At 68.8% G+C, this 112,489-nt stretch carries 108 protein-coding genes and 1 tRNA gene (2 of these 109 only partly in view); 61 read left to right on the top strand and 48 right to left on the bottom strand.

The features are described 5' to 3' along the window. Positions 1-66: the 5' end (the start) of a hypothetical protein gene (locus HD600_RS01975; RefSeq protein ID WP_184281206.1), read on the bottom strand. The gene continues 135 nt to the left of window position 1, outside the view; only the first 66 of its 201 coding nucleotides appear in the window; it begins with the start codon at positions 64-66; the stop codon falls past the left edge of the window. A 41-nt stretch (positions 67-107) separates the two neighbouring features. Then, on the bottom strand, positions 108-515 hold the full coding sequence (locus HD600_RS01970) for a VOC family protein (protein ID WP_144797464.1): 408 nt from the start codon (positions 513-515) through the stop codon (positions 108-110). A 72-nt stretch (positions 516-587) separates the two neighbouring features. Between HD600_RS01970 and HD600_RS01965 the strand changes: the two genes are divergently transcribed. After that, positions 588-1,166, top strand: a complete 579-nt coding sequence (locus tag HD600_RS01965) for a TetR/AcrR family transcriptional regulator (RefSeq protein ID WP_184284617.1) — start codon at positions 588-590, stop codon at positions 1,164-1,166. A 21-nt stretch (positions 1,167-1,187) separates the two neighbouring features. Here HD600_RS01965 and HD600_RS01960 read toward each other — a convergent pair whose 3' ends face one another. Both HD600_RS01960 and HD600_RS01955 read right to left on the bottom strand, forming a co-directional pair. Then, a complete protein-coding gene (locus HD600_RS01960; protein ID WP_144797460.1) occupies positions 1,188-1,661 on the bottom strand; it encodes a hypothetical protein in 474 nt (157 codons plus the stop codon). Positions 1,662-1,748: 87 nt separating this feature from the next. After that, positions 1,749-2,696 carry a DUF1214 domain-containing protein gene (locus HD600_RS01955; protein WP_184281204.1) on the bottom strand — a complete coding sequence of 316 codons (948 nt, stop codon included), beginning with the start codon at positions 2,694-2,696 and terminating at the stop codon, positions 1,749-1,751. A gap of 124 nt (positions 2,697-2,820) precedes the next feature. Between HD600_RS01955 and HD600_RS01950 the strand changes: the two genes are divergently transcribed. The 3 genes from HD600_RS01950 (at position 2,821) to HD600_RS01940 (ending at position 5,138) form a co-directional block, all read left to right on the top strand. After that, positions 2,821-3,930, top strand: coding sequence for an ATP-binding protein (locus tag HD600_RS01950; RefSeq protein WP_184281202.1), 1,110 nt, complete (start codon positions 2,821-2,823; stop codon positions 3,928-3,930). Between the two features lie 63 nt (positions 3,931-3,993). Continuing rightward, positions 3,994-4,203, top strand: a complete 210-nt coding sequence (locus HD600_RS01945) for a hypothetical protein (protein ID WP_144797456.1) — start codon at positions 3,994-3,996, stop codon at positions 4,201-4,203. An 8-nt stretch (positions 4,204-4,211) separates the two neighbouring features. Next, positions 4,212-5,138, top strand: a complete 927-nt coding sequence (locus tag HD600_RS01940) for an aldo/keto reductase (RefSeq protein ID WP_184281200.1) — start codon at positions 4,212-4,214, stop codon at positions 5,136-5,138. Between the two features lie 12 nt (positions 5,139-5,150). On the opposite strand, the gene HD600_RS01935 is transcribed toward HD600_RS01940, so the two are convergent. Continuing rightward, complete coding sequence (locus tag HD600_RS01935) at positions 5,151-5,762, bottom strand: flavodoxin family protein (RefSeq protein WP_144797455.1); 612 nt, start codon at positions 5,760-5,762, stop codon at positions 5,151-5,153. Positions 5,763-5,831: 69 nt separating this feature from the next. After that, positions 5,832-6,434, bottom strand: coding sequence for a GNAT family N-acetyltransferase (locus HD600_RS01930; RefSeq protein ID WP_184281198.1), 603 nt, complete (start codon positions 6,432-6,434; stop codon positions 5,832-5,834). Between the two features lie 36 nt (positions 6,435-6,470). Here HD600_RS01930 and HD600_RS01925 point away from each other — a divergent pair, with 36 nt between their 5' ends. Further along, entirely contained in the window at positions 6,471-6,833 is a 363-nt protein-coding gene (locus HD600_RS01925) for a PLDc N-terminal domain-containing protein (protein WP_184284615.1), read from the top strand. Beyond that, the gene (locus tag HD600_RS01920; protein ID WP_184281196.1) at positions 6,833-7,834 is read left to right on the top strand and encodes an epimerase; all 1,002 of its coding nucleotides are present in this window, start codon (positions 6,833-6,835) and stop codon (positions 7,832-7,834) included. Before HD600_RS01925 ends, HD600_RS01920 begins: the two co-directional genes overlap by 1 nt. Here HD600_RS01920 and HD600_RS01915 read toward each other — a convergent pair. From HD600_RS01915 to hrpA, 4 genes are read right to left on the bottom strand one after another with little or no spacing between them, the layout of a single operon-like run. Continuing rightward, complete coding sequence (locus tag HD600_RS01915) at positions 7,815-8,756, bottom strand: NYN domain-containing protein (protein WP_184281194.1); 942 nt, start codon at positions 8,754-8,756, stop codon at positions 7,815-7,817. The genes HD600_RS01920 and HD600_RS01915 overlap by 20 nt on opposite strands. Then, complete coding sequence (locus HD600_RS01910) at positions 8,749-9,744, bottom strand: Gfo/Idh/MocA family protein (protein ID WP_144797446.1); 996 nt, start codon at positions 9,742-9,744, stop codon at positions 8,749-8,751. The genes HD600_RS01915 and HD600_RS01910 overlap by 8 nt, the downstream gene beginning before the upstream one ends. Positions 9,745-9,784: 40 nt before the next feature. After that, a complete protein-coding gene (locus HD600_RS01905; protein WP_184281192.1) occupies positions 9,785-10,729 on the bottom strand; it encodes a quinone oxidoreductase family protein in 945 nt (314 codons plus the stop codon). A gap of 48 nt (positions 10,730-10,777) precedes the next feature. Further along, the gene (gene hrpA, locus HD600_RS01900; protein WP_184281190.1) at positions 10,778-14,773 is read right to left on the bottom strand and encodes an ATP-dependent RNA helicase HrpA; all 3,996 of its coding nucleotides are present in this window, start codon (positions 14,771-14,773) and stop codon (positions 10,778-10,780) included. 96 nt (positions 14,774-14,869) lie between these two features. Between hrpA and HD600_RS01895 the strand changes: the two genes are divergently transcribed. The 3 genes from HD600_RS01895 (at position 14,870) to HD600_RS01885 (ending at position 18,206) form a co-directional block, all read left to right on the top strand. Continuing rightward, positions 14,870-15,706 carry an aldo/keto reductase gene (locus HD600_RS01895; protein ID WP_184281188.1) on the top strand — a complete coding sequence of 279 codons (837 nt, stop codon included), beginning with the start codon at positions 14,870-14,872 and terminating at the stop codon, positions 15,704-15,706. 90 nt (positions 15,707-15,796) lie between these two features. Continuing rightward, positions 15,797-16,372, top strand: a complete 576-nt coding sequence (gene msuE / locus HD600_RS01890; RefSeq protein ID WP_184281186.1) for an FMN reductase — start codon at positions 15,797-15,799, stop codon at positions 16,370-16,372. A gap of 31 nt (positions 16,373-16,403) precedes the next feature. Next, a complete protein-coding gene (locus HD600_RS01885; protein WP_184281183.1) occupies positions 16,404-18,206 on the top strand; it encodes a thioredoxin domain-containing protein in 1,803 nt (600 codons plus the stop codon). Positions 18,207-18,291: 85 nt separating this feature from the next. Here HD600_RS01885 and HD600_RS01880 read toward each other — a convergent pair whose 3' ends face one another. After that, entirely contained in the window at positions 18,292-19,842 is a 1,551-nt protein-coding gene (locus HD600_RS01880; protein WP_184281181.1) for a phospholipid carrier-dependent glycosyltransferase, read from the bottom strand. Positions 19,843-19,864: 22 nt separating this feature from the next. Between HD600_RS01880 and rsmI the strand changes: the two genes are divergently transcribed. Continuing rightward, positions 19,865-20,686: a 16S rRNA (cytidine(1402)-2'-O)-methyltransferase gene (rsmI, locus tag HD600_RS01875; protein ID WP_184281179.1), complete on the top strand. Its 822-nt coding sequence runs from the start codon at positions 19,865-19,867 to the stop codon at positions 20,684-20,686. Positions 20,687-20,780: 94 nt separating this feature from the next. Here the strand turns inward: rsmI and HD600_RS01870 are convergent, their stop codons facing one another. Next, the gene (locus HD600_RS01870) at positions 20,781-21,344 is read right to left on the bottom strand and encodes a hypothetical protein (protein WP_184281177.1); all 564 of its coding nucleotides are present in this window, start codon (positions 21,342-21,344) and stop codon (positions 20,781-20,783) included. Between the two features lie 107 nt (positions 21,345-21,451). On the opposite strand from HD600_RS01870, the gene HD600_RS01865 reads away from it, so the two are divergent. The 7 genes from HD600_RS01865 to HD600_RS01835 all read left to right on the top strand — a co-directional run bounded on the left by HD600_RS01865 (position 21,452) and on the right by HD600_RS01835 (position 28,832). After that, entirely contained in the window at positions 21,452-22,651 is a 1,200-nt protein-coding gene (locus HD600_RS01865; RefSeq protein ID WP_184281175.1) for a sensor histidine kinase, read from the top strand. Further along, a complete protein-coding gene (locus HD600_RS01860; RefSeq protein ID WP_184281173.1) occupies positions 22,644-23,291 on the top strand; it encodes a response regulator in 648 nt (215 codons plus the stop codon). Before HD600_RS01865 ends, HD600_RS01860 begins: the two co-directional genes overlap by 8 nt. A gap of 43 nt (positions 23,292-23,334) precedes the next feature. Next, on the top strand, positions 23,335-24,912 hold the full coding sequence (metG, locus tag HD600_RS01855; RefSeq protein WP_184281171.1) for a methionine--tRNA ligase: 1,578 nt from the start codon (positions 23,335-23,337) through the stop codon (positions 24,910-24,912). 13 nt (positions 24,913-24,925) lie between these two features. Then, a complete protein-coding gene (locus tag HD600_RS01850; protein WP_184281169.1) occupies positions 24,926-25,822 on the top strand; it encodes a TatD family hydrolase in 897 nt (298 codons plus the stop codon). Between the two features lie 141 nt (positions 25,823-25,963). Beyond that, positions 25,964-26,812 (top strand): 16S rRNA (adenine(1518)-N(6)/adenine(1519)-N(6))-dimethyltransferase RsmA, encoded by an 849-nt coding sequence (gene rsmA / locus HD600_RS01845; protein ID WP_184281167.1) that lies wholly within the window; start codon positions 25,964-25,966, stop codon positions 26,810-26,812. 9 nt (positions 26,813-26,821) lie between these two features. Further along, on the top strand, positions 26,822-27,889 hold the full coding sequence (mgrA, locus tag HD600_RS01840) for an L-glyceraldehyde 3-phosphate reductase (RefSeq protein ID WP_184281165.1): 1,068 nt from the start codon (positions 26,822-26,824) through the stop codon (positions 27,887-27,889). Between the two features lie 7 nt (positions 27,890-27,896). Further along, the gene (locus tag HD600_RS01835; RefSeq protein ID WP_184281163.1) at positions 27,897-28,832 is read left to right on the top strand and encodes a 4-(cytidine 5'-diphospho)-2-C-methyl-D-erythritol kinase; all 936 of its coding nucleotides are present in this window, start codon (positions 27,897-27,899) and stop codon (positions 28,830-28,832) included. A gap of 56 nt (positions 28,833-28,888) precedes the next feature. Here the strand turns inward: HD600_RS01835 and mmsB (HD600_RS01830) are convergent, their stop codons facing one another. The 3 genes from mmsB (HD600_RS01830) to chvE all read right to left on the bottom strand — a co-directional run bounded on the left by mmsB (HD600_RS01830) (position 28,889) and on the right by chvE (position 32,895). Then, positions 28,889-30,112: a multiple monosaccharide ABC transporter permease gene (gene mmsB / locus HD600_RS01830; RefSeq protein WP_184281161.1), complete on the bottom strand. Its 1,224-nt coding sequence runs from the start codon at positions 30,110-30,112 to the stop codon at positions 28,889-28,891. Continuing rightward, the gene (mmsA, locus tag HD600_RS01825; RefSeq protein ID WP_184281159.1) at positions 30,109-31,662 is read right to left on the bottom strand and encodes a multiple monosaccharide ABC transporter ATP-binding protein; all 1,554 of its coding nucleotides are present in this window, start codon (positions 31,660-31,662) and stop codon (positions 30,109-30,111) included. Before mmsA (HD600_RS01825) ends, mmsB (HD600_RS01830) begins: the two co-directional genes overlap by 4 nt. Positions 31,663-31,746: 84 nt before the next feature. After that, positions 31,747-32,895 (bottom strand): multiple monosaccharide ABC transporter substrate-binding protein, encoded by a 1,149-nt coding sequence (chvE, locus tag HD600_RS01820; RefSeq protein ID WP_184281157.1) that lies wholly within the window; start codon positions 32,893-32,895, stop codon positions 31,747-31,749. A 199-nt stretch (positions 32,896-33,094) separates the two neighbouring features. Here chvE and HD600_RS01815 point away from each other — a divergent pair, with 199 nt between their 5' ends. The 6 genes from HD600_RS01815 to HD600_RS01790 all read left to right on the top strand — a co-directional run bounded on the left by HD600_RS01815 (position 33,095) and on the right by HD600_RS01790 (position 41,186). Then, entirely contained in the window at positions 33,095-34,621 is a 1,527-nt protein-coding gene (locus tag HD600_RS01815; RefSeq protein WP_184281156.1) for an ATP-binding cassette domain-containing protein, read from the top strand. Next, a complete protein-coding gene (locus tag HD600_RS01810) occupies positions 34,621-35,856 on the top strand; it encodes an ROK family transcriptional regulator (RefSeq protein WP_144797407.1) in 1,236 nt (411 codons plus the stop codon). Before HD600_RS01815 ends, HD600_RS01810 begins: the two co-directional genes overlap by 1 nt. Before the next feature lie 98 nt (positions 35,857-35,954). Then, positions 35,955-36,968 carry a LacI family DNA-binding transcriptional regulator gene (locus HD600_RS01805; protein ID WP_144797405.1) on the top strand — a complete coding sequence of 338 codons (1,014 nt, stop codon included), beginning with the start codon at positions 35,955-35,957 and terminating at the stop codon, positions 36,966-36,968. A gap of 150 nt (positions 36,969-37,118) precedes the next feature. Beyond that, positions 37,119-38,669, top strand: a complete 1,551-nt coding sequence (gene mmsA, locus HD600_RS01800; protein WP_184284613.1) for a multiple monosaccharide ABC transporter ATP-binding protein — start codon at positions 37,119-37,121, stop codon at positions 38,667-38,669. Continuing rightward, on the top strand, positions 38,666-40,027 hold the full coding sequence (gene mmsB, locus HD600_RS01795) for a multiple monosaccharide ABC transporter permease (protein ID WP_144797403.1): 1,362 nt from the start codon (positions 38,666-38,668) through the stop codon (positions 40,025-40,027). The genes mmsA (HD600_RS01800) and mmsB (HD600_RS01795) overlap by 4 nt, the downstream gene beginning before the upstream one ends. Before the next feature lie 43 nt (positions 40,028-40,070). Then, entirely contained in the window at positions 40,071-41,186 is a 1,116-nt protein-coding gene (locus HD600_RS01790) for a substrate-binding domain-containing protein (RefSeq protein WP_144797401.1), read from the top strand. Between the two features lie 71 nt (positions 41,187-41,257). Here the strand turns inward: HD600_RS01790 and HD600_RS01785 are convergent, their stop codons facing one another. Further along, positions 41,258-41,749: a nucleoside deaminase gene (locus HD600_RS01785; protein WP_184281153.1), complete on the bottom strand. Its 492-nt coding sequence runs from the start codon at positions 41,747-41,749 to the stop codon at positions 41,258-41,260. Positions 41,750-41,806: 57 nt separating this feature from the next. On the opposite strand from HD600_RS01785, the gene HD600_RS01780 reads away from it, so the two are divergent. The 4 genes from HD600_RS01780 to HD600_RS01765 all read left to right on the top strand — a co-directional run bounded on the left by HD600_RS01780 (position 41,807) and on the right by HD600_RS01765 (position 46,392). Continuing rightward, positions 41,807-43,597: an ABC-F family ATP-binding cassette domain-containing protein gene (locus HD600_RS01780; RefSeq protein ID WP_184281151.1), complete on the top strand. Its 1,791-nt coding sequence runs from the start codon at positions 41,807-41,809 to the stop codon at positions 43,595-43,597. Positions 43,598-43,702: 105 nt separating this feature from the next. Next, entirely contained in the window at positions 43,703-44,605 is a 903-nt protein-coding gene (locus HD600_RS01775; RefSeq protein ID WP_144797396.1) for a MetQ/NlpA family ABC transporter substrate-binding protein, read from the top strand. A gap of 81 nt (positions 44,606-44,686) precedes the next feature. Next, positions 44,687-45,733, top strand: a complete 1,047-nt coding sequence (locus tag HD600_RS01770; RefSeq protein ID WP_144797394.1) for a methionine ABC transporter ATP-binding protein — start codon at positions 44,687-44,689, stop codon at positions 45,731-45,733. After that, positions 45,733-46,392, top strand: coding sequence for a methionine ABC transporter permease (locus tag HD600_RS01765; RefSeq protein WP_184281149.1), 660 nt, complete (start codon positions 45,733-45,735; stop codon positions 46,390-46,392). The genes HD600_RS01770 and HD600_RS01765 overlap by 1 nt, the downstream gene beginning before the upstream one ends. Positions 46,393-46,403: 11 nt before the next feature. On the opposite strand, the gene HD600_RS15125 is transcribed toward HD600_RS01765, so the two are convergent. The 3 genes from HD600_RS15125 to HD600_RS01750 are packed head-to-tail and all read right to left on the bottom strand — an operon-like array spanning position 46,404 to position 48,753. Next, complete coding sequence (locus HD600_RS15125; protein ID WP_184281147.1) at positions 46,404-47,321, bottom strand: L,D-transpeptidase family protein; 918 nt, start codon at positions 47,319-47,321, stop codon at positions 46,404-46,406. A gap of 20 nt (positions 47,322-47,341) precedes the next feature. Beyond that, a complete protein-coding gene (locus HD600_RS01755) occupies positions 47,342-48,253 on the bottom strand; it encodes a pseudouridine synthase (protein ID WP_206706038.1) in 912 nt (303 codons plus the stop codon). Between the two features lie 5 nt (positions 48,254-48,258). Beyond that, positions 48,259-48,753, bottom strand: a complete 495-nt coding sequence (locus HD600_RS01750; protein WP_184281143.1) for a MarR family winged helix-turn-helix transcriptional regulator — start codon at positions 48,751-48,753, stop codon at positions 48,259-48,261. 73 nt (positions 48,754-48,826) lie between these two features. On the opposite strand from HD600_RS01750, the gene HD600_RS01745 reads away from it, so the two are divergent. The 7 genes from HD600_RS01745 to HD600_RS01715 all read left to right on the top strand — a co-directional run bounded on the left by HD600_RS01745 (position 48,827) and on the right by HD600_RS01715 (position 55,455). Beyond that, positions 48,827-48,898: transfer RNA gene (locus tag HD600_RS01745), tRNA-Gln, on the top strand. A 1-nt stretch (position 48,899) separates the two neighbouring features. Further along, on the top strand, positions 48,900-50,345 hold the full coding sequence (gene glmU, locus HD600_RS01740) for a bifunctional UDP-N-acetylglucosamine diphosphorylase/glucosamine-1-phosphate N-acetyltransferase GlmU (RefSeq protein WP_184281141.1): 1,446 nt from the start codon (positions 48,900-48,902) through the stop codon (positions 50,343-50,345). A gap of 8 nt (positions 50,346-50,353) precedes the next feature. After that, complete coding sequence (locus HD600_RS01735; protein ID WP_144797382.1) at positions 50,354-51,388, top strand: ribose-phosphate diphosphokinase; 1,035 nt, start codon at positions 50,354-50,356, stop codon at positions 51,386-51,388. A gap of 52 nt (positions 51,389-51,440) precedes the next feature. Beyond that, the gene (locus tag HD600_RS01730; protein WP_184281139.1) at positions 51,441-51,878 is read left to right on the top strand and encodes an FMN-binding protein; all 438 of its coding nucleotides are present in this window, start codon (positions 51,441-51,443) and stop codon (positions 51,876-51,878) included. A 59-nt stretch (positions 51,879-51,937) separates the two neighbouring features. Beyond that, positions 51,938-52,804 (top strand): FAD:protein FMN transferase, encoded by an 867-nt coding sequence (locus HD600_RS01725; protein WP_184281137.1) that lies wholly within the window; start codon positions 51,938-51,940, stop codon positions 52,802-52,804. Positions 52,805-52,876: 72 nt separating this feature from the next. Beyond that, a complete protein-coding gene (locus HD600_RS01720) occupies positions 52,877-54,388 on the top strand; it encodes an FAD-dependent oxidoreductase (RefSeq protein WP_184284612.1) in 1,512 nt (503 codons plus the stop codon). 242 nt (positions 54,389-54,630) lie between these two features. Continuing rightward, positions 54,631-55,455: a DUF559 domain-containing protein gene (locus HD600_RS01715; RefSeq protein ID WP_184281135.1), complete on the top strand. Its 825-nt coding sequence runs from the start codon at positions 54,631-54,633 to the stop codon at positions 55,453-55,455. 294 nt (positions 55,456-55,749) lie between these two features. Here HD600_RS01715 and HD600_RS01710 read toward each other — a convergent pair whose 3' ends face one another. Further along, on the bottom strand, positions 55,750-57,267 hold the full coding sequence (locus HD600_RS01710) for a sensor histidine kinase (protein WP_144797523.1): 1,518 nt from the start codon (positions 57,265-57,267) through the stop codon (positions 55,750-55,752). Between the two features lie 11 nt (positions 57,268-57,278). Next, on the bottom strand, positions 57,279-58,007 hold the full coding sequence (locus tag HD600_RS01705) for a response regulator transcription factor (protein WP_144797375.1): 729 nt from the start codon (positions 58,005-58,007) through the stop codon (positions 57,279-57,281). A 136-nt stretch (positions 58,008-58,143) separates the two neighbouring features. Between HD600_RS01705 and HD600_RS01700 the strand changes: the two genes are divergently transcribed. After that, positions 58,144-59,373 carry an FAD-binding oxidoreductase gene (locus HD600_RS01700; protein WP_184281133.1) on the top strand — a complete coding sequence of 410 codons (1,230 nt, stop codon included), beginning with the start codon at positions 58,144-58,146 and terminating at the stop codon, positions 59,371-59,373. Between the two features lie 52 nt (positions 59,374-59,425). Here HD600_RS01700 and gndA read toward each other — a convergent pair whose 3' ends face one another. Both gndA and HD600_RS01690 read right to left on the bottom strand, forming a co-directional pair. Continuing rightward, positions 59,426-60,829, bottom strand: coding sequence for an NADP-dependent phosphogluconate dehydrogenase (gene gndA / locus HD600_RS01695; protein WP_206706052.1), 1,404 nt, complete (start codon positions 60,827-60,829; stop codon positions 59,426-59,428). Positions 60,830-60,912: 83 nt separating this feature from the next. After that, a complete protein-coding gene (locus tag HD600_RS01690) occupies positions 60,913-61,821 on the bottom strand; it encodes an NAD(P)-dependent oxidoreductase (protein ID WP_184281131.1) in 909 nt (302 codons plus the stop codon). Positions 61,822-61,916: 95 nt separating this feature from the next. On the opposite strand from HD600_RS01690, the gene HD600_RS01685 reads away from it, so the two are divergent. The 7 genes from HD600_RS01685 (at position 61,917) to HD600_RS01655 (ending at position 68,362) form a co-directional block, all read left to right on the top strand. Further along, the gene (locus HD600_RS01685) at positions 61,917-62,975 is read left to right on the top strand and encodes a D-2-hydroxyacid dehydrogenase (protein ID WP_184281129.1); all 1,059 of its coding nucleotides are present in this window, start codon (positions 61,917-61,919) and stop codon (positions 62,973-62,975) included. Between the two features lie 21 nt (positions 62,976-62,996). Further along, a complete protein-coding gene (locus tag HD600_RS01680; RefSeq protein WP_184281127.1) occupies positions 62,997-63,785 on the top strand; it encodes an IclR family transcriptional regulator in 789 nt (262 codons plus the stop codon). Positions 63,786-63,862: 77 nt separating this feature from the next. Continuing rightward, positions 63,863-65,284: an MFS transporter gene (locus HD600_RS01675; RefSeq protein WP_144797364.1), complete on the top strand. Its 1,422-nt coding sequence runs from the start codon at positions 63,863-63,865 to the stop codon at positions 65,282-65,284. Beyond that, positions 65,281-66,066, top strand: a complete 786-nt coding sequence (locus HD600_RS01670) for an SDR family oxidoreductase (RefSeq protein WP_184281124.1) — start codon at positions 65,281-65,283, stop codon at positions 66,064-66,066. Before HD600_RS01675 ends, HD600_RS01670 begins: the two co-directional genes overlap by 4 nt. Beyond that, entirely contained in the window at positions 66,066-66,800 is a 735-nt protein-coding gene (locus HD600_RS01665; protein ID WP_184281122.1) for a fumarylacetoacetate hydrolase family protein, read from the top strand. Before HD600_RS01670 ends, HD600_RS01665 begins: the two co-directional genes overlap by 1 nt. Before the next feature lie 17 nt (positions 66,801-66,817). Then, a complete protein-coding gene (locus tag HD600_RS01660; RefSeq protein WP_260980553.1) occupies positions 66,818-67,855 on the top strand; it encodes a zinc-binding dehydrogenase in 1,038 nt (345 codons plus the stop codon). Then, entirely contained in the window at positions 67,856-68,362 is a 507-nt protein-coding gene (locus tag HD600_RS01655; RefSeq protein ID WP_184281120.1) for a gluconokinase, read from the top strand. It begins immediately after the preceding gene. A gap of 38 nt (positions 68,363-68,400) precedes the next feature. On the opposite strand, the gene HD600_RS15000 is transcribed toward HD600_RS01655, so the two are convergent. Continuing rightward, entirely contained in the window at positions 68,401-68,526 is a 126-nt protein-coding gene (locus tag HD600_RS15000) for a hypothetical protein (protein ID WP_277816273.1), read from the bottom strand. A gap of 220 nt (positions 68,527-68,746) precedes the next feature. On the opposite strand from HD600_RS15000, the gene HD600_RS01650 reads away from it, so the two are divergent. Together HD600_RS01650 and pth are read left to right on the top strand one after the other, a co-directional pair. Further along, complete coding sequence (locus HD600_RS01650; RefSeq protein WP_184281119.1) at positions 68,747-69,367, top strand: 50S ribosomal protein L25/general stress protein Ctc; 621 nt, start codon at positions 68,747-68,749, stop codon at positions 69,365-69,367. A gap of 78 nt (positions 69,368-69,445) precedes the next feature. Continuing rightward, positions 69,446-70,027 carry an aminoacyl-tRNA hydrolase gene (gene pth / locus HD600_RS01645; RefSeq protein ID WP_184281117.1) on the top strand — a complete coding sequence of 194 codons (582 nt, stop codon included), beginning with the start codon at positions 69,446-69,448 and terminating at the stop codon, positions 70,025-70,027. A 61-nt stretch (positions 70,028-70,088) separates the two neighbouring features. Here pth and HD600_RS01640 read toward each other — a convergent pair whose 3' ends face one another. Next, positions 70,089-70,682: a hypothetical protein gene (locus HD600_RS01640; RefSeq protein ID WP_206706039.1), complete on the bottom strand. Its 594-nt coding sequence runs from the start codon at positions 70,680-70,682 to the stop codon at positions 70,089-70,091. 34 nt (positions 70,683-70,716) lie between these two features. Beyond that, complete coding sequence (gene trpS, locus HD600_RS01635) at positions 70,717-71,721, bottom strand: tryptophan--tRNA ligase (RefSeq protein ID WP_144797350.1); 1,005 nt, start codon at positions 71,719-71,721, stop codon at positions 70,717-70,719. A gap of 71 nt (positions 71,722-71,792) precedes the next feature. Between trpS and HD600_RS01630 the strand changes: the two genes are divergently transcribed. From HD600_RS01630 to HD600_RS01620, 3 genes are read left to right on the top strand one after another with little or no spacing between them, the layout of a single operon-like run. Then, positions 71,793-72,446 (top strand): SRPBCC family protein, encoded by a 654-nt coding sequence (locus HD600_RS01630; RefSeq protein WP_338402265.1) that lies wholly within the window; start codon positions 71,793-71,795, stop codon positions 72,444-72,446. Beyond that, a complete protein-coding gene (locus HD600_RS01625) occupies positions 72,443-73,129 on the top strand; it encodes a DUF4166 domain-containing protein (RefSeq protein WP_184281115.1) in 687 nt (228 codons plus the stop codon). Before HD600_RS01630 ends, HD600_RS01625 begins: the two co-directional genes overlap by 4 nt. Continuing rightward, positions 73,126-73,785, top strand: a complete 660-nt coding sequence (locus HD600_RS01620) for a DUF4166 domain-containing protein (RefSeq protein WP_184281113.1) — start codon at positions 73,126-73,128, stop codon at positions 73,783-73,785. Before HD600_RS01625 ends, HD600_RS01620 begins: the two co-directional genes overlap by 4 nt. Here HD600_RS01620 and HD600_RS01615 read toward each other — a convergent pair. The 6 genes from HD600_RS01615 to sdhC all read right to left on the bottom strand — a co-directional run bounded on the left by HD600_RS01615 (position 73,773) and on the right by sdhC (position 79,296). Next, positions 73,773-74,612 carry an exodeoxyribonuclease III gene (locus HD600_RS01615; RefSeq protein ID WP_144797343.1) on the bottom strand — a complete coding sequence of 280 codons (840 nt, stop codon included), beginning with the start codon at positions 74,610-74,612 and terminating at the stop codon, positions 73,773-73,775. The two genes, HD600_RS01620 and HD600_RS01615, sit on opposite strands and share 13 nt — an antisense overlap. A gap of 9 nt (positions 74,613-74,621) precedes the next feature. Beyond that, positions 74,622-75,761, bottom strand: coding sequence for a YihY/virulence factor BrkB family protein (locus HD600_RS01610; protein ID WP_184281111.1), 1,140 nt, complete (start codon positions 75,759-75,761; stop codon positions 74,622-74,624). Between the two features lie 61 nt (positions 75,762-75,822). After that, on the bottom strand, positions 75,823-76,584 hold the full coding sequence (locus HD600_RS01605) for a succinate dehydrogenase iron-sulfur subunit (protein WP_144797339.1): 762 nt from the start codon (positions 76,582-76,584) through the stop codon (positions 75,823-75,825). 2 nt (positions 76,585-76,586) lie between these two features. Next, the gene (gene sdhA / locus HD600_RS01600; protein WP_184281109.1) at positions 76,587-78,392 is read right to left on the bottom strand and encodes a succinate dehydrogenase flavoprotein subunit; all 1,806 of its coding nucleotides are present in this window, start codon (positions 78,390-78,392) and stop codon (positions 76,587-76,589) included. Positions 78,393-78,409: 17 nt separating this feature from the next. Further along, on the bottom strand, positions 78,410-78,862 hold the full coding sequence (locus HD600_RS01595) for a succinate dehydrogenase hydrophobic membrane anchor subunit (protein WP_144797335.1): 453 nt from the start codon (positions 78,860-78,862) through the stop codon (positions 78,410-78,412). Continuing rightward, on the bottom strand, positions 78,862-79,296 hold the full coding sequence (gene sdhC, locus HD600_RS01590; protein ID WP_184281107.1) for a succinate dehydrogenase, cytochrome b556 subunit: 435 nt from the start codon (positions 79,294-79,296) through the stop codon (positions 78,862-78,864). Before sdhC ends, HD600_RS01595 begins: the two co-directional genes overlap by 1 nt. Before the next feature lie 166 nt (positions 79,297-79,462). Between sdhC and HD600_RS01585 the strand changes: the two genes are divergently transcribed. From HD600_RS01585 to HD600_RS01545, 9 genes are all read left to right on the top strand, one after another. After that, positions 79,463-80,578: a mannose-1-phosphate guanylyltransferase gene (locus HD600_RS01585; protein ID WP_144797333.1), complete on the top strand. Its 1,116-nt coding sequence runs from the start codon at positions 79,463-79,465 to the stop codon at positions 80,576-80,578. A gap of 127 nt (positions 80,579-80,705) precedes the next feature. Continuing rightward, entirely contained in the window at positions 80,706-81,785 is a 1,080-nt protein-coding gene (locus HD600_RS01580) for a BMP family lipoprotein (protein WP_144797331.1), read from the top strand. Between the two features lie 113 nt (positions 81,786-81,898). Then, on the top strand, positions 81,899-83,440 hold the full coding sequence (locus HD600_RS01575) for an ABC transporter ATP-binding protein (protein ID WP_184281105.1): 1,542 nt from the start codon (positions 81,899-81,901) through the stop codon (positions 83,438-83,440). Next, on the top strand, positions 83,437-84,738 hold the full coding sequence (locus HD600_RS01570) for an ABC transporter permease (RefSeq protein WP_184281102.1): 1,302 nt from the start codon (positions 83,437-83,439) through the stop codon (positions 84,736-84,738). Before HD600_RS01575 ends, HD600_RS01570 begins: the two co-directional genes overlap by 4 nt. Next, positions 84,735-86,015 (top strand): ABC transporter permease, encoded by a 1,281-nt coding sequence (locus tag HD600_RS01565; RefSeq protein WP_184281100.1) that lies wholly within the window; start codon positions 84,735-84,737, stop codon positions 86,013-86,015. Before HD600_RS01570 ends, HD600_RS01565 begins: the two co-directional genes overlap by 4 nt. A gap of 7 nt (positions 86,016-86,022) precedes the next feature. Beyond that, entirely contained in the window at positions 86,023-86,421 is a 399-nt protein-coding gene (locus HD600_RS01560; protein WP_144797323.1) for a cytidine deaminase, read from the top strand. After that, positions 86,418-87,713: a thymidine phosphorylase gene (locus HD600_RS01555; protein ID WP_144797321.1), complete on the top strand. Its 1,296-nt coding sequence runs from the start codon at positions 86,418-86,420 to the stop codon at positions 87,711-87,713. Before HD600_RS01560 ends, HD600_RS01555 begins: the two co-directional genes overlap by 4 nt. A 49-nt stretch (positions 87,714-87,762) precedes the next feature. Further along, on the top strand, positions 87,763-88,881 hold the full coding sequence (locus HD600_RS01550; RefSeq protein ID WP_144797319.1) for an adenosine deaminase: 1,119 nt from the start codon (positions 87,763-87,765) through the stop codon (positions 88,879-88,881). Beyond that, positions 88,878-89,984 (top strand): polysaccharide deacetylase family protein, encoded by a 1,107-nt coding sequence (locus HD600_RS01545; RefSeq protein WP_184281098.1) that lies wholly within the window; start codon positions 88,878-88,880, stop codon positions 89,982-89,984. The genes HD600_RS01550 and HD600_RS01545 overlap by 4 nt, the downstream gene beginning before the upstream one ends. 12 nt (positions 89,985-89,996) lie before the next feature. Here the strand turns inward: HD600_RS01545 and HD600_RS01540 are convergent, their stop codons facing one another. From HD600_RS01540 to HD600_RS01495, 10 genes are all read right to left on the bottom strand, one after another. Continuing rightward, on the bottom strand, positions 89,997-90,734 hold the full coding sequence (locus tag HD600_RS01540; RefSeq protein ID WP_184281096.1) for an alpha/beta hydrolase: 738 nt from the start codon (positions 90,732-90,734) through the stop codon (positions 89,997-89,999). A gap of 4 nt (positions 90,735-90,738) precedes the next feature. After that, complete coding sequence (locus HD600_RS01535; protein WP_184281094.1) at positions 90,739-91,728, bottom strand: NAD-dependent epimerase/dehydratase family protein; 990 nt, start codon at positions 91,726-91,728, stop codon at positions 90,739-90,741. Continuing rightward, a complete protein-coding gene (locus HD600_RS01530) occupies positions 91,725-92,678 on the bottom strand; it encodes a bile acid:sodium symporter family protein (protein ID WP_144797313.1) in 954 nt (317 codons plus the stop codon). The genes HD600_RS01535 and HD600_RS01530 overlap by 4 nt, the downstream gene beginning before the upstream one ends. Next, positions 92,675-93,964: a flavin-containing monooxygenase gene (locus HD600_RS01525; protein ID WP_184281092.1), complete on the bottom strand. Its 1,290-nt coding sequence runs from the start codon at positions 93,962-93,964 to the stop codon at positions 92,675-92,677. The genes HD600_RS01530 and HD600_RS01525 overlap by 4 nt, the downstream gene beginning before the upstream one ends. 84 nt (positions 93,965-94,048) lie before the next feature. Next, positions 94,049-95,206, bottom strand: coding sequence for a mannitol-1-phosphate 5-dehydrogenase (locus HD600_RS01520; RefSeq protein ID WP_184281090.1), 1,158 nt, complete (start codon positions 95,204-95,206; stop codon positions 94,049-94,051). Beyond that, positions 95,203-95,637 (bottom strand): PTS mannitol transporter subunit IIA, encoded by a 435-nt coding sequence (locus HD600_RS01515; RefSeq protein WP_184281088.1) that lies wholly within the window; start codon positions 95,635-95,637, stop codon positions 95,203-95,205. Before HD600_RS01515 ends, HD600_RS01520 begins: the two co-directional genes overlap by 4 nt. Positions 95,638-95,695: 58 nt before the next feature. Beyond that, positions 95,696-97,321, bottom strand: coding sequence for a PTS mannitol transporter subunit IIBC (locus tag HD600_RS01510; RefSeq protein ID WP_184281086.1), 1,626 nt, complete (start codon positions 97,319-97,321; stop codon positions 95,696-95,698). Next, complete coding sequence (gene ptsP / locus HD600_RS01505) at positions 97,318-98,943, bottom strand: phosphoenolpyruvate--protein phosphotransferase (protein ID WP_422120176.1); 1,626 nt, start codon at positions 98,941-98,943, stop codon at positions 97,318-97,320. The genes HD600_RS01510 and ptsP overlap by 4 nt, the downstream gene beginning before the upstream one ends. A gap of 62 nt (positions 98,944-99,005) precedes the next feature. After that, entirely contained in the window at positions 99,006-99,287 is a 282-nt protein-coding gene (locus HD600_RS01500) for an HPr family phosphocarrier protein (RefSeq protein ID WP_144797302.1), read from the bottom strand. Continuing rightward, the gene (locus HD600_RS01495) at positions 99,284-99,631 is read right to left on the bottom strand and encodes a PTS sugar transporter subunit IIB (RefSeq protein ID WP_184281082.1); all 348 of its coding nucleotides are present in this window, start codon (positions 99,629-99,631) and stop codon (positions 99,284-99,286) included. Before HD600_RS01495 ends, HD600_RS01500 begins: the two co-directional genes overlap by 4 nt. A 126-nt stretch (positions 99,632-99,757) precedes the next feature. On the opposite strand from HD600_RS01495, the gene HD600_RS01490 reads away from it, so the two are divergent. Then, positions 99,758-101,680: a BglG family transcription antiterminator gene (locus HD600_RS01490; protein ID WP_184281080.1), complete on the top strand. Its 1,923-nt coding sequence runs from the start codon at positions 99,758-99,760 to the stop codon at positions 101,678-101,680. Here the strand turns inward: HD600_RS01490 and HD600_RS01485 are convergent, their stop codons facing one another. Genes HD600_RS01485 through HD600_RS01475 form a run of 3 tightly spaced genes read right to left on the bottom strand, consistent with a single transcriptional unit; the run spans position 101,681 to position 104,476 of the window. Next, positions 101,681-101,941, bottom strand: coding sequence for an HPr family phosphocarrier protein (locus HD600_RS01485; RefSeq protein WP_184281078.1), 261 nt, complete (start codon positions 101,939-101,941; stop codon positions 101,681-101,683). Positions 101,942-101,963: 22 nt separating this feature from the next. Next, positions 101,964-103,646 carry a phosphohexomutase domain-containing protein gene (locus tag HD600_RS01480; RefSeq protein WP_184281076.1) on the bottom strand — a complete coding sequence of 561 codons (1,683 nt, stop codon included), beginning with the start codon at positions 103,644-103,646 and terminating at the stop codon, positions 101,964-101,966. Further along, positions 103,643-104,476, bottom strand: coding sequence for a purine-nucleoside phosphorylase (locus HD600_RS01475; RefSeq protein ID WP_184281074.1), 834 nt, complete (start codon positions 104,474-104,476; stop codon positions 103,643-103,645). Before HD600_RS01475 ends, HD600_RS01480 begins: the two co-directional genes overlap by 4 nt. Positions 104,477-104,525: 49 nt before the next feature. Between HD600_RS01475 and HD600_RS01470 the strand changes: the two genes are divergently transcribed. After that, on the top strand, positions 104,526-105,974 hold the full coding sequence (locus tag HD600_RS01470) for an NAD(P)H-quinone dehydrogenase (protein ID WP_184281072.1): 1,449 nt from the start codon (positions 104,526-104,528) through the stop codon (positions 105,972-105,974). Here the strand turns inward: HD600_RS01470 and HD600_RS01465 are convergent. From HD600_RS01465 to HD600_RS01455, 3 genes are all read right to left on the bottom strand, one after another. Beyond that, a complete protein-coding gene (locus tag HD600_RS01465; protein WP_184281069.1) occupies positions 105,971-107,263 on the bottom strand; it encodes a hypothetical protein in 1,293 nt (430 codons plus the stop codon). The genes HD600_RS01470 and HD600_RS01465 overlap by 4 nt on opposite strands. 110 nt (positions 107,264-107,373) lie before the next feature. Further along, a complete protein-coding gene (locus tag HD600_RS01460) occupies positions 107,374-109,137 on the bottom strand; it encodes an acetyl/propionyl/methylcrotonyl-CoA carboxylase subunit alpha (protein ID WP_184281067.1) in 1,764 nt (587 codons plus the stop codon). Between the two features lie 78 nt (positions 109,138-109,215). Next, positions 109,216-109,857: a Maf family protein gene (locus tag HD600_RS01455; protein WP_184281065.1), complete on the bottom strand. Its 642-nt coding sequence runs from the start codon at positions 109,855-109,857 to the stop codon at positions 109,216-109,218. Between the two features lie 39 nt (positions 109,858-109,896). Here HD600_RS01455 and HD600_RS01450 point away from each other — a divergent pair, with 39 nt between their 5' ends. The 3 genes in view from HD600_RS01450 to HD600_RS01440 are tightly spaced (at most 21 nt apart) and all read left to right on the top strand, a layout consistent with a single transcriptional unit that may run on beyond the window. After that, a complete protein-coding gene (locus HD600_RS01450) occupies positions 109,897-111,099 on the top strand; it encodes a class I SAM-dependent RNA methyltransferase (RefSeq protein ID WP_184281063.1) in 1,203 nt (400 codons plus the stop codon). 21 nt (positions 111,100-111,120) lie between these two features. Beyond that, positions 111,121-111,783, top strand: a complete 663-nt coding sequence (locus HD600_RS01445; protein ID WP_184281061.1) for a response regulator — start codon at positions 111,121-111,123, stop codon at positions 111,781-111,783. Then, on the top strand, positions 111,773-112,489 hold the 5' portion of the coding sequence (locus HD600_RS01440) for a sensor histidine kinase (protein WP_184281059.1). It continues 516 nt past the right edge of the window; the window shows 717 of its 1,233 coding nt (coding positions 1-717); its start codon is at positions 111,773-111,775; its stop codon lies beyond the right edge, outside the window. Before HD600_RS01445 ends, HD600_RS01440 begins: the two co-directional genes overlap by 11 nt.

Here is a 112,489-nt window from a genome sequence, read left to right as displayed (position 1 = left end):
CAGAGCGGCGCCTGATGCCACGGTGATGACGAAGAAGGGAAGAAACCACCCGAGTGAACGCTTCATGATCGACCTCCGTCGCACCACCCTACGCCGCGGGTCGGTTCTCATGCCTCGGCGTACGCTGCCGCGTACGCCTCTGACGGCGGGATCGGTTGGATGACATCGAGCAGGACGCCGTCCGGAGCGGCCACGATGAAGTGGCGCTGGCCGAACGCCTCGTCGCGGATGCTGAGGAGTGGGTCCAGTCCGATCTCCTGGGTGAGGTGATGGTGCACGACATCCACATCGTCGACCTCGAGGTTGACGATGACGCCTCGCGGAGTGGTCCGATAGCCCTCGGGGACGGTCATGTGGCGGTGGTCGAGGATCGCCAACTCGAACGCGCCGAGGCGCAGGCTCACGTACCAATCGGACTCGAACACGACGGCGAATCCGAGTGCTTCGCGGTAGAACGAGGATGCGGCAGCAACGTCGTCGGACATGAGAACGGGGTAGAAGCCGGTGGCGGTCATTTCTCTCTCCTTATACGTACAATGTGTATGTAAAGCTCAGAATACATACACTGTGTACGTAAAGGAAGCATGATGCCTCGCGCCTCGGCCGCCGCCGCCGCCATCACCGCCCAGCAGCTTCTCTCGACGGCGACCGGCCTGTTCGCCTCTCGCGGCTTCGGCGCCGTGTCGGTGGATGATGTGGCGCGGGCGACCGGCGTCACACGCGGAGCCGTCTACCATCACTACGACAACAAGGCGGGTCTGTTCCTGGCTGTTGCCACGAAGCTCCAGCTCGACGTCGCTGAGGCTGTCACGCGCGCTGCTGAGGCCGCCGGTGAGGATGCCCTGGAACGACTGCAGGCGGGGTCACGCGCGTTCCTCGATGCGATCACGACCGGCCCGGCGGTGCAGATCCTGCTCACCGATGCGCCATCAGTCATCGGGTGGGAGGAATGGCGGCGTCTGGATGCGGAGAACTCGGCCGCACATCTGCGCGACGCGCTGCGCAGTATCGGCATCGCCAGCGATCGGCTCGAGGCGACAGCGGTGCTGCTCTCCGGTGCGATGAACGAAGCAGCCCTCTGGATCGCTCAGCACTCCGACCCTGCCGCGGCGAGGCGCCAGGCACACGCCGCGCTGGAGCGTCTGCTCGTCAGCATCCGTCCGTGACGTCCGTCTGAGAACGTGCCGTCAGTGCGTGACGATGGCCTTCGCGATGATGATGACGATACCGAACGAGGCGGTCGACACCGCGCCGATCAGACGCACCCACATCGGAGCGCCTTTGCGGCGGTATGCGACGTATCCCAGCACCGCGAGAACGGACACGCACACCCACATCGCCGTCCACGTCGCAGCGACATCGCCGATGAGCCCGACGGCGCCGAACATCAGCGCCGCCGCAGGCGCGAGCGTCGCGGCGAGCAGGCCGCGGGACTTCCGCACAGCAGAGCGCGTGGCCTCGCGTATCGACACCGGCGTTCCTGCGGCGGACGGCGAACCGTGCATCGCGACAGCCCCCGCGTACACGTGCGCGATCCAGAACACGAGGACCGTCACCGCCGTGAAGACGAGCGTCTTCCATGCCGGCGCCCCCGCGCTTCCGGACGCCGCGATGAGGCCGGAGACGAGGATCAGACCGTAGACGCCTTCCTCCGTCGTCATGGCGCGAGTCAGAGAGAAACGAGAGGGCATGTCCACAGATTAGACCGACAGGAGCCTGCACGACCGCCCGTCGGCGACGGCGAGACCTCATCGACCCGAGATCGTGGGGAATGACCACGTTCCGTCGAGAACCTCCGGGCGTGGGCGGTACAGGCGCACGAGGTAGTTCCACCCCTCCGTCAGTGGCAGGTGGTTGGGCGCCGCAGGGTCGCCGCCGAAGCGGATGCTGATCGAGCCGTCCTCATCGGGGATGCCGGTGACGCTGTTGACGCTGTACGCGCCGAGATCGTTGGGCTCGAAGTATCCTTCCGCGTTGTACAGCGACACGGACCAGAAACCGTCCACGGGGACCTCGCCCACGGAGAGCGTGTACTCCCCGACAGGGAGCCCGGGCTCGACGTTGATGTAGGAGGCCTCCGACTCGGGCAGTCCGCCCCACGCGGAGGCGGAACCCAGCAGATGACGGATGGGATCGACGTCCTCGCGACGGCCGAAGCACCGCGCCAGTCCGCTCAGACCCTTGGCGAGCACCAACAGCGCCGCGCGCGTCTGGGTGAACGAATCGGGATCGTATGGCGCGGGAGCGAACTGCTGTCCGCGGACCGAGGTGAGCGCGAGCAGGTCCTGCAGACGATTCACCTCTGCGACGTCCGCCGGATCCTCCGGGTCGACGAGGATGCGCGCGGCCGCGCACACGAAATCGCTCCCGAGGTCTGCGGCCGTGAGCTCATAGGTCCCGGCGTCGTGCAGCACGCGGTTGATGAAGTGATCCTGGTTGACCAGCATGATCGAGATGTATCGACCCGCTGCCTCAGGCAGCGTGATGGTCGCGCCCTCGGAGACGTCGATGATCGCTGCGCTGTACAGAGTGTCGCGGTTCATGCGGATCACCGTCTGCGCATCGACGGGGGTCGGGACGCGGAAGTGGTTCCACACGTTGGACGAACCTGCCGCGGCGGCGATGCCGGCGAACATGCGTTCGCTCTCGATGCGGGCGAAGTTCTCGAATGACACCGTGGCGGGGAAGATCGTCATGCCATCATCATGACGGGTGTCGCGGTCCGTCGCTTTGCCCTGTGTCGCATCTCTTCGTGTCGCGCCGCGCGACTTTGCCCGAGCGCAGGAACAGGGCAATGTGGAACCACAGCGAAAGGACACCATGACAGCTCTGACCGTCGGCGAGGTACTCGAAGCACCGGGAACGCCCGCGCGACTCGACGCGCGAAAGTTCAATCGGCATACGTTCTGGTGCGGTCAGAGCGGGAGCGGCAAGACCTACGCCCTCGGCGTCGTGCTGGAGCAGTTGCTGCTCGAGACGGAACTGCCGATACTCATCCTCGACCCCAACGCGGACTTCGTGCGATTGCGGGAGCCGCGGGCGACGGCGGCGCCGGAGGATGCTGCGCGCTGGAGCGAACTCGACATGCGCGTCTTCCGTTCGGGCGACTCTGAGGGGGAGGGCCTGCACACCCGCTACGTCGATCTCTCTCCCGCCGCCAAGGCCGCCGTGCTGCAGATCGACCCGATCGCGGACGCCGAGGAATACAACGCCCTCCTGCACCTGGAGGAGGAGGCGTTCGGTCACGGCGCGGCCACTGCTGCGCAGTTCGACGCGGCCTCGATGGTCAGGGCGCTGCGCGCGAGCGGCGACCCCGTCCGCACGCGGCTGGCCAACCGCATGGAGAACCTGCAGGTGCTGGAGTGGGACCTGTGGTCGCGCGGGTCCTCCTCCGTGGTGGATGTCATCGCCGAGCGTCCTCGCGCGACGGTGCTCGATCTCGGCGGATTCGACCACCCCGCCGAACCGCGCGTGGCCGCCCTGGCCGTCCTCGAACAGCTCTGGGCCAGGCGCGAGGAGCGCCGCCCGATCCTGATCGTGATCGACGAGGCGCACAACCTCTGCTCCCCGGAGCCGGCGACGGCCGTCGAGCGCGCGCTCACAGCGCAACTCATCCAGATCGCCGCGGAGGGGCGCAAGTTCGGGCTCTGGCTGTTCCTCTCCACGCAACGGCCGACGAAGATCCATCCCAACGTGCTGTCGCAGTGCGACAACCTCGGCCTGATGAGGGTCAACGCGCCGCGGGACCTCGCAGAGCTCGCGGCCGTGTTCGGATTCGCTCCGGAGGAATCCATCCGCCGGGCGAAGGACTTCACGCAGGGCCAGGCGCTGTTCGCCGGAGGGTTCGTCGGCGACCCGACCGTCGTACAGATGGGGGAGCGCCTGTCGGAGGAAGCGGGCGGCGACGTGCGGGTTCCGCTGCGGAGCTGAAGCGGCACGGACAGTCGGGGCGTCCGACTATCCTGGACAGAGCATTCACAACAGGAGGCAGCCGTGATTCTCAGCTTCATCATCTTCTTGGTCTTGTTCATCGGCGGAATGTGGGTGATGGGCATCTCGCACGACATCGTCGGTTTCGAAGCGCTGCTCTTCTGCGCGGGCCTCGCCCTCTTCTGCCTCTCGATGGCCTGGATCATGCGCGCCGACCGCGGGGGTGCCACCCGTCGCTCGAACAACTGGGATGGCGGCCCCGCGACCAACTGAGACCGATCATGCGCTCCGTACCGTTCGGCTCGGCCGAGGCCCCTGCTGTCATCGCCGGAATGATGCGCATCATCGACAAGGATGATGCGCAGATCCGCGACCTGTATCAGACCGCTCGCGACGCGGGCATCGACTTCTTCGATCACGCGGACATCTACGGCGGGCGCATGCACGCCTGCGAGGAGCGCTTCGGCCAGGCACTGAACCTCAGCGGTGCTGAGCGATCCGAGATCACTCTGCAGACGAAGTGCGGGATCGTTCCCGGGAAGATGTTCGACTTCTCGTACGAGCACATCATCACCCAGGTCGAGGGTTCGCTGCGCGCGCTGCGCACGGACTACATCGACGTGCTCCTCCTGCATCGGCCGGACGCCCTGGTCGAACCCGACGAGGTCGCCAGAGCGTTCGACGAACTCGCCGCAGCCGGGAAGGTGCGGGCCTTCGGCGTCTCCAACCACACCCCGCGCCAGATCGATCTCCTCCGCACCGCGGTGACGCAGCCGCTGGTCGCCAACCAGCTCCAGCTGTCGATCACGCACGCCCCGATGATCGCGCAGCCGATCACCATGAACATGGCCGGCGAGCAGCAGAGCATCGAGCGCGACGGCGGCGGGATCGTCGACTACTGCCGGATCAACGGCATCACCGTCCAGGCATGGTCGCCGTTCCAGGCAGGGTTCTTCAACGGAGTCTTCCTCGGCAATCCCGACTACCCCGAGCTCAACGCGGTGATCGACCGCCTGGCGGAGAAGTACGACGTCCCCCCGATCGCCATCGCGACGGCGTGGATCACGCGGCATCCGGCGAAGATGCAGGTGGTCCTCGGAACGACGACTCCCGAGCGCGTGCGCGACGCCGCGGCCGGCGCCGACGTCGAGCTCACGCGCCCGGAGTGGTACGAGCTCTTCCTCGCCGCCGGGCACCGGCTTCCCTGACCTGCCTCCCGGTCAGGAAGACGGGTACCGCCGTTCGTGGAGCAGCTCCGCGAGGTGAACAGCGTTCGCCGCTGCGGTGCTCGTGGTCTGCGCGACCGTATCGGGAGTGCGTGGCAGGTCCTTGTAATCGGTGCCCTGCATCGCTTCGCCGTTCCAGTACACGCAGCCCTGCGCAGGAATCGTGAAGCCGACGTCGCTCAGTGACTGGTAGAGGATGCCGGTGATGTGGTGCGCGCCATCCTCATTGCCGACCACTCCGGCGATGGCGACCTTGTCGAACAGGATCGGGCGGCCCTCGTCGTCGGTCTCGCTGAGCTCGGCATCCAGTCGCTCCAGGACGCGCTGGGCGACACTGGAGTGCTGTCCGAGCCATGTCGGGGTCATGAAGACGATGATGTCAGCGTCCAGCACGCGTTCGCGAAGCGCCGGCCACTCGTCGCCGTCACCCATGTCGGTCTCCACGCCAGGGCGGATGTCATGGTCGACGGCGCGGATGCTGTCCACGCCGACGCCGTGACCGGCCAATGCCGAGAGGATCTGACGACCCAGCACATCCGAACTGGATTCTGCCGGAGACGGCTTGAGGGTGCAGTTGATCATGAGTGCGGTCAGTTGCGTGTCCATCCCGGAACGATAACCGCGGCGCCGCGGCATCCGGAGGGGCTTTCGGGATCGCGCGGGAAACGCTACACGTCAGGAGTGCCGCGCGAGGCGCGCCTGCAGGGTGGCCTTCACGGCGGGCCACTCCGGCTCGATCACGGAGTACTCGACGGAGTCGCGCAGCGCGCCGTTGCGATAGCGCGACATGGCGCGCATCACGCCGTCCTGCTTCGCGCCAAGCCGCTCGATCGCGGCGCGTGACTGCAGGTTCACCCACTGGGTCGTCAGACCGACACGGAAGACTCCGAGGGTCTCGAACGCGTGCGTCATCAGCAGCAGCTTGGATTCGGCGTTGGTGCCGGTCCCGTGGGCGGACGGTCGGTTCCATGTGTAGCCGATGTGCAGCCGGGGCACCGTGTCGTCGAGATCGTAGAAGGACGTCATGCCGAGAATGCGGCCCGCGTGATCGACGGCCGTGAACGGCACCATCTCGCCCTTTTCCTGCAGGGCGAGGCGACGCTCGATCTCGTCCGCGACGCCGTCCGGTGCGGGGACCGACGTGTACCAGGCGGTCTGCCAGAGGTCGCCTTCGCTCACGGCCTCGACGAGCCCGTCGAGGTGTGCGCGGTCCAGGGGGCGCAGCTCGACCAGCCGGCCGGTCAAGAGTATAGGGGCTGGAGGATGAAGAAACGACACCTGCTCATCAAACCATCCCTCGTCTACGCTGAGGGCATGCCGTTCCTCTCGCTCATCGTCCTCGCTCTGATGATCGGAGCCCTCGTGGACATCATCCGGCGCGATGACTCGCAGGTGAAGCACCTCCCGAAGCTGGTCTGGGTGATCCTCGTCGTCCTGCTCCCGCTCATCGGCGGCATCCTGTGGTTCGCTCTCGGTCGCGAGTACGCCGGCGGTGTGACGATGCCGAGGATGGCACGCGGATCCGGCCGTCCCTCGAGGGCGACACCGACCGCTCCGCAGCGCGCAGCACCGACGGACACGCGGACGACCGAGCAGCAGATCGCGGACCTCGACCGTGAGATCGAGGAATGGCGGCTGCGCGAGGAGATCGCCAAGCGCAAGAGGGAGGAAGGCTGATGTCCGCCCCCAGCAGGCTCGCGGTCATCGGGGGCGGTACCGGGTTCCTCGGCACCTCCCTGAAGAAGGCGCTGGAGGCCGAGGGATACGACGTCCGTGTGATCGGACGCACGGGACCCGACGCGCGGTGGGATGATCCCGCCTCGGTGCTCCGCGTCGTGGACGGCGCGGACCTCGTCGTCGGCCTCGCCGGCAAGAGCGTCGACTGCCGGTACACCACGGCCAACCGCGACGAGATCCTCCGATCGCGCGTCGATACGACGAGGGCTCTCAGCGACGCCATCGCGCAGTCCGCCCGACCGCCGGCCGTGTGGATGAACGCGAGCAGTGCGACCGTCTACCGGTACGCGCTCGATCGCCCCCAGACGGAGGCCGACGAGGCAGTGGACACCGGTTTCTCTCCCGACGTCGCACGGACGTGGGAGGCGGAGCTGTTCCGTGCGGACCTTCCTGCCACTCGCCGCGTCGCCCTGCGCACCACCATCGTGCTCGGTGACGGACCGGCCACGCGCGTGTTCTTCCGTCTCGCCCGCTTCGGGCTCGGCGGCCCGCAGTTCGACGGATGGTGGTTCCCGCACCGTCGCTACCGCGGCATCGGCCCTCATCCCACCGAACCGCACCAGCCGATGTGGGTGCGATCCAAGGGGCGGCAGAAGTTCAGCTGGATCCACGTCGACGACTTCGTCGGTGCGATTCGGTTCATCAGGGACACACCGTCCATCCACGGGGCCGTCAACATGTCGGCACCGACGCAGACGGACAACCGCACGCTGATGGCCACACTTCGTCGCGTCGTGGGGATGCCGATCGGGATGCCGGCATGGCGATTCATGCTGGAACCGGCGATGTGGGTGCTGCGGGTGGAACCCGAGCTGCTCCTCAAGAGCCGTTGGGTCGCCCCGCAGGTGCTCCTCGACGCCGGCTACCGATTCGCGCACCCGGAGCTGGAGCCGGCGCTGCGTGCCGTCCGTGGTGAGAAGGTCAGCTCTCGCGCAACCTGACGAGACGCTCGTGGCCGGTCTCCTCGAGCTCGGCGATCTGCTCGCGCGACTTCAGGAAATCCGAGAACGAGCGGTAGCCGAGGGCCTTCTCGCTGAAGGACGGGTCCATGCGCCGCATGTGCGTCTTCACCGCCGAGCTGTGCAGCCACTCGTCGGCGTCCGCCTTGTCATGACCGAGGCGCAGCGCGCGCTGCAGCAGTGCGGTGGCCTCGTCCTGCTCGGTGGGCTGTGCGGTGTCGACGTCCGCCGACTTGGGGGCCTTCTTCGCGCGACTGCGACTTGCCGCCCTCGTCTTGACCGGCGCGTCCTCCTCGGGCTCCGCCGACGGTGCCGGCGCGACCTTCTTGGAGACGGGTCGTGCGACACCGGGCAGTGAGTCGTAGGACTCGAACTCGTCGCAGGCGGCGGCGAGGGACTTCGCCGTCGACCCGGCGACCCCGACGCCGATGACGTAGCGACCGAGCCGCTTGCACCGCTGCGCCAGCGGGACGTAGTCGCTGTCGCCGGCGACGAGCACCACGTGCGTGAGGTCGGAGAGGCGGAACATGTCCTCCACGGCATCCACTGCGAGCCGGATGTCGGCACCGTTCTTCGCATATGCCGCTGCGGGGAACAACTGCACGAGGTCGACGGCGCGCGCGACGAGCTGCGAACGGTACTCGGCGTTGACCGGGGACGACCAGTCGGCGTACGCCCTCGTCAGCACGAGCGTTCCGAAGGACGCCGCGTAGTCGATGATGGCTCCGACCTCGATCATCGCGTCCTTGAGACGCGCGGAGACCTCGGGGTCGTGGGGGTCGTCCGCGATCCGCTGGCGGTCCTTGCTATAGGCGTTGCGGCCGTGGACGCGGTCGTACCAGGAGATGACGATGTTGTCGAAGTCGAGATAGACCGCGACGCGTGGGTCCTGGGGGTCAGGCATCGAGGCCCTCCTCGCTCGGGTAGCGGACGCCGATCTGCGCCCGGATCTCATCGAGGGTGCCCATGATCGCGACGCTCTCGGCGATGGGGAGGATGTCGCCCTCCAGGATGCCGTCGCGCACGAGCCGCTCGGCCGCGAGCGCCTGGTACTGCATGCCGCGTCCGTCGATGTCGGACTCGTAGCTCTCGAGCACGTCGCCGTTCGGTGCGACGACACGGAAGGATGTGGGCGCGTACCAGACCCGGTCGATCTCGATCCGCGCGTCCGTGCCGATGACGGCGGCGGCGTTGGGACCGGCGGCCCGCGACGAGGACACGCTCGTCGAGACGGCGCCACCGGCGTGGGTCATGATCGTGGCGACCTCGGCGTCGGCGCCCGTGTCGGCCAGGCGGGCGGACGCGGTGACGGTCTCGGGGGCTCCGAGCACGTCCCAGATGAACGAGATCGGGTAGATGCCGAGGTCCAGCAGCGCGCCGCCGCCGAGCTCGAGGGCATTGAGCCGGTGCGCGGGGTCGTCGCTGATCTTCTGGGTGTGGTCGGCGGTGACCACGCGGATCTCGCCCAGCGTGCCCTCCGCGATGATCTCGCGGATGCGCACCATATGCGGGAGGTACCGGGTCCACATCGCCTCCATGACGAGAAGGCCGCGGTCGGCGGCCAGCTGTCGGAGTTCCTCGGCCTCTGCGCGGTTGACGGTGAACGCCTTCTCGACGAGGACGTGCTTGCCGTTCTCAAGGGCGAGCTTGGCCCCTGCGTGGTGCATGGGGTGCGGAGTCGAGACGTAGATGATGTCGACGTCGGGGTCGGCGGCGAGCGCTTCGTAGGATGCGTGTGCGCGCGGGATCTCGAACTCCGCAGCGAACGCGTCGGCGGACTCCTGGGAGCGCGAGCCGACGGCGACCAGGTCGAGGCCGGCAGTGCGCAGATCGGACGCGAAGGCGTGAGCGATGCCGCCCGTAGCGAGAATTCCCCAGCGAAGTTCAGTCATGCCCTCCAGCGTAGAGCAGACGCGCAGGCTTCCCCGTCTCTCAGGGGATGAGCGTGATCTTGCCTCGTGCCTGATGCGACTCGACGAGGCGGTGGGCCTCGGCGGCTTCGCTGAGCGGCAACTCGGGCCCCAGCTCCACCTGGAAGTCGCCGGCGGCGATGAGGTCGATCGCGACGCGCAGGCCCTCCACCCGCCAGGCGAGTTCCTGCTCGGTCAGCGGTTCGGGCGCGCCGCCGCTGAATGCGCGGATTCCGAAATCCGCCGCGTCGGGGCCTCGCACGATCGTCGCGATGCGATCGCGGTCGGCGACGAGGTCGAGTGAGGTCCGGATGGCCTCGTCCGTCCCTGCGCAGTCCAGCGCGACGGTGATGTCACCGTCGACGGCAGCGCGCACGCGGTCGATGAGTCCGTCACCGTACGCGACGGGGATGGCTCCGAGGTCGCGCAGCTGCTCGTGTCGTGACTCGCTGCCGGTGGCGACCACGGTCGCACCCCAGGCGACGGCGAACTGGATCGCGGCCTGACCGACCGCGCCCGACCCCGCGTGGATGAGCAGGGTGTCGCCCTGACCGACCCCGAGCGACCTAAGGCACTGGTACGCCGTACCGACCGGGATCGGCAGCGCGGCGGCTTCCGCGGCCGTCACGGCATCCGGAAGGTGGGCAAGGTGAGCGGCGCTGACGACGAGGTGGCTGGCGTACGTGCCCATCGTGTCGCGGATGACGACCCGGTCGCCGACGGTGAAGTCGCTCACCCCCTCGCCGACGGAGTCGACGACTCCTGCGCCGTCGAAGCCCACGTGACGCGGCTCGGTGATCGGAGGCGACGGGCGCTTGCCGCTGCGCCGCTTCGCGTCGAGCGGATTGACGCCTGCCGCCTCGATGCGGACGACGACCTCACCGGAGCCGGCGACGGGATCGGGGACCTCGACGAGCTGGAGGACGTCGGGGGAGCCGAGTTCGGTGTAGACGATCGCGCGAGCCATGCCGCCAGGCTACCCGGGCCCCCGCGAGCGGATGCAACCCGCACGCGGTCAGAGGGCGGAAAGCGCCTTCATGATGCGCTGCGGCGAGACGGGCTTGGCCGTCCCCAGACGCTGAGCGAACACGCTCACGCGGTACTCCTCGAGCAGCCAGCGCACCTCCACGAGCGCCGGCGGGGCATCGGCGGGCAGGGGGATCACGCCGCCAGCATCCGCGAAGGCCTGCGAGACCCGCTCGTACTCCGTCATCCGCGCGCGGTCACGGCCCGGCTCGTTCGCCAGCGTCTGCAGGCGCTCGACCATGCCCTGCAGATAGCGCGGGAAGTGCGTCAGCCGGTCGGTGCCGGCCGCGGAGATGAAACCAGGATGCAGGAGCCCGCTCAGTTGCGACCGGATGTCCCCGAGCGGCCCGAGCAGCGCGAGCGAGTTCTGCGCCTTCATCCCGCGTTCGACATCGCGAGAGGCGGTGAGGATGCGGGCGACCAGCGACACGGTCTGGAAGAGGTCGTCAACGAGGGTCGCGTTCACGGTATCCCTCGCCTTCCCGAATTCCGCCTCGGTGCGGATGACGCCGGGGTTCGTCCGCTCGAGCGCCGCGCGCGCCACGGCGGATCTCGCATCCTCGATGAGCGCGGCGACGGAGGGGTACGGGGAAGCGGCGAGGGCCAGCTTCTCCTTCGACGTGAGGTGCTCCTGAACGTAGGAGGCGGGGGAGGGGACGTTCAGCAGCACGAGCCGGAGGACGCCGTCGCGGGTGGCGCTCTCTGCCGCCTCCGCAGTGGCCTCGACGCGCACTGAGACGGTCTTGCCCTGATCGACGATCGCCGGATACCCGCGCACCACGCCCCCGGCCACCCTCGTGTCGAGGACCTCCGGAAGGTCCCCGAACGTCCAGCTCGTGAGGCCGTCGCGCTCGATCGGCGCTGACGCACCGCCCGGACGGGCGTCCGACGACGGGCCGGGGCCCGGCTGCGGGGCGCGGCCCGCCGGCCGCGAGACGGAGCGGGCAACGCTCGCCCTCGCGCGGTCGGAGAGCGTGTTCTGGAGCTCGGCCAGATCGCGTGCCGAACCGACGACGCGGCCGCGCTCGTCCACGGCGCGGAAGTTCATCCGCAGGTGACCGGGGACACGATCGTCCTCGAAGTCCGACGCGGCGACCGGCTGATTGGCGAGCGGCTGGATGAGCCGGGCAAGTGCCTCCTTCAGCGAGCGCTCCGGGAGGCCCTCGTGTCGCTCCGGGCCCTGTTCGGCCAGCGCTTCACCGAACCGGTCAGCCCAGTCGGCCGCGGGCACCACGTGCCGACGGATGGCCTTCGGCAGCGCGCGCAGCAGTGCGGTCACCAGCTCCGCCCGCAGCCCCGGCACCTGCCAGTCGAACCCGCGGTCGGCGAGTTGCGCGAGCAGAGGGAGGGGGACGACGACGCTCACGCCGTCATCCGCGGCCCCCGGTTCGAAGCGATACGCGAGCGAGAGCACCTGATCGCCCTGTGTCCAGCGGGAGGGGAACTCGTCCTTGTCGGCCCGATCGCCGTCATCGATGAGGTCGCTCTCGCGCATGACGAGCAGCTTCGGTGTCTTCTGCAGCGTCTCGCGCCACCAGTTCTCGAACGACCGCACGTCGAACACGTCGGACGGGATCCGCTCGTCGTAGAACCGGAACACCGCCTCGTCGCCGGCGAGGATGTCGCGACGCCGCTCGCGCTCCTCGAGCTTCTCGAGGCGCCGGCGCAGCTCAAGGTTGCTGCGCCAGAACGCACTGACGCGCTTGTCGATGCGCCCGGGGTCCCACTCGCCCTCGACGAGTGCGTGGCGCACGAACAGCTCTCTGGAGGCCGGGCGATCGATCCGTGCGAACTGGATCCGCCGGCGCGGGATGATCTCCACCCCGAACAGCGTGACCTTCTCCGTGGCGACGGCGGCGCCGGCATCCTTCGACCAGCGCGGCTCGGAGATCTGGCGCTTGGCGAGATCGCCCGCCAGCGACTCGGCCCACGCGGGGTCGATCGCCGCAACGGTCCGCGCGTAGGTGCGCGACGTCTCGACGATCTCGGCGGCCATGACGGCCTGCGGGCTCTGCTTGCGCAGGCCGGAGCCGGGGAAGACCGAGAACCGGATGCCCCGCGCCCCGCGGTACTCGGCGACCTTGCGCTTCGTCTTCGGCGCCCCCGGCTTGGACATCGCCGCGGACGTGGTGCTGCGCTCGTCCAGGATGCCGATCTGGGAGAGAAGGCCGGACAGGAGCGCGCGGTGGATGGCATCAGGGTCGGCTGCCCCCTCGGTCTTCTGCCGGCCCTTCTGCTGCCCGCCCTTGACCAGTGACCGCAGCTGGCGGTGCACGTCGAACCACTCGCGTACACGGACGTAGTTCAGATGCTCGGAACGGCACAGGCGCCGGAACGCACTGGAGCCGAGTGCGCTCTGCTGCTCGCGCAGATGGTTCCAGAGGTTCAGGAGGGCGAGGAAGTCGCTGGTCGGGTCCGTGAAGCGCGCATGCATCCGGTCAGCGGTGTCACGGACGGCCTGCGGCGCGTCCTGGGAAGGGCGCTCGCGTACGTCCTGGATCGTGAGACCGGCGACGATCGCCAGCACGTCGTGCTCGACACCGTTCTTCTGCGACTCGAGCAGCATGCGGGCGAAACGGGGGTCGATCGGCATCCGCGAGATGTCGCGCCCGATCTTCGTCAGCCGGGGGGTGTCGCCGCGCAGGTCGACGGCTCCGAGCTCGGTGAGCAGGTCGAACGCCGCCTTGATGCCTCGGGAGTCCGGGGGAGTGAGGAAGGGGAAGGCGGTGATGTCGCCGAAGCCCAGCGTGAGCATCTGGAGCACGACCGACGCCAACGACGTGCGCAGGATCTCTGGCTCGGTGTACTCCGCCCTTCGGGCGAAGTCCTCTTCGTCGTACAGGCGGATGGCGATGCCGTCGCTGGTGCGGCCCGCGCGCCCGGAGCGCTGGTTCGCCGACGCCTGCGAGATGGGTTCGATCGGCAGGCGCTGCACCTTGGACCGGTTGCTGTACCGGGAGATGCGGGCGGTCCCGGTGTCGATGACGTACTTGATGCCGGGCACCGTGAGGCTCGTCTCCGCGATGTTGGTGGCCAGGACGACACGGCGGCGGACACCGGCGACGCGGCTCCGCTCGAACACGCGGTGCTGCTCCGCGGCCGACAGCCGGCCGTACAGCGGCAGCACCTCGACCGGGGCGCTCGTCGAGGTGTACGCCGCGCGGACGGCGTCCGCGGCATCCCGGATCTCCGCCTCCCCGGGGAGGAAGACGAGCACGTCGCCCGGCGCCTCGCGGTCGAGTTCGCGCAGCGCTGCGACGATCGCGGAGACCTCGTCCTCCGGCTCGCCCGTCGCATTACTCCGGAGTTTTTTCGTCGATCGCTGTGTCGGCAGCTCCTCCGAGCCTCCGCCGGCCGATTTCTCCGGAGTTGTGCCCGCGTCGGCGACCGGACGGTAGCGGATATCGACGGGGTAGGTGCGCCCGGAGACCTCGATGATCGGCGCCGGGGTGCCGTCGGCCGCGGCGAAGTGCGCCGCGAAGCTCTGCGGGTCGATCGTCGCCGAGGTGATGATGACCTTCAGATCCGGGCGCTCCGGCAGGATCCGGGTGAGATATCCGAGCAGGAAGTCGACGTTGAGGGACCGCTCGTGCGCCTCGTCGATGATGATCGTGTCGTAACGGCGCAGCAGACGGTCGCGGTGGATCTCGTTGAGCAGGATGCCGTCGGTCATCAGCGCGATCTGCGTCGCATCAGAGACCTGATCCGTGAAGCGCACCTTGTAGCCGACCAGGCCGCCCAGCTCGACCTGCAGTTCCTCCGCCACACGTTCGGCGATGGTGCGGGCGGCGAGACGCCGCGGCTGCGTGTGGGCGATGGCCGTGCGGCCGAGTTCGAGGCAGATCTTCGGCAGCTGTGTCGTCTTTCCCGACCCTGTGGCGCCGGCGACGACGACCACCTGGTGGTCGCGGATGGCATCGGCGATCTCCTCCCTCGCCGCGCTGACGGGCAGCTCGGGGGGATACGAGATGGCAGGGGAAGACATAGCCCTCCATCGTATGACGGCGAAGCAGCTTTGCGCTTCCGCGTGCCGGAGTCAAGGGGAGCCTTCGCCTGTCATCACAGGTCGTATGCTGGCCGCATGACGATTCCCCTCATCACTCTCAGCGACGGACACACCATCCCTCAGCTCGGCTACGGCGTCTTCCTCGTCCCCCAGGAGGAGACCGAGAAGGCCGTGAGCGAAGCGCTCGAGGTCGGCTACCGCCACATCGACACTGCGGCGATCTACGGCAACGAGGCCGGCGTGGGCGCGGCGATCGCGAAGAGCGGCATCCCTCGCGACGAGCTGTTCATCACCACGAAGCTCTGGAACGACCGCCACGACGGCGACGAGCCGAACGCGGCGATCGCGGAGAGCCTCGAGAAGCTCGGCATCGACCAGGTCGACCTGTACCTCGTGCACTGGCCGACGCCGGCGAAGGACAACTACGTCCACGCGTTCGCCAAGCTCATCGAGCTCCGCGAGCAGGGCCTGACCCGCAGCATCGGCGTGTCCAACTTCCTCGTCGAGCACCTCGAGCGCGTCGTCAAGGAGACCGGCGTCACCCCCGCCGTCGACCAGATCGAACTGCACCCCGCGTACCAGCAGCGCGAGGTCACCTCCTGGGCCGCCGACCACGGCATGCGCATCGAGGCATGGGGCCCGCTGGGCCAGGGCAAGTACGACCTGTTCGGCGCGCCCGCCGTCGCCGAGGCTGCCTCCGCCCACGGGAAGACCCCGGCTCAGGTCGTCCTGGGCTGGCACCTGCAGAAGGGCAACATCGTGTTCCCGAAGTCGGTGCGCATCGAGCGTCTCCGCGAGAACCTCGACGTGTTCGACTTCACCCTCACCGACGCGGAGATCTCGGCGATCGACGCTCTCGACCCGCAGGACGGATCCGGCCGCGTGGGCACCCACCCGAACGAGTTCAACTGAGCACTCACTTCTGAGACGCTGCATTGCGTTCGATGACGCCCTGTGTCGCCCCGCGTGCCACAGGGCGTCATCGTCGCTAGCGTCGTCGTCATGACAGCTCCCTACCGCGTCGTCGCCGTCTCCGGTTCCCTTCACGAGCCCAGCAAGACGACCGCGCTGCTGCGCGCGATCGCGGATGCGGTCGCCGAACGCGCCGATGCGGAGGTGCAGCTCATCGAGCTCACCGCGATCGGCCCGTCACTGGCCGGAGCACTGCGCCGCGAAGACCTTCCCGCCCACGTCGAGGAACAGCTCGTCGCGATCGAGCAGGCCGACCTCCTCATCGTCGGCAGCCCGGTGTACCGCGCGTCCTTCACCGGTCTGTTCAAGCATCTGTTCGACTTCATCGGCCAGTACGACCTCGTCGGAAAGCCCGTCCTCCTCGCCGCGACCGGCGGAGGGGAACGGCACGCGCTGATGATCGAACACCAACTGCGCCCGCTGTTCGCGTTCTTCCAGGCGCTCACGCTCCCGATCGGCGTCTACGCCAGCAACACAGACTTCGACGGATACCGGGTCGCGTCCGAGGTGCTCGAGGCGCGCATCGCGCTCGCCGCGGAGCGGGCGCTGCCCCTGGTCGGATACGCGCATTCGCGCGCGGCCGAGTTGCGCCCCGCTCTGGTGTGATCTCCAGCCGTCGCGGCGTAGCGTGTCGGGCATGACCAATCGCCTCGCCGAGACGCTCAGCCCCTACCTGCGCGCGCACGCCGACAACCCGGTCGACTGGCACCCGTGGGGTGCGGAGGCCTTCGACGAGGCGCAGCGGCGGGGAGTCCCGCTGCTCATCTCGATCGGCTACTCGACCTGTCACTGGTGCCATGTGATGGCGCGCGAGTCGTTCTCCTCGCCCGAGGTCGCCGCGATCATCAACCGGGACTTCGTCGCCGTGAAGGTCGACCGCGAGGAGCATCCGGACGTCGACGGGGCGTACATGGCCGCCGCATCCGCCTTCACCCAGAACCTGGGATGGCCGCTGACGGCGTTCGCGACCCCGCAGGGGAGGACGTTCTACGCCGGGACATACTGGCCGCCGGAGCGGCGAGGGCAGATGCCCGGCTTCCGCGAGGTCCTCGCGGCCGTGCAGGAGGCATGGACGACCCGGCACGAGCAGGCCGTCGAGTCGGCGGATGCCGTCGCCGACGCTCTCGCCCAGGCCGCTGTCGTCGCCCCGTCCGACCTGCCGGATGCGGGACGGCTCGCCGTCGCCGCCAGGGCGATCGCCGCCAGGGAGGACACCTCCTATGGTGGTTTCGGCGCCGCGCCGAAATTCCCCGTGGCGACGACCCTCGGCTTCCTGCAGGAGCCGTCCGTGCGCCGCGAGGCACCGGAGGCGGCCGCGGCTGCAGAGCGCGCGCTCGCCGCGATGGCGGCATCCGACCTTCGTGACGTCGACGGCGGATTCTTCCGGTACGCGACCATGCGCGACTGGACAGTGCCCCACTACGAGCGGATGCTGACCGACAACGCCCAGCTGCTGGATGTGGCCCGACGCGCGGGGGACGAATCGACGGCGCGGGGGATCGCCTCGTTCCTCATCGGGGTTCTGCGCCAGGACGGCGGCGGCTTCCGGGCCGCACAGGACTCGGAATCGATCATCGACGGTGAACGCAACGAGGGTGGCTACTACCGGCTCCCAGCCGAAGAGCGAACGGGGCTGCAGCCGCCCGCGGTCGACGGCAAGGTCATCACCGGCTGGAACGGGCTGGCCATCGGTGCGCTCGCTCGGGCCGGCGCAGCCTGGCGAGAGCGAGCGTGGGTGGCAGCAGCGGCGGATGCCGCGCGTTACGTGGGTGAGGTGAATCGCGCACCGGACGGCAAGCGGGTGCGGGCCTCCCTCGGCGGGACGGCGTCGGCCGCGGTGGCGACGCTCGCGGACCTCGCCCTGCTCGCCGACGGTCTCCTCGCACTCGCCGTGGCGACGGGCGAGGCCGATTGGGCGGTGGAGGCGCGCGACATCCTCGACGAGCTGTTGGAGTCAGGGGCATCCCCCGATCCCGTCCTCGCCGCGCATGGCATCACGCCGGCACCCGACCAGACCGACGGCGACCTGCCGTCGGGCGCGGCCGCCCTCGCCGGCGCCGCGCTGTCGGCATGGCGTCTGGGCGCAGGGGAGCGGTATCGCGCCGCGGCAGAGGAGCTCGTGCGTGCGTACGCGGCAACCGCGCTCCCGCACCCCTTCGGTCACGGATCGCTCCTCTCCGTCGCAGCGGGCCTGGCGGAGTCGCCGCGTCAGGTCGTGGTCGTCACCGATGCCGTCGACGGGCCCCTCGCATCGGCATCCCGCCAAGTGGATGCCGACGTGGTCGCCGTCGTCAGCCCCGCGCAGGCGAAGGCGTTCGAGGACGCCGGGTTCGAGCTGTTCGCGGGCAGGGCGCAGGGCGTCGACCTCGCGTACGACTGCCGCGCGTTCGTGTGCCGCCTCCCGGTCTCCGACCCCGCCGATCTGCCGCTCGCCCGCTGACGCGCCGTCCGAGGCAGCCGGTATGGATTTCGTCGGTCATGCCGGCTGAGAACCGGCAGCATCCATACCCGCTGAGTGATCCGGCTCAGATCCAGGTGGGCAGCCAGTTGTGGATCAGCCAGAACTCGTACGGCACGCTCATGCCGGTCCACACCGGGTAGAAGAACGCCGACACGAGCACGACGGCGATGAGGAACACGGCGACGGTGCGCTCGCCGGCCTGACGTCGGGGGAGAGGATTCTCCCGGCGGCCGGCCATGTCGCGTAGGCCGAGCACGAGCGCGAGACACAGGAACGGCATCATCACCACGGTGTAGAACTGGAAGATCGTCCGCTCCGGGTACAGCAGCCACGGCACATACGTCACGGCGAGACCGACGAGCGGGACGCCGTACGTCCACGGCATCGGCCGGCGCTCGACGAGACCGCGCACGAACCGGTACAGCAGATAGACCGCCGCCGCGACGCCGCCGTACCAGATCAGAGGGTTCGGGACGGTCGAGATCACCGACATGCAGTGATCAGTGCCGCAGCTCTGATCGCCGCCCACCCACACGGCGGTCGGGCGGATGAGGAGCGGCCACTGCCATGCCGGACTCGCGTACGGGTGCCCTGAGCCGAGTCCGATGTGGAACGCGTATATCGCCTGATGGAAGTTCCACAGCGCGACGAACGGGTTCGCGTCGGTCTGCCGGTCGTATCCGCCGGCGGTGACCAGCCAGCCCGTCCATGAGGCGAGGTAGGTGACGAACGCGGCAGGCACCAGCAGCAGGAACGAGACGACCCCCTGCCGAGCCACGGCATCCATCGGCCAGTACGCCACGCCGGCGCGGCGCCGGGCCAGGGCATCGGTGACGACGAGATACAGCCCCAGACCGGCGAGTGCGTACAGCCCCGACCACTTCACGGCCGTGGCCGCGCCGAGGGCGATGCCCGCGGCGATGACCCACGGCCGTCGCCACACGATCCGGCCCCACAGGGTCTGCTCCTCGGTCGCAGCGGGCGCCTCGACGAGAGGGATGCTCCGCCGGCGATCGAGGAGGACGAAGAGGAATCCGAGCAGGACGAAGAACGTGAGGATGCCGTCGAGCAGCCCGATCCGACTCATCACGATGCTGAGGCCGTCGACGGCCAGGAGCAGGCCGGCCACGGATGCCGCGACGACGGAGCGCGTGAGCTCCTTCGCCACGAGGTACACCAGCAGCACAGTCGCCGCGCCGACCAGGGCGACCGGCAGCCGCCACGCGGCGCTGTTCCCTGGTCCGAACGCTCCCATGCCCAGCGCGATGATCCATTTGCCCAACGGCGGGTGCACGATGAAGGAGCCTTCCGTGCCCAGCGCGCCGTCGTCGCCGGTGAGGAACTGTTCGTTCGCGCCGTCGCCCCAGGTGCCCTCGTAGCCGAGGGTCCACAGCGACCAGGCGTCCTTGACGTAGTAGGTCTCGTCGAAGGCGAGCGTGCGCGGATGTCCGAGGTTCGCCAGCCGCAGCAGCGCCGCCAGCGCCGTGAGCAGCAGCGGGGACAGCCACGACACCAGGCGATTCCACTCCGGGTCTCCCCGCACGCGGTCGCGGAGCCGCCCCCACACCGTCAGACGCTCCGCAGGAGGAGGCAGGAGCGGGACGGGCGCGGACACGGCATAAGCCTAAGCTGAACGGGTGATCATCCTCGCGGCGACCCCGATCGGCAATCTCGGCGACGCGTCTCGGCGTCTGGTCGAGGTGCTCGAGAACGCGCGGATCGTCGCAGCGGAGGACACCAGGACGACGCAGCGGCTGCTGCAGGCCCTGAAGATCGACAACCGGCCCCGGCTGATCGCCCTGCACGACCACAACGAGAAGCACAAGGCGGCCGAGCTCGCCGCCCTCGCCATGGACGAGGACATCGTCGTCGTCAGCGATGCGGGGATGCCGGCGGTGAGCGACCCGGGGTACGGACTGGTCGCGGAGGCTGTGGCACAGGGGGTCACGGTGACCGCGATCCCCGGTCCCAGCGCGGTGATCATGGCGCTGGCGATCTCGGGGATGCCCACCGACCGCTTCACGTTCGAGGGCTTCCTGCCGCGGAAGCCGGGTGAGCGTCGCGGTGTCCTCACGACGCTCGGCCGGGAACAGCGCACGATGATCTTCTTCGAGTCGCCGTCACGGTTGGCGTCCGCTCTCGCCGACATGGGCGAGGCGTTCGGCCCGGATCGGCGGATCGCGGTGTGCCGCGAGCTGACGAAGCTCTATGAAGAAGTGCGCCGTGGCACGGCATCCGAGCTCGTCGAGTGGGCGCAGGCCGGCGTCAAGGGCGAGATCGTCGTGGTCGTCGAGGGGGCCACGCCTGTCGCGGCATCCGTCGAGGATGCCGGCGCCCAGGTGCAGGCGCTCGTCGACAGCGGCATGCGGCTCAAGGACGCGTGCGCCGAGGTTGCCGCAGCGACAGGACTCAGCTCACGGGATCTGTATCAGCAGGCCCTCGCCTCCCGCGGCCGCTGAGGCCGCACGCACCACGCAGATCTTCCCGAATCTCGCAGAGATTCTCGGAATGTCTGCGAGATCGCTGCAGTCGTGCGCGATGCGCGCGCCGAGATCAGCGTGCGTCGCTCCGCTGCGCGGGCCTTGCCGCCTCGGTCACCGTGACCCACACCGGCCAGCCGACGAACCAGATGCCCGTGACCAGCCACACGCGCCCGATCCAACCAGCGAGCTCCGACGTCCTCGCCGGGTCGTCGACCAGCCAGGTGATGCCGCCGAGCACAGCGGTCGTGATCACCGCGCACACGACCATGCGTCCCCAGTCCTTCCACTCGTGCACCACCCGATCGCGGCCGTGCTTCGGCGTCCTCGTGGGCTCCGGTCCGCCGGCGAACCGGTGTGAGAACCACGCGTCGACTCTCGCGATGATCGTGTGCCCGAATGCGACGGTGAAGCCCAGGTACACCGCCCCGAGCCCGTGCGCGAAGTCCGCGGTCGCTCCTGCCACGCGCAGGTCCCACGTGATGAGACTCAACAGTGCGAGATCCAGCAGCGGAACGCACAGCAGCAGCACGGTCGACAACCGGCGCCACCGCAGCAGGTAGCGCGTCGCGAGACCGGCGAACAGCACGACCCAGAATCCGATCTCGCAGGCGAGGATCGCGATGACGATGTTCATGCCTCCACCGTGACGGTCCCCGCGCCGCCGCGGATCCTCCGCACGGCCGACGGATCTCCTCCGATCGGAGGAGGAGGGAGAACGGGAGAGCGGGCAGGATGGATGCCATGGCGTCAGAGCTGCGGCACACCCTTCAGCGGCTGAACGCCCACCCTCGCGGGCGGGATGCGGTCGCCGCTGCGCTGTATCTGCTGCTCGGGATCGCCCTGCTGCAGTTCGGCGGATTCCGGCTGTCCGGCGTGGCGGTCTTCGCGCCGTCGGCGGGGATCTGGACGAGCGAGACGATCTTCCTGCTCCTCCTCCTCGCCATGGCCGCCCTGGCCACGATGCGCTCGACGCATCCCCTCGCCATGCTCGCCGCGGGGATCCCCCTTGTGGCAGTCGACGTGCTGCTGGGGACGAGTCTCGGCGTGGTCATCCTGTTCTCGGACTTCGTCTACTGCGCGTTCCGGTACGGCTCCGACCGGGGAGTGCGCGTCGTGCTCGCGGTGATCCTCGTGACATTCGTCGCGGTCGGCATCACTCTCGTCGTCTGGCACGGGGCCGCAGTCCGGTACGCCCCGCTGGCGTTGCAATGGGCACTGTTCGTGCTGCTCTCGGCCCTGTGGGGATGGAACGTGCGCAGCGAGCGGGAGCGCACGCGGGCGGCGATGGCGCAGACGCACGCGCGATCGATGCAGCAGCTGCGGCAGCGCGTCGCCCACGACCTGCACGATCTCGTCGCGAATCAGATCGCCGTCGCCGGTCTGAACATCGAAGCCGCCCGGCTGACGGCATCCGCTGCGGCCGAGACCGGTGAGGTCGATCAGATCCTCGCGAGGGCGAAGAGCGGCACCGACGACGCGCACCGGGAGCTGCGCCGGCTCATCGCCCTGCTGACCACGGTCGACGACGTGGAGGAGGCCCGCGAGCCGTCCGTCTCCGCCCGCCGGCTCGACGACCTCGTCCCGTCGGATCGGCGTCTCGTGCACACCGGCGAACCGCTCGAGGCCGCGCTCGCCGGTATGCCGCCGCGCGCCGCGGGGATCGTCGTGCGCGCGGTGCAGGAGCTCGTCATGAACGCGGTCAGACACGGGACCGGGGATGTCGAGCTCGCCGTCGCGGGCGATGAGCACAGCGACGCGGCCATCACAGTGCGGGTCTCGAACCGCGTCGCGGAGGCCGCCGCCGCAGTCCACGGCAGCGGAATCGGGATCGCGGGTGCCACGATGCTGCTCTCCGACGTGGACGGAGCCGTCGTCTCGGCGGCGACCGATGACGGCCGGTGGCACGCCGTGGTGACAGTGGGGGAGGCGCGCGATGTCTGACCGGGTCACCGTGCTGATCGCCGACGATCACGAGGCGGTCCGGACCGGGGTCGCCGCGATCCTGCGCTCCGACCCCGCGATCGAGATCGTCGGCGAGGCGGAGAACGGCTTCGACGCTCTCGCGCAGTGCACATCCCTGGCGCCCGATGTCGCGCTCGTCGACCTGCGGATGCCGGGGACGGACGGCATCTGGGCGACCGAGCGCATCACGGCGGAGACGCCGACGCGCGTACTCGTGCTGACGACCTTCGACTCGGACGACCTCATCGTCCGCGCGCTCGCGGCCGGGGCGCACGGTTACCTGCTCAAGGCGACACGCGGCGCCGAGCTCGTCCAGGCCGTGCACCACGTCGCCGCGGACCGGCACGTCATCGATCCGGCGGTGGCGGGCAGCGTCATCGCGCAGCTGAACCGTCGTCCGGAGGTGCAGCCCGCCCCCGCCCTTCCCACGCTGACCGCGCGCGAGGCGGAAGTGCTCGCCCTGCTCGCGCAGGGACTGACGAACCAGCAGATCGCCGATCGGTTGAGGATCGGCGTGACGACCGTGAAGACGCACGTCGGCGCCCTGTACGACAAGACCGGCGCGACCTCCCGCGTGCAGCTCGGAGCGCTCGGAGCCGGCGCCGCCGGTGGCGGCTGACACACGAGCAACGCCGCGCGGCATCCCGCCTAGAATTGACGGCATGCCCGCAGGCGAATCCTTCTACATCACCACGCCCATCTACTACCCCTCCGATGTGCCCCACATCGGTCACGGGTACACATCGGTGGCGGTCGACACCCTCGCGCGGTGGCACCGCCAGGCCGGCGATGACACGTGGATGCTGACGGGCACGGACGAGCACGGACAGAAGATGCTCCGCGCTGCGGCGGCGAACGACGTCACCCCGCAGGAGTGGGTCGACAAGCTCGTCTCGGAGAGCTGGTTCCCGCTGCTGGAGACCCTCGACGTCGCCAACGACGACTTCATCCGCACCACCCAGGAGCGCCACGAGAAGAACGTGCAGGTCTTCTTCCAGCGGCTCTATGACGCCGGATACATCTACGCCGGCGAGTACGAGGCGCTGTACTGCGTGGGGTGTGAGGAGTTCAAGCCGGAGAGCGAGATCGTCGACGGCACCGGTCCCTTCGAGGGGCTGAAGGTCTGCGCCATCCACTCCAAGCCGCTGGAGCTGCTGCAGGAGAAGAACTACTTCTTCAAGCTCAGCGAGTTCCAGGACCGGCTGCTCGAGCTCTACAAGACCGAGCCGGACTTCGTCCGCCCGCACTCGGCTCGCAACGAGGTCGTCTCGTTCGTCAGCCAGGGCCTGAAGGACCTCTCCATCTCGCGCTCGACGTTCGACTGGGGCATCCCGCTGCCGTGGGACGAGTCGCACGTCATCTACGTGTGGGTGGACGCGCTGCTGAACTACGCCACGGCTGTGGGATTCGGTTCGGATGAGGAGACGTTCGCTCGTCGCTGGCCGGCCTACCACGTCGTCGGCAAGGACATCCTGCGCTTCCACGCCGTCATCTGGCCCGCCCTGCTGATGGCCGCAGGCCTCGACGTCCCCAAGGGCGTCTTCGCGCACGGCTGGCTGCTCGTCGGCGGCGAGAAGATGTCGAAGTCGAAGCTCACCGGCATCGCACCGACCGAGATCACCGACGTGTTCGGCTCGGACGCGTACCGGTTCTACTTCCTCTCGGCGATCGCGTTCGGACAGGACGGGTCCTTCTCCTGGGAGGACCTCTCCGCCCGGTACCAAGCGGAGCTCGCCAACGGCTTCGGCAACCTCGCCTCGCGCACGATCGCGATGATCGAGAAGTACTTCGGCGGCGTCGTCCCCGAGGCCGGCGAGTACACCGAGAATGACCTCGCGATCCAGAAGATCGTGGCGGATGCCGCGACGGCGGCCGACGCGTCGATCGAGCAGTTCCGCATCGACGAGGCGATCTCGTCGATCTGGACCATCGTCGACGCCCTCAACGGCTACATCACCGAGAACGAGCCGTGGGCTCTCGCGAAGGACGAGGCCCAGCGCGGCCGCCTCGGCACCGTGCTGTACACGTGCGCAGAGGGCCTGCGCGCACTCGCCGTCCTGCTGTCGCCGGTCATGCCGCAGTCGACCGGCACGCTGTGGTCGGCGCTGGGCGCGGAGCAGGAGCTCGGCGCGCTGCAGCAGCAGCCGATCCGCGAGGCCGGAGCATGGGGTGCGCTGCGACCAGGCACGACCGTCACCGCCCTCGCGCCGCTGTTCCCGCGCGTCGAGACGCAGGGCTGATCGGAGGATCGGAATGGCCGCGGAGGGGACGAACCCCGACACGTACGTGAAGTCGCGCGCGACCGACGGACGCAAGGACCTCCGCTACCCGGACGCGCCCGATGCGCTGACGGTCCCGGTGTACGACAACCACGCCCACCTGGAGATCACCGACGGCGTGGAGCCGCTGACCCTGGCCGAGCAGCTCGATCGGGCCGAAGCGGTCGGCGTCATCGGCGTCGTCCAGGCATCCGGCGACATCGAGTCCTCTCGGTGGGCGGTGGATGCCGCGGCATCCGACCCCCGTGTCCTCGCCGCCGTCGCGATCCACCCGAACGATGCTCCGCTTTACGCCGAGGCGGGGCGGCTCGATCAGGCCATCGCGGTGGTGGACGAGCTCGCCGCGCACCCGCGCACGCGCGCGATCGGCGAGACGGGGTTGGACTTCTTCCGCACCGAGGAGGCAGGACGCGGCGCGCAGTTCGCATCGTTCGAGGCGCACATCGCGTTGGCGAAGAAGCACGGGATCGCGATGCAGATCCACGACCGGGATGCGCACGAGGAGGTGCTCGCGACGCTCACCCGCGTCGGCGCGCCCGACACCACGGTGTTCCACTGCTTCTCGGGCGACAACGCGATGGCCCGTGTCTGCGCTGATGCCGGGTACTACCTGTCGTTCGCGGGGAACGTGACGTTCAAGAACGCGCAGAATCTGCGCGACGCCCTGCGGGTGACGCCGCTGGATCGGATCCTCGTCGAGACGGATGCCCCGTTCCTCACCCCTGTGCCGCTGCGGGGCCGGCCGAACGCGCCATACCTGATCCCGCACACGCTGCGCTTCATGGCCGCAGAGCTCGGCCTGGACGTCGAAGAGCTCGCCGCCCGGATCGCCGAGAACACCCTGCGCGTCTACGGCTCCTTCGCCGACTGAGTTCCACAGCGCCGAGTCGCCGCGGCGACACCTGCACGAACCCGCGACACCTGCACGGTGAGGACGCTGCCTTAGCCGTGCGACCGTCGTTTCGTCGTGCATCTGTACGGACGTGCGGTGCGGATCGGGGAGAATGGCAGGATGACCGTCTCACTGCTCGGCGCGACCGAGATCCGCCGCCTCGCCGCCGAGCTAGACGTCACCCCCACCAAGAAGCTCGGCCAGAACTTCGTCGTCGACGCGAACACCGTGCGCAAGATCGTGCACGTGGGTCGCGTGCAGGCAGGGGAGCGCGTCGTGGAGGTCGGTCCTGGCCTCGGATCGCTGACTCTCGCAATCCTCGAGACGGGAGCGTCCGTCACGGCCGTCGAGATCGACCACCGCCTGGCCGCACGTCTGCCGCAGACCGCCGCAGATCACGGCGTGCCGGAGGGTGCGCTCACGGTCGTCGATGCCGATGCGCTCCGGGTCACCGAGCTGCCGGGGGACCCGACGGTCCTCGTCGCGAACCTGCCGTACAACGTCTCGGTTCCTGTCCTGCTGCACTTCATGGAGACCTTTCCGGACATCCGGCGCGGCGTCGTGATGGTGCAGGCCGAGGTGGGTGAGCGCCTCGCCGCAGCTCCGGGGAGCAAGGTCTACGGCGCTCCGAGCGTCAAGGCCGCCTGGTACGGTCCGTGGCGACTGGCCGGCAACGTGTCGCGTCAGGTGTTCTGGCCGGTGCCGAACATCGACAGCGTGCTGGTCGCGTTCGAACGCGATCCGCAGCCCCGTGGCAGTGAAGAGCTGCGTCTGGCGACGTTCCGGATCGTGGATGCCGCGTTCCAGCAGCGCCGCAAGATGCTCCGACAGGCGCTCGCCGCGGTGCTCGGGGGAACAGCCGCCGAGGCCTCCGCACTTCTCGAGCGCGCCGGTGTCGCACCGACCGCCAGGGGCGAGGAGCTCACGGTCGACGATTTCGTGAGAATCGCGCTGGCGCTTCAGGGCTAACCTGGAGGCGTGACTGAAACGCCGCGCTTCCGCTCCGATGTTCCCGACATCCACCGTCCCTACGCGGCCTCGGCCGATCGCTATCAGCAGTTCGCGTATCGGCAGGTCGGCACCTCCGGCCTGCACCTGCCGCCCATCTCGCTGGGGCTGTGGTGGAACTTCGGTGACAACATCCCGCTGGACAATCAGCGCGCCCTCCTGCGTCACGCCTTCGACCGCGGCATCACCCACTTCGATCTCGCCAACAACTACGGCCCGCCGCACGGCTCTGCCGAGAAGAACTTCGGGCGCATCTTCGAAGAGGACTTCCGTCCGTACCGCGACGAGCTGATCATCTCGTCGAAGGCCGGCTGGGACATGTGGCCGGGCCCGTACGGCGACTTCGGCAGCCGCAAGTACCTGCTCGCCAGCGCCGAGCGCTCGCTCACCTCGATGCGCCTGGACTACGTCGACATCTTCTACTCGCACCGCGTGGATCCCGTCACCCCCGTCGAGGAGACCATCGGTGCACTGGACACGCTCGTGCGGCAGGGCAAGGCCCTCTATGTGGGGATCTCGTCGTACAGCGCCGAGCGCACCGCGGCGGCCGTGGCCGTCGCCAAGGAGCTGGGCACGCCGCTGGTGATCCACCAGCCCTCGTACTCGATCCTCAATCGCTGGATCGAACCGGAGCTCACCGACACTCTGCGCACCGAAGGGCTGGGCGCGATCGCCTTCACGCCCCTCGCCCAGGGCCTGCTGACCGACAAGTACCTGAAGGACGGCACGGCGGAGCGCGCGCAGAAGCGCGGCTCGATCTCGGACAAGCCGTTGTCCGCCGAGGGGCTGTCGATCCTCCGTGCTCTCAACGAGATCGCCGAGGGGCGCGGGCAGACGCTCGCACAGATGGCTCTGCAGTGGACGCTGCGTGACCCCGTGGTCGTCTCCGCCCTGATCGGAGCGTCTCGCATCGAGCAGCTCGACGAGAACATCGCCGCTCTCGACGGTCCGGCCTTCTCCGAAGAGGAGCTGTCCCGCATCGACGCGCTCTCCGACGGCATCGACGTCGACCTGTGGGCCGTCTCGTCGACGCTCTGAGTCGACCATGAGCCTCGCCGCGTTCCCCGGATCCGTGCACGTGCGGGCGCCGGGGAAGATCAATGTCTATCTGGGCGTCGGCGGTCGCCACGAGGACGGCTACCACGCCCTGGCCACGGTGTTCCAGGCGGTCTCGTTGTTCGAGGACGTCATCGCCACCGAGTCCGATGAGTTCTCCCTCAGCGTGTCCGGTGTCGAGGACGCGGCATCCGTTCCGACCGATGACCGCAACCTCGCGATGCGGGCGGCGAAGATGCTCGCCACCGCGACAGGGTACGCCGGCGGCGTCCATCTCGAGTTGCGCAAGAGCGTTCCGGTTGCCGGAGGCATGGGCGGCGGTTCGGCCGATGCCGCAGCGGCCCTCGTGGCGTGCGATGCCCTGTGGGGCACAGGCCTCTCTCCCCAGCATCTGCACGAGCTCGCGGCCCGACTGGGTGCGGACGTGCCCTTCGCGCTGCACGGCGGCACCGCCGTCGGCACCGGGCGAGGCGATCAGCTCAACCCTGCCCTCGCACGCGGCCGTTTCGACTGGGTGCTGGTGACCAGTGACGCCGGGCTCTCCACACCGGAGATCTACGCGCGGCTCGACGAGGACCGAGCGGAGACCGGCGCGCTCGCCGATGACCCTCCGCTGTCCCTCGACGTGCCGATCCCGGTGCTGCAGGCGCTGCGCGCCGGTGATCCGCACGCGCTCGCCGCCGCGATGTTCAACGACCTCGAGGGCCCGGCCCGAAGCGAGCGCCCCGTCCTCGACGACATCATCGCCGAGGGGATCGCAGCCGGTGCCCTCAACGGCATCGTCTCCGGTTCAGGACCCACCATCGCGTTCCTGTGCGAGAACCCGGCGAGCGCCCGCGATGTGGCGGCGGAGCTGCAGGACGCCGGCCGCACAGCCATGCACGTCCACGGGCCCGTCCACGGGGCCCGCATCATCTCGGCCTGAGAGAACACGAACGGGGCGGGACGCCTGCCGCGTCCCGCCCCGTTCGTCCCCCAGTCTCAGCGGACGGTACCGGCCCGGCGCTTGTTGTAGATGTCGAATGCGACGGCGAGCAGCAGCACGAGTCCCTTGACGATCTGCTGGCTGGACTGCGGCACGCCCATCAGCTGCATGCCGTTGGTCATGACGGCCATCACCAGACCACCGACCAGCGCACCGCCGACGCGTCCGACGCCGCCCATCGTCGAGGCGCCGCCGATGAAGCAGGCCGCGATCACGTCGAGCTCGAACATGTTCCCCATGCCCGGCTGGGCGCCGTTGGAGCGCGAGGAGAAGACGGCGGCGGCGATGCCGGTGAGGAACCCCATGTTGACGAAGATCCAGAAGTTCACGCTGCGCACGTTGACGCCCGAGAGTCGCGCGGCGGACAGGTTGCCGCCGACGGCGTAGACGTGGCGACCGAACACGGTGCGGTTGGCGATGACCTGGTACACGAGGATGAGGACCGCGACGATGATCAGTACGACCGGGAAGCCCCGGTTGTAGGCCAGGGCCCACGTGAACGCCAGCAGCACGGCCGAGATCACGACGAGCTTCGCCACGAACAGAGGCATGGACTCGACCACCTGGTTGTACCCCTGGCGGGCGCGACGGCTGCGCATCGAGGACACCACGACGCCGATGACGGCGAGCACGCCGATGACGAGTGTGAAGACGTCGACGGTCTGCGGGACGCCCATCAGTCCCTGCCCCTGACCGACGGTGATCGATCCGAAGATGCCGTCGAGGAAGCCGCTGGCGACCTCGCGGTAGGCGGTCGGGAACGGCGAGAGCGACACGTTGTCCAGCACGAGCCAGGTGAGGCCGCGGAACAGCAGCATTCCCGCGAGGGTGACGATGAACGCCGGGATGCCGACGTACGCGACCCAGTACCCCTGCCACACGCCGACGACGATGCCGGTGATGATGGCGGCGATCACACCGACCCACCACGGCATGCCCATGCGGATGACGAGCACGGCGGACACGGCGGAGGCGAACGCGAGCACCGAACCGACCGACAGGTCGATGTGACCGCCGACGATCACGAGGATCATGCCGAGCGCCATGATGAGGATGTGCGCGTTCTGCAGCACGATGTTCGTCACGTTCTCGGGGCTGAGCAGCGTTCCCCCGGTGAGGATCGTGAACAGCAGGATGATCGCGACGAAGGCGATGTAGATGCCTGAGGTGCGCAGGTTGTGGGTCAGCAGCTCTTTGACCTCGGTGAACACGTTGTTCATGCCGCGGCCTCCTTCGGGGAAGTGTTTTCGATCGTCATGAGGGACATGAGCGCCTCCTGTGTCGCGTCCGCGGCGGGAAGCTGCCCGGTGATGCGCCCGTAGGCGAGGGTGTAGATGCGGTCCGAGAGCCCGAGGAGCTCCGGCAGCTCGCTGGAGATGAGGATGACGGCCTTACCAGCGGCCGCCAGAGCGCCGATGATCTCGTAGATCTCGTACTTGGCGCCGACGTCGATGCCGCGGGTCGGCTCGTCGAGGATGAGCACGTCGGGGTCCGTGTAGAGCCACTTCGCCAGCACCACCTTCTGCTGGTTCCCGCCGGAGAGGTTGCCTACGATCTGGGCGACGGTGCGCGACTTGATGTGCAGGTCGGTGCGGTAGCGCTCGGCGACCTCCGCCTCGCGGTGGGCGTCGATGAACGGCCCGGCGCTCGTGAGGTTGCCGAGGCCCGCAGCGGAGATGTTCGTCTTGATGTCGGTGATGAGGTTGAGACCGTACTCCTTGCGGTCCTCGGAGACGTAAGCGAGTCCGTTGCCGATGGCGTCTCGCACCGTGCGGGTGGAGATCTCCTCGCCGCGGAGGAACGCCTTCCCGGAGGCCGCCCTCCCGTAACTGCGTCCGAACACGCTCATCATGAACTCCGTGCGGCCTGCGCCCATGAGTCCCGCGATGCCGACGATCTCCCCGGCCCTGACCGACAGTGATGCGTCGTCCACGACGATGCGGTCCTGCTGCGTCGGGTGGCGCACCGTCCAGTTCTCGACGCGGAAGATCTCCTCGCCGATGTCCGGCGTGCGCTCGGGGAAGCGCCGTTCGAGGGACCGCCCCACCATTCCCCGGATGATCCGGTCCTGCGACACGTCCGGGCCGTGCATGTCGATCGTCTCGATCGTCTGACCGTCGCGGATGATCGTCGTGGTGTCGGCGACCTCGATGATCTCGCCGAGCTTGTGACTGATGATGATGCTCGTGATGCCCTGCTCCCTGAGCCCGCGGAGCAGGCCGAGCAGGTGCTCGGAGTCCGAGTCGTTGAGCGCCGCGGTCGGTTCGTCGAGGATCAGCAGTCGGACGTCCTTCGTCAGCGCCTTGGCGATCTCGACGAGCTGCTGCTTTCCGACGCCGATCTGACCGACCGGCGTGGTCGGGTTCTCGTGCAGTCCGACGCGTTCCATGAACGACGTGGCCCGGGCATTGGCCTCGTGCCAGTCGATCAGCCCACGGCGGAGCACCTCGTTGCCGAGGAAGATGTTCTCGGCGATCGAGAGGTGCGGCACGAGGGCGAGCTCCTGATGGATGATGACGATCCCCGCGTGCTCGGAGTCCTTGATCGCGGTGAACCGCTGCGGCTCGCCGTCGAAGACGATCGATCCGTCGAAGGAGCCGTGCGGGTACACCCCGGACAGCACCTTCATGAGGGTGGACTTCCCTGCGCCGTTCTCGCCGCAGATCGCGTGGATCTCGCCCCGCGCGACCGTCAGGGTGACGTCGTCGAGCACTTTGACGCCGGGGAAGTTCTTGGTGATGTTGCGCATCTCGAGGATCGCGTCAGACATCGCAGCTCCTGTCTGTGAATCGGTGAGCGGAGGGGCGTCCGCCCGCACGACCTGTCGGTCGGCGGGCGGACGCCACGACGGGGATCAGCCGGCGACGCCTGCCGCGATCTCGTCCTCGGTCCAGTAGCCGGAGTCGACCAGGAGCGAGGTGATGTTGTCGGCCACGACGATGTCGGACTCCAGCAGGTAGGAGGGCACGACCTTCACACCGTTGTCGTACGTCTCGGTGTCGTTCGCCTCGGGCTCCTCGCCCTTCGCGAAGGCGTCGGCTGCGGCGACGGCCTGCGTGGCGAGCTTGCGGGTGTCCTTGAAGATCGTCGCGTACTGCACGCCGTCGGCGATCATCTTCACGGATGCGATCTCCGCATCCTGGCCGGAGAGGATCGGAAGACCGTCCTCGATGCTGGAACCGTATCCCGCGTTCTCGAGTGCCGTGATGATGCCGCGCGAGATGCCGTCGTACGGGGCGAGCACGCCGTCGAGCGGCTTCGCGCCACCGTCATAGGTGCTCGTCAGCAGGTCCTCCATGCGCTTCTGCGCCGTGGCCTGGTCCCACCGCAGCGTCGAGATCGTGTCCATGTCCGTCTGCCCCGAGGGGACGGTGAGGCGGCCGTCGTCGAAGTACGGCTGCAGGGTGTCCATCGCGCCCTGGTAGAAGAACTTCGTGTTGTTGTCATCGGGGGATCCGGCGAACAGCTCGACCGCCTTGGCGTCGGTCGCCCCGGTGTCCTCGTTGTTCTCGTCGAGGAAGCCGAGACCGCGCAGGAGAGACTGCGCCTGCTGGACGCCGACGGTGTAGTTGTCGAACGTGACGTAGAAGTCGACGTCCTCTGTGCCGTTGATGAGGCGGTCGTAGGCGATCACGGGGATGCCCTTGCTCGCCGCGTTCTCGAGCTGCGTGGCGAGGGCGGTGCCGTCGATGGAGGCGATGATGAGGATGTCGGCGCCGTTGGTGATCATCTGGTCGAGCTGCTGCTGCTGACGGGGGATGTCGTCGTTCGCGAACTGGAGGTCGACGTCGTAGCCTGCCTCCTCGAGCTGGGACTTCACGGCGTCGCCGTCGGCGATCCACCGCTCGCTCGTCTCGGTCGGCATCGCGACTCCGACGGTGATGTCGCCGGCCTCCGGTGCGCCCTCCGACTCGGTCGCGGGGCTGCTCGCGCAGGCGGCGAGTCCGAAGGCCAGGGCGAATGCGCCGGTGGTGGCCAGGGCGCGCAGGGTTCTTCTACTCATCGCGTTCTCTCTTCCTTGAAAGTTCGGTGGCCGGTGCTGTCTGACCACTCTGTCGGCGTGGAGCGGCGCTCAGGCGCTGTCCGCTTCCGAAGCATGGCATATTGTCGCCCCTGCGGACAAATTATTTTTTCGGGCCTGAGGACAAATTGATTTCTTCGGTAGCATTGGGCCCGTCCGGTCGACGTGGAAGGGCGGTGAGATGTCCGACACAGTGCTGCGCATGTCGGGCGTCACGAAGCGGTTCCGCGGGGTCACCGCGCTCGACGACGTCTCCTTCGAGGTCCGCCCGGGTGAGGTGCACGCCATCTGCGGCGAGAACGGGGCAGGCAAGACGACGCTGATGGAGATCCTCAGCGGCGTGCATCCGCACGGCACGTTCGAGGGGACGATCACCTTCGAAGGCCGCGAGATGCGATTCCGCTCCCTCGCCGACAGTGAAGCCGAGGGCATCGTCATCGTGCATCAGGAGCTGGCCGTCGTGCCCCAGCTCTCGATCGCCGAGAACCTCTTCCTCGGGCATGAGATGACCCGTTTCGGACTCGTCGACGAGGAACGGACCTTCGCCCTCGCATCCGAGCTGATGGCGAGGGTGGGGCTGCACGAGAGCCCGGCGACGCGCGTGTCGGAACTGGGGATCGGCAAGCAGCAGCTCGTCGAGATCGCGAAGGCGCTCGCCAAGGACGTCAGACTGCTCATCCTCGATGAGCCGACCGCTGCGCTCGGACGCGCTGATTCCGATCGGCTGATGGCGCTGGTCGACCGGCTCCGGTCCCACGGGATCACGTGTGTGCTCATCTCGCACAAGCTGCAGGAGGTCCTCGACGTCGCCGACCGGATCACGGTCCTCCGAGACGGCGCATCCGTCGAGACCATGCACCGCGACGACCCCGACACCGATGAGGGGCGGATCATCCGCGCGATGGTGGGGCGCCCCCTCGACGACCTCTTCCCACCACGTGAGCCCGACATCGGCGACGAGCTCTTCCGCCTCGAGAACTGGACTGTGCATCACCCGAGCGATCCGCAGCGGGTCGTCATCCACGACGTCACGCTCCGTGTGCACGCCGGTGAGATCGTCGGGATCGCCGGCCTGATGGGGGCGGGGCGCACCGAGCTCGCCCTCAGCATCTTCGGACGTTCGTACGGGTCGGTGGTCACGGGATCGGCCTTCAAGCGCGGCGAGGAAATCGAGCTGCGGACCATCCGCGAGGCGATCGCTCACGGCATCGCGTACGCGCCGGAGGATCGACGCCAGGACGGCCTCAACCTGCTCGCATCCGTGCAGACCGGGATCTCGTCGGTCGCGTTGGGGCGGCTCGCGCATCGCGGTCTCGTCGACGGCATCCGCGAACGTAAAGTGGCAGAAGCGTATCGCTACAAGATGAACATCAAGACCCCGAGTGTGGGTGCGGCCACCGCGACGCTCTCCGGCGGGAACCAGCAGAAGATCGTGTTGTCGAAATGGATATTCAGCAATCCCGACGTCCTCATCCTCGACGAGCCGACGCGGGGGATCGACGTCGGGGCGAAGTACGAGATCTACGGGCTCATCAATGAACTCGCGGCGCAGGGGAAGGCGATCATCGTCATCTCCTCGGAGCTCCCGGAGGTGATCGGGCTGTCCGATCGCATCTACACGGTCGCCGACGGGCGCGTCACGGCCGAAGTGGCCAGGGCGGATGCCACCCAGGAGCTGCTCATGCGACACATGATGGTCACGCGTTGATGGTCGACTCGCATCGCACCGAGGATCACGATCTCTCGGAACCGCTCATCGCGGCGCAGCGCCCCCTCGCCCGGACGACGAACGAGGACGTGCGGCAGAAGAACCTGTCGACCGTCCTGCAGCTCGTCCATGGCCGGGGCGCGCTGTCCCGGACGGAGATCGGCGCGCGGACCGGCCTCACCCGATCGACCGTGACCGCTCTCGTGCAGGAGCTGCTCGATCTCAACCTCGTCTGCGAGGCGTCGGTGGAGCGCACAGGACGCGCAGGCCGACCCTCCCTCGGAGTGGCGGCGGAGGATCGTGTCGTCGCTCTGAGCGTGAGCGCCGAGCCCCACAGCGTCTCGGTGGCCCTGGTGGGTCTCGGCGGAGCGGTGCATTCGCGGGTGCGGCACGACCTCGCCAAGCCGCCGAGCCCGCGACGCTTCGCACAGGTCACGTCGTCGCTGATCGACGGGATGCGCGCGGACATCGACCGGCACTACCGCCTCGTCGGCGCCGGGGTCGCGGTGCCCGGTCTCGTGGACCGCAGCGGCACCGTGCTCCTCTCGCCCTCACTCGGCTGGCGCAGGGAGAACCTCGCACGGCGTCTCACCGACGCCATCGGGGTCGCGGTCTCCGTGGGCAACGACACGAGCGTCGGGGCCCTGGTGGAGACCCGATTCGGCGTCGCGAGGGACGTCGACAACGTGCTGTATCTCAGCGGTTCCATGAACGGGATCGGCGGTGGGCTGGTGCTCGACGGCGCCCTCGTGCGCGGCACGTCGGGATTCGCGGGCGAGTTCGGACACACCGTGGTGAACACCTCGGGAGCGCTGTGCTCGTGCGGCCGCCGCGGGTGCCTGCAGGTGGAGGTGCACCCGGCCAAGGTGCTCGCACTCCTGGGGCGCCGCCGCCTCGACGAGGACGAGCTCGACATCGAACTCGGCCTCGTGCGAGACCCGGTGACCATCGCCGAGGTCGCCAGGCAGGTCGATGTCCTCTCGGTGGCGCTGACGAACTTCGTGAACGCTTTCGCGCCGCAGATGGTGGTGCTCTCGGGGTACCTCGGCGTGCTGCTGGCGACGAGTCGGGAGCGTCTGGCGGAGGCCGTGCGGTTGCATCCGGTGGGAGCAGAGGGGCGGACCGTCCGCCTCGAGCGCGCGCACATGCGGTCGCACCTCATGCAGATCGCACCCGCTGAGCTCGCCTTCGAACCGCTCCTGGACGACCCCGTCGCCCAGGCGCCGAGAAACTGACCGTCGACGGCTGAGCGGCGCACCGGATGCGCGAGTGATGCCCTCGCGACATAATGGAACGAACGATGTGACCGTGCACACGCGAGGGAGACGATGCAATGTCAGCCTCTGGTCCGCGGTCACGGGTGCCCAGCATCCGCGACGTCGCCCGGCTGGCCGGCGTCTCGCACCAGACGGTGTCCCGCGTGCTGAACGAGCACCCCAGCATCCGTCCGGAGACCCGGAAGCGCGTCGAGGACGCCATCGCCGTTCTCGACTACAAGCCGAACCTCGCCGCACGTGCCCTCGTCACGAGCCGGTCGCACACCATCGGGGTGCTGTCGGCCACGGTGGGGGAGTTCGGCCCCACATCCTCGATCGCGAGCATCGAGGATGCCGCGCGCGCTGAGGGCTACTCGGTGACCACCGTCAACCTCCCCGCCACCACCCCGGAGGCGATCGGTGACGCGATCCGACAGCTGACGCGGGAACAGGTCAGCGGCATCGTCGCGCTGGCCCCGCAGGTGCGTGTGTTCAACGTGCTGCGGGGGATGGCCGTCGGCGTGCCCTTCGTCAGCCTGCAGACGGCGTCGGGCTCGGACGGCTACACGCTGTCGGCCGACCAGGTCGCGGGAGCGCGAGCGGTGACGGAGCATCTCATCTCCCTCGGCCACACCGACATCCTGCACCTGGCCGGACCGCAGGACTGGATCGAGGCGGAGTCGCGGATGCGCGGGTACCTCGAGGCGCTGCGGGAGGCGGATCTGCCGACCTTCCCGCCCATCCGGGGTGACTGGACGGCCGACTTCGGCTATTTCGCCGGCACCGAGCTGGTCCGCCGTCGGGACTTCACCGCCGTCTTCGCGGCGAACGACCTCATGGCCATCGGGCTCATGCACGGGTTCCGGGATGCCGGGATCGATGTGCCGCGCCAGGTGAGCGTCGTCGGTTTCGACGACATCCCGGTGGCCGCCCACGTCTGGCCGCCGCTGACCACCGTCCATCAGGACTTCCCCGCCCTCGGGCAGCGGGCGGTGCAGATCCTCCTCGCCGAGATCCGGGGCGAGGCCGTGCCGGAATTCGGGCCCGTCGCACCCCGCCTGATCCTTCGCGCGTCCAGCGCCCCGCGGTGACCTCAGCGCGCGTCTGATCTCGATAGCGCAACGGAAGCCGCGCCCACTTGACACCGGCGGAGGACAGGCGCAATATGATGTCTCATGTGAACGGTCACATTAGGGGTGGCCGTCAAGTATCGAGGAAGATTCGTGAGCAGCACAGCAACGATGCCGGCCGTTTCTGGCCCCATCTTGGAGATGCGGGGCATCACCAAGGAATTCCCTGGCGTCAAGGCGCTCTCCGACGTGTCGATCTCCGTCAAGGCCGGTGAGATCCACGCGATCTGCGGCGAGAACGGCGCGGGCAAGTCGACCCTCATGAAGGTGCTGTCGGGCGTGTATCCGCACGGCACCTACGACGGCCAGATCCTGCTCTACGGCGAGGAGCAGCGCTTCAAGGACATCGCCTCCAGCGAGCAGGCCGGGATCGCGATCATCCACCAGGAACTCGCCCTGATCCCCGAGCTGTCGATCACCGAGAACATCTTCCTCGGCAACGAGATCGCCGCCGGGGGCGTCATCGACTGGTCGGCCGCCAAGGTCCGCGCGACCGAACTGCTCGCCCGCGTCGGTCTCGACGAGGACCCCGACATCGCCATCAAGCACCTCGGCGTCGGCAAGCAGCAGCTCATCGAGATCGCCAAGGCGCTCAACAAGGACGTCCGGCTGCTCATCCTCGACGAGCCGACCGCCGCGCTCAACGAGAACGACTCGCAGCACCTGCTCGATCTGATCCTCGGGCTCAAGGCCAAGGGCATCGCCTCGATCATGATCAGTCACAAGCTCAACGAGATCGAGCAGATCGCCGACGAGATCACGATCATCCGCGACGGGCGGACCGTCGAGACGCTCGACATCACCAAGGGCGAGATCAACGAGGACCGCATCATCCGCGGGATGGTCGGCCGTTCGCTCGAGAGCCGGTACCCCGACCGCACCCCGGACATCGGCGAGGTCTTCTTCGAGGTGAAGGACTGGTGGGTGCAGCACCCGACGGTCTCCGAGCGCATGGTCGTGAAGGGGTCGAGCATCGACGTCCGCCGCGGTGAGGTCGTCGGCATCGCCGGCCTCATGGGTGCCGGTCGCACCGAGTTCGCGCGGAGCATCTTCGGTCGCTCGTACGGCACGTTCCTCAGCGGTCAGCTGTTCAAGGACGGCGAGGAGATCGAACTCCGCGACGTCTCCAGCGCCATCCGCCACGGCCTCGCCTACGTGAGCGAGGACCGCAAGACCCTGGGTCTGAACCTGCTGGACACCATCAAGCGCGCGATCGTCTCGGCAAAACTGTCGAAGATCACCGCCAGGGGAGTGGTCGACGGGCGGCAGGAGTACGCCGTCGCGGAGAACTACCGCAAGGCGCTGCGGATCAAGACCCCCAACGTCGAAGAGGGCGTCTCGAAGCTCTCCGGCGGAAACCAGCAGAAGGTCGTCCTCGCCAAGTGGATGTTCACCGACCCCGACCTGCTGATCCTCGACGAGCCGACCCGCGGCATCGACGTCGGGGCGAAGTACGAAATCTACTCGATCATCAACGAACTCGCGGCAGCGGGGAAGGGCGTCATCGTCATCTCCAGCGAACTGCCGGAGCTGATGGGGATCTCCGATCGCATCTACACGATCTTCGAGGGACGCGTCACCGACTGCATCCCCGCTGACCAGGCAACTCCGGAGGCGCTCATGCGCAGCATGACCTCCACGAATCAGAAGGCGAACGCATGAGCGGCAGCACCACAGACACCACGGCCCAGCGCGGGTTCCACTTCGGCGACATCAAGAAGATGTTCGGCGGCGCACAGTCGTCGCTGCGCCAGTTCGGCATCTTCGGCAGCCTCATCGTCATCATCGTCCTGTTCGAGATCCTCACGCTGATCCGCAACGGCCCCAACGGTGCGACGCTCACCTCGGGCAACCTCATCAACGTGATCAACCAGTACTCGTTCATCCTGATCCTCGCGATCGGGATGGTGATGGTGATCATCATGGGCCACATCGACCTGTCCGTCGGCTCAGTGGCGGCGTTCACCGGCATCATCGTGGCGAAGTCCATGGCCGAATGGAACCTCCCCTGGCCGCTCGCGATCGTCCTCGGACTCGTCGTCGGTGCGCTGGTGGGAGCGTGGCAGGGCTTCTGGGTCGCATACGTCGGTGTCCCGGCCTTCATCGTGACCCTCGCGGGCATGCTGTTCTTCCGCGGTGCCAACCAGTGGATCGGCAACTCGCAGTCCATCCCCGTGCCTCGCGAGTTCGTCTACATCGGTGCGGGCTACCTGCCCGAGGTCGCCCTGCCGCTGCCGTTCAACGTGCCGACCATGATCCTCGCCCTCCTCGGTGTCGCCTGGCTCGTGTTCTGGGAGATCCGCACCCGTCGCGTGCAGCGCAAGATGGGCTCGGAGATGGCCCCCATGTGGGTCAGCGTCCTCAAGGTCGTGCTGCTGTCGGTCGTGGTCCTCGTCGCCGGTTGGATGTTCGCCACCGGCCGCAGCGGCACGAGCTTCCCCGTCGCCGGCATCATCCTGCTCGCGCTGGTCATCATCTACTCGTTCATCACGCGCAACACCGTCTTCGGTCGTCACATCTACGCCGTCGGCGGCAACCGGCAGGCCGCTCGCCTGTCGGGCGTGAAGGACCGCTGGGTCGACTTCTTCGTCATGATGAACATGTCCGTCCTCGCGGCTCTCGCCGGCATGATCTTCGTCGCACGCTCGCAGGCCTCCGGCCCCGGCGACGGCAACGGCTGGGAGCTGGACGCCATCGCCAGTGTGTTCATCGGTGGCGCGGCTGTCGCCGGTGGCATCGGAACCGTGATCGGGTCGATCATCGGTGGCCTCGTGATGGCCTTCCTCAACAACGGCCTCCAGCTGCTCGGCCAGGGTGCCGACGTCGTCTCGATGATCAAGGGGCTCGTGCTCCTCGTCGCGGTCGGCATCGACGTCTGGAACAAGCAGCAGGGCCGCCCCTCGCTGATCGGGATCATGATGCGCCGACGCAGCCGCCCGGACGCCGTGAACCTCACCGACTACCCGACCTCCGCCGCGGATTCCGCGAGCGGCAAGAAGGAGACATCGTCGCGCTCCTGAGCGACGTCGTCCCCGCACACCAGGAAACAGAGAAAGAGATCGCATGAAGAGAATGGCATTCGCGGCCACAGCGCTTGTCGCCGCGACAGCTCTCGCCCTCACCGGTTGCTCCGGCGACCGTGGCGGCGACACCGGCGGAGATGCCGGAGAGACCACCGGGTTCGAGCCGGGGTCGACGATCGGCGTCGCGCTTCCGGACAAGACCAGCGAGAACTGGGTGCTGGCCGGACAGCTGTTCACGGACGGACTGGAGGAGGCCGGCTACAAGGCCGACGTCCAGTACGCACCGGCATCCAACACGGTCGCCGAGCAGCAGAACCAGATCCAGTCCATGGTCACCAACGGCGCCAAGGTCATCATCATCGGCGCCAAGGACGGCAAGCAGCTGGCCACGCAGGTGGAGGCGGCGCATGACGCCGGCGCCACGGTCATCGCCTACGACCGCCTCATCGAGAACACCGAGGCCGTCGACTACTACGTCGCCTTCGACAACTTCAAGGTCGGTCAGCTCCAGGGCCAGGCGCTGCTCGACGGTCTCGAGGAGCGCGCCGACCACGACGCCCCGTACAACATCGAGCTGTTCTCCGGTTCGCCGGACGACGCCAACTCGGCGGTCTTCTTCGACGGGGCCATGGACGTCCTGCAGCCGAAGATCGACGACGGCACCCTGAACGTCGTCTCGGGTCAGACCGAGATCGCTCAGACCGCCACCGAGGGCTGGCTCGCCGAGAACGCGCAGAACCGCATGGAGACGCTGCTGACCGGTTCCTACGGCGGCGACGTCGCCATCGACGGTGTGCTGTCGCCGAACGACACGCTCGCCCGCGCCATCCTCACCGCCGCTCAGCAGGCTGGTAAGGGCGTCCCGGTCGTCACCGGACAGGACTCCGAGGTCGAGTCGGTCAAGTCGATCATGGAGGGCATCCAGTACTCCACGATCAACAAGGACACCGCGCTCCTGGTCGAGCAGTCGATCAAGATGGTCGACCAGCTCCAGAAGGGCGAGGAAGCCGAGGTCAACGACACCGAGCAGTACGACAACGGTGTGAAGGTCGTCCCGGCGTACCTGCTCGAGCCGCTGATCGTCACGAAGGACAACGCCGCCGAGGCGTACTCCAACGTGCCGAGCCTGCTCGAGATCGTCGAGTCCTACAACTGAGCATCACCGCTGCAGACGCGAGCCGTCCGTCCCCTCGGGGGCGGGCGGCTCGCTCGTCTTGCGGCGGGTGATCAGACGCCGAAGCTGCGCGCGTGCATGTCGCGCAGCTCCGCGGCGAACTCGGCGACCGGACCTGAGGCCACCTGGTCGGGGGCGATGGCCGTGATGGGGAGCGGTGCGACCGGGCTCGGTGCGGCACCCCAGCTCTCCCGCCACTGCGTGAGCTGCGCGGAACTGACGGCGTACACGATGCGGCCAAGCCCCATCCACGCGTGCGCCGCCGAGCACATCGGGCAGTGCTCGCACGATGTGTACACCGTGCTCTCGGCGCGCTCCTCGGCCGTGAGGTTGCTCGCCGACCAGCGCGCGATCTCGAATTCCGGGTGTCGTGTCTCGTCGCCGTGCTTGACGCGATTGCGGTCCTCGAAGCGCACCTGTCCCGCTCCGTCGACGATGAGCGACCCGAAGGGCTCGTCGCCGTCGTCGAGCGCCTCGCGGGCGAGATCGACGCAGCGCCGCAGGTGACGACGCTCATCCGGGGTCGGCTCATGGAAGTCCGTCATGCCGTCGAGGATAGCGAGCAGGCGCGGCCCGTGGGCCTGCCGTAGCCTGGTAACGACATGGCACATCTTCTCGGGGCCGAGAGCCTCCACCTGGAATACCCGACCAAAGTCGTCTTCGACTCCATCACCCTCGGCATCGAGGAAGGCGACCGGATCGGCATCGTCGGTCGCAACGGTGACGGCAAGAGCTCTCTGCTCGCGATGCTCGCAGGACGCAAGGAGCCCGATGCCGGGCGCGTGACCATGCGGGCGGGGACCACGGTCGGCGTCCTCGACCAGGCCGACACCCTCGACGACGCGCTGACCATCGCCCAGTCCGTCGTCGGAGACATGCCGGAATACGAGTGGGCCGGCGACGCGCGAGTGCGCGACGTGATCAGCGGGCTGCTGAGCGACCTCGACTGGAACGCGCCGGTCGCCGGTCTCAGCGGCGGACAGCGCCGGCGCGTCGCGCTGGCAGCCCTCCTCGTGAAGGAGTGGGACATCATCGCGCTCGATGAGCCGACCAACCACCTCGACGTCGAGGCGATCACCTGGCTCGCCGGTCATCTGAAGAAGCGCTGGGCGACCAACTCCGGCGCGTTCCTCGTCGTCACCCACGATCGCTGGTTCCTCGACGAGGTGTGCACGGAGACATGGGAGGTGCACGACCGCATCGTCGAGCCGTTCGAGGGCGGCTACGCCGCGTACATCCTGCAACGTGTGGAGCGCGACCGGATGGCGGCGGCGACCGAGGCGAAGCGGCAGAACCTCGCACGCAAGGAGCTCGCGTGGCTGCGCCGCGGCGCTCCTGCCCGCACGAGCAAGCCGAAGTTCCGCATCGACGCGGCGAACGAGCTCATCGAGGACGTCCCGGAGATCCGTGACAAGGTGTCCCTCCAGTCGCTCGCCGTGTCCCGACTGGGCAAGGACGTCGTCGATCTGCTGGATGCCGGCGTGCGCTACGGCGACCGCGACATCCTCACGGACGTCGAATGGCGCATCGCCCCCGGCGAGCGCACCGGGATCCTCGGCGTGAACGGCGCGGGCAAGTCCACCCTCCTCAGTCTCATCGCCGGGACGATCGAGCCCACAAGCGGCCGGGTCAAGCGCGGCAAGACGGTCCAGGTCCGCACCCTCACGCAGCGGATCGACGAGCTGACGCCGCACTGGAACGATCCGGTGCGCACGGTCATCAGCAGTCTGCGCACCGAGTACACCTTCGGCACCGGTTCGAAGGCGCAGGCACTCACCCCCGGCCAGCTTCTCGAGCGGCTCGGGTTCTCGTCCGCACAGCTGTCCACTCCGGTGAAGGACCTCTCCGGTGGGCAGCAGCGGCGTCTGCAGCTGCTGCTCGTGCTGCTCGATCAGCCCAACGTGCTCATCCTCGACGAGCCGACCAACGACATGGACACCGACATGCTCGCGGCGATCGAGGACCTGCTGGACTCGTGGCCGGGCACGCTGCTCGTCGTCAGCCACGACCGGTACTTCCTCGAGCGGGTGACCGACCAGCAGTACGCGGTGATGGACGGGCGTCTGCGCCATCTCCCCGGCGGCGTGGACGAGTACCTGCGCCTTCGGGCGGCGGAGCAGAACGCCCCGACCCGATCGACGGGAGCGGCGGAGGCGACGACGCCCCGCCTGAGCGGTGCTGACCTGCGGGCGGCGCAGAAGGAGGTCTCGGCGCTGGAGCGCCGGATCCAGAAACTCACCGCGCAGGTGGAAAAGGCCAAGCACGCGCTCGTCGACCACGATCAGTCCGACTACGAGGGCCTCGCCGAGAAGATGAAGCAGATCGGCGCGCTCGAGGCCGAGGTGGAGGAGAGCGAGCTGCGCTGGCTCGAACTCAGCGAGCAGCTCGACTGACATGTGACCGTTCTGTGACACCGTGACGCTCTGTGACGGTGCGATTCCGCGATGCCGAACGGACGAGCTTAGCGTGGAGACATCCCACCAAGGAAGGCACCATCCATGTCCCGTCGTATCGTCTCCGCCGTCGCCGCACTCGCGGCGTTCCCTCTCGTGATCGGCCTGGCCGGTTGCGCCACGGCCTCCGGAAACGCTGATGAAGGAGGCGACGCGAACGAGACCGTGACCATCGGTGTGGTCGGCAAGTCCGACGAGCAGTGGCCCGCCTTCGTCGACGCCGCCGCCGAAGAGGGCATCACGGTCGAGCTGGTCGACTTCGGCTCGTACGAGCAGCCGAACCCCGCCCTCACCGAGGGCGAGCTCGACCTCAACCAGTTCCAGCACATCGTCTACCTCGCCCAGTACAACGAGGCCTCCGGTGAAGACCTCACCCCGATCGGGTCGACGGCGATCTACCCGCTCGGCCTCTACTCGCAGAAGTACGACGACGTCGACGACATCCCCGAGGGCGAGACGGTCGCCGTGCCGGATGATGCATCCAACCAGGCGCGCGCGCTGCTCGTCCTGCAGTCGGCCGGCCTCATCGAGCTCACCAGCGGCGGAACGATCTTCTCCGACCTCGCCGACATCGACGAGTCCGCATCGAAGGTGAAGGTCGTCGCTCTCGAGGCGGCGATCCTCCCCACGTCGCTGCCCGACGTCGCGGCATCCATCCTCAACAACGACTTCGTCGAGGCCGCAGGGCTCACCTTCGCCGACGCCATCGCGCAGGACGACCCGAGCGACCCGAACGCGCTGCCCTACGTGAACATCTTCGCTGCCCGCGCCGATGACGCCGACAACGAGACCTACCTCAAGCTCGTCGAGATCTTCCAGACGAACGAGGACGTACAGGCGGGCCTGCTCGCCTCGTCGGGTGACACCGCTGTGGCGCTGCAGACGCCGGTCGCCGACCTCGTCTCCTCGCTCAAGAAGGTCCAGGAGGACGTCGCCGCGAACGGCTGACATCCTCTCGCGCAAGAATCGGGCGGCCCGTCTCGGGTCGCCCGATTCCCCGTTCCGCCCTCATCACCGGAAAGACCCATCATGTCGATCGTGACCCTCGAGAACGTCTCCAAGGCGTACTCGCCGCCCCGCCGTGACGCCCAGCCGATCGTCGCCGTCGACGATGTGACACTGCGCGTCGACAAGGGCGACGTGTTCGGCATCATCGGCTACTCGGGAGCCGGCAAGTCGACGCTCGTGCGGCTCATCAACGCACTCGAGCCCGCCACCGGCGGCACGATCACCGTCGACGGCACGGACATCACCGCACTCGGCGAGCGGGATCTGCGACGCGTGCGCGGCGGTATCGGGATGATCTTCCAGCAGTTCAACCTGTTCGCATCGAAGTCCGTCAAGGCGAACATCGCCTACCCGCTCAAGCTCGCCGGCTGGTCGAAGCCGGACATCGAGGCGCGGGTGGCGGAGCTGCTCGCCTTCGTCGGACTGGCGGACAAGGCGCGCGCCTACCCCGAGCAACTCTCCGGTGGCCAGAAGCAGCGGGTGGGCATCGCCAGAGCGCTCGCCACGCGTCCGGCCATCCTCCTCGCGGACGAGGCCACCAGCGCCCTCGACCCGCAGACGACGCACGAGGTGCTCGATCTGCTCAAGCGGGTGAACGAGGAGCAGGGAGTGACGATCATCATCATCACGCACGAGATGGACGTCATCCAGACCATCGCCACGAAGGTCGCCGTCATGGACTCAGGGCGGGTCATCGAACAGGGCGACGTCTTCGAGGTGTTCTCCGATCCGCAGCATCCCGCCTCGCAGCGCTTCGTCGGAACCGTCATCAAGGGGATCCCGTCCCCGGCCGAACGCGCGGTGCTGCAGGAACGGCACCACGGGCGCATCGTGACCTTCTCGTTCCGCGACGGCGACTCCTCGCAGGCGCAGGTCTTCCTCGACCTCGCCACGGCGGGACTGGAGTTCGAGCTGATCTACGGCGGCATCAACGACATCCGCGGCCGTGCCTTCGGTCACCTCACCCTCGCGATCCGCGGCGCGGATGCCGCGATCGACGCCGCCCTGACGAAGATCAGGGCGCACGCGACAGTCACCGACATCTCGGCCGAGGAAGGGACCCGCTGATGGATCGTCTCATCGACCTGCAGGGCGACTTCTGGGACGCCGCGCTCGAGACGCTGTACATGACGGCGTACGCGCTGGCGCTCGGCGGCATCCTCGGCCTCGTCATCGGCGTCGCCACGTACGCGACCCGCGGAGGGGGAGTGCTGCCCAGCAAGCCCGTGTACGTCCTGGTCAACCTGCTGATCAACTTCTTCCGCCCGATCCCGTTCGTCATCTTCCTCGCGGTGCTGCAGCCGTTCACCCGAGCGGTCATCGGCACCGGCATCGGCATCACCGCCGGCGCCTTCGCGATCGGGATCGCCGCCTCCTTCGCCATCGGACGCATCGTCGAGCAGCACCTCGTCTCCGTGCCGCCCGGTGTCATTGAAGCGGCGCGCGCGATGGGCGCAGGGCCCTGGCGGATCCTGCTCACCGTCGTGATCCCTGAAGCCCTCGGCCCCCTCATCCTCGGCTACACCTTCATCGTCGTCGCGATCATCGACATGACGGCCATGGCCGGTCTCATCGGCGGCGGCGGACTGGGTGCCTTCGCGCAGATCTACGGCTTCCGGCAGTTCGAACCGGTGGTCATGTGGGCCGCGATCGTGCTGATCGTCGTGTTCGTCCACATCGTCCAGGTACTCGGCACGTGGATCGCGCGTCGCGTCATGCGGCGCTGAGACCCCCCGCCTCAGGGGCGGATGACGACGCCTGTGCCCTGTGGCAGCTCGGCGAGCTTCGTGATCGCGGCCTCGTCGAGGCGGATGCATCCGTTCGAGATCGTCCCGGATCGTTCGTCGTGGTAGTGGAAGGCGGTGATGGCGACGTCCTGTCCGCCGAAGCCGTCCAGCGCCGGCGACTGCACGGAGAGGTACACCACGGGGAGTCCGCGCGTGTAGTCGAACGACGTGACCTCCGAGAGGTGGATGAACGACCGCCCTGTCGGCGTCGGGGTCTGTTCGGTGCCGGAGCCGAAGTCGGTCGCGATCCGCTCGGGGACGCCGCTGCGGACGATGTCGATGGTCCGGGCCGACAGGCTCACCTCGACGATCGTGTCGGTCGTGGCGAGGTCGACGTCGGATGTGCGCAGCCACCCGGAGAGCTGGGCAGGGTTCCCCGCGGATGCGACGCCCTGGCGCCCGGTGAGCAGGACCCGCACCCAGTGGTCCTGCATCTCCACCACCGGGACCGTCGTGCCCCCGAAGCGGTAGTCCCGAGGGAGCGACGCGACAGGGTCGGCGAGCGGATCCGCCCAGACGGGGATGACGTCGGAGGCGGCACGTGCGGTGTGGCCGGTGAACGCCTCGTCGGGGTCTTCGTCGACGGGAAGGGCCGGCAGGACCGCGAAGACGTCCGCCTGCGGCAGGGCCGCGGCGTCGTGGTCCCGGGTGTCGGCGGGGAACCCGGTCGGAGTGGGGGTGGGTGTCGGGGTCGGGGTCGGACGCTCGATGGCGGACACCGGAGCCGTCCGCCCCGCCGTGGATGCGGCATCCGCCCGCGGCCAGAGGGCGAAGAGGACGATGAGAGCGACGACGAGGACGGGGATGGCCGCGATGAGGATCCACGCGCGCACACCCGGCCTGCGCGCCTGGCCGGCCTCATCGGTCACGGCGTCTCCTCTCGGTCGACTCACCGGGGAGCGTACTGCAGGGAGCGTCGGGTGACGAACTCCCTCGGCTTCCCGGAGATCGGATCCACGAAGCGCAGCTCTCGCGCGAGCAGCTGCAGGGGTCGGTCGTGGTCGTCCGGCCGCTCATCGGTGAGCACCGGGTAGAGGTTGTCGTGCAGGATGCCGGCGCCGATCGAGGCGAGATGCACCCGCAGCTGATGCATCTTCCCGGTGTGCGGGTGCAGCAGCGTGTGGATGACGTGATCGTCCTCTGACAGCAGCTCGATCAGAGTCTCGGAATTGGGCTCGCGGTCGTGGTCGACGTCGACGCAGACCTGAGCGCGGAGCTTCTCGATGTGCAGCCGCACCGTCAGAGGGAACGGATCGGTCCATCCGGCCGGCTTCGCGGAGACGGCCTCGTACACCTTCTCGATCGTCCGCTGCTGGAAGAGCATCTGGTACGCACCCCTGGTCTGCGGGCGCGCCGAGAACATCAGCAGGCCCGCGGTCGCGCGGTCCAAGCGGTGCACCGGGGCGAGATCAGGGTTGTCGAGAAGGCGGCGCAGTCGCACGAGCGCGGAGTTCTGCACGTACTTGCCTGCCGGGGTGGTCGGCAGGAAGTGCGGCTTGTCCACGACGACGAGGTCGTCGTCCTGATGCAGCACCTCCACCTGGAACGGGATCTCCAGCTCGACCGGCGGCTCCCGGTAGTACCAGATGAACTCCTCGGCGCCCAGCGGGGTGTGACGGCTGAGCGCTGAGCCGTCGAAGGCGACGATCTCGCCCCGGTCGAAACGGGATCGCAGCTGCTCCGCGTCGAGATGGAAGAACCGCTCGACCATGTAGTCGCTCACCGTGGGCCATGGGCCGGTACGCGGCAGATGGAGGCGGGTGGCTCCGACGCCGTCGCGGACGGGGAGCGGGGAACGCATCGCCATCAGCTGTCGAAACTCAGACTGAGCTTGCGCAGCAGGGCCGCCAGCCGCTCCCGATCCGCGCGGGAGAGGGCCCTGAGCAGCTCCGCCTCGATGTCGACGAGTCGGGTGATGGCGGCGTCGACGCGGACGCGTCCGTCGTCGGTGAGCGTGACGAGCACGCTGCGTCGGTCGCCCGGGTCCGCCTCTCGGCGGACGAAACCCCGGCTGACGAGCCGGTCGATGCGGTTGGTCATCGTGCCGCTGGAGACGAGCGTCTGTTGAAGCAGCTGCTTCGGGCTCAGCTGGAACGGTGCGCCGGCCCGCCGGAGCGCGGACAGCACGTCCCACTCCCACGACTCGATGTCGCTGCGGCGGAACACGTCGCGCCGCGCACGGTCGAGGTGACGGGAGAGGCGGTCCATCCGGGAGAGGACCTCGAGAGGCGAGAAGTCCAGATCCGGTCGCTGGGTGTTCCACGCCCCGACGATCCGGTCGACCTCATCCGCTTGGCTCATCTTTCCATTATCCGTCGGTGCGGTATCTCTTCCGCACCGTGGCAGACTTGTGGGGCAGCCCTCGCGGCTGCGGTCCGCCGTGGTGTAATGGCAGCACGACAGCCTTTGGAGCTGTGAGGTCTAGGTTCGAGTCCTGGCGGCGGAGCATGACGGAGAACAGACTGGCGATCATCGTCCTCGCGGCCGGTCAGGGCACGCGGATGCGATCCACCCTGCCCAAGGTCCTGCACCCGATCGCCGGACGACCGCTCGTCGGACACGTGCTCACGTCGGCATCCCGGCTCGGGGCCGAGCACATCGAGGTCGTCGTCCGGCACGAGCGCGACAGGGTCGCCGGTGCGATCACCCAGCAGTTCCCCGATGCGGTGATCGTCGATCAGGACGACATCCCCGGCACCGGTCGCGCCGTCGAGGTCGCGCTCGATGCCATCCCCGACTTCGACGGCGACGTGCTGATCCTCTCCGGAGACACCCCGCTGGCGGACGCCGCGACGCTCTCCGCGTTCCTCGAGGAGCACCGCGCGGCCCAGGCCGCAGCGACCCTCATGACCGCGGTCGTCGACGACCCCACCGGCTACGGGCGCGTGATCCGCGACGGCGGCGGGGACGTCGACCGCATCGTCGAGCAGAAGGACGCCACGGCGGAAGAGGCGGCCGTCTCCGAGATCAACGCCGGGATGTACGTGTTCCGGGCGGCCGCACTGCGCGAGTACCTGCCGGCTGTCGGAGTCGACAATGCGCAGGGCGAGAAGTACCTCACCGACGTCCCCGCCCTCCTTCGCCGGGCCGGTCAGCGCGTCGCCGCCTCTGTGGTGTCGGACGTGTCGGTGACCTTCGGCGTCAACGACCGCGTGCAGCTGGCACAGGTCGGTCGTCTCCTCAACGCGCGGATCGTGCGGCGCTGGCAGCTTGAGGGAGTCACCGTCGTCGACCCGGCAACGACGTGGATCGACGACGATGCGAAGCTCGCGCCCGATGTCACGCTTCTGCCGAACACCACCATCGCCGGTGCCACCGTCATCGACACCGGTGCGACGATCGGCCCCGACACCTCGTTGGTCGACTGCGAGGTCGGCGCCGGGGCGGTCGTCCGCCGTACGGATGCGACGCTGGCCGTGATCGGGGCAGGCGCGAACGTCGGACCGTTCGCGTACCTCCGCCCCGGCACCACGCTGGGTGCGAACGGGAAGATCGGCACATTCGTCGAGACGAAGAACTCGCAGATCGGCGAGGGCAGCAAGGTCCCGCACCTGTCGTACATCGGCGACACCACGATCGGGGAGCGGGTGAACCTCGGTGCGGGCGCCATCACGGCGAACTACGACGACCTGGTCAAGCACCGCACCGAGATCGGCGATGAGGTCCACACGGGCTCGCATAACGTGTTCGTCGCTCCGGTTAGAATTGGAGACGGTGCGAAGACCGGCGCCGGAGCGGTGGTCCGAAAGGATGTCCCGGCCGGTGCCCTGGCTCTGAGCGTCGCCCCTCAGCGGAACGTCGAGGGGTGGGTCGAGAAGAATCGGGCCGGTACCGGAGCTGCGGAAGCGGCTGCCAGGGCCGGCGAAGCCGCCTCGCGCGGAACTGCAGAGTAAGGCAGGTCATGGGCCACAAGAAGAAGACCGTTGCACTCGATCGGGACAACGGTGTGGCCCCCGGCCTCATCGCCAAGACGAAGAAGCGCCTTGTCGTCGCCGGTGGCCGCTCGCACCCCGAGCTGACCACTGCCGTGGCCGAGGTGCTCGGCATGCAGGCGGCTCCGGTGGAGCACCGCACCTTCGCCTCCGGCGAGATCTACTCGCGCTTCGAGGTGTCCATCCGCGGGTGCGACCTCTTCCTGATCCAGACGTTCGGTGAGCCGGTCAACGAGTGGCTCATGGAGACGCTGATCATGATCGATGCCGCCAAGCGGGCCTCCGCCAAGCGCATCACCGTGGTCGCTCCGTACTACCCCTACTCGCGCCAGGACAAGAAGGGTCGCGGTCGCGAGCCGATCAGCGCCCGACTCGTCGCCGACCTCCTCAAGACCGCCGGCGCCGACCGCGTGATGAGCGTCGACCTGCACGCCGCGCAGATCCAGGGGTTCTTCGACGGACCCGTCGACCACCTGTTCGCCAAGCCGGTGCTGCTCGAGCACTTCCGTGCGAACCTCACCGAAGAGGACCGTGAGACCCTCACGATCGTCTCGCCCGACATGGGACGCGTCCGCGTCGCGGACACCTGGTCGGACAGTCTCGGTGCCCCGCTCGCGATCATCCACAAGCGTCGCGACCCCAAGGTCGCCAACCAGGTCTCGGTGCACGAGATCGTCGGCACCGTCGCGGGGCGCACCTGCCTCCTCGTCGACGACATGATCGACACCGGCGGCACGATCGTCAAGGCTGCGCAGGCGCTGAAGGCGAACGGCGCACGCCGCGTCATCGTCGCGGCCACCCACGCCATCTTCAGCGACCCGGCCAGCGTGCGCCTGCAGGACGAGGCGATCGACGAGGTGGTCGTGACCGACACCATCCCGCTCACGGAGTCGCGCCGGTGGGACACGCTCACCGTCCTGCCGATCGCTCCGTTGCTCGCCCGCGCCATCCACGAGGTCTTCGAGGACGGTTCTGTCACGAGCATGTTCGGCGGCGACGCCTGAGCGGTCTCGCCGACACAGCGCTCTCATAGCGCCCGGTCATACGCTCGATCACATGATGAGCCAGCCGCTGTCGCCGTCCGCGCGCCGGACCGTCGGTTTCGCCGGTGTGGCCGGTGTCCTGCTCCTGGCAGGATGCTCCGGCGCAGCCGATGCGGAGAGCGCGCAGGGGTCCGGTTCAGCGCCCGCCTCCGGCGACTACGCGGACGGCACCTACACCGCTGAGGGCGCGTATCAGACGCCCGAGACGATCGAGCAGATCTCCGTCACCCTGACGCTGGAGGACGGCATCGTGACCGATGTCGACGTCGTCGGGGACCCGCAGGCGAGAGAGACCGAGCAGTACCAGGGCCAGTTCATCGCCGGGATCGCCGAGGAGGTCGTCGGAGTCCCCCTCGACGACCTCGACGTCGACCGCGTCGCCGGCTCATCGCTCACCAGCGGCGGGTTCAACGCCGCCGTCGAAGAGATCAGGGAACAGGCATCCTCCTGAGATGACCGCTGTTGCCGCGTGACGACCTGTTCCTGACATGACGACCTGCTGTTCCTGACATGACGACCTGGCGATTCGATGCGATCGGCACGCGCTGGGAGGTCGAGACCGAGTCGGCGCTGGACGCCGAGCGGCGCTCCGAGGTCGAGAGGATCGTCGCGGATTTCGATGCGACATGGTCGCGGTTCCGGCCCGATTCGACCGTGACCCGGCTCTCGTCCGCGGGTGGCGAGGCTCTAGCGACAGCGGATGCCGCGCCCATGCTCGAGGCGTTCCGCGAACTGAGCGCCGCCACGGCGGGGGCGGTCAACCCGCTGATCGGCGACAGCCTCGCCGCGCTCGGGTACGACGCCGAGTACTCGCTCCACGCGGGAGCACCCGTACCGGCGCCGCAGGAGTGGACGCGCACACTCACCTGGAACCGGGAGCGGCTGCGCCTGGCATCCGCCGCCATGATCGATGTCGGCGCTCTCGGCAAGGGGCGTCTTGTCGATCTCGTGACCGATGCGCTCGCAGGAATCGACGGCGCGTTGGTCGTCGATGCGGGCGGAGACATGACAGTGCGCGGTGAGGCGCGGATCGCGCTGGAGCATCCGTTCGACCCGACGAGAGCCATCGGCGTCGCGACCGTCCGCGATCAGGCCCTGTGCGCGTCCGCGATCAATCGGCGGGCGTGGGGAGACGGGCTTCATCACGTGCTCGACGCGCGCACGGGGGCTCCGGTGACGACGTGGGCGGCGACGTGGGCGTTCGCGGCTGATGCCATGCACGCGGATGCCGTCGCCACCGCCCTGTTCTTCGACGGCGGTCCGGAGCTCGCGCATCGATGGGGCGTGGAGTGGGTGCGGATGAGCACGTCCGGCAGGGCGGAACGCACGCCGGGTGCTCCGGTCGAGCTGTTCACGACCCCGAGGGGTCGAGGATGAGGAAGAGTTGAACCCGTGACATCTCTGACCTCTCTGCGCCAACGTGTCCTCGCCGTCCTCGGTGCCGTGTCGATGTACCGGCTCGCACTGGCGAGCCTCGCGATCCTCGCCGTGTTCGCCCTCGTGCTGTCGTTCTTCGGGCTGGTCGGTCCCGCTCCACTGGAGCTCGTGGTCTCGTTCGTCGTCCTCGCTGTGGCGATCTCGGCCGTGGATGCTGCCGCGCAGCGCCTCCTGCATCTGCCGTGGCGCATCGAATCCTCCCTCGTCACCGCCCTGATCCTCCTGTTCGTCATGCGACCCGGCGTCGACGGGCCGGCGCTGTTCGGACTCGTGCTCGCCGGGGTGCTGGCGAGCGTGTCGAAGTACCTGATCGCGTGGCGGGGTCGGCACATCTTCAACCCGGCGGCGTTCGGAGCCGCGGTCGTCTCGGTCGCCGGAGCCTTCGGGGCTTTCGCGTGGCTCGGGTCGTCGGCATCCTGGTGGGTGGGGACGCCGGCCATGGCCGTTCCCGTCGCGGTGCTGGGGCTCGCCGTCCTCTGGCGCACTGAGAAGGTGCGCGTCGTGCTCGTGTTCCTGCTCGTCGCGGTCGGCACCGCCGTGGTGCGCCAGGCCGTTCAGGCGCAGCAGGCGGGGCTCGAGGTGGATCTTCCCGTCGCGCTGTCGTTCGCGGTGCTGCAGACGCCGTTCCTGTTCCTCGGATTCTTCATGGTCTCCGAGCCCCTCACGAGCCCGCCGCGGCGTTGGCAGCAGTTCTGGGTCGCCGGTCTCGTCGGTGTGCTCGCCGGCTGGCCGATCTCCGTCGCTGGGCTGTTCACGCTCGGACAGGAGCGGGCGCTGCTGATCGGCAACCTGCTCGCGCTGTCGTTCGCCCTGCGGGGTTCGGTCAGGCTCACGCTCGAGAAGCGGGAGTTCATCACCCCCACCGCGCAGGAGTTGACGTTCCGTGCGAAGGGCACGCTGAAGTTCCTGCCGGGCCAGTACCTCGAGCTGGACGTGCCGCACCACCGGCCCGACGCGCGGGGCACGCGGCGGGAGTTCAGCATCGTGTCGGCCCCCGCTGACCTGCCGACGCTGCGGATCGCGTACAAGAACGGCGACCAGAAGCATCCCTCCTCGTACAAGCGCGCGCTCGCGGCCGCCGAGCCTGGCACCGTGCTCGCCGTGACGGGGACATGGGGCGACTTCCTCCTCCCGAAGGGCGATGCGCCGGTGCTCATGGTCGCCGCCGGTATCGGCGTCACCCCGTTCGTGTCGCAGCTGCGCGAGCTGCAGGCGACCGGCGTGCGACGTGACATCGTGCTCGTGTACGTCGCCGCCGACGCATCTGAGCTCGCCTTCCGCTCAGAGCTCGAGTCGACCGGAGTGCCGACGGTCGTCTTCTGCCGGGACGAACCGGCAGCGCTGCCGTCCCACTGGACGTGGGCGCGCGGGGTCCGGCTCGATGCTGCCGGTCTGGAGGGCGCCGTCCCCGACATCGCCGCACGGCACACGTTCATCTCCGGCCCGCCGCGGCTCATCGCCGACCTCGCCCCCGCGTTGCACAAGGCCCGGTCCGTCACGACCGACGCCTTCGCCGGATACTGACCGCCGCGGCATCCGTCCGTCCGGGCGCTGTCGCCGCGGCATCCGTCGTCTGTCACCCACGCGCACGGATGCAGGGCCGCCGCACGATTGCAGGCCGGTTTCGGGTGAATCGCCCTGCATCCGTGCCTGCGCCCTGCATACGTGCGCGTGACTCCTTCTGCACAGTCGCGGCGTGACTACGATCGTCCACGAGCCGTGCGCGCGGGGCCGTCGCCGCTCACGGACGCGGGCAGCATCGAGGCATGCTTCGTCCGGGTCACATCATCGAGCTCGACGGGGGAGTGAGTCGCGGAACGCGGCTCCACGAGTTCGGCTTCTCTCGACGGATGCTGGCGGATGCCGTGAACGCGGGGGAGATCCACCGCGTCCGTCCCGGTGTGTTCGTCACTTCGACCACTTCGCCCGACGTCGCGGAGGCGGCAGCGCACGGAGGCGCGGTGACCTGCGCGAGAGCGCTGCGGACGTGGGGAGTCTGGACGCTGAAAGAGGATGAGGCTGTGCACGTCTGGCTCGGTGGGACCGGGCGGGTGCACCATCCGACGACCTGCTCGTGCGTCGGTCACTTCTTCGCCGGGCCGAGGTCCCTCGGTGTCGCGCCGCTCGACGTCGTCCTCGTGCACGTGTACTTCTGTCACGGCGAGGAGGCGTTCTTCGCCGCACTCGAGTCCGCGCTGCGGCAGCGGAGGCTCGGAAGGCCGGCAATCACGCGGATACGCCGCGGACTACCCGAGCGCGCGCGGTGGCTGATGGATCTCGCCCGGTCGGACGCGGACAGCGGACTGGAGTCGCTGCTGCGGCTGCGCCTCCATCTCCTCGGCATCCGCCTCGACTGCCAGATCGTGATCCCCACCGTCGGCCGGGTCGACTTCGTGGTCGGCGGACGGCTGATCCTCGAAGCGGACGGCAAGGAGAATCACGACGGCGAACAGAGCCGGCACCGCGACCTGATGCGGGATGCCGCGGCATCCGCCCTCGGTTACGAGACGCTCCGCTTCGATTACGCCCTCATCGTGCACGGGTGGGCGGTCGTCGAGGCTGCGATCCTCGCGGCGCTCGCCCGCCTCTGAGGGACCCGCTGTCCCGCAGTGCTCGTCGCGCACCGTCCGCCTGCCCGTCCCGGAGTCGCCTGCCCGGAATCCGCCGGTTCGCCCGGGAGTCGCGGCCGTGCCGGAGGCGCGACGGCGGCGCACGGACCGCCCCGCCCGTCCGCTTCGGAGGCATCACGGAGCGCACGGATGCAGGGCCGGCGCACGGATGCAGGGCGACACGCCGCGGACAGGACCTGCATCCGTGCCTGCTCCCTGCATCCGTGCGGTGGCGGGCGGCCAGCCGGAGCGTGCGTGACAGGCGGGACGGCTGCGTCAGGCGGAGGGGGATCCCGCCACGGCGGATTCGGATGCCGTCGTGATGGGGAATCGGACAGTGAAGGTCGTGTCTCCCGGCTCGGATTCGACCGAGATCGTGCCACGGTGGCCCTCGACGATCGCTTTCACGATGGCGAGGCCGAGGCCCGTGCCACCGGTCTGCCTCGCACGCGAGCTGTCGCCCCTGGCGAACCGGGCGAACAGTTCGTCTCGGACGTCGGGATCGATGCCCGGTCCGTCGTCGTGCACGCGGATGACGGCCTCGGTGCCCTCCTTCGCGACGCCGAGCGTGATCTCGGTTCCCGGCGGGGTGTGCGTGCGGGCGTTGGCGAGCAGATTGGCGATGACCTGGTGCAGCCTCCCCGCATCGCCGAGCATGGTCACCGGCTCGTCGGGGACGTCGATGTGCCAGACGTGGTCCGGGCCGGTCGGGCGGGCATCGGAGACCCCCTCCAGCGCCAGCTGCGTCAGGTCGACGGTGCTGTGCACGAGCTCCTGACCCTCGTCGAGGCGGGCGAGCAGCAACAGGTCCTCGACGAGCCGCGTCATCCGGAGGGACTGCGCCTGGATGCGTTCGAGTGCGGTCTCGGTGCCGCCGGCATCCACTCCCTGACGGAGCGCGCGCAGCGACAGTTCCGAGTATCCGCGGATGGATGCCAACGGAGTGCGCAGCTCGTGACTGGCGTCGGCGACGAACTTCCGCATGAGCTCTTCGTTGCGCTGACGGGCGGCGAGGGAGTCGTTGACGTGGTCGAGCAGCTTGTTCAGCGACGCACCGACGATGCCGGTCTCGGTGCGCGGATCGGCCTCGGATGCCGGGACGCGCTCGGTGATCTCGACCTCGCCGCGATCCAGCGGCTGGTTGGCCACCCTCGTCGCCGTCCCTGCGACGGCGCGCAGCGGTCGCAGGCTGTACCGGATGGTGACCATGGTCGTCAGCGCCAACAGGATCAGACCACCGAGCGTGGCGAGGGTGATGACCGTCAGCAGTTGCGCCAGTGTGCTCTGGATCGCGTCCCGCGGAAGCCCCGTGACGACGTTGATGTTGTCGGAGAACTCCGTCACCGAGGTCTGCGTGACGACGAGCTGATACGAGGTCGATCCGCGGCCGTCGAGAGTGATCGTCCCCGTCGATCGGCCGGCGAGGGCGTCGTCGATGTCGGCGAGCTCCCGCGCGGTCAGATCCCTCAGTTCACCGGTTCCGCTCACCACGACGCCGCTGGCGCCGCTGCCCGGTGCGGCGATCGCGAGCAGCAGTCCGCTCGCGGGCGGAGCGACGTTCTCCATCGCGATCTGCGCCGTCAGGGGGGCGTTGCGCACGGCGGCGGGGATGGATGCCTTGGTGACGAGGCTTGTCGTGCGCAGCGACAGCGACCGCACCTGCTCGGCGAGTTGACCTTCCAGCGCGGTGCCCAGCGTCGCGCTGGTGATGACGGCGACGATGATGAGGATGAGCGACACGAACCCGATCACGGCGGTCATCAACCGCGCCTGGAGGGTGAGCGGCCGGTGCATCCTCTTCCTGATCACTGAGGAGCCTTGATCATGTATCCGACGCCGCGGACGGTGTGCAGCAGGGGAGTGCGACCGGCGTCGATCTTCTTGCGGAGATATGAGATGTACAGCTCCACGACCGAGGACTTCCCGCCGAAGTCGTAGCTCCAGACCCGGTCGAGGATCTGCGCCTTCGACAGCACGCGGCGCTCGTTTCGCATGAGGTAGCGCAACAGTTCGAACTCCGTCGCCGTCAGCTCGATCTCGACACCGTCGCGCTCGACCTCGTGGCTGTCCTCGTTGAGCGTCAGGTCGCCCACGCGCAGGATCGACTGGCTGTCGTCGGTCGCCGCGACGCCCGTGCGGCGGATGATCGCCCGAAGGCGCGCGATGACCTCTTCGAGGCTGAAGGGCTTGGTGACGTAGTCATCTCCGCCCGCCGTGAGCCCGGCGACGCGGTCGCCGACGGCATCCTTCGCCGTGAGGAAGAGCACGGGGACGAGGTTGCCGGACTCGCGCAGTCGTCGCAGCACGCTGACGCCGTCGAGGTCGGGCATCATGATGTCGAGGATCAGGGCGTCGGGTTCGAAGTCGCGCGCGACCTGCAGGGCCTCGAGGCCGGATGATGCGGTGCGGACCTCCCAGCCCTCCATGCGCAGCGCCATCGCGAGCAGATCGGTGAGCATCTGCTCATCGTCCACGGCGAGGATGCGCAGCGGGGATCCGTCGGGGCGACGCAGTTCGGGCATATCAGAGGTCATGAGCCCATTCTGTGGAATCAGCTATGTGATTTCTATGGAGAACGCTATGGGTGATCTGTGAGTTCGCGTCGGCGAGCGCGAGTGCGTGGGAACATGCGGCCCCGGATGTCCGATACCGGGAGTACCCTCTCTCTCCATGAGCGATGAGGCTTTCACAACCCGTCCCACCACCGTCGCCGAGGTCGCCGACCTCGTTCGACGTGCACATCAGCAAGAACTTCCCCTCACCGTCGTCTCCGGGGGTCACGGCCCCTGGTCGCATGCGCCGTCGGACGGCATCCGCATCGAGCTCGCGGCCCTCGCAGCCATCGAGATCGACGGCACGGTCGTCCATGTCGGGGGTGGCGCCGTCTGGGGAGACGTCGCGGCGGCCCTCGCCGAGCACGGACTGGCGATCAGCTCCGGCGACACCGCCTCGGTCGGTGTCGGCGGACTCACCCTCGGCGGAGGCATCGGCTGGATGGTCCGCGCTTGGGGCCTGGCGGTCGACCAGCTCGTCGGCGCGCAGGTCGTCACCGCCGGTGGGGAGATCGTCGAAGCGTCCGCCACCGAGAATGCCGACCTGTTCTGGGCGCTCCGTGGTGGCGGAGGCAACTTCGGCGTCGTGACCCGGTTCGACTTCCGCGCACACCCTCTGCCGGCGATCACCTACGGCGAGCATGTGATCTCGGAGGATGCCGCTCGCGCGTTGCGCGTCATGCGCGATGTGATGCGCGATGCGCCGAGAGAAGTGACCGTGACGTACATGGACGTGCCGCCCATGGACCCGAGCGCGCCGGCCGGGGCGAGGACCAGCGCCGTCTGGGCGAGCGGCGCCGAGGGGCGACTGCACGAGGTCATGGCCCCCGTCGCCGCTCTTCCCGGGGTCTCGGCCGAATACACGACGCCGAGGTACCGCGACATCCTGCTGGAGATGCCCGAGGCTCCGGAGGGCGCGGAACCGCCCGGATTCATCGGCGGCAATGGCCTCTTCGCGCACCTCGACGACGATCTCATCGACGCCCTGGTGAGGTTCAAGGGCGCCCACCCCGCGTCGGTGATCTTCCTTCGTTCGCTCGGTGGTGCGTTCAGCGAGGTCGAGCAGGGCGCCACTGCATTTCCCGCCCGCGCGGCGACCTGGTTCGTCATGGTGGGCGGCTTCGACATCCCGGGCCTGGTGGACGATCAGGCGCGGGAGGCGATGCGGTCAGAGTGGGCGCAGATGGAAACGAGGCGGCTCGCCGAGTACGGCAACTTCGCCGTGGAGGAGCGGCCGGACGCCGTGCGGGGGATGTTCACGCCGGAGGCCTATGAACGGCTCCGCATGATCAAACGGGCGTGGGACCCGGACAACCTGTTCCGCCGCAACCACAACGTCGTCATGTGACGGGAAGGGGCCGGGAACCCGATGGTTCCCGGCCCCTCCGTGCGCGTGTCGATCAGTGGGTGTCGACGGCTTCGATCTCGGTGCGGTCACCGGACCACAGCGTGTGGAAGGTGCCTTCCTTGTCGATGCGCTTGTAGGTGTGCGCGCCGAAGAAGTCGCGCTGACCCTGGACGAGGGCCGCGGGCAGGCGGTCGGCGCGGATGCCGTCGTAGTACGACAGCGAGGACGAGAACGCCGGTGCGGGGATCCCCGCGTTCGCGGCGGCGGTGACGACGCGGCGCCAGGCCTCCTGGCTGCGGGTGAACGCCTCGGCGAAGTACGGCGCGCTCATGAGGACGGGGAGGTCCGGCGTCTCTGCATACGCGTCGGCGATGCGGTTGAGGAACTGGGCACGGATGATGCAGCCGCCGCGCCAGATCTTCGAGATCGCGCCGAGGTCGATGTTCCAGTCGTACTCGGCCGCGCCCGCACGGATCTCGTCGAAGCCCTGGGAGTAGGCGACGATCTTCGAGGCGTACAGGGCGAGGCGGACGTCTTCGATGAAGGCGTCGGGGTCGTCGACGACTCCCGTCGCGTCCGGACCGGGGAGGTGCGCGGCGACGGCACGCTGCTCGGGGTGGGAGGACAGCGACCGGGCGAAGGTCGCCTCGGCGATGCCGGAGACGGGGACGCCGAGGGAGAGCGCGGTCTGCACGGTCCACGCGCCGGTGCCCTTGGCGCCTGCCTGATCGAGGATGATGTCGACGAGGGGCTTGCCGGTCTCGGCGTCGACCTGGCGGAGGACCTCTGCGGTGATCTCGATCAGGTAGGACTCGAGCTCGCCGCGGTTCCACTCGGCGAAGATCTCGGCGATCTCGGCCGGAGTCTTCCCGGTCGCGCGGCGGATGAGGTCGTATGCCTCGGCGATCAGCTGCATGTCGGCGTACTCGATGCCGTTGTGCACCATCTTCACGAAGTGGCCGGCGCCGTCGTGACCGACGTGCGTCACGCAGGGCTCGCCCTCGGCGACGGCGGCGATGGACTTCAGGATCGGGCCGAGCGTGACCCACGACTCGTCCGAGCCGCCGGGCATGATGGACGGACCTCGCAGGGCGCCCTCTTCACCGCCGGAGATCCCGGCGCCGACGAAGTTGATGCCCGTCTCACGGACGGCCTTCTCGCGGCGGATCGTGTCGGGGAAGTAGGCGTTGCCGCCGTCGACGATGATGTCGCCCGGCTCGAAGACCTCGATGAGGGAGTCGATCACGGCATCCGTCGGGCGTCCGGCCTTGACCATGATGATCGCGGTGCGGGGCTTGGACAGCGACGCGGCGAACTCCTCGTAGGTGGATGCCGGGACGAACTCCGCCTCGGGGTGCTCGTCAAGAAGCGTCCGGGTCTTCTCGTAGCTGCGGTTGAAGATCGCCACCGTGTTGCCCTCGCGGCTGGCGAGGTTGCGGGCGAGATTGGAACCCATGACGGCGAGTCCGACGACTCCGATGTTCGCTGATGCTTCGGGCACAGACTGCTCCTCGGTCGTGAAAAAGGGGGAACTTCAGGTTATCGCTGCCCGGGGCCCTCGGGCGCGTTCGCGTCGCGCGAGGCGACGAAGCGCCGGGAGACGGCGATGTCGCGCTGGCCGAGGCCTGCGTCGACGATCTCGTCGAACGCGTTGCGCAGGGCCGGCAGCAGCACGGGGAACGTCGAGGTCGCTTCGGCGATGTCCGCGGCGAAGCGCAGGTCCTTGACCATGTACTCGGCCACTCCGCTGGGGGAGTCATCACCGGAGACGAGCTTGTCCTTCCGGCTGTCGAGCAGGCGGGAACCCGCGTAGCCGCCGGAGAGGAGGGTCCACATCGCGTCGACGTCGAGGCCGGAGCGCTCGGCGAGCACGGTGGCCTCGCCGAGCGCGAGGATCGTGGATGCGACGACGAGCTGGTTGCACGCCTTCGCGACCTGCCCGGCGCCCAACGGCCCGAGCAGGACGGGCGTCCCGCACGGGCGGAGGGCATCGGCTGCGCGCGTCGCATCCTCTTCGTCGCCGCCGAGCATGATGGACAGCGAGCCGTTCGTGGCCCCGTCGACCCCGCCGGAAACAGGGCAGTCCACGACTCTGACCCGACCACGAGACCGTTCCCCCAGTCGTGCGGAGAGGTCGCGCACGGCGGGGGCGGAGGATGTCGACCCGATGAGGATGAGCAGGTCGCCGGCATCCGCGAGCAGACCGTCCTCACCCTCGAGGAGAGCCTCGAGCTGAGGCAGGTCAGGGAGCATCGTGAGGAGGACATCGACGCGCGATGCGAGTTCGCGGGGTGAGTCGACCCACGTCGCGCCAGCGGCGACGAGCTCCGGCTGCGGTCGTCGCGCGTGGATCATGAGCCGCCCGTGGGCGGCGAGGAGTCGCTCCGCCATGGGGCGGCCCATCGCCCCGAGTCCGATGACGCCGATGTCCGCAGATGAGATGCGCATGGCGCCACTGTACCAATCGTTCAACCGGATGAATAGGGTTCAGCAGGATGAATCTCCGCTAGAGTGCTGGGGACCGTACCTGAGGAAGGACCATCATGACGAACGACCCGAGCAGCCTCCGCGCAGTCGTGTCGGTGCCTCTGTCCGAACCGCTGTGCCGTCTCATCGAGGAGCTCGAACCGCGGCTCGAGGTCGTTCGCGATCACTCCCTCGTGCGGCCGATGCGGGGACCTGCCGACTGGTCGGGCGACCCGGACCATCAGCGTACCCCTGAGCAGCAGGCGGCGTTCGATGCGATGGTCGATTCGGCCGATGTGCTCTTCGGCATCCCGGACGTGGATCCCGCCGCTCTCGCCCGCACCGTCGAGGCCAACCCGGACCTGCGCTGGGTCATGACGACCGCCGCCGGTGGCGGCAGTCAGGTCAAGGCCGCCGAGCTCAGCAGGGACGCCCTCGATCGCATCACGTTCACCACGAGCGCCGGAGTCCACGGTGGGACCCTCGCGGAGTTCGCGGTCTTCGGCGTCCTCGCCGGGGCCAAGGGGCTCGGGCGCCTGATCCAGGACCAGCGATCGCGCACCTGGCCGGAGCGGTGGGAGATGCGTCAGGTCGACGAGATGACGGTCCTCGTGGTCGGGCTCGGCGGCATCGGTGCCGAATGCGCGCGGCGTTTCTCGGCGCTCGGCGCGCAGGTCTGGGGGACCTCGCGATCCGGGACGCCGGTCGAGGGCGTCGACCGACTGATCGCCCTCGAGGATCTCGTCGACGTCGTTCAGCACGTCGACGCGATCGTCGTGACGCTCCCCGGTACGGAGCAGACCCATCACCTCATCGGCGCTGAGGTACTTGCGGCGGTGAAGCCGGGGGCGGTGCTCGCCAGTGTCGGTCGCGGCACCGTGATCGATGAGTCACACCTTCTTCCCGCCCTCGACGACGGCAGGATCGCGTTCGCCGCGCTCGACGTCTTCGAGCGCGAGCCGTTGGATCCGACATCGCCCCTGTGGACGCACCCGAATGTGCTCGTCAGCCCGCACACCGCGGCTCTGAGTTCGAAGGAGGAGGAGCGCATCGCCCGACGGTTCGCAGAGAATGCGGCGCGCCTGCTCGATGGGCGGCCGCTGCGCGCCGTGGTCGATACGGTCGAGTTCTACTGATCGACAGCGGAAGGCACGGCCATGGATGACGACAATCGAGATGGCCGCGACCCTGCACCTGCCGTCACACGGAGCATCCGCCTGCTGGGGCTTCTCGCCGAGGCCGAAGGGCCCCGCACGCTGACCGAGCTCGCCGGAGATCTCGGGCTCGCGAAGTCTTCGACGACGAACCTCTGTCTCGCTCTCGAGGCGGGCGGGATGATCCAGCGCACAGCGCAGGGGTACCGCCTCGGCCTGCGCACAGCGGAGCTCGGCGGGGCTTTCGCCGCACAGTTCAACCAGATCCGTGAGTTCTACAACGTGTGCGAGGCCTCGCCCGTGCTGCGTACGGAACTCGTCCAGGTCGCGCTGCTGGACGGGGCCGATGCGCTGTACCTGGCCCGGCACGAGGGTTCGCACTCCGTGCGCCTCGGCACGCCCCTCGGGTCCCGGCTCCCCGCAGCGCTCTCGGCGACAGGGCGCGCGCTGCTGGCCGAGCTGAGCGACGAGGACGTCACGGCGCTCCTCGGCGCCGACGCCACCTTCCCCGCTCTGACGGAGCGCAGCATCACGTCCCTGTCCGACCTTCTCGAGGTCCTCGCCGCGGCAAGGCGACGCGGGTGGGCGCTGGATGCCGAGGAGTCGTTCCGCGGCGTCGTCGGCGTCGCCGTCGCGTTGGACGGCTGGGCGCCATCGGATCCGCCGCTCGCGCTGGGGGTCGCGATCCGCGTCGGAGAGGCGGAGGAAGCCCGCATCGAACGGGTCGGATCTGCGCTGCGCGAGGCCGCAGGAGCGCTGACCAACCCGTTCAGTGGCAGGGCGCGCGCCTGATCGGTTCACAGTGTTGAACGGGGTTCAGCGGGCTGGTACAGTCGAGTCACGCCGATGGCAGAAGCCGATCGAAGGAGATGGCCGTGACCGAACCCCGTACACCCGCGCCCGTTGCGACGGACGACCCTGAATACGCAGCGAACCTTCGCCGTGCGACCCTGGCATCCAGCATCGGCAGCGCGCTGGAGTACTTCGACTTCGCCCTCTACGGCCTCTCGACGGCGCTGATCTTCAACGTCCTGTTCTTCTCGCAGGACAACCCGGCCATGGCGACGGTCGCGGCGTTCGCGACGTTCGGCGTCGGGTTCGTCGCCCGCCCGTTCGGCGGACTGTTCTTCGGCGTCCTGGGCGACCGGCTCGGCCGCAAGTGGGTGCTCGTGGCCACCATTCTCCTGATGGGCGGCGCCTCCACCGCGATCGGTCTGCTGCCCACGTACGAGGCCATCGGCCTCTGGGCGCCCATCCTGCTCGTGCTCATGCGCCTCCTGCAGGGCTTCGGTGCCGGTGCGGAGCAGGCGGGAGCGACGGTGCTCATGGCCGAGTACGCACCCGTCAAGCGACGCGGCTTCTTCTCCGCGCTGCCGTTCATCGGCATCCAGGCCGGAACGCTGCTGGCGGCGATCGTGTTCGGCCTCATCACGCTCCTTCCCGAGGATCAGCTGCTCAGCTGGGGATGGCGCGTGCCGTTCCTGTCCTCGTTCGTCCTCATCCTCCTCGCGCTGTTCATCCGGATGCGCCTGCGCGAGACGCCGACGTTCGTCGAGCTCGAGAAGCACGAGCAGATCGCCGAACGCCCCATCCGTGACATCTTCACGCGCGGCCTCCCAGGAGTCATCGTCGGCATCGGTCTCCGCATGGCCGAGAACGGCGGCTCGTACATGTTCCAGACCCTCGGGCTCGCGTTCTTCGTCGCCGTCGCCGGCGACCAGGCGGACCGCAGCCTGCTCACCTGGGGCGTGACGCTCGGATCGCTGATCGGAATCTTCTCGGTGCCGCTGACCGGGCACCTCTCCGACCGCTACGGTCGGCGCACGGTCTACCGCTTCGGTGCCGTCTTCATGCTCCTGTACTCGTTCCCCGCCTGGTGGCTGCTCTCGCTCGGCAACCACGCGGTCGCGATCGCGGTCATCGCGGTCGGCATCGGCGTCGCCGTCAACTCCATGCTCGGCCCGCAGTGCGCCATGCTTCCCGAACTGTTCGGCAACCGCCACCGCTACCTCGGCGTCGCGATGGCCCGTGAGATCTCGGCGGTGCTCGCCGGCGGCCTTGCCGGTGTGCTCGGTGCGTACATCATCGCCGTCAGCGACGGGAACTGGATCCTCCTCGGGGTCTACATGGGGACCCTCGCGCTCATCACCACGGCATCCACGTTCCTCGTCCCGGAGACGCTCCGACGCGACCTCACCCGCACGGACGACGCCATCAAGGTATCGCGCAACGAGGGCGGGGCCGACGTGGAGGCGACAACCGTGACCATCACCGCGGTGGCGGACCGATGAGCGCGGCGCCCTCCGGCCTCGCGGCATTCGATCTCACCGGGCGCACCGCGCTGGTGACCGGTTCGAGTCGGGGCATCGGGCGGACGCTCGCCGAGGGACTCACACGCGCAGGTGCACGGGTGGCCGTCCACGGCCGGGACGCGCGTGCCGCCGTGGATGCCGCCGAGCAGATCGCCCGCAGCACGGGTGCCGACTGCACCGGCGTCGCCTTCGACGTGACCGATCCGGATGCCGTCGACGACGGCATCCGCTCGATCGAGGAGCAGCTCGGGACGCCGGACATCCTCGTCAACAACGCCGGGATCCAGCGCCGAGCACCGATCGCCGAGTTCTCGGACGAGGACTGGAACGCTCTCGTGCAGACGAACCTCTCCAGTGTCTTCCACCTGTCCCGTCGGGTCGCCGCGGGCATGATCGCACGCGGCAGCGGCAAGATCATCCAGATCGGGAGCGTCCAGTCGCAGCTCGCTCGCCCTTCGATCGCGGCATACGCAGCGACGAAGGGCGCGGTTGCGATGTTCACCAAGGGGCTGTGCGCCGACCTCGCACCGCACGGGATCCAGGCCAACGCGATCGCGCCGGGATACTTCGCGACCGAGCTCACTCGCCCCCTCGTCGAGGACGAGGAGTTCTCCGCGTGGGTGCGGGGCAGAACTCCCGCAGGGCGATGGGGGGACACAGTCGACCTCGTGGGAGCGCTGGTGTTCCTCTCGAGCGCGGCCAGCGATTTCGTCAACGGGCAGACGCTGTACGTCGACGGCGGCATGACGGCGGTCGTCTGATGCGGCTCGGTCGGGTCGCGACGGATGACGGCGCGCGGTGGGTGCGCGAGGACGACGGACGGCTCGTGCCGGTCGAGGACCCGTTCCTCGCCTTCGCGCAGGCGCGGACGCCCGATGACGAGCAGGGCGGCGCCGTGGCTGGAGAGGTGCTGGCACCCGTCGCCCCTCTCGTCGTCGTCGGTATCGCGCAGAACGGCCCCGCACATGAGTCGCCGGTGCAGGCGTGGCTGAAGAGCGCGCGCACCGTGGTCGCAAGCGGGCAGTCCGTTCGACTGCGGCGTGACGCGGGCACCGCGGTGGCCGAGGGTGAGATCGCCGTCGTGATCGGCAAGCCCACCCACGGACTCGTCGCGGAGAACGCGCACGAGTACGTCCTCGGCGTCACCGCCGTCAATGACCTGTCGAGCCCCGACCTCGCCCAGCGGGATCCCCGCAACTTCGAGTCGAAGTCCGGTGACGGATACACACCGCTCGGGCCGTGGATCGACACCGAATCGGGTATCGACGACATCCGTCTGCGTGTGCTGGTCGACGACCGGCTGGTGGCGGACACCGGCAGCAGCGAGCTTCCGATGCCGATCCGCGACTGCCTCGCATACGTCTCGGCATGGTCGCCGCTCGGGCCGGGCGATGTCGTGATGACCGGAGCGCCGCTGTCGCAGACGCCCGTCGAGGCCGGCGCGACCGTGCGAATCCTGGTCGGCGACATCGAGTTGGTCACGCCGCTGGCATGACCGGAAGGAGGGATGACGTGGACAATCTCGCCATCGTGGCCCATGCCGCCGGCGACCTGCGGATCGAGGACGTCGGGCCCGTCTCGCCCGGCGCGGACGAAGCCGTCGTCTCGATCGCGTACGGCGGGATCTGCGGTTCGGATCTGCATTACTGGCGTCATGGTGCCGCCGGTGCCTCCGTGCTGCGCGAGCCCATGGTCCTCGGCCATGAGGTCTCCGGCGTCGTGTCCGAGGCTGCCGCCGACGGATCGGGCCCCGCCGTGGGGACTGCAGTCGTCGTCCACCCGCTCACGCCGGCAGGGGACGGGGTCACCCCGTGGCCGCACGATCGACCGAACCTCGCGCCGGCGTCGACGTACCTCGGCTCCGCGATGCACCTTCCGCACACCCAGGGCGCGTTCGCTCGTCGCGTCGCCCTGCCCACGCGCATGCTCCGCCCCGTCGCGGCCTCTCTCGATCTGCGCACCGCTGCTCTCGCCGAGCCCGCCGCCGTCGCCTGGCGGGCCGTGCGGCGAGCGGGAGATGTCCGCGGTCGCTCTGTCGCGGTGATCGGTGCCGGCCCCATCGGACAGTTGGTCGCCGCGGTCGCTGCGCGCGACGGTGCGTCACGGATCACGCTCACCGACCTTGAGCCCGCTGCGCTCGCGCTCGCACGTGCGCGCGGCGCCGATGTGCTCGACGCGCGCGACGATGCGGCCATCGCCGCTCTGCACGCCGACGTCGTCGTCGAGTCCAGCGGGACCGTTCCCGGTCTCTGGGCCGCCGTCTCTGCGGCCGCGCGCGGTGGAACGGTCGTCCTGCTGGGGCTGCAGCGTGCGGGGGAGGTGCCGACGCCGATCGCCACGGCCATCAGCCGGGAGCTCAGCCTGCTCGGCTCCTTCCGGTTCGGCGACGAACTGGATGAGGTCATCGACGCGCTGGGCGACGGATCCCTGAACGTCGATGGCATCATCAGCCATGTGCGGCCCGCGACGGACGCGCGCGATGCGTTCGCGCTCGCGGGCGACCCCGCCCTGTCGTGCAAGGTGCTGCTCGATTTCACGACCGGAGAATGAATGCGCATCGTCGTGATGGGCCCGAGCGGCTCCGGGAAGTCCACGGTCGGACAAGCGCTCGCCGACGCGACAGGAGCGCGGTTCGTCGACGGTGATGATCTGCACCCGCCGGCCAACGTCGCCAAGATGAGCGCAGGCATCCCCCTGGACGATGATGATCGTCACCCGTGGCTCCGCCTCGTCGGCATGACGCTCGGCGAATCGGATCACATGGTCATCGCATGCTCCGCGCTGCGGCGTCGGTACCGCGACCTGATCCGGGCGGAGGCGCCGGACGTCTTGTTCGCCGAGCTGGCGATCGACCGCACTGTCCTGGAGGAGCGAATGCGAACGAGGGCGCACTTCATGCCGACTTCATTGCTGGACTCGCAACTCGAGACACTCGAATCGTTGCACCCGGACGAGTGCGGCGTGCAGATCGACGGATCCGCGGAGGTGGGGGAGGCCGTGGCGCACATCGCGGATGTCGCGCGCACGACGCTTCCGGCTTCTCGCCGGACCGCCTGAGTCCCCGCGAACGCCGGGGCCCTGTCGTCGCGGAGAGATCAGTCCTTGCGGTAGGCGGTGCGTCCCATCGAGAACAGCGCGCCGATGGTGAACACCGTGGCGCACACGGTCATGCCGCCGATGAGCCAGAGGATGGCGTGCGAGAGGAAAGCGCCGTCGATCATGCCGGACTCCGATTTCTGCGAGGGGAAGAGCTGAGTTTCAGCCTATCGGGTCATCGGGTACGATGGAGGAGTTCCTCGGCGAGGGATGCTTCGCGTGCGCGGCATCCGTGATCGACGCGGCGAATTCAGCCCCGTGGCTTTTTCGCACGTCTGCGTCGGGAAGCCGATCACAAGACCACCGCGCGGCGAGCAGTTCGCCGTGTGCCCCGAAGGAGAATTCATGTCTGAGGACACCAAGGTCCACGCAGAGGTCCGCGAGCAGTTCGGCAAGGGCTTCGCCCGCCGCCTGCGCGCTGCCGGCAAGATCCCCGCCGTCATCTACGGTCACGGCACCGACCCCGTCCACGTCGCGCTGCCCGGTCACCAGGTCTCGCTGATCATCCGTCGCGCCAACGCGCTGCTGGAGCTCGAGGTCGACGGCAAGGACCACCTCGCGCTGGTCAAGGACGTCCAGAAGGACCCCGTGCGCCAGATCATCGAGCACATCGACCTGCTCGTCGTCCGCAAGGGCGAGAAGGTCCAGGTCGAGGTCCCCGTCGTCACCACCGGCGAGTCGTTCTCCGGAACCATCGTCACGGTCGAGGTCTCCACCATCAAGCTCGAGGTCGAGGCGACGCACATCCCCGAGCACGTCGAGGTCTCCGTCGAGGGTCTCGAAGAGGGCGCGCACATCACTGCCGCCGACGTCACGCTGCCCAAGGGCGCGACGCTCATCGACGACCCCGAGCTGCTGCTCATCGCCGTCTCCGTCCCGGCCGCTGAGGTCGAGGCCGAGGGCGAAGAGGCCGCCGACGCCGCTGAGGGCGAGACCGCAGCTGCCGATGAGGCCGCCGCAGAGTAATCACACGGTATCGACGGAGGGGACGCGAGCAGATCGCGTCCCCTCCGTCGTATCCGAAGACCGCGAGGGGAGAAGCGCATGGTCGACACCTGGCTGATCGTGGGGCTCGGCAACCCGGGGCCCCGCTACGCGCCGACGCGTCACAACATCGGGCAGATGGTGACGGACGAGCTGGCGCGGCGCCGCGGGGAGACCTTCCGTGAGCACAGGGCCGGTGCACGCGTCGTCGAGACATGGCTGCGGCCGGGGAGCGACAAGCTCGTCCTCGCGAAGCCCAACTCCTTCATGAACGTCTCCGGCACTCCTGTCGCCGCTCTCGCGCGCTTCTACTCGGTTACCCCGGAGCGGACCGTCATCGTCCACGATGAGCTCGACATCCCCTTCGACACGCTGCGGCTCAAGACCGGTGGGGGACACGGGGGACACAACGGAGTGCGGGATGTCGCACGCGCGCTCGGCACCCCCGACTTCCCGCGCGTGCGCGTCGGCGTCGGTCGGCCGTCCGGACGACAGGACCCGGCCGACTGGGTGCTGTCCCCGTTCGGCAAGGACGAACGCGACACCCTGCCCGTGCTCGTCTCCGACGCGGCGGATGCCGTGGAGCTCCTCGTCGGTGAGGGTCTGCTCGCCGCGCAGCAGAAGCATCACGCGCCGCGCTGACCGCCGGGGGCGCAGGAGCGGTCTTCGCGCCGCGCTGACCGCTACGGGGAGGCCGTGGCCGTCAGATCGAGCCGGACCCGTCCGCCGCGCCGAGCGTGAGCGACACCCCGAGCACGATGAAGAAGATGATGGGGCCGACGACGGCGATCACGAGTCCCGTGATGCCGAAGGCGCGCCCGGCCCGCTTCACGATGGCCATGATCCCCAGGACGATCGCCGCGATGCCTGCGAGCGTGCCGAGCCAGAACGAGATCTCGCCCATGAGCACCTGGTCGCGCACGGGGGACAGGAACGACAGGTCGGACGTCGAGGCGTCGAGCCGCTCCATCACTGAGGGGAGCTCGAAGCCGATCGAGTACCCGGCCGCCCCACCGACGATCGGGGCGACGACAGCTGCGACGATCGCGAGCACGAACGCCACGACCCCGAGCACGCGCCCTCGCTTCGGGGCGGGAGCCGTGAGCTGGTAGGCGCCGGACGGTGCGCTGTAACCGCCCACAGGGGCGGCGTATGCCCCCGGAGGATTCGCGTAGTACTGCGGACCCGGCACCGGCGGACGGCTCTGGTACGCCGGCGCGGCCTCGCCGCCCTGCGCCGGAGGAACCGGCGGTACGGCACCGTACGGAGGGGGCGGGGGGAACTGCGGCTCGGTCACGCACCCATCCTATGGGTGGTGTGGGTGAGGGTGCTCAGACGCGGCGCAGCAGGCCGACCTTGTCGTAGACGTCGGCGAGGGTCGCGTCGGCGACCGCATCGGCGCGCTCGGCGTTCGCGGCGAGGATGCGATCGAGCTCGGCAGGATCGTCGAGGAGCTCGAGGGCACGGGTGCGCACCGGCTCGAACTCGGAGACGACGACCTCGGCGAGTCCCTTCTTGAAGTCCCCGTAACCGCGGCCGGCGTACTCGTCCTCGATGGCGGCGATCTGGCGTCCGGTGAGGGCGGCGTAGATCGTCAGCAGATTCGACACCCCCGGCTTGTTCTCGCGATCGAACCGGACCGAGCCCTCGTTGTCCGTGACGGCCCGCATGATCTTCTTCGCCGACTTCGCGGGGTCGTCGAGCATCCACAACACGCCGGCGTCGCTCTCCGCGGACTTCGACATCTTCGATGTCGGGTTCTGCAGGTCGTAGATGCGAGCGGTCTCCTTCTGGATCACCGGCATCGGCACCACGAAGGCCTCTCCGAAACGGGAGTTGAACCGCTCGGCGAGGTCGCGGGTGAGTTCGACGTGCTGCTTCTGGTCGTCGCCGACGGGGACGACATCGGTCTGGTAGAGCAGGATGTCCGCGGCCATGAGGACCGGGTAGGTGAACAGGCCGACGCTGGTCGCGTCCTGGCCGTAGCGGGCGGACTTGTCCTTGAACTGCGTCATCCGACCCGCCTCACCGAATCCGGTGATGGTCGAGAGGATCCACGCCAGCTCCGCGTGCGCGCGGACGTGCGACTGCACGTACAGCGTGGACTGGGACGGTTCGATGCCCGCCGCGATGTACTGCGCCGCAGTCCGGCGGGTCTTCTCGCGGAGCGCAGCAGGGTCCTGCGCGACCGTGAGCGCGTGGAGGTCGACGACCGAGAAGAACGCGTCATAGGACCCCTGCAGATCGCGCCACTGCAGAAGCGCGCCGATGTAGTTGCCGATCTGAAGCGAGTCGGCGGATGGCTGCATTCCGGAGTAGAGGCGAGGCTTGGTCACCCATCGATTCTATGCGCCGGGCGATGCGGGTCCGTGCCACCCCATCGTGACCGATGGCCTACGCTGGGGCCGTGTCCTCGGCCTTCCGCACCCGCCGCAGGGGCGCCGCTGCGCCGCTCTACGTCGAGATCCTCGTCCGTGCCCCGCTCGATCGGGTCTGGCAGTTGACGCAGGACCCCGTCGCACACGCGCGGTGGGATGCCCGCTTCACGGCGATCGTGCCCACGCGGGTGCGTGACGACGGAGCAGAGGAGTTCCGGTACGAGCTCGACCTGGGGCTGCACACGATCCGCGGCACCGGGGTCTCGAAGGGGACGCGTACAGCGCGCGGCGGTGAGCGCACCTCGGCGCTCGTGTTCGACAGCGACGACCCGCTCTCGCCGCTGGGTGCAGGGCGCGGCTACTGGCGTTACATCCCGACGGAGGACGGCGTGCGCTTCCTCACCGGGTACGACTACGCGCCAGGGTGGGGGATCCTCGGACGGGTGCTCGACCCGCTGCTGATCCGCCCCTTCGTCTGGTGGCTCACGGCGCGCAGCTTCGATCGACTGCGGCTCTGGGCGGAGTCCGGCATCCTGCCGGAGGAGACCACGTGGTGGCGCTCGCTGCGTCGCGGGCGCCGCGGCCGTCCCCGTGCGCGCAACTGTCTCGCGCGGCCCGCGTCGCGTGAACGGGCGACGGTCATGGACGATGCCCCGGCAACGCTGGCGGAGATCGCGCGATGACGGCGGGCGATGGCATCTTCGTGCGTGCGCTCGGCGACGACTTCGCCCGCCTGCATCCGCAGCTGCAGCGCCGGTTCGGCGTCGGCGTCGCCGCGGGGTACGGCTGCATCGGCCGCGGCGTGATGACCGAGCTCCGACGCGGCGCGTGGTGGACCGTGCCCTTCCTCCGCTTCGGCACCTTGCGCAACATCATGTTCCCGGAGAGGGCGCGGGATGTGCCGTTCCGCATCGACAACCATCCGTACATCGACGGGTACGGGCGCGAGACCGTGACGTTCGTCCGTACGATGCAGGTCTCGCCGCGACGCAGGAGGCGCTTCGACGCCACCATGATCCACAGCGCGCAGCGCGGCGGGATCGTCGATTATCTGGGCAGTCATCAGCATCTCGCCGTCGACCTCGAGCTCTCCGTGACGCGGGAGGGCGCCCTGCGTCTGAGGTCGCACGGGCAGCGCTTCTACGAGGGCCCGCTGGCGTTCCGATTCCCCATGCTGCTCAGCGGCCGCGCGGACCTCACCGAGCGCTACGACGACGACCGAGGATGCTTCGTGATCGATCTCGAAGTGCGCAACAGATGGTTCGGGCGGCTGTTCGGCTACCGCGGCGAATTCACCTGCACCTATCCGCCGGCATCCGACATTCCGGAGACCGTCAAGCCGTACCGCGAGGAGCGGCGGGAGTGACCGCCCGCCGGTCCGTCTTCCTCGCCGCGCTCGGCGCGCATGCGGACAGCCTCGCCCCGGAGGTACGGGAGTACGTCGCCGGACCGCCGGAGGGCATGATCGGGGTCGGCACCGGGGTGTTCGAGATCGCCGGCAGCCCCTGGCGATGGATGCTGCATCTCGCGCGGCCGCTGGTCGGACCAGGGCTGCTGGTGCCCCGCCGTGAGCACGATGTGCCGTTCGAGCTCGTCGAACGAGCCACGATCGGAGCGAACGGCGCGCGGGCCCTGGTCGCGACGCGCACCTTCCGATTCCGCGGCGGCGAGGAGCGGTTCGACGATGTGCTGCACATCGGTAGGGAACCGGGGACCCTCGTCAACACGGTCGGTGATCTCGGTCGGATCGAGGTGCTGCTCGACGTCACGGTGACGACGCAGGGGGCGTTGCGACTGACGACACGGGCGAGCCGCGTCCGACTCCTCGGCCGGGTCATCCGTCTGCCGCGGCTGCTGGGGATCGACGGTGTCGTCGAGAACGGCTACGACCCCGTGCATGAGCGTCGAACGATCGCGGCGGTCATGCGCAGCCCGTTGTTCGGGACGGTGATGGAGTATCGCGGTTGGTTCCGGTACGAGCCTCGCGCTGAGCCGGACCGCCCGTCCGGTCAGAAGGAGTAGTCGACGATCACCGGAGCGTGGTCGCTCCAGCGTTCGGCGTACGTCGCCGCGCGAGCGACGCTGTAGGCCTGCACACGTTCCGCAAGCGCGGGCGTCGCCAGGTGGTAGTCGATCCGCCATCCGGAGTCGTTGTCGAACGCCTGCCCGCGCATGGACCACCAGGTGTACGGTCCGTCGACTTCACCGTGGAAGCGGCGCCCGACGTCGACCCAGCCGAGTCCGGTACCGACGGAGCCGTCGACGCCCGTGACCTCGGCACCGGCCTCGCCGAGGAAACGGTCGAAGTATGCGCGCTCGCGGGGGAGGAAGCCCGCCTTCTTGCGGTTCCCTCGCCAGTTCTTGATGTCGAGCTCGCGATGGCCGACGTTGAGGTCGCCGGTGACGAGGGCGAGTGCGTCATCCTGCCCGAGGGCTCCGAGACGGGAGCCGAACGCCTCGAGGAACTTCCACTTCTCTTCCTGCTTGGGCGTGTCGGCCTCGCCGGAGTGCACGTAGGCGCTGACGACGGTGAGCGGTCGGTCGCCGAGGAGGAAGTCGCCCTCGATCCAGCGCCCTGCGGAGTCGAAGTCGTCGGCGCCGAACGCGGTGCGCGCGGCCAGAGCGGGAGTGCGCGAGGCGATCGCCACGCCCGCGCGGCCCTTCGCGCTGCTCTCATCGTGGATGATCGACCACCCGGGCAGGGCGGCTTCGAGGTGCTCGTCCTGGCCGCGCACCTCCTGCAGGGTGAGGATGTCGACATCGGCCGAGTCCAGCCACGTGCTCATACCGTTGCGAGCGGCCGCTCGGATCCCGTTGACGTTGACCGAGGCGATACGCAGGTGAGGCATGCATCCAGCCTAACGAGAGCCGGAGACATCCTCCGTCTCGGCATCCTCGAGCGCCTCCGCGAGTTCCCGCTGTGCGCGCTGGACGACCCGGGCGGCGCGCGCGCGACGGTACCAGGGCGCGGTGTCGTAGGCATCGCGCGCCCGGCGCAGCTGCACACGGGCCGCCAGCACGAGAGCCTCCTGCTCGGCGAGGCGGGCGGCAGCCTCGTCCTCGAGCTCGAGCGGATGGTCGTGGTCCGCCGCGGTGACGGCGATCCACGACGCCGCGACGAGCACGACACTCGACAGCAGCCGGCACCACAGCAGAAGCGAGATGATCACTGCGAACGACGCGAGCAGGGGGTTGCTCGGCACGCGGGTCAGGAGAAGCCCGGCGGCGAGCTGAAGGACCACCATCGCCGCGCCGCCGAGGAGCGAGGCGGGCCAGATGAATCGCCACCGCAGGTCGGCGCCGACGAGGAAGCGCACCAGCGACGCGAGAGCACCGGCGTCGACGAGGAACGCCGACGTCATCCACAGCGTCCGACCAGCGCTCGACATGACCCAGGACGTCTCATCCCAACTGAACACGTCGAACAGCCACTCCAGCGCCCAGACGCTGAGCACGCTCAGGGCGGCACCGAGCAGCAGCGCGCACCCGAACAGCACACCGGCGATGAGATCGCGCCCTTTGAGCACCCAGTAGGAGCGGGTGTCGAAGGGCAGCCCGAAGATGTCGCGGATCGCTCGTCGCGTGAACGTCACCGCCGAGATCGCCGTCCATGCGGCGAAACCGACGGCGACGGCACCGGTGAGACTCAGCAGACCCGTGCTGGTCGTCGCGATGTCGACGACCTGCTGTCGGCTGATGAGCCCCGGCTCGCCGATCAGCCCAGGAAGGTAACTGTTGGCCAGGCGGATGAGCATGTCGATCGCCTGCTCGCTCGCGCCCAGCCAGAGGCCGACCGCCGCGAAGCTGACGAAGACGATGGCGAACAGCGAGAAGAGGACGTAATAGCTCATCCCTGCGGAGAGCAGGAACCCGTTGCCCCTGAGAAACCCTCGCCACACGCGGACGACGAAGATCTCGAGCGTGCGGTCCTTCAGTTCCGTGGCGCGCTCGAGTGGGCCCTCGAGGCGCTCGCGCAGCGGGACTCGCTCCTCCGACATTCCTTCACCCTACTCAGCAGCTATCGCACCGGAACAGGGGAGCGGCGCGCTCGGACGTCGATCAGGGGCGGCCGCGCAGGACGGCCTGCTTGACCTCGGCGATCGCCTTCGTGACCTCGATGCCGCGGGGGCAGGCCTCCGAGCAGTTGAAGGTCGTACGGCAGCGCCAGACGCCTTCCTTGTCGTTGAGGATGTCGAGGCGGACCTCGGCGTTGTCGTCGCGCGAGTCGAAGATGAACCGGTGCGCGTTGACGATGGCCGCGGGGCCGAAGTACTGCCCGTCCGTCCAGAACACCGGGCACGACGAGGTGCAGGCGGCGCAGAGGATGCACTTGGTGGTGTCGTCGAAGATCGCACGGTCGGCGATCGACTGCACGCGCTCCTTGCCCTTCTCCGGCGCGGTGTTGGCGACGAGGAACGGCTGGACTTCGCGGTAGGAGGCGAAGAACGGCTCCATGTCGACGATGAGGTCCTTCTCGAGGGGGAGTCCCTTGATCGCTTCGACGTAGATCGGCTTCGAGATGTCGAGGTCCTTGATCAGCGTCTTGCACGCCAGACGGTTGCGCCCGTTGATGCGCATGGCGTCCGAACCGCAGATGCCGTGCGCGCAGGAGCGGCGGAAGGACAGCGAACCGTCGACCTCCCACTTGATCTTGTGCAGGGCGTCGAGGACGCGGTCCGTGGAGAACAGCTCGACGTCGTAGTCGACCCAGCGGGGCTCGGTGTCCTGCTCGGGGTCGAAACGGCGGATGATGAAGGTGACCAGGAACGACTGGACGGCCGGGTCTGCGGCGGCGGGTGCCTCTGCGACGGCGTTCGACATGCTCAGTACTTCCTCTCCATCGGCTGGTAGCGGGTCTGGACGACCGGCTTCGAGTCGAGTCTGATGTGATCGGCGGGCGTCGACGAGTGCGGGTCGCCGGTCAGATACGCCATGGTGTGCTTCATCCAGTTCTCGTCGTCGCGCTTGGGGAAGTCGTCGCGCATGTGACCGCCACGGCTCTCCTCACGGTTCTGCGCGGCGTAGACCACGACCTCGGCGATGTCGAGCAGGAAGCCGAGCTCGACGGCCTCGAGCAGATCGGTGTTGAACCGGTGGCCCTTGTCGTCGATGTACACGTTCCGGTAGCGCTCGCGGAGTTCTGCGATGACGCCGAGCACGTGCTCGAGGGACTCGTGGGTGCGGAAGACCTGAGCTCCGCGGTCCATCTCCTCCTGGAGCTTCTTGCGGAGGACGGCGACGCGCTCTGTCCCCTTGCTGTTGCGCAGGTCCTCGAGCATCCCCTTGACGAAACCGGCCGGGTTCTCCGGGAGCGGCACGAACTCTGCCGTCTTCGCATAGGCGACGGCGTTGTTGCCTGCGCGCTTTCCGAAGACGTTGATGTCCAGCAGCGAGTTGGTGCCGAGACGGTTCGAGCCGTGCACCGAGACACAGGCGCACTCACCGGCGGCGTACAGTCCTGGGACGACGGTGTCGTTGTCGGCGAGGACCTCTGCGTTGTTGTTGGTGGGGATGCCGCCCATGGCGTAGTGCGCGGTCGGCATCACGGGCACAGGGTCGGTCACCGGGTCGACACCGAGGTAGGTGCGTGCGAACTCGGTGATGTCGGGGAGCTTGGTCTCGAGGACCTCGGCGCCGAGGTGCGTGCAGTCGAGGTACACGTAGTCCTTGTGGGGACCGGCGCCGCGGCCGTCGAGGACCTCCTGGACCATCGAGCGGGCGACGATGTCGCGGGGCGCGAGGTCCTTGATCGTGGGGGCGTAGCGCTCCATGAACCGCTCGCCCGACTCGTTGCGAAGGATCGCGCCCTCACCGCGGGCGCCCTCGGTGAGCAGGATGCCGAGACCGGCGAGACCGGTCGGGTGGAACTGGAAGAACTCCATGTCCTCGAGCGGCAGGTTCTTGCGCCAGATGATGCCGACGCCGTCGCCCGTCAGGGTGTGGGCGTTCGACGTCGTCTTGAAGATCTTGCCGAAGCCACCGGTCGCGAAGACGACGGACTTGGCCTGGAACACGTGCAGCTCGCCCGTGGCGAGGTCGTATGCGACGACGCCGGCGACCTGCGTGCCGCCGTCCTCGCCCTTGACCGTGATGAGGTCGAGCACGTAGAACTCGTTGAAGAAGTTGATGCCGAGTTTGACGCAGTTCTGGAACAGCGTCTGCAGGATCATGTGTCCGGTGCGGTCGGCGGCGTAGCAGGCGCGGCGCACCGGCGTCTTGCCGTGCTCGGCGGTGTGACCGCCGAAGCGGCGCTGGTCGATCTTGCCCTCGGGGGTGCGGTTGAACGGCAGACCCATGTTCTCGAGGTCGATGACGGCGTCGATGGCCTCCTTGGCCAGGATCTCGGCCGCGTCCTGGTCGACGAGGTAGTCGCCGCCCTTGACGGTGTCGAAGGTGTGCCACTCCCAGCTGTCCTCTTCGACGTTCGCCAGTGCGGCGGCCATGCCACCCTGGGCGGCACCCGTGTGCGAGCGCGTGGGGTAGAGCTTGGAGATCACCGCGGTCTTGGCGCCGGGCCCTGCCTCGATGGCCGCGCGCATCCCCGCGCCGCCCGCGCCGACGATGACGACGTCGAACTGGTGGTAGTGCACGCCGTCGCGGACGACGGAATCCTGCGTCTCAGTAGTCACTTCTCGTAGCTCTCTTCTCAGTTGCCGACGACGCCCAGCGAGACGCACTGTTCCCACAGGACGCTGTCCTGGGTCACGCCGAGGCAGGGGTCGAAGGTGAACACGACCAGGGTGCCGAGGACGATGAGCAGGCCGGCTGCGAGGCCGATCGCCCACACGAGCGTCTTACGGACACCGGGGGTGGTCACGTAGTCGTTGACGATGGTGCGCATGCCGTTGCTGCCGTGGATCAGCGCGAGCCACAGCATCAGCACGTCCCACCACTGCCAGAACGGCGTGGCGAACTTGCCGGCGATGAAGGCGAAGTCCAGCGCGTGGATGCCCTCACCCACCATCAGGTTGATGAACAGGTGGCCGAAGATGAGCACGACGAGCACGACGCCCGAGGCGCGCATGAACACCCAGCCCCACTTCTCGAGGTTGACACCCCGACGGCGGCGCGCCGGTGCGGCGACGGTCTGTGCGGACATCAGTGGCCCCCTCCGAATCCGGCGAACGCGAGCATGAGGTGGCGCGGTGCGAATCCTGCCATCAGCACGATCCAGACGGCGATGACGCCCCAGAACAGCTGGCGCTGGTAGCGCGCGCCCTTCGACCAGAAGTCGACGGCGATGATGCGCAGACCGTTGATCGCGTGGAACACGATCGCGGCGACGAGGACGACTTCGCCCAAGGCCATGATCTCGTTCTTGTACGTGCCGATCACGGCGTTGTACGCCTCGGGGGACACCCGGATCAGCGCCGTGTCGAGCACATGCACCAAGAGGAAGAAGAAGATGGCGACTCCGGTGATGCGATGAAGCACCCACGACCACATTCCCTCGCGACCGCGATACAGCGTGCCGCGCGGGGACTTGGATGTGGTTTCCGAAATCGACGGTGCCAAGCGAGAGCCTGCGGACACGGTCGTCCTCCCTGATCGATGCGAGGTCGGTAGCACGCGCTGGGTCCGAACCGACCGCAGGGCGTGCCCGATCGTCGTCCATCCTATTCCCGATCATCAACCTGAGCGACGAAGGGTGACCTAAGTGTCTCGATGTCGAGATTTCCGTTCCCACTACGCTGAAGCCATGACCTCGCCGTTCGATGACTTCTACGCCGTGATCCCCGCCGGCGGCATCGGCAGCCGGCTCTGGCCGCTGTCGCGTGCGGATGCGCCCAAGTTCCTGCACGACCTGACGGGATCTGGTAATTCACTGCTGCGGGACACCTGGGATCGGTTGGAGCCGCTCACCGGCCCTGACCGCATCGCCGTGGTCACCGGTCGCGCGCACCGCGCGGCGGTCGAGGCGCAGCTGCCGGGCATCCCCGACAAGAACGTCTTCCTCGAGTCCGAGCCGCGCGACTCCGCCGCCGCCATCGGTCTCGCCGCCGCCATCCTGCACCGCCGCGACCCTGACGTCATCATCGGGTCGTTCGCCGCCGATCACGTCATCCGAGGGACGCGTACGTTCGAGTTCGCCGTCGAGCAGGCCGTCGCCGTCGCGCGCGCCGGGTACATCTGCACGATCGGCATCCAGCCGTCGGAGCCGTCGGTCGGATTCGGCTACATCCAGAAGGGTGGCGAGTTGATCGTCGATCGCGCGCCGGAGGCCGCGACCGTCGAGCGCTTCGTCGAGAAGCCCGACCTCGAGACGGCGAAGGAGTACTACGCCGACCGGTCCTTCCTCTGGAACGCGGGCATGTTCATCTCCAAGGCGAGCGTGCTGCTGGACGAGATCGCCGCGAACGAACCGGCCCTGCACGCCGGGCTCATGGAGCTCGCCGAGGCGTGGGACGACCGCGAACGGCGCGGTCCCGTCGTCGACCGCGTGTGGCCGGGGATCAAGAAGATCGCCATCGACTACGCGGTCGCCGAGCCCGCAGCGGACAAGGGGCGACTCGCGGTGATCCCCGGACACTTCGACTGGGACGACGTCGGTGACTTCGCCTCGCTCACCAAGCTCATCGCCGGCGGCCGCAAGAACGACCTCGCGGTGCTCGGCCCACGGGCGCGCGTGCTGTCGGATGCCGCCACCGGGATCCTCGTCAGTCAGACCTCGAGGGTGATCAGCCTCGTCGGTGTGCAGGACATCGTCGTCGTCGACACCCCCGACGCGCTGCTCGTCACCACGACCGAGCACGCCCAGCGGGTCAAGGGCGTGGTGGAATCGCTGAAACTCACCGGCCGAGGAGACGTTCTCTAGACCGCTCGGTCTCTGTTGCGAGTTCATAACCATTAACCGCAACGGTGCTCGAGCGGGGCGTCCCACTGGGTAACTTGGGCAGACGGGGCCTTGCGATCGGCGCAGGCCAGTAGTCGTGGAGGCTTACGTGACCATTTCCACCCGAAAGCGCGCTCTCGCCGCGCTCGTGGCGACGGGCGTCGCCGTCGCACTCGCAGGCTGTGGGGCCGCTCCTGAGGAGAACGGCGCAGACGCGGGCGGCGAGACGATCGATTTCCTTCCCTGCATCGTCTCCGATGCCGGCGGGTTCGACGACAAGTCGTTCAACCAGCTGTCCTACGAGGGTGTCGTCGAGGCCGCTGACGAGCTCGGCGTCGACTACAAGAACGTCGAGTCCAACAGCGAGACCGACTTCGCCCCGAACATCGAGAGCCTCGTCTCGCAGGGCTGCAACGCGATCGTCGCGGTCGGTTTCGCACTCTCCGCCGCCACGGTCGAGGCGGCCAACGCCAACGCCGACGTCGACTTCATCCTCGTCGACGACGCTGCGGACAACGACTTCGACGGCACCAAGGACGCCGACAACGTCAAGCCGCTGCTGTACGACACCGCCCAGGCCGCGTTCCTCGCGGGCTACCTGTCGGCCGGTTACTCCGAGTCCGGCAAGGTCGGCACCTTCGGCGGCATGGAGTTCCCCACCGTCACGATCTTCATGGACGGCTTCAAGCAGGGCGTCGAGTACTACAACGAGGAGAACGACGCGTCCGTCGAGGTCTTCGGAATGACGTCCTTCACCGGTGGCTTCGAGGCCGGGCCCGAGGCCAAGTCGACCGCAGAGAACATCATCAACCAGGGCGTCGACGTGCTGCTGCCCGTCGGTGGCCCGATCTACCAGTCGGCACTCCAGGCCATCAAGGAGTCCGGCCGCGACATCGCGCTCATCGGTACTGACGCCGACCTGTTCGTCACGGACCCGAGCACCGAGGACTACGTGCTGACGTCGATCCTCAAGGACATGAAGCTGTCGACCTACGAGGCGACCATGAGCAGCGCCGACGGCGAGTTCGACGCCGAGGCGTACATCGGCACCCTGGAGAACGAGGGCGTCGGCATCGCCGAGCTGCACAACTTCCAGGACAAGGTCGACGCCGATCTGTGGGCGGCCGTGCAGGAGCTGCAGCAGCAGATCATCGACGGTGAGGTCACCGTCACCTCGTACCTCAACTGATCGAGGAACGACCCTGACAGGGGGAGGTCGGCCAGCCGCCGACCTCCCCCTGCCGATGCCCAGGGGCCTACAGGCGCCTGGGGTGAAGCACCTTTGCTGATTAGGATCTACACATGAAGCTTGAACTGCGCGGCATTACGAAGAGGTTCGGCGCGCTGACGGCCAACGACCACATCGATCTCACGATCGCACCGGGGGAGATCCACTGTCTCCTCGGTGAGAACGGCGCAGGCAAGTCCACCCTGATGAACGTGCTGTACGGCCTCTATCAGGCCGACGAGGGCGAGATCCTCCTGGACGATGTGGAACAGCACTTCGCCGGGCCCGGCGACGCGATGGCGGCCGGCATCGGCATGGTGCACCAGCACTTCATGCTCATCCCCGTCTTCACCGTGGCGGAGAACGTGATGCTCGGGCATGAGAAGACGCGTTTCGGCGGTCGTCTCGATCTCGCAGCCGCTCGCGCGATGGTGCGCGAGATCTCCGACCGCTTCGGCTTCCAGGTCGACCCGGACGCGATCGTCGAAGACCTGCCCGTCGGGGTGCAACAGCGCGTCGAGATCATCAAGGCGCTCTCGCGCGATGCGAAGGTCCTCGTCTTCGACGAGCCGACCGCCGTGTTGACGCCGCAGGAGACCGACGAGCTGATGGCGACGATGCGTCAGCTCAAGGCCGGCGGCACATCCATCGTCTTCATCACCCACAAGCTCCGTGAGGTCCGCGAGGTCGCCGACCGCATCACCGTGATCCGTCTGGGCAAGGTCGTCGGCGAGGCATCGCCCACCGCCGGGAATGAGGAGCTCGCCTCTCTCATGGTCGGGCGTGCGGTGGAGCTCACGGTGCGCAAGGACGCGCCGAAGCTGGGCGACGAGATGCTCGTCGTCGAGAACCTCACCGTCACCGGCCCGTCCGGCACCGTGCTCGTCGACGACGTCTCCTTCTCGGTGCGCGGCGGAGAGGTGCTCGCGATCGCGGGTGTGCAGGGGAACGGACAGACCGAGCTCACCGAGGCGATCGTCGGCCTGCAGCCCCACGTCGACGGCAGCATCCGGCTGAACGGGCAGGAGCTGATCGGTCGATCGGTGCGCGACATCCTCGATGACGGTGTCGGATTCGTGCCGGAGGACCGCAGCGTCGACGGCATCGTCAAGGAGTTCTCGATCTCGGAGAACCTCATGCTCGACCGGTCGATCGGCGCCCCGTTCGTGAAGGCCGGCACTCTCCAGATGCGCGCCCTCGAGGACTTCGCCACTGAGAAGATCGCCGAGTTCGACATCCGCACACAGGGCCCGTCGCAAGCCGCCGGCCGGTTGTCCGGCGGCAACCAGCAGAAGGTCGTCCTGGCGCGTGAGCTCAGCCGCGACCTGTCGCTCTTCGTCGCCGCGCAGCCCACGCGCGGTGTCGACGTGGGATCCATCGAGTTCATCCACAAGCGGATCATCGAGACGCGCGACTCCGGCATCCCCGTCGTCGTCATCTCGACCGAGCTCGATGAGGCGGCCGCCCTCGCCGACCGAATCATGGTGATGTACCGGGGCAAGGTGGTCGGGATCGTTCCGGGGGACACCTCCCGCGAGCAGCTCGGCCTCATGATGGCCGGAATGATCGAGACCGGTGCGACGGTCGCCCCCGACACGCAGGAGACCAGCGCATGACCGGCCCAGAACTGAAGCCCATCCCGGTCGCGCCGGCCGACTTCGGCACGGACCCCCGCGACCAGGATCCCTCGCGCTGGCACGGCGCCTTCCGTCGCATCGTCACAGGCAACGGTCTGATCTCTTTGCTGTCCGTGGTCCTCGCGCTCATCGCGGGATCGATCATGATCGCCTTCACCAACCCCGAGGTCCAGGAGGCGTCCGGATACTTCTTCCGTCGTCCGCAGGACACCATCGCGGCGGTGTGGGACTCGATCTCCGGTGCATACGTCGCGCTCTTCCAGGGTGCGATCTACAACTTCCGCGCCGACTCCTTCGCCGTCGGCATCCGTCCGCTCACCGAGACGCTGAAGTTCGCCACGCCGCTCATCGCTGCGGGCCTCGGCGTCGGCCTCGCCTTCCGCGCCGGCCTGTTCAACATCGGTGGTCAGGGCCAGATGCTCATGGCCGCTGCCGCTGCGGGCTGGGTGGGGACGAGCATGAACCTCCCATGGCCCCTCCACATGCTGGTCGCGATCGTCGCCGGTGTCGTCGCGGGTGGCCTGTGGGCCGGGATCGCCGGCCTGCTCAAGGCGCGCACCGGAGCGCACGAGGTGATCGTCACGATCATGCTCAACAACATCGCCTTCTATCTGCTGGCATGGATGCTTGCGACCCAGGGCATCCTGCAGGCGCCGGGTTCGAACAACCCCAAGACCGCGCCGATGGCCGAGTCGGCCCTCCTGCCCGGCATCCTCGGACCGCAGTACAAACTTCACGCCGGCTTCATCCTCGCCCTCATCGCCGTCGGATTCACCTGGTGGCTGCTCGAGCGGTCCAGCCTCGGCTTCCGATTCCGCGCGGTGGGGGAGAACCCCAGCGCCGCCAAGGTCGCGGGGATCAGCGTGGGCAAGATGTACTTCCTCGTCATGCTCATCGCCGGCGGTCTCGTCGGCATCGCCGGTGTCAGCCAGGTGCTCGGCACGGTCACCAGCGGCTTCGGTGGAGACATCGACGCGGGCATCGGCTTCGACGCCATCACCGTCGCACTGCTGGGACGGTCCACGCCGCTCGGCATCCTCGCCGCCGGCATCCTCTTCGGAGCATTCAAGGCCGGTGGATTCGCCATGCAGGCCTCCGAGAACGTCCCGATCGAGATCGTGCTCGTCGTCCAGTCGCTCATCGTGCTGTTCATCGCCGCACCGCCGCTCGTGCGGGCGATCTTCCGACTGCCGCAGCCCGGCGCACGCCGGAAACCGAACAAACCGGCCACGCCGAAGAAGAATGCGGCCCAGCCCGCCGAGGAGGTGTCCGCATGAGTGTCATGACTGAAACGGTCGTCAGCGACGAGCAGCGTCACGTCACCGTCACCTCGTGGAAGACGCCGGTCATCTTCGGCGTGTTCACGGTGCTGTTCGCCCTGTTGCCGCTGCTCGCGCCCCGTGAGGGAGACAGCACCTTCCGGCTCGTCCGTTCGGCGGATGCCGTCATCCAGCTGCCGGAGCTCGTCCTGCCCGCCAACGCCACCGCGTGGGTGGCCGTCGTGCTCCTCGCGGGCATCACGGTCCTTGCCGCGATCTGGACGCGCGCCGCTCGGCGTCTTCCGCTGTGGCTGACCGTCGTGTACGTGATCGTCCTCCTCGTCGGCTTCCTCGCCTGGGCGTCGGCCGGTGGGACTCTGCCGATGATCGGTCTGCTCGGCGGCGCCCTCGCCCTCGCCACCCCGCTGATCTTCGGCGCCCTCGGTGGCGTGATCGGCGAGCGGGTCGGTGTGGTCAACATCGCGATCGAAGCGCAGCTGCTCGCCGGGGCCTTCATGGCCGCGGTCGTCGGCTCGGCCACCGGGAGCCCATGGGCCGGTCTCATCGCGGCCATGGTCGCCGGCGTGCTCGTCTCGCTCGTGCTGGCGGTCTTCGCGATCACGTACTACGTCAACCAGGTGATCGTCGGTGTCGTGCTCAACGTGCTCGTCGCGGGTCTCACGACGTTCCTGTACCGTCAGGTGCTCAACGCCGACCCCGGCACGCTCAACTCGCCGCCGCTGTTCCCCGTCATCCCGATCCCCGTGCTCAGCGAGATCCCCGTGCTGGGGCCAGTGGTGTTCCGCCAGACGATCATCGTGTACCTGATGTACATCACGGTCTTCCTCGTGTGGTTCGGGCTGTACCGCACGCGCTGGGGTCTGCGCCTGCGCGCCGTCGGCGAGCACCCGCAGGCGGCGGACACCGTCGGTATCAAGGTCGCCAGGACGCGTTATTGGAACCTCATGCTGGCCGGTGCGATCGCCGGCATGGGCGGCGCGTTCTACACGCTCGTCACCAACCCGCAGTTCGGCCGCGAGATGACCGCCGGCGCCGGATATATCGCCCTGGCGGCGGTGATCTTCGGAAAGTGGGACCCCGTGCGCGCGACGCTGGCCGCTCTCCTGTTCGGGTTCGCCACGAACCTGCAGGGTGTGCTGTCGGTGATCGGATCCCCGGTGCCCAGCCAGTTCATGCTGATGCTGCCGTACGTCGTCACGATCTTCGCCGTGGCAGGACTGGTGGGACGCTCGCGTCCGCCGGCAGCATCCGGCGAACCGTATATCAAGAGCTAGAGGAGCCATGACAGACATCGACTGGGACGAGCTTCGTCACGTCGCCACCGAGGCCATGCAGAAGGCCTACGCCCCGTATTCCCGCTACAAGGTGGGGGCCGCTGCCCTCGTCTCGGACGGGCGCATCGTCTCCGGATGCAATGTGGAGAACGCCTCGTACGGGGTCGGGCTGTGCGCCGAGTGCGCACTGGTCGGCGACCTGCACATGTCCGGCGGCGGACAGCTCGTCGCCTTCGTGTGCGTGAACAACGACGGACAGACCATCATGCCGTGCGGCCGGTGCCGTCAGCTGCTGTTCGAGCACTCCATGCCCGAGATGCTGCTGGAGACCGTCTCCGGCATCCGCACGATCGATGAGGTGCTGCCCGACGCGTTCGGGCCGCGCGACCTGGAGGATGCCCGATGAGCGCTGTGGAACCGTACGATGCGATCGACGTGATCCGCGCGAAGCGCGACGGGAAGGCAGTACCGGAACCCGCACTGCGGTGGATGGTCGACGCCTACACGCGCGGCTACGTCTCGGACGCGCAGATGGCGTCCTTCGCCATGGCGGTCTTCCAGCGCGGCATGGAGCGCGACGAGATCCGCGTCCTCACCGATGCGATGATCGCGTCGGGGGAGCGGATGAGCTTCGCAGACCTCGGCAAGCGCACGGTGGACAAGCATTCCACCGGAGGGGTCGGTGACAAGATCACCCTGCCTCTCGCCCCGCTGGTCGCGTCATTCGGTGTCGCGGTGCCGCAGCTGAGCGGCCGTGGTCTCGGGCACACCGGAGGGACGCTCGACAAGCTCGAATCGATCCCCGGCTGGCGCGCCGCCCTGTCGAACGAGGAGATGTTCGCGCAGATGCGCGGCGACGTGGGCGCGGTCATCTGCGCCGCGGGCTCCGGTCTCGCTCCTGCGGACAAGAAGCTGTACGCCCTGCGCGACGTCACCGGCACCGTCGAGGCCATCCCGCTGATCGCCTCGAGCATCATGTCCAAGAAGATCGCCGAGGGGACCGATGCCCTCGTCCTCGACGTGAAGTTCGGTTCCGGCGCGTTCATGCAGGACATCGACAGGGCCAGGGAGCTGGCTCAGACGATGGTCGCACTCGGCACCGACTCCGGCGTGGCGACGACCGCCCTGCTGACGGACATGAACGTCCCGCTCGGCCGCGCGATCGGAAACGCCAACGAGGTGCGCGAGTCCGTGGAGATCCTCGCCGGTGGTGGCCCCGCCGACGTCCGGGAGCTCACGGTCGCCCTCGCACGGGAGATGCTCGCCCTCGCCGGCCACCCCGATGCGGACGTGGAGAAGGCCCTCGATGACGGACGCGCCATGGACGTCTGGAACGCGATGATCCGGGCGCAGGACGGCGACCCGGAGGCAGCTCTCCCCGTCGCCAAGGAGACGCACGTCGTCACCGCCGACGCGGACGGCATCGTGACCCGCATGGAGGCACTTCCCTTCGGCGTCGCGGCGTGGCGCCTGGGCGCAGGACGAGCCCGCGCCGAGGATCGGGTCGTGCATGCGGCCGGTATCGACCTGCACGCCAAGCCAGGAGACCGCGTGCGTGCGGGGCAGCCCCTGTTCACGCTCTCCGCCGAGGACGAGGCGCGCTTCCCGCGTGCGCTGGAGGCGCTCGAGGGCGCCTGGGCGCTGGGCGACTCGGCACCCGTCATCGGGTCCCTCGTCCGCGAGCGCATCACCGCGTAGGCTGTAGCGCGGACCACCGCGCCCCGGGCCTCTGAGAGGACGAATATTCATGTCGATCGCATCCGACGGAGACGTCGCGATCCAGGGCGCCTCGCTGCGCTCGTTGCCCAAGGTCTCGCTGCACGACCATCTCGACGGCGCTGTGCGTCCGTCGACGGTGGCCGAGCTCGCCGCGGAGATCGGCCTCGAACTTCCCGCCGCATCAGGGCGGAAGCTCGGGGAGTGGTTCGGTGCGCAGGCCGACTCCGGCTCGCTGGTGAAGTACCTGAAGACCTTCGACCTCACCGTGGGGGTCATGCAGTCCGCGGAGAACCTCACCCGCATCGCCAGGGAGTTCGTCGAGGACCTCGCCGACGACGGCGTGATCTACGGCGAGGTGCGGTGGGCGCCCGAGCAGCACCTACGGTCGGGGCTGAGCCTCGACGAGGCCGTCGACGCGGTGCAGCAGGGGATCGAAGAGGGCGAGGATGCGGTCGACCGTGACGGTGGCAGCATCCGGGTCGGACAGATCCTCAGTGCCATGCGTCAGAACGACCGCGCTGTCGAGATCGCGGAGCTGGCGATCGACCACCGCGAGGACGGCGTGGTCGGCTTCGACATCGCCGGCCCCGAGGACGGCTACCCGGCCTCCGCGCACCGTGAGGCGTTCGACCTGCTGGCGGCGAACTTCATGCCCGTCACCGTGCATGCCGGCGAAGCGGCAGGACTGGCCTCGATCCGCAGCGCACTGCTCGACGGGCGCGCGCTGCGCCTCGGTCACGGTGTGCGCCTCGTCTCGGACCTCGAGGTCATGGGGCGAGACGGCGAAGAGGTGCAGGTGCGGTTCGGAGACCTCGCCCGCTGGGTGCGCGACCGGGAGATCCCGCTCGAGCTCTCGCCGTCCTCCAACGTGCACACCGGCGCCATCGAGGCGTGGGGGACCGAGCTCGCCGATCACCCGTTCGATCTGCTGTACCAGTTGGGCTTCGCGGTCACCGTTAACGTCGACAACCGTACGATGAGCCGCACATCGCTCACACGCGAGCTCGCCCTCCTCGTCGACGCGTTCGGTTACGGTCTCGACGACCTGGAGACGTTCCAGTTCAATGCGGCCGCAGCGGCATTCCTGCCCGTCGAGGAGCGCGAGGAGCTCGTCGAGATGATCGCCGAAGGGTTCCAGCGGCCGTGACAGGGCGAGCGCGGCTCGCTATCAGCGCCGCGGCCGTCGTCGTCCTCATCGCCGCAGTCCTGGCGGTGTTCGTCCTGCTCAGGGGCGGGCCCGACGAGGCGGAAGCCGTGGCAGCGCCGTCCCCGAGCGCGACGCCTTCTCCGACGCCGACACCGCTGACGGAGATCGAACAGCTCCTCGCCGACGCGGACGATCCATCCGCCTGTGCGGTGGAGTTCACCGGCGACGGCATCGTCGACGCGCCGATGCTCCAGACCCAGGGAGCCCTGTACGCGGGGCTTCCGATCCCGGCCCGAGAGGGAATGGCCTTCGGTGGCTGGTATTCCGCACCGGACGCCGCGACCGCGTTCGACCCGGCATCCCGCGTCAACGGCGCCGACGAGGTCGTGTGTGAGGATCAGCGGATCGAGCTGTTCGGGTCATGGATGCCGTCCGAGCAGAACGCCGCGATCGGCACGCGGGTGCCGATCCTCATGTATCACCAGTTCACGACCCGCCCGGAGGGCGAGGACCACTGGCTCCGCGGCAACTACGCCTACATCGGCGACTTCGACGCGCACATGGGTCATATCGCGACGACGGGGTTCTATCTGCCCACCTGGGATGAGCTCAGCGCATTCATCGACGGTCGTCTGTACCTGCCGCCGCGATCGGTCATCGTCACCGACGACGACGCGGATCAGACCTGGTTCGATCTCGCCGTCCCCGTCGTCGACGCCCACGGGGTTCTGGCGACCTCGTTCATGGTCACCGCGTATCGATCCGACCCCGCTCCGTCGATCCACGTCCTGCGCCGCTCGCACACGCACGACATGCATGAAGCGGGCGACGACGGGCAGGGACGGATGGTGAACTGGACGGCGGATGAGATCGCCGCCGACCTGAACACGTCCGGTGATGTGCTCGGTGTCCGTGAGGTCATCGCGTACCCGTTCGGTCACTACAACGACACCGCCAAGCAGGGCGTCGCGCAGGCGGGCTACGAGATGGCGCGGACGATCGAGCCCGGCACGGTCGCGATCGGAACGGACAGATACGCCTTGCCGGTGGTCCGGATCGACTACGGCATGGGACTCGATTCCCTCATCAGTCTCATCGGCTGACGCCGGGCGAGGTCACCCCTGTACGAACGGCGCCACCAGCTCCGTGACGGTCTCCCGCATCTCCTCGCGGGAAATGGTCGGCGTCCCGTCGCCCTGCTGCGGGCCGTAGTCACCGAAGGACGCGTGTGATGCGCCGTCGATCTGCACGAGTTCGGCGTCCGCGGGCAGGAGGTCGCGGGCGTCGTCGATCTTCGTCGGGGTCGAGAGTCCGTCCTCGCTCCCTGACACGCTGAGCACGGCGATGTCGGTGTCGGAGAGATCCACCGCGCAGTACGACGCGAACAGGACGAGCGCCTCGGCATCCGCGGCCAGCTGACAGGCTCGTACCCCGCCGAGGGAATGCCCGCCGACGGACCAGCGGTCGATCTCCGGGGCGGCCGAGGTGAAGTCGTCGAGTTCGCGAAGGTCGAAGAACGCCAGATTCAACCAGGGACGGGTGATGACCACTGTCGTGCCCTGCTCGGCGACACCCTGGAGAACCGGCACGTACGCCCACGGGTCGACCTTGGCGCCGGGGATGAACACCATCCCGCTCTCGGAGGTCCCGTCGGCCGGTGCGAGCACGATGCCCTCTGCGGCGTCGTCGATCGTGATGAGCGGATTGCCGCGCGCATCGGCGAGGGGTCCGTCCTCGGCATCCATCACGCCGATCTGAGTCCACGCGAGCGTGCCGCCGACGGCGAGAAGGAGCACGGCGACGACGCTCCACGCCACCCATCGCAGGACCCGCCTGCGCCGTGTTCTCGCCATCGACTCAGGATACGTGCTCGCACCGTCCGCCGATCCCGCTGGGGTCAGTGGCGGCCACGCCGGGATGCGTCGACAGATACTCCTCGAACGCCTCGGCGCTCGTGCGTGACGGGGTGAGACCGAACTCCTCCTTGAGGCGGGTGTTGGCCAGCACCGGCCGGTACCGGAGGAAGATCACCTTCTCCGGCCCGTGCGGGGTCAGCCGCAGGACGCGTCCCACGCGCAGCGCGAGCGACAGCATCCACGCCGGTATCGTCAGCAGCGGCTTGCCGAGGCGGGAGGCGATCTCGGAGACCGTCATGCGCCCGTCGCCGGCCACGTTGTAGATCCCGGTCGGACCGTCGGTGGCCGCGCGCGCCATCGCGGCGGCGACGTCGTCAACCCACGCGAACACGAACGGCGAGTCCGATCCGGCGATCTTCAGGATCCTCCTGCCGTCCCACAGGGCGGTGATCTGGTTTCGGACGTCTGGGCCGAGGATGGTCCCGATGCGGAAGACGACCTGTTGGAGCTCCGGGTGCGCCTGTCGCGTGTCGGCGAGCATCTCCTCGACGAGTCGCTTGTGCCGTGAGTAGGGGAAGACATCATTGCCGCGGATCGGCCAGTTCTCGTCGATCCAGTCCGGATTGTCCCGGTGGTAGCCGTATGCGGCCCCCGAGCTGGAGACGACGATGCGCTGCACCCCGGTCTCCACGCACGCCGCGAGGACGTTCGCGGTTCCTGTGACGTCCACGCGGTACTCCAGGTCCACATCCGCTCCGGGGTTCACGATCGCGGCCAGGTGCACCACGGTGTCGATGCGGTGCTCGCGCAGCACCGGCGCGATGCCGGCGGCGTCCGTGACGTCCAGTCGCACCGATCGGATGCCGTCCCGATCCGCCGACTCTCGGAGGTCGGCGGAGACGACCGCTTCGACGTCGTCGCGCGCCGCAAGAAGCCGGGCGACGTGCGATCCGAGGAAGCCGCCTCCTCCGGTGATCAGCACGCGGGTCACGATGTGGCCTCCACCGCGCTGCGACCGCTCGCGTCGCCGCCTGGTGATCCCGTTCGCCGCGAGGTGTGCCTGGCCCAGAGCGTCGCGACGACGAGGCCGGCGACGATGTCCCAGATGCCCCACCAGCCGGCGACGATCGCCATGCCGCCGAGGCCGTCGAAGAACGCGAACACGATGCCGAGACCGAGTCCGGCGTTCCTGATGCCGACCTCGAACGTCATGGCCTTGCGCTCGCGTGTGCCGAGACCGCCGAGCACCGCCGTGCCGTAGCCGAGCGCGAGGGCGACGGCGTCGTGCACGGTCACCACGAGCACGATGATCCCCAGCACCTGGAGGAAGACCGACCAGTTGCCGACCAGGGCCGCCACGATGAAGCCCACCAGCGCCAGCAGGCTGAACCACTTCACGAACGGATGCGCCTTCGCCGCGAGCTTCGGCAGCTTCGCGCGGATGAGCAGGCCAACGGCGAAGGGCACACCGATGATGAGGACGATCTCCAGCAGCATCTTCACCGGGTCCAGGGCCACCTGCTGGAGCACGGTGCGTGCGGTGGGGTGCAGCGACCCCCAGAACGCGATGCTCAGCGGCATCGCGACGATGTAGAGGAGGTTGCCGACCGCGGTCATCGACACGGACAGGGCGACATTGCCGCCGGAGCGGTGGGTGAGTACCTGCGAGATGTTCCCCGGAGGGCAGCAGGCGACGAGGATCATCCCCATCGCCATGGATGCCGTCACCGGCAGCACGAGCGTCAGCGCGAACGTGACGACCGGCAGCAGGAGCAGCTGGGCGAGGAGGGCGATGATGAACGGCCGCGGGTGCCGCAGCACGACGCGGAAGTCGCTCGGCGCGGTGTCCAGCGCGATCCCGAGCATGATGAGCCCGAGGACGATGTTCAACATCGTCAGGGAACCGGGAGTGAAACCGAGGACGACGTCGTCGACGTTCATGCCGCCTCCACCGCCTTCCGCTCGGCGCGCACCGCACCGCGATAGGCGTCCTTGTTGACGTAGTACGACATCCGGTCGAGGTTCAGGTAGCGGTACCCCCCGGTGACGTCGGGCCACGGGGCGGTGGTCACCCGCGCGCGGAAGCGCTCGGCGCGCGCGGGGTCCTGTTCGACGGCCGCGAGATAACTCGCGAGCAGTTCGGCCTGCTCGAAGCGTCCCTGCCAGCCGAGACCGGATGCCTCGACCATGCCCATCACGTACAGGCCGTTGAACGAGGGAGGGAAGATGTTGAGGAACAGCCGGGGCGATGCGCCATGCCATGACAGGTGCGAGCGGTCGACGAAGGGATAGTCGAGGCGGTAGCCGGTCGCGAGCAGGACGAGGTCGTAGTCGCCGGCGCTGCCGTCGCGGAAGTGAACGGTCTCGCCGTCGAAGCGCGCGACATCGGCGCGGATGCGCAGGTCGCCCTGACCGAGGTGGTTGAGCACCATGGTGTTGACGATCGGGTGCGACTCATAGATGCGGTAGTCGGGACGGGGGAACCCGAAGGCCACCGGATCGCCGGTGAACGCCTTGAGCACGCGCGCGTCGACGGCCTGTTTGAGGCGGGCGGGGAGGGGCCGGCCCTGGTTGAGTGTGTCGCTGGGGCGGCCGAAGATGTAGCGGGGGACGAAGTAGTACCCGCGCCGCACGCTCATGTCGACGGCGGCGGCGTGATGCACGGCATCCACGGCGATGTCGCATCCGGAGTTGCCGGCGCCGACGATGAGGACGCGGCGTCCGGCCAGTTGCGTTGCGCGCTTGTAGAAGTGGGTGTGCATGATCTCGCCGTCGAAGTCGCCGGCGAAGGTCGGGACGTTCGGCTCCGCGAGCGTGCCGTTGGCGAGGATGACCCCCGCGTACCAGGTGGTCTGCGATCCGTCCGGACCCTCCGCGGACAGATCCCACCCGCCGTCGCGCGGCTCGAGGCGCGTGACACGCGTGTCGAACCGGAACAGGCCGGTGAGCCCGTAGTGGTCGGCGAACGACTGGAAGTACTCACGCAGCACGTGGTGACTGGGGTAGTCGACCGTCGAGCGCATCGGGAACTCGGCGAACTCCGTCGTCGTGCGCGACGAGATCAGATGCGCCGACTCGTACATGGAGCTGCGGGGATTGGCGATGTCCCAGAGGCCTCCGACGCCATGGGAGGCCTCATAGCCGTCGACCTCGATGCCCTGCTTCTGCAGCGCCCTGGCTGCCGACAATCCGGATGGACCCGCGCCGATGACGGCGTACCTGCTCATATGATGCTCCCCGCACGGCGTTGTGCTCGATCTGTCGCCCCAACTGATCGTAGCCGGACGCCGTGCGGGAAGTGGTTCAGCGGGTCAGGCGGTTCGCAGCTCCTGCTGTCGTGCCGCGAACACGTCGCGGACGCGGTCGAAGAGCGGATGCGCGGGCTCGAGACCGGTGACGGATGCGGCGAGGTCAGCGGCGTCCTCCGTGCGCAGTCGTTGCTGCATCTGGACGGACTGCTCGTCGGCGGGGTCGTCGAAGGCGAGAGCGGCACCGACCGCGGCGAGCAGTGCCTCGGTGGAGAGTCCGCGCTGCGCCGCCTGCGCGGCCGGACCGATGAAGCGCTCGTGCCGGGAGAGCTTGCGCAGCGGCTGGCGACCGACGCGCTGCACGGTGTCGACGAGTTCCGGGTTGCGGAACCGGTCGAGGATCGTCGCGCGGTACTCTGCGAGCTCGTCCTCGTCGAGACCGTGGACGGCGGCGAGCATGGCGGAGGTCTCCTCGAGGGCAGCCCCCACTCGCGATGCGATGGCGGGGTCGGCCAGCGCGTCCGAGATCCGATCGATCCCCGCCTGCGCGCCGAAGTACGCCGTCGCGGCATGGCCGGTGTTGACGGTGAAGAGCTTGCGTTCGATGAAGGGACCGAGATCGTCGACGAAGTGGGCGCCGGGGATGCGCGGCAGGTCGCCGCCGAACGGGCCCTGCTCGATCGCCCATTCGAAGTACGGCTCGACCGTGACGTCGACGCCCGCACCCTCCGGCTGCGCCGGGACGATGCGGTCGACCGCCGTGTTCGCGAACACCGCCCGCTCGAGCAGGAGCGGGGCGTCGTCCGCCGCCGCCTTCTCGATCTCCGCCTTCAACTGGTCGGTGGCGCCGATCGCGTTCTCGCAGGCCATGACCTTGAGCGGGGGGAGGGCGGGGTCGCGTCTGGTCAGTCCGTCGACGATCGCCGGGGCGATGAACCGGAGCACGTTCGGGCCGACGGCGCACGTGACGACGTCCGCCGTCGCGACCTCCTCGGCCACCGCATCCGGGTTCTCTGCGCTGTTGATGGCGCGGTAGCCGGTGACGACGCGGTCGATCCCACCGGGGCCGGCCTCGTGGACGGTGTACTGCTCGGTGGCGTTGATGGCGTCCACCAGGGCGCCGGCGACGTCGGAGAACACCACCTCGTAGCCGCCCTCGTGCAGCAGCAGACCGACGAAGCCGCGCCCGATGTTGCCTGCACCGAAATGGACGGCCTTCATCCTTCGTTCACCGCCGACAGCAGTGCGAACAACTCGTCCGGGGTCTGGGCCGCGTTGAGCTTGGCCACGTCGTCCTCGTCGGAGAAGAGGATCGCGATCTGCGACAGGATCTCGAGGTGCTCGTCGCCGCGACCGGCGATCCCGATCACGAAGGTGGCCTGCTCGCCCGCCCAGTCGACGCCGCCGTCGTATCGGACCACGGACAGACCGGACGCGAGGATCGCCTCCTTCGTCTCGTTCGTGCCGTGCGGGATCGCCAGGCCGTTGCCCATGAAGGTCGACACGGTCTCCTCGCGCTGACGCATCGCGTCGATGTAGGCAGGGGTGACGGCCCCGGCGGCGACGAGGATGTCGGTCGCCTCCTGCAGTGCCTGCTCCTGTGTGGCGCTTCCGGAGTGGATGCGCACCTGGCCGATTGACAGAACGCCCATGACGTCTCCTTCTGTGAGGGCGGGGCGGGAGCTGTCCGCCCCCGCCCCGCCGATCGGTTTACTCGCCGGATTCCTTCTGCTCGCGAACCATCTCGACGACCTCTTCATACTGCGGTGCATTCATGAAGTTGTCGACCGAGACGTGCTGCGAGTTCGGGGACTTGCCCCTGGCGCGGTCGGTCAGCTGCTGCTGGGTGATCACCAGGTCGGCGGTGCCGTCCAGGTTCGCGATCGCGGCGTTGGTCACCGAGACGTCGGTGACTCCCGCCTTCTTCAGCTTGTTGCGCAGCACACTCGCGCCCATCGCCGACGAACCCATCCCTGCATCGCAGGCGAACACGATCTTCTGGATCGGTGCCGTGGCCACGGCGGTCGTGGTCGGGGCGCCCGTAGCGGATCCTGCGGCGGAGGCGGCGAGGTTCGACAGGTGCTCGGACTTCTTGCCCTTGTTCGCCTCGGTCTGTGCGATCGCGGCGCCGAAGGAGTCGCCCTCGGCCTCGAGGTCGCGCTTGCGCGACGCCCGCAGGATCACCGCGGTGATGAGGAACGTCACCACGGCGGCGATGACCACCGAGAGGTAGACGACCAGCAGGTTGCCGACACCGCTGCCGATCGCGGCAGCGGTCACGGCGATGATGCTGCCGGGGGCCGCGGGGAAGCCGAGACCGCCGCCGAGCAGCATGTTCGTCGCGACACCGGAGGCGCCACCGGCGATGAGGGCGAGGATCGTGGCGGGCTTGCTCAGCGCGTAGGGGAAGTAGATCTCGTGGATGCCGCCGAAGAACTGGATGACCGCGGCGCCGGGCGCCGAGGCCTTCGCGGCTCCGACACCGAAGAACGTGAAGGCCAGGAGCAGACCGAGACCGGGGCCGGGGTTGGCCTCGATGAGGAACAGGATCGACTTGCCCGTCTCCGCGGCCTGCTCGATGCCCAGCGGCGTGAACACGCCGTGGTTGATGGCGTTGTTCAGGAAGAGCACCTTCGCAGGCTCGACGATGATCGACACGAGCGGGAGCAGCTGCAGATCGACCAGCCAGCCGACGGCACCGCCGAGGGCGGCGCTGATGCCGAGCATGAGCGGCCCGAACGCGAAGAATCCGGCGACGGCGAGGATCATGCCGAGGATGCCGGCGGAGAAGTTGTTCACGAGCATCTCGAAGCCGGCCTTGATCTTGCCGTCCCAGAGCTTGTCCATCTGCTTGGTGATCCACGCGGCCAGCGGGCCCATGATCATCGCGCCGAGGAACATCGGGATGTTCGTGCCGACGATGACACCCATGGTGGCGATCGTGGCGACGACACCGCCGCGCTCGCCGTACACGAGGCGTCCGCCCATGTTGGCGATGAGCAGCGGCAGCAGGTACGTGATCATCGGGCTGACGAGACCGACGTAGGCGAAGAAGTTGCCGCCGTCGCCCTCGGCGAGGGCCGTCATGGCCCCCTCCCACTGGATGGTCGCGGCGTCGCCGCCACCGCCGATGATCTCGGCGACCGGCGCCCAGTGCCATCCGAACGGGCTGTCGGCGCCGAAGAACCCGGCGGGGATGAACAGCATGGTGATGAATCCCCATGCGATGAAGGCGGCGATGTTCGGCATGATCATGCCGGAGAGGAAGGTGCCGAACCTCTGCACTCCGACCCGGAGGCCGGTCTTCCTCGGGGCCGCAGTTGACGTCGTCGTCATGATGTCGTCTCTTTCTGCTGTGCGGGTAGAGCCGCGGCGGCTTCTGCCACGGCGTGGTGTGCACCGGCGGCGTCATCTGCCGCCAGTGCGATCTCGGCGAGGCGGCGTGCCTCGTCGAGGGTGCGCTCGGAGAGCGCAAGTCGGACGTCGGCGAGGGCCGCAGGGGCCATCGACAGGCTCGTGGCGCCGAGGCCGACGAGCACGAGGGCCAGGAGCGGGTCGGCGGCGGCCTCGCCGCAGATCCCGACCGGCTTGCCTGCACGCGCTCCCGCTGCCCCGACCTCGCCGACCAGGCGCAGGACCGCCGGGTGCCACGGGTCCTGGAATCCGGCGACGGATCCGAGCAGGCGGTCGGCCGCCATCGTGTACTGGGTCAGATCGTTCGTGCCGATCGAGGCGAAGTCGGCATGGGCGAGCACGCGGTCCGCGAGCAGCGCGCTCGCGGGGACCTCGACCATCACCCCGGCGGTCTTCAGGCCGTACTCCTTGGCGAGGCCGGTGAAGTACGCCGTCTCCTCGACGGTGGTGACCATGGGTGCCATGACCCACAGGTCCGCGTCGGTGGTGGCATCCGCTGCGGCCAGCGCGGTGAGTTGCTCGCGCAGGATGTCCTCGCTGGCGCGGAGCGCGCGGAGACCGCGCAGCCCGAGGGCCGGATTGTCCTCATGCGCATCGTTGAGGAACGCCAACGGCTTGTCGGCACCGGCATCCAGCATCCGAACGACGACCTTCTTGCCGCCGAAGGCGCTCAGCAGTTCGCGGTAGGTCTCCGTCTGCTCGGCCACCGTCGGCGCCTGCGACGCCGACAGGAACAGGAATTCGGTACGGAACAGGCCGACACCCTCGGCGCCTCGAGCGACGGCATCCGCCGCGTCGGCGGGCTTGCCGAGATTGGCGAGGAGAGCGATGGCCGTGCCGTCGGCGAGTGCGCCGGGGGTGGGCGGTGCGTCGACGGCTGCCTCCCGCGCGGCGGCGCGAGCGCTCGCGCGCTCCTGCTGCTGCGCTGTCGGGTCGGCGGTGACGGTGCCGGCGGCCGCATCCACGATCACGAGCTGTCCGTTCTCGAGGTCGGTCGCCGCCGTGGCGCCGACGATCGCGACGATGCCCTTCTCGCGAGCGAGGATCGCCGTGTGCGAGGTGGGGCCGCCGTCGGTGGTGACCAGAGCGAGCACCTGGTCGAGGTTCAGCAGCGCCGTGTCGGCCGGAGCGAGGTCGCGTGCGACGAGGACGAAGGGATGCCCCGGTTCGGGGACGCCAGGGGCGTCGACGCCGCTCAGGCGGGCGAGGACACGTTGGGCGATGTCGTCGAGGTCGGCCGCGCGCTCGCCGAGGTAGCCGCCGACGGCCTCGAGCGTGGCGCGGAATCCGGCGAACGCGTCGTGCACGGCCCATTCCGCCGTCGCACCGTCGTCGATGCGGGCGTCGACCTCGTCCTGCAGTGTCGGGTCCTCGGCGATCATCGCCTGCGCCTCGAGGACCTCCTGCGCCGACCCTCCTGCGCTCTCCGCGCGCTGCTGCAGCTCAGTGGCCACAGCGGCCACGGCGTCGCGGGCGCGCGTGCGCTCCGCCTCGGCTCCGATGTCGCTCGGGGTGTTCTTCGGCGCAGGGAGCGCCTCGGCCATGCGTACGACCGGGCCCTGGGCGACGCCCTGGCCGATGCCGACGCCGCGGATCTCGCCGGTCATCAGGCCGGTTCCTGATCGTGGTCGGTGGTCAGCAGCTCGGTGAGCCGGTCGAGCACCGCGTCGGCGCCGTCGCCGTCAGCCGTCAGGGTCACATAGTCGCCGTGCTCGACGGCGAGGGCGATGACGCCGAGGATGCTGGCGGCGTTGACCGGCTTGCCGGAGTCCTTGGCGATCGTGACCGGGATGCCGGCATCCTTCGCCGCCTGCGCGAAGAGCTTGGCGGGGCGGGCGTGCAGGCCATGCGATGAGCCGATGCGTACGGTGCGGGAGATCTCGGTCATGGTGTTCCTTTCGCAGTGGACGGGAGGTGGGTCGACGTCGCGGCGTCGGGCGGCGCGGCGGACAGCGCCGCGTCGACGAGGGCGAGTGTCCTCGTGCCGTCGCGGTCGCCGAAGACGTCGCTCGGGAGGAGTGCGACCGGCGTGTCCGTCGCGTTTCGGATGACGGACACGCGGTCGGCCAGATGCGGGCCGATGAGGATGAGATCGGCGAACGCGGAGGAGACGGTGCTCTCGGTACCAGCGGCCGTCTGCCAGTCGCGGCCGGCGGCGGTCGCGGCCTGCCGGAGCCGCTGCGCGACGAACGTGCTCGACGCGCCGGCGCCGCACACCACCAGGATCCTCATCGATGCCACCTCTTCCTGTCGTCCATTCTGGGAAAGGCCTGAACGGGGTGCCACCAGGTTCCTTTCCGCCCCTGCGGAACACGCGCTTCCGCCCTGAGGGGCACCGGGGCTGGCATCATGGGAGACATGTCGCGCCAGCGCCAGGATCGCCTCCTGCAGACTCTGCTCCGGCAGGACGACTGGGCGACCGCCGCGAGTCTGGCCGACCTTCTCGGAGTCACACCGAGAAGCATCCGGTCCTACGTCGCCGCTCTCAACGCCCGTACGCCCGATGCGGACGCCGTGGCGTCGGGCCCTGCGGGGTACCGCGCAGGCCCGGGGGCGCATGATGCGTTGCGCACACGGGTGAGTGGGGAGACCGCTCCACGCGACCGCCTGCACACGCTGGTGCGCACGCTGCTGGACGCACCGGAGGGCATCGACGTCTACGACACCGCGGAGCGCATGCACGTGAGCGAGGCCACCCTTGAGGCGGATCTCTCTCGCGTGCGTGGCCTGCTCGACGGCATGGACCTCCGCCTGGAGCGCGACAGGGAGCGGGTCCGCCTGCACGGCGCCGAGGTCGCGCAGCGCCGCCTGTTGAGCAGACTCGCGCACGACGAGATGGATGCCGGTTCGTTCCAACCAGACAGCATCCGGCGGGCGCTGTCCGGCACGACGGTGGCCGCGCACGCGGTCGGTCCGTTCAAGACCGCGCTCGTGCGGGAGCTCGGCGCGCTCGGGTACTACGTCAACGAGCTGGCGATCTCGGACGTCCTGCTGCACATCGCCATCGCCGCCGACCGCGTCGCCGCGGGGCGCGCCCTCGAGACGCCGCTGCGCGGCACGTGGACGGAGATCCCCAAGCTCGGAGCGGTGATCCGCGACCTCGCCGCAGAGCACTTCGCCGTCTCCCTGGGGGAGGGCGACAGTGCGCACCTCGCCACGCTCGTGCTCACGCGCGCCATCGCCCCGGGGCAGGATGCCGCGGCCGATGCCGTGCGCAGCGGCATCGACCCGGCCATCGAGGCGGCGGTGAGGGCCGAGATCGTCCAGGCGGCCGCCGACTACCAGGTCGACCTGGTGGACGAGAAGTTCATCCTGCGGCTCGCGCTGCACGTGCAGAACCTGCTCCGGCGTGCCGAGGAGCAGGCCTGGACCCGCAACCCCCTCACCCGCTCGCTGAAGTCGTCGTACCCGATGATCTTCGAGGTGGCCGTCTCGATCGTCAGCGGGCTGCATGACCGGCTGGGGGCGCCGATCCACGACGACGAGATCGCGTACATCGCCATGCACATCGGCGGTCGGCTGGAGCGCAGCCGGAAGGCCGAGTCCATCCTCACCGCCACGATCGTGTGCCCCGGTTACTACGAATTGCACGAGCTGCTGCGGTCCAGCGTCGACCGATCGTTGGGCACCTCGGTCGAGGTGACGGGGGTCGTGACCACGGTCGATCCGGACTGGCAGGCGATCGACACCGACCTCGTGCTCACCACGATCGACCCCGGGGAGAGCGGGGAACGGTACGTGCGCATCCAGCCGTTCCTCACCGACGCCGACGTGGAACGGGTGACGCAGACCGCTGCGCGGGTGCGTCGCGCCCGTCGCCTCAATCGACTGCGCGAGGAGCTGTCGCGCTACTTCGCGCCGGAGGCGTTCCTCCACCCGCTGCCCGACGAGGGCGAGGAAGCGGTGATCCGCCGGCTCGGGGGGATGCTCACCGGGTCAGGACTCATCGGCGACGACTACGTCGAGAACACGATCCTCCGAGAGCGCATGTCCTCGACCGCGTTCACGGATGCGCTCGCCGTGCCGCACGCACTGCAGATGACCGCGCAGCGGACGGCCATCGCGATCGGGGTCGCCGACGGATCGGTGGCCTGGGGCGACGGGAGGGTGCAGGTGGTCGCCCTCGCCGCGTTCAGCGAGAGCGACCGCACGGCATTCCAGACGGTGTTCGAGCAGCTCGTCGAGGTGTTCAGCGAACGCGAGAGCGTTCAGCGCATCGTGCGCCGTGGGACCACGTTCGAAGCATTCCTCGACGAGCTCGTCGCTGTCATCGACGGCTGATCACGCCGGATCCAGGACGGCGGACAGGCGGTCGAGGAGCCGTTCCGCCGCCGGGGACGCCGGTGTGTCGAGCCGGACCTCGTCACCGGATGCGAGACCGAGATCCATGACGGCCAGCACGCTGCCGAGATCCACGGTCGCACCGGCATCCGTCGTCAGTGTGACGGGCAGCTGGTGCGCCTGCGCGAGGCGCACCAGCTCGGCGACGGGCCGCGCATGCAGCCCGTCTGGAACCCTGACGACCACGTGTCTGCTCGGCACCCGGTGTCCTTCCGCCCGCTGCTCAGGCGCGCTCGTCGAGGAGCGCGCGGACGCCGGCTTCGAGTGCGGCGATGATGCCGTCGGCCTCGGTCGCGCTCGGCGCCTGCGCGTCGAGGTACACCTTGAGCTTGGGCTCCGTGCCGCTGGGCCGCACGATCACCCGGGAGCCGTCGGCGAGCCGGTACCGGAGGACGTCGCCAGAGGGCTGCCCAGGGGCGGCGTCGAGCAGGTCCTCGGCCGAGGCGACCGCTGTCGCCCCGATGTGTGTGGGCGGCAGAGTCCGCAGCGAGAGCATGACGCGGCCGATGATCGAGAGGTCGTCCACCCTGATCGAGACCTGGCCGCTGGCGAAGTGTCCGTACACCTCGCCGAGTTCGGCGAGCATGTCCGCGAGCGTCCGCCCCTGCTCGCGTGCCTCCGCGGCGAGTCCGAGCACGGCGATCGCGGCGGAGATGCCGTCCTTGTCGCGCACGGTCTCCGGGTTGACGAGATAGCCCAGCGCCTCCTCGTACCCGTAGACGATCCCCGGGGAGCGCGAGATCCATTTGAAGCCGGTGAGCGTCTCGTGGAAGCCGAGGCCGTGATGTGCGGCGATCACGCCGAGACCGGGCGAGGAAACCAGCGAACAGGCCAGCGTCGCGCCGGGAGTGCCGGCCGCGGCACGGGCCGCTCGAGCCCCGAGCAGCAGACCGATCTCGTTGCCGCTGAGCCTGCGCCATCCGCCGTCGACGGACTCGTCGGGGATGGCGACGGCGAGGCGGTCGGCGTCCGGGTCGTTGGCGAGGATGAGATCCGCTCGCGTGCGCCGCCCTGCGGCGAACGCGAGATCCATCGCCCCCGGTTCCTCAGGGTTCGGGAAGGCGACGGTCGGGAACCGCGGATCGGGATTCAACTGCTCGCCGACCGTCTTCGGCCGCGGGTAGCCGGCGGCGTCGAGGATGCGGGCCATCGTCTCCCACCCGACGCCGTGCATCGCGGTGTAGACCCACGTGAGCGAGCGCGCGGACTCCGGTGCGGGCGCGACGGCCGCCGTCGCGGCGGCGTACGCGTCCACGACCTCCTCGCCCGCCGTCTCGTACGCCGACGAGCGGGGGAGGGCGGCGAGGTCGCCCGCCTCGGCCACGCGGCGGATGCGCTCGGCGATCTCGGCGTCGGCGGGCGAGACGATCTGGGAGCCCTCATCCGCGCCGCCGAGGTACACCTTGTAGCCGTTGTCGTCCGGCGGGTTGTGGCTCGCGGTGACCATCACGCCGGCGTCGGCGCCGAAGTGGCGCACGGCGAACGCGAGCACCGGCGTCGGCAGCAGGCGGGGGAGCAGGATGGCGCGCAGGCCGGCACCGGCGAACAGCTCGGCGGAATCCAGGGCGAACCGACGCGAGTTGCGCCGGCCGTCGTAGCCGATAACGACGGTGGGGGTGCTGCCGCCGCTTCTGGCGTGCAGGAACGCGGCGAACCCGGCCGCCGCCTGGGAGACGAGCACGCGGTTCATGCGGTTGCTGCCGGCTCCGAGCGCCCCGCGCAGGCCGGCCGTCCCGAACGCGAGGCGGGTGCGGAAGCGGTCGGAGAGGTCGGCCGTCGCCTCCTCATCACCGGATGCGGCGCGCGTGATGATGCCTGCCAGCTCGTCGCGGGTCTCGGCATCCGGGTCCTGGCGCAACCAGGCGCGGGCGGTGGCGAGGAGGGAGTCGACCTCCGCGCCGTTCACAGCTGCTCCACCACGCGGGCCAGCAGCGCCGAGATCACCGGCTCCGCCTCCTTGCCCGCCTCGATGACCTCGCCGTGACTGAGCGGCGTGGACTGGATGCCGGCGGCGAGGTTCGTGATGAGGGAGAACCCGAGGATCTCCATGCCGGCCTCGCGCGCGGCGATCGCCTCGAGTGCCGTGGACATCCCGACGATGTCCCCGCCGATGCGCTTGGCCATCTGGACCTCAGCCGGGGTCTCGTAGTGGGGGCCGCGGAACTGCGTGTAGACGCCCTCGTCGAGGGTCGGGTCCACGGAGCGCGCGATGTCGCGCAGGCGGCGGGAGTACAGGTCGGTGAGGTCGACGAAGGTCGCGCCCTCGAGAGGGGAGTCCGCGGTGAGGTTGATGTGATCGCTGATGAGGACGGGCTGACCGGCGTGCCAGGTCTCGCGGACGCCGCCGGCTCCGTTGGTGAGCACCATGATCCGGGTGCCTGCGGCCGCGGCGGTGCGGACGCTGTGGACGACGCGGCGGACGCCGTGACCCTCGTAGTAGTGCGTGCGTGCGCCGATGACGAGGACATGCTTCCCGCCGGGGGTCCGGATGCTGCGCAGTGTGCCGACGTGGCCCTCCAGCGCGGGCCGGGAGAACCCGGTCACCTCTGTGGCCGGGACGGTGGCGACGGTCTCGCCGATGAGCTCCGCCGCTCGGCCCCATCCGCTTCCCAGGGTCAGTGCGATGTCGTGCTTCTCCACGCCGGTCAGTCGCGCGATGTCGGCGGCGGCTGCGGCTGCGATCTCGAACGGGTCCGCGTTCGGAGCATCGAGGGGATTGTCGTGAATCTCGGTCATGGATCCACTCTAAGGAGCGCGACCGCGCCGCGGCGAAGATTGCGGAAGAATGGAGATCATGTCTTCGACTCCTTTTGAGAGCACTCAGCGCGTCGCCGTCCTCGGCGGCGGCCCCGGCGGATACGAGGCGGCGCTCGCCGCCGCTCAGCTCGGAGCCGAGGTGACACTCGTCGAGCGCGTCGGTGTGGGCGGTTCCGCCGTGCTCACCGATGTCGTGCCATCGAAGAGTCTCATCGCGACGGCGGACGCCGCCGTGGCGATCTCCGAGGCCAGCGACCTCGGAGTGCAGTTCTACGCCAAAGGCTCCAACGGCAAGCCGCTCAAGCCGGAGATCGCGATCAACCTCGCCGCTGTCAACAAGCGACTGCTCGCGCTGGCAGGACAGCAGTCCGAGGACATGCGCTCCACCCTGCTCGAATCCGGCGTGCGCGTGCTCTCCGGGCATGGCCGCCTCGAGGGTCCGAACGCCATCATCGTCTCGACCGGCCCCGGAGGTACGGACTTCGACCGCGTCGAGGCGGACACGATCGTCGTCTCGGTCGGCGCGTCCCCTCGTGAGCTCGACAGCGCCAAGCCCGACGGGGAGCGCATCCTCACCTGGACGCAGCTCTACGACATGAAGGCGCTTCCCGAGCACCTCATCGTGGTGGGATCCGGCGTGACCGGCGCGGAGTTCGCCTCGGCCTACATGAACCTCGGTGCGAAGGTCACGCTGATCTCCAGCCGTGATCAGGTCCTCCCCGGTGAGGATCAGGACGCCGCCCGTGTGCTGGAGAAGGTCTTCAAGCGCGGCGGGATGACCGTGCTGTCCAAGTCCCGTGCCGACAGCGTCGAGCGGACTGAGGACGGCGTGCGCGTGACGCTGTCCGACGGCCGGGTGGTGGAGGGCAGCCACTGTCTGATGGCTGTCGGCTCCGTGCCGAACACGGCGGGCATCGGCCTCGAGGACGCCGGCGTCGAACTGACCGAGTCAGGTCACGTGCGGGTGAACAAGGTCGCGCGCACTTCGGTGCCCAACATCTACGCCGTCGGCGACTGCACGAACTACTTCCCGCTCGCGTCCGTCGCCGCGATGCAGGGACGCACGGCCGTGTTCCACGCCCTGGGCGACATCGTCATCCCGCTCGAGAAGATCAAGATCACCTCGAACATCTTCACCGCACCCGAGATCGCGACCGTCGGTTGGGGCGAGAAGCACGTGGAGGACGGGGTCGCGGACGGGCTTGTCTACAAGCTGCCGCTGGCTGCGAACCCTCGCGCGAAGATGATGGGCATCAAGGACGGGTTCGTGAAGATCATCGCCCGCAAGGGTTCTGGGACCGTCATCGGCGGTGTGATCGTCGCCCCCAAGGCGTCGGAGTTGATCTACCCGATCGCCGTCGCCGTGGAGCGCCGTCTGACCGTCGACCAGGTGTCCCGCGTGTTCGCCGCCTACCCGTCGCTCTCCAGCAGCATCACCGACGCGAGTCGTGCGATGCACCTCGTCAACATCTCCTAACCGAGCGCGTCGGCAGGCGCGGGGCGGCGGACGAGCTCGACGAGCACGAACGCCACCGCCGCGCCGATCACGATGCCGATGACGGCTCCGGGGTGGAGCGGGCGGGTCGCGAAGACGAGCAGAGCGGCGACGACGGCGATCACGACGAAGATCGCCGGACGCCACCGATCGACGATCTCGCCGAATCGCCCTGTGGTGAACCCTCGGCGCTCGCCGGCGGCACGGACCGCGTCCGCCCCACGGCGCGCCGTCGTCCGTACGGTACGTGCGGGGCGGGTGGTCCCGGCCAGCCACGATCCGACGGCGATCATCGCGCCGAGGATCGTCAGCGCGACAGCTGTGGACTGGAGAGCGGATGTGAGCTGCGCGAACAGCGCATCGGCCGCGGCGGCCGGCATCACCGACGAGCTCATCGCTCCGGTGAAGAACGTCCTGCCGATCCCGATGGCCGCCGCGAGCAGCGCGAACACCGCGGCGAACAGCGCCGCTGTCCAGGCCGCCGCGTGAACGGGTCGCCGGGCGACGGCGATCCCTGCGACGAGGAGCAGAAGGGCGAGCCAGGGCAGCCAGGCGCCGACGGTGACGGCCGTGACGTAGACCGTGCGGGTGAGGACGAGCGCCTCGGCCTGCACGATCGGGATCTCGCGATCGATGTGCGGGATGAGCTCGGCGATCCCGATGCCGCGCGCCGAGAGCTCCTCCTTGACCCTGACGACGATCGTGTCCAACTGCAGCGAAAGGGTGCCGTCAGCGGCGAGTCGGAGGGCGCCGGCCGGGTCGCCCTGGATGACGGCGATCGCCTGCGCGTGAGTCATGCGCAGCGCACCGTCCCAGACGTCGGCGAAGGTCGGCGACGCGATGATCCGGTCGACGACGTCGCCGATGAGCGTCTGCACGCCCAGCGCTGCGGGGCCCTCAAGGAGGCCGAGCGCGGCGGCGGCGTTCGGGGGCAGGTCGAGACCGCGCACCCCGTCGAACACCTCGCCCACCAGCTGCGGCACGTCGAGCTGCGCGGTGATGGCGCCGGTCACCTCCGCGGCGACGAACGCCTGGATCTCCGGGTCCTCCGCCAGCGGCCCGAACGTCGCGACGAACCGGTCGGTGTCCACCAGTTGAACGCGCGCCCAGGAGCCGAGCGCTGCCACCGGCGCGAGGAGCAACCCGACCGTGATGAGGACGACGGCGACGGCCGTCCGCACCCTGCCGCCGGCGGTGCCTGGCGCTCGCAGCCGTTCGTTCTCGCGCTCGAGTCCCTCGATACGGAGCCGGAGCTCGTCCACCTCGTCCATGACCACCGCCTCGCCCGCAGCACCGTGCTGTCAGCGTCAGCGTAGCGGCAGCGGGGGAGGTCGTCCGGCCATGTGTCACCCGTCGCGGATCGGCGACGGGTGAGCGCGGTTCAGGAGATGGTGAGGAGCTGATGTCCGGCGGAGACGGTGGCACCGGGGGCGGCGTTGATATTGCCGATCACGCCGTCCTTGTGCGCCTGCAGCGGCTGCTCCATCTTCATCGCTTCGAGCACGACGACCAGATCGCCCTTGACGACCTCCTGGCCCTCCTCGACGGCGACCTTGACCACGGATGCCTGCATGGGCGACTTCACCGCATCGCCGGAGGCACCGGCCGAGGCCGTCGTCGCGTGGCTCCGGCGGGACGGCGGTACGGCGGCCGGACGCCCGGCGGTGCCCGCCGCGACGGTCACGCGGTCGGGAAGGCTGACCTCGAGGCGCTTGCCGGCGACCTCGACGACCACCGTGTGACGGCTCTCCGCCGGTGCGGGGGAGTCGAGCTCCCCGTCCCATGCGGGGATGTCGTTGTCGAATTCGGTCTCGATCCACCGGGTGTACACGCCGAACTCGCCGCTCTCGGCGGTGAAGGCCGCGTCGCGCACCACCTTGCGGTGGAACGGGAGGACGGTGGGGAGCCCGGCGACCTCGAACTCGTCCAACGCACGGCGGGAGCGCTCGAGAGCCTCGGCGCGGTCCTTGCCGGTGACGATGATCTTGGCCAGTAGCGAGTCGAACGCGCCGGAGACGGAGTCGCCGGCGGTGACTCCGGAGTCGAGTCGGATGCCGGGGCCGCCGAACGTCTTGAAGACGTGGATCGGTCCGGGCTGTGGGAGGAACCCTCGACCGGGGTCTTCGCCGTTGATGCGGAACTCGATCGAGTGCCCTGATGGAGCGGGGTCGTCGTAGTCGATCGTCCCGCCGGCGGCGATGCGGAACTGCTCGCGGACGAGGTCGATCCCGGTGACCTCCTCCGAGACGGGGTGCTCCACCTGGAGGCGGGTGTTCACCTCGAGGAACGAGACGGTGCCGTCGGCGCCGATGAGGAACTCGCACGTGCCGGCGCCCACGTAACCGACCTCTTTGAGGATCGCCTTGGATGCCGCGTACAGCTGACGGTTCTGCTCGTCGGTGAGGAAGGGCGCGGGGGCCTCCTCCACGAGCTTCTGGTGACGGCGCTGCAGTGAGCAGTCGCGTGTGGAGATGACGACGACGTTGCCCTCGGCATCCGCGAGGCACTGGGTCTCGACGTGGCGCGGCTTGTCGAGGTACTTCTCCACGAAGCACTCGCCACGGCCGAACGCGGCCACAGCCTCTCGCGTGGCGGATTCGAACTGCTCGGCGACCTCGTCGAGCGCACGGGCGACCTTGAGGCCGCGACCGCCGCCGCCGTACGCCGCCTTGATGGCGATGGGCAGGCCGTGCTCCTCGGCGAAGGCGATGACCTCCTCGGCGGTCTCCACGGGGCCGGGGGTGCCGGGGGCGAGCGGGGCGCCGACCTTCTCGGCGACGTGGCGAGCGGTGACCTTGTCGCCGAGCGACTCGATCGCCTCGGGCGACGGGCCGATCCAGATCAGACCTGCGCCGATGACGGCGCGGGCGAAGTCGGCGTTCTCGGCGAGGAATCCGTATCCGGGGTGGACGGCGTCGGCACCGGAGCGCCGGGCGACGGAGAGGATCTTGTCGATCTGGAGGTACGTCGCCGCGCTGGTCTCGCCGTCCAGTGCGTACGCCTCGTCCGCGAGGCGCGCGTGCAGCGCATCGCGGTCCTGGTCTGCGTAGACGGCGACCGAGGAGATCCCGGAATCGCGGGCGGCTCGGATGATGCGTACGGCGATCTCACCGCGGTTGGCGATGAGTACCTTCTCGATGGGCATGCCTGCCAGCCTAGCGAGATCAAGGTCGAGATCTTTGAGCACTCTCCACAAGAAAGTCGCGAAAACGTGACGGGATGTCTACGACCAGAGGTCGGTCCAGGTCACGCCCAGCTCACGCACGAGCCGGCGGATCGTGGACAGCGACATGCCGACGACGGTCGAGGGGTCACCGTCGACGCGGGTGATGAACGCACCGCCGAGGCTGTCGACCGTGAAGGCACCCGCGACGTGCAGCGGCTCGCCGGTCGCGACGTATGCGGCGATCTCGTCGTCGGTGATGTCGTCGGCGAACGTCACCCCTGCCTCGGCGACGGCAGTCGCCTCGCGCGGTGCCTGACCGGGTTGCACGCGCAGCACCGAGTGGCCGGAGTGGAGGACGCCGGTCTCGCCGCGCATCTCCCGCCATCGCCGTGTGGCCTCCTCGGGGGTGTACGGCTTGCCGTACACCCGGCCGCCCAGAGCGAACATCGAGTCGCCGCCGATGACCAGGCCGTCGAAGTCCGGGGTCTCGGCGGCGAGACGTGCGGCGATGTCAGCGGCCTTGGCCCTGGCCAGCAGCAGGACCATCTCCTCGGGAGAAAGCTCGGCGCCGCGCTCCGCAGCCGCGCGCGCGGCGATCGCGTCCTCATCGGTTCCCGGTGCGCGCGTGAGCGGTTCGATGCCCACCTGTCGCATCAGCATGAGTCGGGCCGGAGACGTGGAGGCGAGGCAGACCTGCATCCCTCCACCGTATCGTCGTGCGGACCGTATCCTGGAAGGATGGCCCGTTCAGCATCCGACCTGCTCGATCTCGACGTCACCGGCATCGCGCACGGCGGCACCTTCATCGCCCGCCACGAAGGGCGCGTCGTCTTCGTCTCCGACGCGATCCCCGGCGAGCGCGTCCGTGCGCGCATCACGGATGACACCAAGGCGTCCTTCTGGCGCGCAGAGACGGTCGAGGTCGTGGAGGCCTCACCGCACCGGCGCCCCCACGTCTGGGCAGAGGCCGACGTCTCCCGCGACCCCGAGGAGAGAGCCGGGGGAGCAGACCTCGGACACATCGATCTCGCGCATCAGCGCAGCCTGAAGCAGCAGGTGCTCCGCGAGGCCCTCGACAAGTTCGCCGGGGCTGGTCTGGACGCGCCGACCGTCGAAGCCGTCGACGACACGGACGGGACGGGATGGCGCACCCGCATCTCCCTGCACGTCGACGACGACGGTGTCATCGGACCCTATGCCGCCCGCAGTCACCGTGTCATCCCCGTCGCGTCCCACGCGCTCGCCCGTCCCCGCGTCGAGGCCGAGGCCCTCGCGCTGAAGAAGGGCGACGCCGGCCGGATCGACCTCGTGGAGTCGGCTGACGGTGACGTGCACGTGCTGCGTCGTCCGAAACGCGCCAAGCGCCGTCCCGCGCCTCGGGTCCTCACCGAACGCGTCGGAGGCCGGACGTTCCGTGTCGACGCCGACGGATTCTGGCAGGTGCACCCTGCGGCGGCGGCCACGCTGGACGCCGCCGTGCGATCGGCGCTGGACGGCCGCGTGGATGCGTCCGCCACGCACCTGGACCTCTACGGCGGCGTGGGCCTCCTGGCCTCGTCGCTCGCATCGGCCGGTGCCTCCGACATCGTGACGGTGGAGTCCAGTGCACGGGCGACCGCGCACGCGCGCGAGAACCTCGCCGACGTCGATGTCACGGCGGTCACCGCGCGGGTCGATCGTTACCTCGCGGGGCTCGGGGACGATGCGCGGGCCGGGACCGTCGTCCTCGATCCGCCGCGCTCCGGCGCGGGGCGCGCGGTCGTCGATGGCGTGCATGCGCTCGCTCCGGATGCCGTCGTCTACGTGGCCTGTGACCCGGTCGCCCTCGCGCGCGACCTCGGTACGTTCCGCGGTCTGGGATGGAAGGTGGAGGCGATGTGTGCCTTCGACCTGTTCCCGCACTCGCACCACTTCGAGGTCGTCGCGACCCTCATCCGCTGACGTGCTCGATAGGCTGACGGCATGAGCAGGGTCGCCCTCATCGATGATCACGAGTCCGTCCGCCTCGGATTGGAGCTCGCGTGCGAACGCGCGAACGCCTGCACCGTCGTCTTCTCCGGCAGTACGGTCGGTGAGTATCTCGAGTGGCGGGCGTCGACGGGATCGACCCCCGCGGACGTGGTCGTGCTCGACCTCACGCTCGGCGACGGCACCACGGTCACCGAGAACGTCGGCGCTCTCGTCGGTGACGGCGCGAGCGTGGTGATCCACAGCGTGGCCGACCGACCCGCCGCCGTCCGTGAGGCACTGGCCGCGGGGGCGGCCGGAGTGGTGAGCAAGTCGTCGTCCCTGGATGACGTGCTCGGCGCGATCCGCACCGTCTCCCGCGGTGAGGCTCTGAACAACGTCGAGTGGGCGAGCGCCGTCGAGGGCGACCGTGCGTTCGCCGATGCGCAGCTCTCCGTGCGCGAGCGCGACGTTCTCCGGCTGTACGCCACCGGGCTCCCACTGAAGGCCGTGGCCGACCGTCTCGGAGTCGCGTACTCCACGGCGAAGGAGAACATCACCAGGGTGCGCGTGAAGTACGTCGAGGTCGGTCGACCGGCCCCGACGAAGGTCGACCTGCTGCGGCGTGCCATGGAGGACGGCATCGTCGCCTCGGACGGGGCCACGAGTGCCGGTTGACAGCGACCTACGTGCCGCCTGGGGGAAGATCCCGTCCCCCAGTGCGATGGAGAACCAGTTCGAGCGCTTCACGGGGAAGCGCATGGAGCGCATCCTCGCCACGGTGATCGCGATCGGTTCGGCCATCCTCGGCGCACAGGCCCTCGTCGCGGCGATCGGCGGGCTCGCTCACGGCGCGTCGACCGTGCAGGTCGTCCTGCTGCTGATCGTCTACGTCCCGTTGGCCGCGATGCTCCTCGCGTGCGTGATCGGCCGTGGGGTCCGTCAGACGGCCGGCGTGTTCGCGATCGGATACGTCGTGGCGCTCGCCGCCTGGCCCCTTGTGAACGACGCCTCGCCGTACCGCGCGAACCAACCGTGGATCTTCTTCCTCGTCAATGTCGGCGTCGTCGCGGCCATGCTGGCGTTCGCCGTGTGGATGCAGGTCATCCTCGCGTTCGCGCTGCCGCTCATCTACGGCTACATCCGACTCGTCGAGGGCGATTTCTCCAGCGCCTATTGGACGAGCACAGCCTTCGACGTGTCCTTCACCCTGATCCTCGGGATCGTCATCATCTCGCTGGGGTGGATGTTCCGCTCGGTCGCGGCCGGGGTGGACGAGGCAAGAGGACAGGCCGTGGCGTCGTACACGGCGGCGGCCGCCGGTGCGGCGGTCGAGGAGGAGCGCGTGGCGATGGCCGCGCTCATGCACGACAGCGTGCTCGCC

Origin of the sequence: Microbacterium ginsengiterrae (genome assembly GCF_014205075.1) — a bacterium.
Classification (GTDB): domain Bacteria; phylum Actinomycetota; class Actinomycetes; order Actinomycetales; family Microbacteriaceae; genus Microbacterium; species Microbacterium ginsengiterrae.
The sequence above is the reverse complement of the archived record's forward strand: the minus strand, read 5'-3'. Positions and strand labels throughout refer to the sequence as shown.

Bases quoted from the DNA above. Each gene is read 5' to 3' on its own strand.
- HD600_RS01765 (WP_184281149.1), top strand. From the start codon at position 45,733: ATGGATCGTCTCATCGACCTGCAGGGCGACTTCTGGGACGCCGCGCTC.
- HD600_RS01970 (WP_144797464.1), bottom strand. From the start codon at position 515: ATGACCGCCACCGGCTTCTACCCCGTTCTCATGTCCGACGACGTTGCT.
- HD600_RS01770 (WP_144797394.1), top strand. From the start codon at position 44,687: ATGTCGATCGTGACCCTCGAGAACGTCTCCAAGGCGTACTCGCCGCCC.
- gndA (WP_206706052.1), bottom strand. From the start codon at position 60,829: ATGGGTTCCAATCTCGCCCGCAACCTCGCCAGCCGCGAGGGCAACACG.
- HD600_RS01735 (WP_144797382.1), top strand. From the start codon at position 50,354: ATGGGCCACAAGAAGAAGACCGTTGCACTCGATCGGGACAACGGTGTG.
- ptsP (WP_422120176.1), bottom strand. From the start codon at position 98,943: ATGGCCGAGGCGCTCCCTGCGCCGAAGAACACCCCGAGCGACATCGGA.
- HD600_RS01785 (WP_184281153.1), bottom strand. From the start codon at position 41,749: ATGACGGACTTCCATGAGCCGACCCCGGATGAGCGTCGTCACCTGCGG.
- HD600_RS01595 (WP_144797335.1), bottom strand. From the start codon at position 78,862: ATGTCCGCACAGACCGTCGCCGCACCGGCGCGCCGCCGTCGGGGTGTC.
- pth (WP_184281117.1), top strand. From the start codon at position 69,446: ATGGTCGACACCTGGCTGATCGTGGGGCTCGGCAACCCGGGGCCCCGC.
- HD600_RS01495 (WP_184281082.1), bottom strand. From the start codon at position 99,631: ATGAGGATCCTGGTGGTGTGCGGCGCCGGCGCGTCGAGCACGTTCGTC.
- HD600_RS01935 (WP_144797455.1), bottom strand. From the start codon at position 5,762: ATGGACACGCAACTGACCGCACTCATGATCAACTGCACCCTCAAGCCG.
- HD600_RS01445 (WP_184281061.1), top strand. From the start codon at position 111,121: ATGAGCAGGGTCGCCCTCATCGATGATCACGAGTCCGTCCGCCTCGGA.
- HD600_RS01550 (WP_144797319.1), top strand. From the start codon at position 87,763: ATGTCGATCGCATCCGACGGAGACGTCGCGATCCAGGGCGCCTCGCTG.
- HD600_RS01780 (WP_184281151.1), top strand. From the start codon at position 41,807: ATGGCACATCTTCTCGGGGCCGAGAGCCTCCACCTGGAATACCCGACC.
- HD600_RS01585 (WP_144797333.1), top strand. From the start codon at position 79,463: ATGACCTCGCCGTTCGATGACTTCTACGCCGTGATCCCCGCCGGCGGC.
- HD600_RS01675 (WP_144797364.1), top strand. From the start codon at position 63,863: ATGGCCGTGACCGAACCCCGTACACCCGCGCCCGTTGCGACGGACGAC.
- HD600_RS01955 (WP_184281204.1), bottom strand. From the start codon at position 2,696: ATGACGATCTTCCCCGCCACGGTGTCATTCGAGAACTTCGCCCGCATC.
- HD600_RS01720 (WP_184284612.1), top strand. From the start codon at position 52,877: ATGTACCGGCTCGCACTGGCGAGCCTCGCGATCCTCGCCGTGTTCGCC.
- HD600_RS15000 (WP_277816273.1), bottom strand. From the start codon at position 68,526: ATGATCGACGGCGCTTTCCTCTCGCACGCCATCCTCTGGCTCATCGGC.
- HD600_RS01940 (WP_184281200.1), top strand. From the start codon at position 4,212: ATGCGCTCCGTACCGTTCGGCTCGGCCGAGGCCCCTGCTGTCATCGCC.
- HD600_RS01755 (WP_206706038.1), bottom strand. From the start codon at position 48,253: ATGCGTTCCCCGCTCCCCGTCCGCGACGGCGTCGGAGCCACCCGCCTC.
- HD600_RS01605 (WP_144797339.1), bottom strand. From the start codon at position 76,584: ATGTCGAACGCCGTCGCAGAGGCACCCGCCGCCGCAGACCCGGCCGTC.
- HD600_RS01950 (WP_184281202.1), top strand. From the start codon at position 2,821: ATGACAGCTCTGACCGTCGGCGAGGTACTCGAAGCACCGGGAACGCCC.
- HD600_RS01685 (WP_184281129.1), top strand. From the start codon at position 61,917: ATGACGAACGACCCGAGCAGCCTCCGCGCAGTCGTGTCGGTGCCTCTG.
- HD600_RS01850 (WP_184281169.1), top strand. From the start codon at position 24,926: ATGGCCGCGGAGGGGACGAACCCCGACACGTACGTGAAGTCGCGCGCG.
- HD600_RS01775 (WP_144797396.1), top strand. From the start codon at position 43,703: ATGTCCCGTCGTATCGTCTCCGCCGTCGCCGCACTCGCGGCGTTCCCT.
- chvE (WP_184281157.1), bottom strand. From the start codon at position 32,895: ATGAGTAGAAGAACCCTGCGCGCCCTGGCCACCACCGGCGCATTCGCC.
- HD600_RS01555 (WP_144797321.1), top strand. From the start codon at position 86,418: ATGAGCGCTGTGGAACCGTACGATGCGATCGACGTGATCCGCGCGAAG.
- msuE (WP_184281186.1), top strand. From the start codon at position 15,797: ATGACAGCTCCCTACCGCGTCGTCGCCGTCTCCGGTTCCCTTCACGAG.
- HD600_RS01705 (WP_144797375.1), bottom strand. From the start codon at position 58,007: ATGACCTCTGATATGCCCGAACTGCGTCGCCCCGACGGATCCCCGCTG.
- HD600_RS01455 (WP_184281065.1), bottom strand. From the start codon at position 109,857: ATGCAGGTCTGCCTCGCCTCCACGTCTCCGGCCCGACTCATGCTGATG.
- HD600_RS01895 (WP_184281188.1), top strand. From the start codon at position 14,870: ATGACGATTCCCCTCATCACTCTCAGCGACGGACACACCATCCCTCAG.
- HD600_RS01905 (WP_184281192.1), bottom strand. From the start codon at position 10,729: ATGGCTCGCGCGATCGTCTACACCGAACTCGGCTCCCCCGACGTCCTC.
- HD600_RS01725 (WP_184281137.1), top strand. From the start codon at position 51,938: ATGACGACCTGGCGATTCGATGCGATCGGCACGCGCTGGGAGGTCGAG.
- HD600_RS01615 (WP_144797343.1), bottom strand. From the start codon at position 74,612: ATGCCTCACCTGCGTATCGCCTCGGTCAACGTCAACGGGATCCGAGCG.
- mmsB (WP_184281161.1), bottom strand. From the start codon at position 30,112: ATGAACAACGTGTTCACCGAGGTCAAAGAGCTGCTGACCCACAACCTG.
- HD600_RS01565 (WP_184281100.1), top strand. From the start codon at position 84,735: ATGAGTGTCATGACTGAAACGGTCGTCAGCGACGAGCAGCGTCACGTC.
- rsmA (WP_184281167.1), top strand. From the start codon at position 25,964: ATGACCGTCTCACTGCTCGGCGCGACCGAGATCCGCCGCCTCGCCGCC.
- HD600_RS01515 (WP_184281088.1), bottom strand. From the start codon at position 95,637: ATGGGCGTTCTGTCAATCGGCCAGGTGCGCATCCACTCCGGAAGCGCC.
- HD600_RS01965 (WP_184284617.1), top strand. From the start codon at position 588: ATGCCTCGCGCCTCGGCCGCCGCCGCCGCCATCACCGCCCAGCAGCTT.
- HD600_RS01870 (WP_184281177.1), bottom strand. From the start codon at position 21,344: ATGAACATCGTCATCGCGATCCTCGCCTGCGAGATCGGATTCTGGGTC.
- HD600_RS01750 (WP_184281143.1), bottom strand. From the start codon at position 48,753: ATGAGCCAAGCGGATGAGGTCGACCGGATCGTCGGGGCGTGGAACACC.
- HD600_RS01450 (WP_184281063.1), top strand. From the start codon at position 109,897: ATGGCCCGTTCAGCATCCGACCTGCTCGATCTCGACGTCACCGGCATC.
- HD600_RS01570 (WP_184281102.1), top strand. From the start codon at position 83,437: ATGACCGGCCCAGAACTGAAGCCCATCCCGGTCGCGCCGGCCGACTTC.
- HD600_RS01500 (WP_144797302.1), bottom strand. From the start codon at position 99,287: ATGACCGAGATCTCCCGCACCGTACGCATCGGCTCATCGCATGGCCTG.
- HD600_RS01460 (WP_184281067.1), bottom strand. From the start codon at position 109,137: ATGCCCATCGAGAAGGTACTCATCGCCAACCGCGGTGAGATCGCCGTA.
- HD600_RS01525 (WP_184281092.1), bottom strand. From the start codon at position 93,964: ATGAGCAGGTACGCCGTCATCGGCGCGGGTCCATCCGGATTGTCGGCA.
- HD600_RS01490 (WP_184281080.1), top strand. From the start codon at position 99,758: ATGTCGCGCCAGCGCCAGGATCGCCTCCTGCAGACTCTGCTCCGGCAG.
- HD600_RS01700 (WP_184281133.1), top strand. From the start codon at position 58,144: ATGAGCGATGAGGCTTTCACAACCCGTCCCACCACCGTCGCCGAGGTC.
- HD600_RS01575 (WP_184281105.1), top strand. From the start codon at position 81,899: ATGAAGCTTGAACTGCGCGGCATTACGAAGAGGTTCGGCGCGCTGACG.
- HD600_RS01610 (WP_184281111.1), bottom strand. From the start codon at position 75,761: ATGTCGGAGGAGCGAGTCCCGCTGCGCGAGCGCCTCGAGGGCCCACTC.
- HD600_RS01865 (WP_184281175.1), top strand. From the start codon at position 21,452: ATGGCGTCAGAGCTGCGGCACACCCTTCAGCGGCTGAACGCCCACCCT.
- HD600_RS01520 (WP_184281090.1), bottom strand. From the start codon at position 95,206: ATGAAGGCCGTCCATTTCGGTGCAGGCAACATCGGGCGCGGCTTCGTC.
- HD600_RS01860 (WP_184281173.1), top strand. From the start codon at position 22,644: ATGTCTGACCGGGTCACCGTGCTGATCGCCGACGATCACGAGGCGGTC.
- HD600_RS01885 (WP_184281183.1), top strand. From the start codon at position 16,404: ATGACCAATCGCCTCGCCGAGACGCTCAGCCCCTACCTGCGCGCGCAC.
- HD600_RS01815 (WP_184281156.1), top strand. From the start codon at position 33,095: ATGTCCGACACAGTGCTGCGCATGTCGGGCGTCACGAAGCGGTTCCGC.
- HD600_RS01625 (WP_184281115.1), top strand. From the start codon at position 72,443: ATGACGGCGGGCGATGGCATCTTCGTGCGTGCGCTCGGCGACGACTTC.
- HD600_RS01510 (WP_184281086.1), bottom strand. From the start codon at position 97,321: ATGACGACGACGTCAACTGCGGCCCCGAGGAAGACCGGCCTCCGGGTC.
- HD600_RS01680 (WP_184281127.1), top strand. From the start codon at position 62,997: ATGGATGACGACAATCGAGATGGCCGCGACCCTGCACCTGCCGTCACA.
- HD600_RS01465 (WP_184281069.1), bottom strand. From the start codon at position 107,263: ATGGACGAGGTGGACGAGCTCCGGCTCCGTATCGAGGGACTCGAGCGC.
- HD600_RS01530 (WP_144797313.1), bottom strand. From the start codon at position 92,678: ATGAACGTCGACGACGTCGTCCTCGGTTTCACTCCCGGTTCCCTGACG.
- HD600_RS01475 (WP_184281074.1), bottom strand. From the start codon at position 104,476: ATGACCGAGATTCACGACAATCCCCTCGATGCTCCGAACGCGGACCCG.
- HD600_RS01925 (WP_184284615.1), top strand. From the start codon at position 6,471: ATGCCGTTCCTCTCGCTCATCGTCCTCGCTCTGATGATCGGAGCCCTC.
- HD600_RS01805 (WP_144797405.1), top strand. From the start codon at position 35,955: ATGTCAGCCTCTGGTCCGCGGTCACGGGTGCCCAGCATCCGCGACGTC.
- metG (WP_184281171.1), top strand. From the start codon at position 23,335: ATGCCCGCAGGCGAATCCTTCTACATCACCACGCCCATCTACTACCCC.
- HD600_RS01650 (WP_184281119.1), top strand. From the start codon at position 68,747: ATGTCTGAGGACACCAAGGTCCACGCAGAGGTCCGCGAGCAGTTCGGC.
- mmsA (WP_184284613.1), top strand. From the start codon at position 37,119: ATGCCGGCCGTTTCTGGCCCCATCTTGGAGATGCGGGGCATCACCAAG.
- HD600_RS01730 (WP_184281139.1), top strand. From the start codon at position 51,441: ATGATGAGCCAGCCGCTGTCGCCGTCCGCGCGCCGGACCGTCGGTTTC.
- HD600_RS01665 (WP_184281122.1), top strand. From the start codon at position 66,066: ATGCGGCTCGGTCGGGTCGCGACGGATGACGGCGCGCGGTGGGTGCGC.
- HD600_RS01810 (WP_144797407.1), top strand. From the start codon at position 34,621: ATGGTCGACTCGCATCGCACCGAGGATCACGATCTCTCGGAACCGCTC.
- HD600_RS01920 (WP_184281196.1), top strand. From the start codon at position 6,833: ATGTCCGCCCCCAGCAGGCTCGCGGTCATCGGGGGCGGTACCGGGTTC.
- glmU (WP_184281141.1), top strand. From the start codon at position 48,900: ATGACGGAGAACAGACTGGCGATCATCGTCCTCGCGGCCGGTCAGGGC.
- hrpA (WP_184281190.1), bottom strand. From the start codon at position 14,773: ATGTCTTCCCCTGCCATCTCGTATCCCCCCGAGCTGCCCGTCAGCGCG.
- HD600_RS01710 (WP_144797523.1), bottom strand. From the start codon at position 57,267: ATGCACCGGCCGCTCACCCTCCAGGCGCGGTTGATGACCGCCGTGATC.
- HD600_RS01690 (WP_184281131.1), bottom strand. From the start codon at position 61,821: ATGCGCATCTCATCTGCGGACATCGGCGTCATCGGACTCGGGGCGATG.
- mmsB (WP_144797403.1), top strand. From the start codon at position 38,666: ATGAGCGGCAGCACCACAGACACCACGGCCCAGCGCGGGTTCCACTTC.
- HD600_RS01560 (WP_144797323.1), top strand. From the start codon at position 86,023: ATGACAGACATCGACTGGGACGAGCTTCGTCACGTCGCCACCGAGGCC.
- HD600_RS01790 (WP_144797401.1), top strand. From the start codon at position 40,071: ATGAAGAGAATGGCATTCGCGGCCACAGCGCTTGTCGCCGCGACAGCT.
- mmsA (WP_184281159.1), bottom strand. From the start codon at position 31,662: ATGTCTGACGCGATCCTCGAGATGCGCAACATCACCAAGAACTTCCCC.
- HD600_RS01960 (WP_144797460.1), bottom strand. From the start codon at position 1,661: ATGACGACGGAGGAAGGCGTCTACGGTCTGATCCTCGTCTCCGGCCTC.
- HD600_RS01655 (WP_184281120.1), top strand. From the start codon at position 67,856: ATGCGCATCGTCGTGATGGGCCCGAGCGGCTCCGGGAAGTCCACGGTC.
- HD600_RS01470 (WP_184281072.1), top strand. From the start codon at position 104,526: ATGGAGATCATGTCTTCGACTCCTTTTGAGAGCACTCAGCGCGTCGCC.
- HD600_RS01670 (WP_184281124.1), top strand. From the start codon at position 65,281: ATGAGCGCGGCGCCCTCCGGCCTCGCGGCATTCGATCTCACCGGGCGC.
- HD600_RS01715 (WP_184281135.1), top strand. From the start codon at position 54,631: ATGCTTCGTCCGGGTCACATCATCGAGCTCGACGGGGGAGTGAGTCGC.
- HD600_RS01540 (WP_184281096.1), bottom strand. From the start codon at position 90,734: ATGGCGAGAACACGGCGCAGGCGGGTCCTGCGATGGGTGGCGTGGAGC.
- HD600_RS01835 (WP_184281163.1), top strand. From the start codon at position 27,897: ATGAGCCTCGCCGCGTTCCCCGGATCCGTGCACGTGCGGGCGCCGGGG.
- HD600_RS01915 (WP_184281194.1), bottom strand. From the start codon at position 8,756: ATGCCTGACCCCCAGGACCCACGCGTCGCGGTCTATCTCGACTTCGAC.
- HD600_RS01910 (WP_144797446.1), bottom strand. From the start codon at position 9,744: ATGACTGAACTTCGCTGGGGAATTCTCGCTACGGGCGGCATCGCTCAC.